Annotated in this window: 92 protein-coding genes (1 of these 92 cut by a window edge); 35 read left to right on the top strand and 57 right to left on the bottom strand. The window is 47.0% G+C overall.

The features are described 5' to 3' along the window. Window positions 1–135 precede the first annotated feature (135 nt). The 6 genes from ispH to murJ form a co-directional block, all read right to left on the bottom strand. Window positions 136–1,092 carry a 4-hydroxy-3-methylbut-2-enyl diphosphate reductase gene (gene ispH / locus ACJB0T_RS02740; protein WP_479291307.1) on the bottom strand — a complete coding sequence of 319 codons (957 nt, stop codon included), beginning with the start codon at window positions 1,090–1,092 and terminating at the stop codon, window positions 136–138. A 40-nt stretch (window positions 1,093–1,132) separates the two neighbouring features. Next, window positions 1,133–1,564, bottom strand: coding sequence for an FKBP-type peptidyl-prolyl cis-trans isomerase (gene fkpB, locus ACJB0T_RS02735; protein ID WP_479291308.1), 432 nt, complete (start codon window positions 1,562–1,564; stop codon window positions 1,133–1,135). Between the two features lie 130 nt (window positions 1,565–1,694). After that, on the bottom strand, window positions 1,695–2,198 hold the full coding sequence (gene lspA / locus ACJB0T_RS02730; protein WP_042473570.1) for a signal peptidase II: 504 nt from the start codon (window positions 2,196–2,198) through the stop codon (window positions 1,695–1,697). 130 nt (window positions 2,199–2,328) lie between these two features. Beyond that, window positions 2,329–5,175 carry an isoleucine--tRNA ligase gene (gene ileS / locus ACJB0T_RS02725; RefSeq protein ID WP_479291310.1) on the bottom strand — a complete coding sequence of 949 codons (2,847 nt, stop codon included), beginning with the start codon at window positions 5,173–5,175 and terminating at the stop codon, window positions 2,329–2,331. Window positions 5,176–5,237: 62 nt separating this feature from the next. Beyond that, complete coding sequence (gene ribF / locus ACJB0T_RS02720; RefSeq protein ID WP_479291312.1) at window positions 5,238–6,173, bottom strand: bifunctional riboflavin kinase/FAD synthetase; 936 nt, start codon at window positions 6,171–6,173, stop codon at window positions 5,238–5,240. A 69-nt stretch (window positions 6,174–6,242) separates the two neighbouring features. After that, on the bottom strand, window positions 6,243–7,805 hold the full coding sequence (murJ, locus tag ACJB0T_RS02715) for a murein biosynthesis integral membrane protein MurJ (protein ID WP_479291314.1): 1,563 nt from the start codon (window positions 7,803–7,805) through the stop codon (window positions 6,243–6,245). 259 nt (window positions 7,806–8,064) lie between these two features. Between murJ and rpsT the strand changes: the two genes are divergently transcribed. Next, window positions 8,065–8,325 carry a 30S ribosomal protein S20 gene (gene rpsT / locus ACJB0T_RS02710; protein ID WP_042473565.1) on the top strand — a complete coding sequence of 87 codons (261 nt, stop codon included), beginning with the start codon at window positions 8,065–8,067 and terminating at the stop codon, window positions 8,323–8,325. Between the two features lie 143 nt (window positions 8,326–8,468). On the opposite strand, the gene ACJB0T_RS02705 is transcribed toward rpsT, so the two are convergent. Beyond that, window positions 8,469–8,768, bottom strand: a complete 300-nt coding sequence (locus ACJB0T_RS02705; RefSeq protein ID WP_479291317.1) for an ArsR/SmtB family transcription factor — start codon at window positions 8,766–8,768, stop codon at window positions 8,469–8,471. Between the two features lie 169 nt (window positions 8,769–8,937). Beyond that, complete coding sequence (gene nhaR / locus ACJB0T_RS02700; protein WP_479291318.1) at window positions 8,938–9,831, bottom strand: transcriptional activator NhaR; 894 nt, start codon at window positions 9,829–9,831, stop codon at window positions 8,938–8,940. 408 nt (window positions 9,832–10,239) lie between these two features. Between nhaR and ACJB0T_RS02695 the strand changes: the two genes are divergently transcribed. Continuing rightward, entirely contained in the window at window positions 10,240–11,385 is a 1,146-nt protein-coding gene (locus tag ACJB0T_RS02695; protein ID WP_479292315.1) for a Na/Pi symporter, read from the top strand. A gap of 76 nt (window positions 11,386–11,461) precedes the next feature. On the opposite strand, the gene ACJB0T_RS02690 is transcribed toward ACJB0T_RS02695, so the two are convergent. Continuing rightward, on the bottom strand, window positions 11,462–12,043 hold the full coding sequence (locus ACJB0T_RS02690) for a Slp family lipoprotein (RefSeq protein WP_479291320.1): 582 nt from the start codon (window positions 12,041–12,043) through the stop codon (window positions 11,462–11,464). A gap of 239 nt (window positions 12,044–12,282) precedes the next feature. On the opposite strand from ACJB0T_RS02690, the gene ACJB0T_RS02685 reads away from it, so the two are divergent. Further along, window positions 12,283–12,636, top strand: a complete 354-nt coding sequence (locus ACJB0T_RS02685) for a YMGG-like glycine zipper-containing protein (protein WP_479291322.1) — start codon at window positions 12,283–12,285, stop codon at window positions 12,634–12,636. A gap of 114 nt (window positions 12,637–12,750) precedes the next feature. Then, window positions 12,751–13,491, top strand: a complete 741-nt coding sequence (locus ACJB0T_RS02680) for an SDR family NAD(P)-dependent oxidoreductase (RefSeq protein ID WP_479291324.1) — start codon at window positions 12,751–12,753, stop codon at window positions 13,489–13,491. A gap of 82 nt (window positions 13,492–13,573) precedes the next feature. Here the strand turns inward: ACJB0T_RS02680 and ACJB0T_RS02675 are convergent, their stop codons facing one another. Genes ACJB0T_RS02675 through rppH form a run of 5 tightly spaced genes read right to left on the bottom strand, consistent with a single transcriptional unit; the run spans window position 13,574 to window position 18,869 of the window. Further along, window positions 13,574–14,425 carry a thymidylate synthase gene (locus ACJB0T_RS02675; RefSeq protein WP_479291328.1) on the bottom strand — a complete coding sequence of 284 codons (852 nt, stop codon included), beginning with the start codon at window positions 14,423–14,425 and terminating at the stop codon, window positions 13,574–13,576. An 11-nt stretch (window positions 14,426–14,436) separates the two neighbouring features. Continuing rightward, the gene (gene lgt / locus ACJB0T_RS02670) at window positions 14,437–15,252 is read right to left on the bottom strand and encodes a prolipoprotein diacylglyceryl transferase (RefSeq protein WP_112459577.1); all 816 of its coding nucleotides are present in this window, start codon (window positions 15,250–15,252) and stop codon (window positions 14,437–14,439) included. Window positions 15,253–15,285: 33 nt separating this feature from the next. Then, window positions 15,286–16,077 (bottom strand): sulfite exporter TauE/SafE family protein, encoded by a 792-nt coding sequence (locus ACJB0T_RS02665; protein ID WP_479291330.1) that lies wholly within the window; start codon window positions 16,075–16,077, stop codon window positions 15,286–15,288. Between the two features lie 21 nt (window positions 16,078–16,098). Continuing rightward, window positions 16,099–18,348 carry a phosphoenolpyruvate--protein phosphotransferase gene (gene ptsP, locus ACJB0T_RS02660; RefSeq protein ID WP_479291332.1) on the bottom strand — a complete coding sequence of 750 codons (2,250 nt, stop codon included), beginning with the start codon at window positions 18,346–18,348 and terminating at the stop codon, window positions 16,099–16,101. Window positions 18,349–18,350: 2 nt separating this feature from the next. Next, complete coding sequence (rppH, locus tag ACJB0T_RS02655) at window positions 18,351–18,869, bottom strand: RNA pyrophosphohydrolase (protein ID WP_042473544.1); 519 nt, start codon at window positions 18,867–18,869, stop codon at window positions 18,351–18,353. A gap of 636 nt (window positions 18,870–19,505) precedes the next feature. Here rppH and mutH point away from each other — a divergent pair. Then, a complete protein-coding gene (gene mutH / locus ACJB0T_RS02650) occupies window positions 19,506–20,171 on the top strand; it encodes a DNA mismatch repair endonuclease MutH (RefSeq protein ID WP_479291334.1) in 666 nt (221 codons plus the stop codon). A gap of 3 nt (window positions 20,172–20,174) precedes the next feature. Here the strand turns inward: mutH and ACJB0T_RS02645 are convergent, their stop codons facing one another. Continuing rightward, window positions 20,175–20,480: a DUF6482 family protein gene (locus ACJB0T_RS02645; protein ID WP_479291336.1), complete on the bottom strand. Its 306-nt coding sequence runs from the start codon at window positions 20,478–20,480 to the stop codon at window positions 20,175–20,177. 145 nt (window positions 20,481–20,625) lie between these two features. On the opposite strand from ACJB0T_RS02645, the gene ACJB0T_RS02640 reads away from it, so the two are divergent. After that, window positions 20,626–21,660 (top strand): NADP(H)-dependent aldo-keto reductase, encoded by a 1,035-nt coding sequence (locus tag ACJB0T_RS02640; protein ID WP_479291338.1) that lies wholly within the window; start codon window positions 20,626–20,628, stop codon window positions 21,658–21,660. A gap of 90 nt (window positions 21,661–21,750) precedes the next feature. On the opposite strand, the gene ACJB0T_RS02635 is transcribed toward ACJB0T_RS02640, so the two are convergent. The 8 genes from ACJB0T_RS02635 to xerD form a co-directional block, all read right to left on the bottom strand. Further along, window positions 21,751–22,002: a DUF1127 domain-containing protein gene (locus ACJB0T_RS02635; RefSeq protein ID WP_479291340.1), complete on the bottom strand. Its 252-nt coding sequence runs from the start codon at window positions 22,000–22,002 to the stop codon at window positions 21,751–21,753. A gap of 108 nt (window positions 22,003–22,110) precedes the next feature. After that, window positions 22,111–22,236: a hypothetical protein gene (locus ACJB0T_RS02630; protein ID WP_479291342.1), complete on the bottom strand. Its 126-nt coding sequence runs from the start codon at window positions 22,234–22,236 to the stop codon at window positions 22,111–22,113. A 366-nt stretch (window positions 22,237–22,602) separates the two neighbouring features. After that, window positions 22,603–23,931 carry a sigma-54-dependent transcriptional regulator gene (locus tag ACJB0T_RS02625; protein ID WP_479291344.1) on the bottom strand — a complete coding sequence of 443 codons (1,329 nt, stop codon included), beginning with the start codon at window positions 23,929–23,931 and terminating at the stop codon, window positions 22,603–22,605. A gap of 221 nt (window positions 23,932–24,152) precedes the next feature. Next, window positions 24,153–25,685 (bottom strand): lysine--tRNA ligase, encoded by a 1,533-nt coding sequence (gene lysS / locus ACJB0T_RS02620; RefSeq protein ID WP_479291345.1) that lies wholly within the window; start codon window positions 25,683–25,685, stop codon window positions 24,153–24,155. A 36-nt stretch (window positions 25,686–25,721) separates the two neighbouring features. Then, window positions 25,722–26,820, bottom strand: a protein-coding gene (gene prfB / locus ACJB0T_RS02615; protein WP_112459573.1) for a peptide chain release factor 2 whose coding sequence is annotated in 2 segments (ribosomal slippage) — window positions 25,722–26,744 and window positions 26,746–26,820 — 1,098 coding nt in all. Because the reading frame shifts where the segments join, the coding sequence is not laid out codon by codon here. A 104-nt stretch (window positions 26,821–26,924) separates the two neighbouring features. Further along, complete coding sequence (gene recJ, locus ACJB0T_RS02610; protein ID WP_479291348.1) at window positions 26,925–28,664, bottom strand: single-stranded-DNA-specific exonuclease RecJ; 1,740 nt, start codon at window positions 28,662–28,664, stop codon at window positions 26,925–26,927. A gap of 39 nt (window positions 28,665–28,703) precedes the next feature. Next, the gene (gene dsbC / locus ACJB0T_RS02605) at window positions 28,704–29,498 is read right to left on the bottom strand and encodes a bifunctional protein-disulfide isomerase/oxidoreductase DsbC (RefSeq protein WP_479291351.1); all 795 of its coding nucleotides are present in this window, start codon (window positions 29,496–29,498) and stop codon (window positions 28,704–28,706) included. A gap of 30 nt (window positions 29,499–29,528) precedes the next feature. After that, on the bottom strand, window positions 29,529–30,437 hold the full coding sequence (gene xerD, locus ACJB0T_RS02600) for a site-specific tyrosine recombinase XerD (protein WP_479291353.1): 909 nt from the start codon (window positions 30,435–30,437) through the stop codon (window positions 29,529–29,531). Between the two features lie 158 nt (window positions 30,438–30,595). On the opposite strand from xerD, the gene fldB reads away from it, so the two are divergent. Then, the gene (gene fldB, locus ACJB0T_RS02595; protein ID WP_479291355.1) at window positions 30,596–31,114 is read left to right on the top strand and encodes a flavodoxin FldB; all 519 of its coding nucleotides are present in this window, start codon (window positions 30,596–30,598) and stop codon (window positions 31,112–31,114) included. A 102-nt stretch (window positions 31,115–31,216) separates the two neighbouring features. On the opposite strand, the gene brnQ is transcribed toward fldB, so the two are convergent. Beyond that, window positions 31,217–32,527: a branched-chain amino acid transport system II carrier protein gene (gene brnQ, locus ACJB0T_RS02590; protein WP_479291356.1), complete on the bottom strand. Its 1,311-nt coding sequence runs from the start codon at window positions 32,525–32,527 to the stop codon at window positions 31,217–31,219. Window positions 32,528–32,823: 296 nt separating this feature from the next. On the opposite strand from brnQ, the gene ACJB0T_RS02585 reads away from it, so the two are divergent. Both ACJB0T_RS02585 and srmB read left to right on the top strand, forming a co-directional pair. Continuing rightward, on the top strand, window positions 32,824–33,546 hold the full coding sequence (locus ACJB0T_RS02585) for a tRNA1(Val) (adenine(37)-N6)-methyltransferase (protein WP_479291358.1): 723 nt from the start codon (window positions 32,824–32,826) through the stop codon (window positions 33,544–33,546). A gap of 99 nt (window positions 33,547–33,645) precedes the next feature. Further along, window positions 33,646–34,875, top strand: coding sequence for an ATP-dependent RNA helicase SrmB (srmB, locus tag ACJB0T_RS02580; protein WP_479291360.1), 1,230 nt, complete (start codon window positions 33,646–33,648; stop codon window positions 34,873–34,875). A 73-nt stretch (window positions 34,876–34,948) separates the two neighbouring features. On the opposite strand, the gene yaaA is transcribed toward srmB, so the two are convergent. Together yaaA and ACJB0T_RS02570 are read right to left on the bottom strand one after the other, a co-directional pair. Beyond that, entirely contained in the window at window positions 34,949–35,722 is a 774-nt protein-coding gene (gene yaaA / locus ACJB0T_RS02575) for a peroxide stress protein YaaA (protein ID WP_479291362.1), read from the bottom strand. A gap of 106 nt (window positions 35,723–35,828) precedes the next feature. Next, on the bottom strand, window positions 35,829–37,268 hold the full coding sequence (locus ACJB0T_RS02570) for an alanine/glycine:cation symporter family protein (protein WP_479291364.1): 1,440 nt from the start codon (window positions 37,266–37,268) through the stop codon (window positions 35,829–35,831). 705 nt (window positions 37,269–37,973) lie between these two features. Between ACJB0T_RS02570 and ACJB0T_RS02565 the strand changes: the two genes are divergently transcribed. From ACJB0T_RS02565 to ACJB0T_RS02535, 7 genes are all read left to right on the top strand, one after another. Further along, the gene (locus ACJB0T_RS02565) at window positions 37,974–38,159 is read left to right on the top strand and encodes a DUF3545 family protein (RefSeq protein ID WP_042496493.1); all 186 of its coding nucleotides are present in this window, start codon (window positions 37,974–37,976) and stop codon (window positions 38,157–38,159) included. Between the two features lie 304 nt (window positions 38,160–38,463). After that, a complete protein-coding gene (locus ACJB0T_RS02560) occupies window positions 38,464–39,249 on the top strand; it encodes a DUF3450 domain-containing protein (protein WP_479291367.1) in 786 nt (261 codons plus the stop codon). Then, complete coding sequence (locus tag ACJB0T_RS02555) at window positions 39,249–40,592, top strand: MotA/TolQ/ExbB proton channel family protein (RefSeq protein ID WP_479291369.1); 1,344 nt, start codon at window positions 39,249–39,251, stop codon at window positions 40,590–40,592. The genes ACJB0T_RS02560 and ACJB0T_RS02555 overlap by 1 nt, the downstream gene beginning before the upstream one ends. Further along, window positions 40,582–41,169 carry a MotA/TolQ/ExbB proton channel family protein gene (locus tag ACJB0T_RS02550; RefSeq protein ID WP_479291373.1) on the top strand — a complete coding sequence of 196 codons (588 nt, stop codon included), beginning with the start codon at window positions 40,582–40,584 and terminating at the stop codon, window positions 41,167–41,169. The genes ACJB0T_RS02555 and ACJB0T_RS02550 overlap by 11 nt, the downstream gene beginning before the upstream one ends. Then, window positions 41,166–41,570 carry an ExbD/TolR family protein gene (locus ACJB0T_RS02545; protein ID WP_042496473.1) on the top strand — a complete coding sequence of 135 codons (405 nt, stop codon included), beginning with the start codon at window positions 41,166–41,168 and terminating at the stop codon, window positions 41,568–41,570. Before ACJB0T_RS02550 ends, ACJB0T_RS02545 begins: the two co-directional genes overlap by 4 nt. Then, window positions 41,571–42,197, top strand: a complete 627-nt coding sequence (locus ACJB0T_RS02540) for an energy transducer TonB (protein WP_479291375.1) — start codon at window positions 41,571–41,573, stop codon at window positions 42,195–42,197. Then, on the top strand, window positions 42,194–43,378 hold the full coding sequence (locus ACJB0T_RS02535) for a tetratricopeptide repeat protein (RefSeq protein WP_479291378.1): 1,185 nt from the start codon (window positions 42,194–42,196) through the stop codon (window positions 43,376–43,378). Before ACJB0T_RS02540 ends, ACJB0T_RS02535 begins: the two co-directional genes overlap by 4 nt. Before the next feature lie 76 nt (window positions 43,379–43,454). On the opposite strand, the gene ACJB0T_RS02530 is transcribed toward ACJB0T_RS02535, so the two are convergent. The 3 genes from ACJB0T_RS02530 to nfo form a co-directional block, all read right to left on the bottom strand. Further along, on the bottom strand, window positions 43,455–44,006 hold the full coding sequence (locus ACJB0T_RS02530; protein WP_479291379.1) for a hemerythrin domain-containing protein: 552 nt from the start codon (window positions 44,004–44,006) through the stop codon (window positions 43,455–43,457). Window positions 44,007–44,102: 96 nt separating this feature from the next. Continuing rightward, the gene (gene ung / locus ACJB0T_RS02525; RefSeq protein WP_479291381.1) at window positions 44,103–44,777 is read right to left on the bottom strand and encodes a uracil-DNA glycosylase; all 675 of its coding nucleotides are present in this window, start codon (window positions 44,775–44,777) and stop codon (window positions 44,103–44,105) included. Between the two features lie 359 nt (window positions 44,778–45,136). After that, entirely contained in the window at window positions 45,137–45,988 is an 852-nt protein-coding gene (gene nfo / locus ACJB0T_RS02520; RefSeq protein WP_112459560.1) for a deoxyribonuclease IV, read from the bottom strand. 371 nt (window positions 45,989–46,359) lie between these two features. On the opposite strand from nfo, the gene grcA reads away from it, so the two are divergent. Then, on the top strand, window positions 46,360–46,737 hold the full coding sequence (gene grcA / locus ACJB0T_RS02515; protein ID WP_112459559.1) for an autonomous glycyl radical cofactor GrcA: 378 nt from the start codon (window positions 46,360–46,362) through the stop codon (window positions 46,735–46,737). 135 nt (window positions 46,738–46,872) lie between these two features. On the opposite strand, the gene tyrS is transcribed toward grcA, so the two are convergent. Then, window positions 46,873–48,060, bottom strand: coding sequence for a tyrosine--tRNA ligase (gene tyrS / locus ACJB0T_RS02510; protein ID WP_042473489.1), 1,188 nt, complete (start codon window positions 48,058–48,060; stop codon window positions 46,873–46,875). A 129-nt stretch (window positions 48,061–48,189) separates the two neighbouring features. Between tyrS and shyC the strand changes: the two genes are divergently transcribed. Next, window positions 48,190–49,479: a peptidoglycan DD-endopeptidase ShyC gene (shyC, locus tag ACJB0T_RS02505; protein ID WP_479291384.1), complete on the top strand. Its 1,290-nt coding sequence runs from the start codon at window positions 48,190–48,192 to the stop codon at window positions 49,477–49,479. A gap of 67 nt (window positions 49,480–49,546) precedes the next feature. On the opposite strand, the gene ACJB0T_RS02500 is transcribed toward shyC, so the two are convergent. From ACJB0T_RS02500 to ACJB0T_RS02470, 7 genes are all read right to left on the bottom strand, one after another. Continuing rightward, on the bottom strand, window positions 49,547–51,352 hold the full coding sequence (locus tag ACJB0T_RS02500) for an AMP-dependent synthetase/ligase (protein WP_479291385.1): 1,806 nt from the start codon (window positions 51,350–51,352) through the stop codon (window positions 49,547–49,549). A 205-nt stretch (window positions 51,353–51,557) separates the two neighbouring features. Continuing rightward, window positions 51,558–52,517, bottom strand: a complete 960-nt coding sequence (gene leuO / locus ACJB0T_RS02495; RefSeq protein ID WP_042496454.1) for a transcriptional regulator LeuO — start codon at window positions 52,515–52,517, stop codon at window positions 51,558–51,560. A 560-nt stretch (window positions 52,518–53,077) separates the two neighbouring features. Further along, entirely contained in the window at window positions 53,078–54,121 is a 1,044-nt protein-coding gene (locus ACJB0T_RS02490; RefSeq protein WP_479291387.1) for an MJ1255/VC2487 family glycosyltransferase, read from the bottom strand. Next, entirely contained in the window at window positions 54,122–54,664 is a 543-nt protein-coding gene (locus ACJB0T_RS02485) for a phosphatase PAP2 family protein (RefSeq protein WP_479291389.1), read from the bottom strand. It lies immediately after the preceding gene. 153 nt (window positions 54,665–54,817) lie between these two features. Next, a complete protein-coding gene (locus ACJB0T_RS02480) occupies window positions 54,818–57,919 on the bottom strand; it encodes an efflux RND transporter permease subunit (protein WP_479291391.1) in 3,102 nt (1,033 codons plus the stop codon). Continuing rightward, entirely contained in the window at window positions 57,916–59,235 is a 1,320-nt protein-coding gene (locus ACJB0T_RS02475; protein WP_479291393.1) for an efflux RND transporter periplasmic adaptor subunit, read from the bottom strand. Before ACJB0T_RS02475 ends, ACJB0T_RS02480 begins: the two co-directional genes overlap by 4 nt. Before the next feature lie 18 nt (window positions 59,236–59,253). Next, on the bottom strand, window positions 59,254–59,904 hold the full coding sequence (locus tag ACJB0T_RS02470) for a TetR/AcrR family transcriptional regulator (RefSeq protein WP_479291395.1): 651 nt from the start codon (window positions 59,902–59,904) through the stop codon (window positions 59,254–59,256). A 416-nt stretch (window positions 59,905–60,320) separates the two neighbouring features. On the opposite strand from ACJB0T_RS02470, the gene leuA reads away from it, so the two are divergent. The 5 genes from leuA to ACJB0T_RS02445 all read left to right on the top strand — a co-directional run bounded on the left by leuA (window position 60,321) and on the right by ACJB0T_RS02445 (window position 66,096). Then, window positions 60,321–61,868, top strand: a complete 1,548-nt coding sequence (gene leuA, locus ACJB0T_RS02465; RefSeq protein WP_479291397.1) for a 2-isopropylmalate synthase — start codon at window positions 60,321–60,323, stop codon at window positions 61,866–61,868. Window positions 61,869–61,995: 127 nt separating this feature from the next. Continuing rightward, a complete protein-coding gene (gene leuB, locus ACJB0T_RS02460) occupies window positions 61,996–63,084 on the top strand; it encodes a 3-isopropylmalate dehydrogenase (RefSeq protein WP_112459557.1) in 1,089 nt (362 codons plus the stop codon). Between the two features lie 61 nt (window positions 63,085–63,145). Beyond that, the gene (gene leuC / locus ACJB0T_RS02455; protein ID WP_042496440.1) at window positions 63,146–64,546 is read left to right on the top strand and encodes a 3-isopropylmalate dehydratase large subunit; all 1,401 of its coding nucleotides are present in this window, start codon (window positions 63,146–63,148) and stop codon (window positions 64,544–64,546) included. A 13-nt stretch (window positions 64,547–64,559) separates the two neighbouring features. Next, window positions 64,560–65,162, top strand: coding sequence for a 3-isopropylmalate dehydratase small subunit (leuD, locus tag ACJB0T_RS02450; RefSeq protein ID WP_479291400.1), 603 nt, complete (start codon window positions 64,560–64,562; stop codon window positions 65,160–65,162). A gap of 154 nt (window positions 65,163–65,316) precedes the next feature. Continuing rightward, a complete protein-coding gene (locus tag ACJB0T_RS02445; RefSeq protein ID WP_479291402.1) occupies window positions 65,317–66,096 on the top strand; it encodes a DUF547 domain-containing protein in 780 nt (259 codons plus the stop codon). 12 nt (window positions 66,097–66,108) lie between these two features. Here the strand turns inward: ACJB0T_RS02445 and djlA are convergent, their stop codons facing one another. Next, entirely contained in the window at window positions 66,109–66,972 is an 864-nt protein-coding gene (gene djlA / locus ACJB0T_RS02440; RefSeq protein ID WP_479291404.1) for a co-chaperone DjlA, read from the bottom strand. 159 nt (window positions 66,973–67,131) lie between these two features. Between djlA and lptD the strand changes: the two genes are divergently transcribed. The 6 genes from lptD (at window position 67,132) to apaH (ending at window position 73,906) form a co-directional block, all read left to right on the top strand. After that, window positions 67,132–69,453 (top strand): LPS assembly protein LptD, encoded by a 2,322-nt coding sequence (gene lptD, locus ACJB0T_RS02435; protein ID WP_479291406.1) that lies wholly within the window; start codon window positions 67,132–67,134, stop codon window positions 69,451–69,453. An 87-nt stretch (window positions 69,454–69,540) separates the two neighbouring features. Beyond that, window positions 69,541–70,839 (top strand): peptidylprolyl isomerase SurA, encoded by a 1,299-nt coding sequence (gene surA, locus ACJB0T_RS02430; protein ID WP_479291408.1) that lies wholly within the window; start codon window positions 69,541–69,543, stop codon window positions 70,837–70,839. Then, window positions 70,826–71,815 carry a 4-hydroxythreonine-4-phosphate dehydrogenase PdxA gene (pdxA, locus tag ACJB0T_RS02425; protein ID WP_479291410.1) on the top strand — a complete coding sequence of 330 codons (990 nt, stop codon included), beginning with the start codon at window positions 70,826–70,828 and terminating at the stop codon, window positions 71,813–71,815. The genes surA and pdxA overlap by 14 nt, the downstream gene beginning before the upstream one ends. Next, window positions 71,812–72,618 (top strand): 16S rRNA (adenine(1518)-N(6)/adenine(1519)-N(6))-dimethyltransferase RsmA, encoded by an 807-nt coding sequence (gene rsmA, locus ACJB0T_RS02420; protein ID WP_479291412.1) that lies wholly within the window; start codon window positions 71,812–71,814, stop codon window positions 72,616–72,618. Before pdxA ends, rsmA begins: the two co-directional genes overlap by 4 nt. Before the next feature lie 95 nt (window positions 72,619–72,713). Then, window positions 72,714–73,094, top strand: coding sequence for a Co2+/Mg2+ efflux facilitator ApaG/CorD (apaG, locus tag ACJB0T_RS02415; protein ID WP_479291414.1), 381 nt, complete (start codon window positions 72,714–72,716; stop codon window positions 73,092–73,094). A gap of 8 nt (window positions 73,095–73,102) precedes the next feature. Continuing rightward, on the top strand, window positions 73,103–73,906 hold the full coding sequence (gene apaH, locus ACJB0T_RS02410; protein ID WP_479291415.1) for a bis(5'-nucleosyl)-tetraphosphatase (symmetrical) ApaH: 804 nt from the start codon (window positions 73,103–73,105) through the stop codon (window positions 73,904–73,906). Window positions 73,907–73,950: 44 nt separating this feature from the next. On the opposite strand, the gene folA is transcribed toward apaH, so the two are convergent. The 6 genes from folA to rplU all read right to left on the bottom strand — a co-directional run bounded on the left by folA (window position 73,951) and on the right by rplU (window position 77,850). Further along, complete coding sequence (gene folA / locus ACJB0T_RS02405) at window positions 73,951–74,430, bottom strand: type 3 dihydrofolate reductase (protein ID WP_479291417.1); 480 nt, start codon at window positions 74,428–74,430, stop codon at window positions 73,951–73,953. Between the two features lie 16 nt (window positions 74,431–74,446). Continuing rightward, a complete protein-coding gene (locus ACJB0T_RS02400; RefSeq protein WP_162631228.1) occupies window positions 74,447–74,914 on the bottom strand; it encodes a threonine/serine exporter family protein in 468 nt (155 codons plus the stop codon). Continuing rightward, on the bottom strand, window positions 74,914–75,681 hold the full coding sequence (locus ACJB0T_RS02395; RefSeq protein WP_112478497.1) for a threonine/serine exporter family protein: 768 nt from the start codon (window positions 75,679–75,681) through the stop codon (window positions 74,914–74,916). Before ACJB0T_RS02395 ends, ACJB0T_RS02400 begins: the two co-directional genes overlap by 1 nt. A 144-nt stretch (window positions 75,682–75,825) precedes the next feature. Beyond that, a complete protein-coding gene (gene cgtA / locus ACJB0T_RS02390) occupies window positions 75,826–76,995 on the bottom strand; it encodes an Obg family GTPase CgtA (RefSeq protein ID WP_479291420.1) in 1,170 nt (389 codons plus the stop codon). Between the two features lie 265 nt (window positions 76,996–77,260). Continuing rightward, a complete protein-coding gene (rpmA, locus tag ACJB0T_RS02385) occupies window positions 77,261–77,518 on the bottom strand; it encodes a 50S ribosomal protein L27 (RefSeq protein ID WP_004409945.1) in 258 nt (85 codons plus the stop codon). Window positions 77,519–77,538: 20 nt separating this feature from the next. After that, window positions 77,539–77,850, bottom strand: a complete 312-nt coding sequence (rplU, locus tag ACJB0T_RS02380) for a 50S ribosomal protein L21 (RefSeq protein WP_006074830.1) — start codon at window positions 77,848–77,850, stop codon at window positions 77,539–77,541. Window positions 77,851–78,122: 272 nt separating this feature from the next. Between rplU and ispB the strand changes: the two genes are divergently transcribed. Beyond that, on the top strand, window positions 78,123–79,094 hold the full coding sequence (gene ispB / locus ACJB0T_RS02375) for an octaprenyl diphosphate synthase (protein ID WP_479291422.1): 972 nt from the start codon (window positions 78,123–78,125) through the stop codon (window positions 79,092–79,094). Between the two features lie 57 nt (window positions 79,095–79,151). Here ispB and ACJB0T_RS02370 read toward each other — a convergent pair whose 3' ends face one another. Together ACJB0T_RS02370 and mdh are read right to left on the bottom strand one after the other, a co-directional pair. Then, on the bottom strand, window positions 79,152–79,343 hold the full coding sequence (locus ACJB0T_RS02370) for a hypothetical protein (protein ID WP_479291424.1): 192 nt from the start codon (window positions 79,341–79,343) through the stop codon (window positions 79,152–79,154). A 119-nt stretch (window positions 79,344–79,462) separates the two neighbouring features. Then, the gene (gene mdh / locus ACJB0T_RS02365) at window positions 79,463–80,398 is read right to left on the bottom strand and encodes a malate dehydrogenase (protein ID WP_479291425.1); all 936 of its coding nucleotides are present in this window, start codon (window positions 80,396–80,398) and stop codon (window positions 79,463–79,465) included. A gap of 338 nt (window positions 80,399–80,736) precedes the next feature. Here mdh and argR point away from each other — a divergent pair, with 338 nt between their 5' ends. From argR to ACJB0T_RS02345, 4 genes are all read left to right on the top strand, one after another. Further along, window positions 80,737–81,207: a transcriptional regulator ArgR gene (argR, locus tag ACJB0T_RS02360; protein WP_042473435.1), complete on the top strand. Its 471-nt coding sequence runs from the start codon at window positions 80,737–80,739 to the stop codon at window positions 81,205–81,207. A gap of 333 nt (window positions 81,208–81,540) precedes the next feature. Beyond that, entirely contained in the window at window positions 81,541–82,509 is a 969-nt protein-coding gene (locus ACJB0T_RS02355; RefSeq protein WP_112459542.1) for a TAXI family TRAP transporter solute-binding subunit, read from the top strand. A 261-nt stretch (window positions 82,510–82,770) separates the two neighbouring features. Continuing rightward, complete coding sequence (locus tag ACJB0T_RS02350) at window positions 82,771–85,350, top strand: TRAP transporter permease (protein ID WP_479291428.1); 2,580 nt, start codon at window positions 82,771–82,773, stop codon at window positions 85,348–85,350. Window positions 85,351–85,470: 120 nt separating this feature from the next. Further along, the gene (locus ACJB0T_RS02345; RefSeq protein ID WP_479291430.1) at window positions 85,471–85,911 is read left to right on the top strand and encodes a universal stress protein; all 441 of its coding nucleotides are present in this window, start codon (window positions 85,471–85,473) and stop codon (window positions 85,909–85,911) included. 86 nt (window positions 85,912–85,997) lie between these two features. On the opposite strand, the gene ACJB0T_RS02340 is transcribed toward ACJB0T_RS02345, so the two are convergent. From ACJB0T_RS02340 to rapA, 3 genes are all read right to left on the bottom strand, one after another. Beyond that, window positions 85,998–86,960, bottom strand: coding sequence for a D-2-hydroxyacid dehydrogenase (locus tag ACJB0T_RS02340; protein ID WP_479291432.1), 963 nt, complete (start codon window positions 86,958–86,960; stop codon window positions 85,998–86,000). Window positions 86,961–86,994: 34 nt separating this feature from the next. Further along, on the bottom strand, window positions 86,995–87,732 hold the full coding sequence (rluA, locus tag ACJB0T_RS02335) for a bifunctional tRNA pseudouridine(32) synthase/23S rRNA pseudouridine(746) synthase RluA (protein WP_479291433.1): 738 nt from the start codon (window positions 87,730–87,732) through the stop codon (window positions 86,995–86,997). A 141-nt stretch (window positions 87,733–87,873) separates the two neighbouring features. Next, window positions 87,874–90,783, bottom strand: a complete 2,910-nt coding sequence (gene rapA / locus ACJB0T_RS02330) for an RNA polymerase-associated protein RapA (protein ID WP_479291435.1) — start codon at window positions 90,781–90,783, stop codon at window positions 87,874–87,876. A 583-nt stretch (window positions 90,784–91,366) separates the two neighbouring features. On the opposite strand from rapA, the gene ACJB0T_RS02325 reads away from it, so the two are divergent. After that, on the top strand, window positions 91,367–92,743 hold the full coding sequence (locus ACJB0T_RS02325) for a PhoH family protein (RefSeq protein WP_479292317.1): 1,377 nt from the start codon (window positions 91,367–91,369) through the stop codon (window positions 92,741–92,743). A 169-nt stretch (window positions 92,744–92,912) separates the two neighbouring features. Here the strand turns inward: ACJB0T_RS02325 and tldD are convergent, their stop codons facing one another. From tldD to ACJB0T_RS02285, 8 genes are all read right to left on the bottom strand, one after another. Further along, on the bottom strand, window positions 92,913–94,352 hold the full coding sequence (gene tldD / locus ACJB0T_RS02320; RefSeq protein ID WP_479291437.1) for a metalloprotease TldD: 1,440 nt from the start codon (window positions 94,350–94,352) through the stop codon (window positions 92,913–92,915). A gap of 25 nt (window positions 94,353–94,377) precedes the next feature. After that, window positions 94,378–95,196, bottom strand: a complete 819-nt coding sequence (locus ACJB0T_RS02315) for a carbon-nitrogen hydrolase family protein (protein ID WP_479292319.1) — start codon at window positions 95,194–95,196, stop codon at window positions 94,378–94,380. A gap of 13 nt (window positions 95,197–95,209) precedes the next feature. Continuing rightward, a complete protein-coding gene (locus ACJB0T_RS02310) occupies window positions 95,210–99,103 on the bottom strand; it encodes a YhdP family protein (protein WP_479291439.1) in 3,894 nt (1,297 codons plus the stop codon). A 10-nt stretch (window positions 99,104–99,113) separates the two neighbouring features. Beyond that, on the bottom strand, window positions 99,114–100,583 hold the full coding sequence (gene rng / locus ACJB0T_RS02305; RefSeq protein ID WP_479291441.1) for a ribonuclease G: 1,470 nt from the start codon (window positions 100,581–100,583) through the stop codon (window positions 99,114–99,116). Window positions 100,584–100,601: 18 nt separating this feature from the next. After that, complete coding sequence (locus tag ACJB0T_RS02300) at window positions 100,602–101,186, bottom strand: Maf family protein (RefSeq protein ID WP_479291443.1); 585 nt, start codon at window positions 101,184–101,186, stop codon at window positions 100,602–100,604. Next, a complete protein-coding gene (gene mreD / locus ACJB0T_RS02295) occupies window positions 101,176–101,664 on the bottom strand; it encodes a rod shape-determining protein MreD (RefSeq protein WP_479291445.1) in 489 nt (162 codons plus the stop codon). The genes ACJB0T_RS02300 and mreD overlap by 11 nt, the downstream gene beginning before the upstream one ends. 17 nt (window positions 101,665–101,681) lie before the next feature. Continuing rightward, window positions 101,682–102,545 (bottom strand): rod shape-determining protein MreC, encoded by an 864-nt coding sequence (gene mreC, locus ACJB0T_RS02290; protein WP_479291447.1) that lies wholly within the window; start codon window positions 102,543–102,545, stop codon window positions 101,682–101,684. 61 nt (window positions 102,546–102,606) lie between these two features. Next, window positions 102,607–103,040 carry the 3' end of a rod shape-determining protein gene (locus ACJB0T_RS02285; protein WP_042473407.1) on the bottom strand. 610 nt of this gene lie beyond the right edge of the window, so 434 of the gene's 1,044 nt are visible here — the last part of the coding sequence; its start codon lies beyond the right edge, outside the window; the stop codon is at window positions 102,607–102,609.

Below are 103,040 nucleotides of genomic sequence, written 5' to 3'. Positions count from 1 at the left end.
GGTCCTTGGTCCTTGGTCCTTGGTCCTTGGTCCTTGGTCCTTGGTCCTTGGTCCTACAGGCTAGGAAAAATCAAAAACGCCACGTTAGCAACGCGGCGCTTTTAGTTAACTAATTAGGTATGCAGTCATTTTGGGTTAATCAACCACTTTGACTTGAAGCTCTCTTGGCACTTCAAAGAACATGTTCTCTTCACGGCCTAGTACTTCTTCAACGTCATCAGCGCCCAGCGCTTTGATTCTGTCGATGATTTGATTGACTAGCTCTTCTGGTGCGGATGCACCGGCTGTGACGCCAACCAGACCTTTTCCTTCAAACCATTCGGCTTCAATGAGGTCCGGTGTGTCTGTAAGGTATGCCGGTGTGCCTAGTTTTTCTGCAAGCTCTTTAAGACGCGTTGAGTTCGAAGAGTTTGTCGAGCCTACGACAACCATAACATCAACGTCACCTGCCAGCTCACGAACCGCATCTTGGCGATTTTGCGTGGCGTAACAGATATCGTCTTTGCGAGGACCTTGGATCTCTGGAAATACTTCGCGAAGCTTATCAATCACATCAGCAGTTTCATCCACAGACAGTGTTGTTTGACTCACGTAATGAAGGTTACTTGGGTCTTTAACCTCGAGCGTTAGTACGTCTTCTGGACGCTCAACAAGGTACATACCGCCAGTCTCACTTGAGTACTGACCCATTGTCCCTTCCACCTCAGGGTGGCCTGCGTGGCCAATAAGCACCACTTCCATATTGCGGCGACTCGCACGAGCTACTTCCATATGGACTTTGGTTACCAGCGGACACGTGGCATCAAATACCGTCAGTTCACGTGCTTTCGCTTCTTTGCGAACCGCTTGAGACACACCGTGAGCCGAAAAGATCACAATGTTGTCATCTGGCACTTCACTCAGTTCCTCAACAAAGATCGCACCACGCTGCTTAAGACCTTCAACCACAAAGCGGTTGTGTACTACTTCATGACGAACATAGATTGGCGGCTGATACATCTCAAGCGCGCGCTCAACAATGCTTATCGCTCGGTCTACACCCGCACAAAAGCCACGTGGGTTAGCTAGTTTAATTTTCATTTCATTACTCATTGAAAAGCCGCTATTACTTATCGTATTTATCTGAGTGGTTTTATTCTACTTCGAGAATTTCAACTTCAAAGGTGACATCTTGGCCTGCTAACGGGTGATTAAAGTCAACCGTTACCGAATCGCCCGCAATATCCGTAATGATACCTGGGATCTCCATACCATCAGGACCTGAGAAGGCCATTATTGTACCGACTTCAACCTCAGAGTCACCCACAAACTTTGCACGGTCCATATGATGAACATTGTCTGGATTTGGCATTCCAAACGCATCTACTGCTTTTAACTCAATGGCTTTGTTGTCACCAGACGTCAAACCCACCAAGCACTTTTCAAAATTCTCACTTAAACTGCCGTCACCAATAATAAATTTCGCAGGCTTACCCATATTGTGGGTGCTATCTGCAACCGAGCCATCGCTCAGCTTGATGGTGAAATGTAGAGTGACAGCGCTATCTTGGGAAATGATGCTCACGTTACGGCTTCCTTGTGTTATTGAGTCTGTGTTGATTGATACGCACAGCAGCTCTTTATCATTTAGCTTGTTATATAAAAAAGCGCCGTGCATATCAACGCACAGCGCTTAAGGTTATTCGTTATCTGCGCTACTTTTGCTCTTTATTGCGAAAGCTATCGATAATAATCATCGCCGCACCAATACAGATCGCCATGTCTGCTAGGTTGAAAGCGGGCCAATGATAGTTACCCCAGTAGAAATCCAAGTAGTCGACAACAAAGCCATGAACTACGCGGTCAAAAACATTGCCTACTGCGCCGCCGATGATCATCGCATAAGCAATGTTGTTCCACTTCTCTTTTGCCGGAAGCTTGCTCATCCAGTAGGTTAGCATACCAGTAACGACAAACGCGATACCAGTGAACAGCCAGCGCTGCCAGCCTGCTTGGTCGCTCAAAAAGCTAAATGCCGCACCATAGTTATGGACATAAAGCAGATTGAAAAATGGCAAGATCTCAATTCGATTTGCCCAACCGTAACCCATGTTATCCATGACTACGAGCTTAATGCTGATATCAGCAATAAAAATCACCACCGCTAGCCACAGCCAGCGTACACCTGATTGTCGAAATGTGATTGCCGTTTCGCTCATCTGTTTCCTTTATCGCTACCTTTGGTAGCAAACACTCAATGAATTATATGTTCAATCAGTTAGCTGATAAAAACAACCCCAGTAAAAACTGGGGCTGTTAAATCTTTCAAAAGTTCCGGTTAGCTTACCATTAAGCGAACTTACGAACTTCGCCTTCACCGTCTACGTTCGATACGCAGCGACCACAAATCTTCTCGTGACCCGCAATCGTACCTACGTCCGGAGTGTGGTGCCAACAACGGTCACACTTCTCGTTTTCAGTAGCTGCTACTTCAACGAATAGACCTTCTAGGTCTGTCGCTTTCGCTGCATCGGTCTTCTCAGACATTGGCTTAACGGTTGCTGCGGACGTAATAAGAACAAAACGCAGTTCATCTTCCAGCTTGTTAAGTTTCGCTAGTAGTGCATCATCAGCAAACAGGGTGATTTCAGCCTGTAGTGCACCACCGATGGTTTTCTCGCTACGCGCTGCTTCTAGCTGCTTGTTCACTGCATCACGAACCGTTTGGATTTGAGCCCAAAATTCGTTGTTCAGTTCTTCACCTTCAGCCAGACCGAACAGACCTTCGAACCACTCGCCAGTGAACACAAACTTCTCACGCTGCTCTCCGCTTGGAAGAGACGATGGCATTTCGTTCCAGATTTCGTCAGCCGTGAACGACATGATAGGTGCCATCCAACGAACAAGTGCTTCAACGATGTAGTAAAGCGCTGTCTGACAGCTGCGCTGTGCGTGGCCGCCCAGTTTTGCTGTGTACTGACGGTCTTTAATAACGTCTAGGTAGAAAGAGCCCATTTCGATAGAACAGAACTGCATTAGACGCTGAGTCACGCCGTGCGTGTTGTACTCTTCGTACGCTTTTACGATCTCTTCTTGAGCCGCTAGCGCACGACCTACCGCCCAGCGATCCAGTGCCACCATTTCTTCTGCTGGTACTAGGTCAGTTTCTGGGTTGAAACCGTTTAGGTTTGCTAGGAAGAAGCGAGCCGTATTACGGATACGACGATAAGCATCTGCAGAGCGTTTTAGGATTTCATCAGAAACCGCAACTTCACCCGTGTAGTCAGTCGATGCTACCCATAGACGCAGAATGTCTGCACCTAGCTTGTTAGTCACATCTTTTGGCGCAACAACGTTACCGATTGACTTAGACATCTTACGGCCGTGACCATCTACTACGAAGCCGTGCGTTAGCACTTGCTTGTATGGCGCTTCGTCTTTCATCGCGATAGATGAAATTAGCGAAGACTGGAACCAACCACGGTGTTGGTCAGAACCTTCTAGATATAGATCTGCACTGTTGCCGTTGAATTCTTCACGAGAATCAACAACCGAGTAGTGAGTCACACCTGAATCGAACCAAACGTCTAGTGTATCCAGAACTTTCTCGTACTGGTCAGCTTCTTCACCAAGTAGGTCTGCGATTTCTACATCCCACCAAGCTTGAATGCCCTTCTCTTCCACTAGCTGAGCCACTTTTTCAATCAGCTCTAGCGAGTTTGGATGAAGTTCTGCTGTCTCTTTATGAACAAACAGAGCGATTGGCACACCCCAAGTACGTTGACGAGAGATACACCACTCAGGACGACCTTCAATCATGCCTTCGATACGGCTTTGACCCCACTCAGGCATCCACTCAACACCTTTGATTGACTCTAGTGCTTTTGCACGTAGACCCGCTTGGTCCATAGATACGAACCACTGAGGTGTTGCACGGAAGATGATTGGCGTCTTATGGCGCCAGCAGTGTGGGTAGCTGTGCTCGTATGCGTGATGATGAAGTAGCGCACCTTTTTCTTTCAGTACTTCTACTACAGCATCGTTAGCTTTAAACACGTGTTGACCTGCAAATAGCTCAGTGTCCGGTAGGTAAACGCCGTTTGAACCTACTGGGTTTGCTACTTCTAGATCGTACTTTTGGCCGACCGCGAAGTCTTCTTGACCGTGGCCAGGTGCTGTGTGAACCACACCGGTACCTGATTCTGTCGTTACGTGATCGCCTAGGATCGCCGGAACAGTGAAATCGTAGAATGGGTGGTTAAACTGAGAAAGCTCTAGATCCGCACCTTTTGCAAAACCAAGGTTGTGGAAGTGCTCGATACCGGCACGATCCATCACGTCTTTCGCTAGCTCAGAAGCCACGATAATACGCTCAGGGTTGTCGCCTTCAGTTTGGATAAGTACGTACTCAAGATCGTCGCGTAGACATACCGCGCGGTTCGCAGGCAGTGTCCATGGCGTTGTTGTCCAGATAACGATTGAGATATCGCCCTGGCCTTCATGACCTTCGCTTAGCGCGAATTTAGACAAAAGCGCCGCTTCGTCGGCCGCTTTAAAGCGTACGTCGATAGAAGGAGACACTTTATCTTTGTACTCAACTTCTGCTTCAGCAAGCGCAGAGCCACAGTCTGTACACCAGTGTACTGGTTTAAAACCTTTTAGTAGGTGACCTTTATCAGCAATCTTACCTAGTGCACGGATGATGTTTGCTTCAGTTGCAAAGTCCATCGTGCGGTACGGTTTGTCCCACTCACCAAGAATACCTAGACGCTTGAAGCTCTCTTTTTGACCTTCAACCTGACCTGCCGCGTAGTGGCGACATTTCTCGCGGAATTCAGCCGCAGTCACTTTTTGGCCTGGCTTGCCCACTTTTTTCTCAACCATCAGTTCGATAGGTAGACCGTGGCAATCCCAACCTGGAATATATGGTGCGTCAAAACCTGAAAGTGTTTTGGATTTAATAATAATGTCTTTAAGAATCTTGTTTAGAGCGTGACCAATGTGAATGTCACCATTCGCATATGGAGGGCCATCGTGCAGCACGAAGGATTTTTTGCCTTTTTTGGCTTTACGGATCTCACCGTAAAGATCTTCTTTGTACCAACGCTTAAGCATTTCTGGCTCACGATTGGCCAGGTTGCCGCGCATTGGAAACCCTGTTTCAGGTAGGTTCAGGGTATCTTTATACTCACTCATCGATTCTTAATTCCGTTGTATTGGGCGAAAGTTAGACATTATGTTAACGGTGGAATCTTCCGCTAACCCTTAAACTGATGTAGCCACACCCTTGCTACATCAGCATCCAATTCTATTTGCTGCTTAAGCAGCTCCAATGATTCGAACTTTTTCTCATCACGGATTTTATGAAGCAGTGCCACTTCAATTTGTTGACCATAAAGGTTGCCCTCGTAGTCAAAAATATGCACTTCAAGATCGGGCGTTGTCCCCGCGACCGTTGGTTTTTTACCTATATTGGCAATACCTGGTAGCGGCTTATCATCAACACCAAACACCTGCACCGCATAAACGCCGCGGACAGGCACGACATAACGCTTGAGTGAAATGTTGGCGGTTGGAAACCCAAAGCCACGCGCTAACTTTTGACCATGGGCAACACGCCCCGACAAAGTATAGTGACGTCCCAACATTTCTGCGCTTTCATCGAGTTCGTCGTTGGCAAGAGCCTGACGAATGGCCGTTGAACTGACTCGAGTCTCTTCAACACAAAAACTTGCCGTATTCACCACCTCAAAACCGAACTCCTCGCCCGCTTTTTGAAGCATCTCGAAGTTACCTTCACGCCCTTTACCAAAGCGGAAGTCATCGCCGATGACAAGGAACTTAACACCCAATTTGTCCACCAACAAGTCTCGAATAAAAGACTCCGCAGTTAAGCTGGCAAATCGCTGATTAAAGTTCACGCACAACAGGCGATCCAGTTCCATTTTCTCAAGCAGCTCGTACTTATCGCGTAATCGAGTCAAACGCGCAGGCGCTTTATCTTTCGTAAACAGCTCCATCGGTTGTGGTTCAAAAGTCATCACAACCGCAGGCAAACCAAGCAATGATGCTCTCTGTTTTACCTGACTCAGTACACGTTGATGTCCAAGGTGGACACCGTCAAAGTTACCGATGGTTAATACGCAGCCATGGTGCTGATTTTTAAGGTTATGTATGCCTCGAATGAGTTCCATGAAACGACTAAACCACCTGCTTGAGTAAATGTTACGAGTGTGAAACTGACGGATTATAACCAATCATTGTTAATCTGTCGCTGCTTTTACGTCTTTCGGGCGAATTCCCAAAATAAGCAATGCCGCCAAGTATGTCAGCCCTCCCAGACCAATCAGTATCGTCAAGCTAACAATACGCTCAGATAAACCCCAGCTCAGCCACTGCTGCATGTCTTGTAGCTGCCACATCAATACTGACACCATAGCGGCTACAGCAATCACTAGACGAACGACAAAGCCAATCGTTTTCTTGGTAATGCGATAGACATTTTGACGATGAAGTCCACGGTAAAGCAGCGCCATATTAATAAAGGCAGACAACGCTGTTGCCATTGCCAGACCAACATAACCGTAGAAATAAGCAAAGATCGCGTTGAAAACCATATTGGACGCCATAGCAATAATGCCATATTTCACTGGCGTCTTCGTATCTTGACGCGAGTAATAACCCGGCGCGAGTACCTTGATCAACATAAAGTTAAGTAGGCCGGATGCATAAGCTAGTAAGGATAAAGACGCCTGCTCAACATCGTGAGGAGTAAACTCACCACGCATGAAGAGCACCATCAACATAGGTTTTGCGAGTACCATCAGTCCCAACATAGCAGGTAAGCCGAGCAGGATTACCATGCGTACGCCCCAATCCATGGTGTGAGCAAAACCTTCACTATGGGCGTCTACGTGCTTACGTGACAGCGCCGGCAAAATCACGGTAGCAATGGCGATACCAAACAAACCAAGCGGGAACTCTAGAAGACGGTCTGAATAATAAAGCCAACTGATTGAACCTGTGGCTAGGAAACTGGCAATAAAGGTATCAAACAGCAGGTTTATTTGGCTAACCGATACACCGAACAGTGCAGGGATCATCAAGGTGCGGATCTTAGTTACGCCGGGATCGCGCCAACCCCATTTAGGTTTAACGAGTACACCCTCTTTTATAAGGAAAGGAATTTGAAACGCGAACTGGACAAAGCCGCCTAAAAATACCCCTATCGCCAAGCCTATTTCTGGTTGAGCAAGGTTAGGTGAAATGAACCACGCACTGGCAATGATCATCACGTTAAGAAAAACAGGGGTAAAAGAAGAAACCGCAAACTTGCCTAGCGTATTAAGAATCGCCCCAGACAATGCAACAAAGGTGATGAACCAAAGATAAGGGAAAGTGATCTTGAGCATCAAACTGGCGAGTTCAAACTTTGGTGCTGCTGGTCCATCATTAAGCCAATCGAGAAACCAACCAAAGCCAAACAGTGCCGTCACGACACTCGAGCCAAGAATACCTAGCAAGGTAACTATGGTAACAATGACGCCAAGCGTACCTGAGGCCTTGGCGATTAACTCCCGAGTTTTGTCTTTATCACCTGAGGCATGGTATTCAGTAAGTACTGGCACAAATGCCTGAGAGAATGCACCTTCTGCAAAAAGGCGTCTAAGAAAGTTGGGGATTTTATTAGCAAAGAAGAAGACATCAGCGCTCGCCCCTGCCCCCATTAGATTCGCCACCACAACATCACGAACCAGTCCCAATACTCGAGACACCAACGTCATGGCACTCACTATCATGCCAGACTTAAGAAGGCGTTTACTCACGATAACCTCTGAATTACCTAGCCAATGCTTTACTATTTATCAGTTTCAATAGCCTTTGTTATTGAAGAGAGGATTAGTATTAGCATTGGTCGAAAAATACTGTTAGAATCCCCGCCATCTTAACCGCGATAGCCCACAGATATCAAAAATTGTTTTATATCGTCGGGTTTTTGCACAAATCATTTGACAATTGAGCGCAAATGAGGGATATTCCTCGCCCTTAAATTGTCACCGAACTAAGTTTTTGGGAGTTAGACCCTTGGCAAACAGTAAATCTGCTAAGAAGCGCGCTATCCAAGCTGAGAAACGTCGCCAGCACAACGCTAGCCGTCGTTCTATGATGCGCACTTACATGAAGAAAACAATCGCAGCTATCGAAGCTGGCGACAAAGAAGCAGCAACTTCAGCATTTGCAGAAGTTACTCCAATCCTTGACCGCATGGCGACTAAAGGCCTTATTCATAAGAATAAAGCTGCTCGTCACAAGGCACGCTTCTCTGCTGCAATCAAAGCTCTATAATTTAGACTTTGAATTGTGTTAAAAAAACCGGCTCATGCCGGTTTTTTTGTATTTGTAATATCTAAATCAACAGTTTTCTGCATTACTCGTTTTCTGATTTAGCGAGAAAACACTCGCCACAACAAAGTAGCGAGCGTTAAGGCTTACTCGTCGCTGCAATACATGCCATGCAACGTTTCAATCAACTGGCGAACCTCACTGCTGCTCAAGGTGTAAAACACCGTTTGTGCCTCTTTACGTGTAGAAACCAATCCATCACGGCGCAACCAAGCCAAATGCTGAGACAGCGCGGATTGGCTCAATTCTAAACGCGCACACAACTCACCGACTGACAACTCTGTATTGTGTAGCAAACACAGAATTTGCAGGCGTCTCTCATTAGCCATCGCTTTCAAGAGTACTACCGCTTGTGATGCGTTTTTCTCCATATCCTGCAAGTTCATAATCTACCTCTAATCATTGGGTGATACCGTTGTCAATGTGCCAGTCTTTGTCACAGAAAATCATAACGCTGGCAATTTCCAACACATTTTACATGGTTAGCTCACGCATGCTAACGCTTTGTTTAATTAACTGTTGTTGAAATGAGTAAATTGATAACTAACTCTAAAGTTAAAACGCAAGCAGATCAGTAAAATCCGCTTCACAGACACTTTTTACCGCAGGGTGTTGGATCATTCGCTCTGCAAAAATCACGTAATACTCTTCTTTAATGTCTTCAATATCTCCAATCAACTGCAAGTTACGCTTATCTTTTTTTTCCGATATGTAGATGCTCGGCGCGAGGAAGATGACATCATCTTTGTACATTGAGAAGGCTTTCATCAACGCAACATCGTCAAATTCACCCAAAATATTCGGCTGAATCCCCTGCTGGTCAAACCATTGGATCACTTTACGCCCCATGGATGTACGGCTGCCAGGAATCAGAAGCCGAGTCTGTTCCAGCACCTCAGGAAAGTGTACATTCTCCAACTGCCCAAAAGTAAAGAAGCTCATACGACTTTCACCCAGCTTTTTACTGAACAGGCCCGGACTTTGGCTAGAATCCACCGGACAGTCAGACAGAATCATATCCAGCTTATGCTGAGCCAATTGCTCTAGCAACATTTCGTGCGTTGATTCAAAGCAGCGAAGATGGATGTTGTTATCTTCTGGGATAGTCGTCATCAAAATCTTACTGACAAGGCGTTTAGACAGAGCATCCGCGACACCAACATCAAACAATAAATTAGAGCGCTGGCTGTAGTTAACAATATCCAGCATCTCATAACTCAGTCCAAACATTCGATCGGCGTATTTATAGACCAGTTGCCCAAGCTCAGTTGGTTCAACACTTCGACCATTTCGCTTAGTCAGTTTGCCATCCATACGCTCTTCCAGCGCTTTGATTTGACCGGTGACCGTTTGTGGAGTCAAAAACAGCGCATCGGCTGCTTTGGTAACTGAGCCTTGTTTGCACACCATCCAGAAGTAGTACAAATGGTTATAGTTGAGATGAGACATGCTAAATCGCCTAAAAAGAGTGACCTACATTTATAGCAAAATCTGCGCAATCCAACAATATTCGTTAAAACCGAAACAACAAAGCAATTGACGCTAATTTTTACGAACGACTAACTGTCACATTAGACACGTGACTGTCATATAACTGACAAAGAGAACAATATAAATCGATTTAATTCATTAACTGCGTCAGATTAATCTCTTTTTCTCAACAAGAAATTAATCACTAATTATCAACAACTTAATTCCGAAAACTCAGATTTACAGCCTAAAAGTTAACCTGAGATCGCACTTAATTCACATAGAAATAGTTTCGTCATATTTCTGTAATATTCAAGTTCTACTATCGCCTCAGATTCAACAACAGGCCGCAAATAGATTAACCAAGGCCAAACGGAGAAAACTATGATGAACCAAGCAACTACAGCGACGACTCCTATGTCGACTACGACGCGTTGGCTGCGCTGGGCTAACTTGGCATTCATGCTTTACTTATTACTACTTGCTGTTTCTATGGTAGGTAGTGGCTTCAAAATGGCGACTGGCGAGCACGCTAAAGTGCTGTTCGAGTTTGCCTCTCACCCAGTTGCAGGCTTGATGATTGGTCTTGTTGCTACGGCGCTTATCCAATCTTCAAGTACGGTTACGTCTATTATTGTTGGTCTGGTAGCCGGTGGCCTACCTGTCACAACAGCTATCCCGATGATCATGGGTGCTAACATTGGTACTACGGTAACCAATACCCTAGTCAGTCTTGGTCACGTTCGTTGTAATACCGAATTTAAGCGTGCTTTTGCAAGTGCAACGATTCACGACTTCTTCAACTTGCTTGCTGTGGCTATCTTCCTGCCACTTGAGATGATGTTCGGCGTACTAGACAAAATCTCTAGCTGGCTTGTATCGCCAATGATGGCGACAGGCGACATGAGCATGAAGGGTCTTAACTTCATCAAGCCAATCACCAAACCCGTAGTGAGTGCAATCCAAGAGCCACTGAGTGCATTTGGTGGTGTGACCGGCGGTGTGCTGCTTATCGTTCTTGGTATTGCGACTATCTTCGTTGCCATCACTGTGATGGGCAAACTTATGAAGAGCCTAATGGTTGGTCGTGCTCGTGAGATTCTAAAAAACGCGATTGGTCGTGGTCCAATGCACGGTATCGTGTCTGGCTCTATCGTGACTATACTGGTTCAGTCTTCATCAACGACCACCAGCTTAATGGTTCCACTAGTAGGTACTGGTGCTCTGAAGGTTCGTGATGTTTACCCATTCACGCTAGGTGCGAACATCGGTACTTGTATCACGGGTCTACTTGCTGCGACGGCTGTTTCTGGTGAGTACGCTGTATTTGCTCTGCAAATTGCTCTGGTCCACTTAGTGTTCAACATTATGGCAACGGTATTTATCTTCGGTATTCCGTTCCTGCGTGAACTCCCAGTGAAAGGTGCTGACTTTATCTCAGATATGGCTATTAAGAATAAAGCAGTTGTTGCGGGTTACCTAGTGTCCATCTTTGTGGTTATCCCAGGCTCTATTCTAGCGCTGACCGCTTAACAAAGAGTTCGCAACTGCCCCACTGTAGCTACTATATAGAACAAAAACGCTCAGCCAATGCTGAGCGTTTTTGTTTTTAGTAATCGCCATAATCATAGGCGTCATAAGCATCGTACGCGTCGTAGTGATCGATAAGATCGACTTCATCGACGTAGTCCCAATAGTAATAGCGATCATAATAGTAGTTGTAGTAAGGGTCGCCGACATAGTAGGTTTTGATACGTTTATCTTCTGTCCAAAGATAATAGTTCGATGCCTTTAGTACGGGTACTGAAAGTGTCTGCTCACCCACTTTAATATCCGCTTGGCCTTCAATCGTGCCGACAAACGTCATCGGCTTACCGAGTACAAAGATCTTCGGATCTAAAAATCGCTCTACTTTGACGACAAAACGGCTGCTTCCCTGACGGGTCTCATCAGGTCGCCCCTTCGCATCAAGTTCAAAGTAACTGATTTGCAGCTCACTACTGCTTGCAGATGGATTGGTAAGCTTCGCCACGACTCCACCCCAACGAGCAGGTTGGCCTTTAAAAAGCGTAGCATCAGGGCTCGCATCCTGATAGCTCACTAACAGCTTTTCATCAGCAACTTTGATCTCATCAGGCCCACTACTACAGCCCACTAGCAATGCTGCCAATATCCATACATACGTTCGCATCTTCTGCTCTCCTGTGTCTTCCTCATTTCATTATGAGTCAACCGCTTAACGCTTCGCAAGTGGCAACCTATTGTTGAGTCTTTACATCCTATTATTGACACATTACTTAACTACCCAGACCGCTAATTCAGCACAACAATACCCAAACTAGAAACTGACCCAAGATTGACGTTGACCACTTACCGATTTTTAAGTCCTTGTTTACTCTATTACGCAATCACTATGTATAGGACTCTGTCATGAAAACAAAAATTTTACTTCTCAGCGCACTTATCGCCTCACCAAGCTTTGCATATTACTGTGACCAAACCGCAGAAGGTGCTATCGATGGCGCCGTAGACGGTGCTATCACAGGCGCTGTTGTCGGTGGCATTGTTGATGGTGGTCGCGGCGCCGCTGCCGGTGCTGCTATCGGAGGCGGTACAGGTGCGGTTGTGGGTACCGTAGACGGCGCTTACGATGAAGAAGCGTGTGAAATGGTTACTGACGTTGCTGTAGAAGACGAGATCGTAGCAGAGGAAGTGGTAGAGGAAGAAATTGTCGAAGAAGAGATCATCGACGAAGAAATCGCTGAAGAGTACTACTACGACTAACGTTTTACCTTCACATTTTGGCAGTTACCTAGAGGTAACATCCCCCTGTGTTACTGCCATCCTTTTCTTCCCAGCGATAGACTGCAGTCAATAAACTCGACGAAAAGTTCCAGTATGCACAAAATCGCACTCGTAACTGGTGCGTTTCAAGGGATCGGTCTCGCCACATCTGAAATGCTCATGGAACAAGGTTTCCACGTGATCATGGCGGACATCCAATCTTGCAGCGCCCTAGCCAATGAATTCCGCCACAAAGGCTATCTCGCGTCGCATGTCAAAATCGACCTTGCGATGTCTTCTATGTTTCCAGCTATCGCCAATAAGATAGACGATGAATTTGGTCGTTTAGATGTATTGGTCAACAACGCTTCGATCTTAGCGGATTTTGGTAAGCACCCATCACTGATCGATGAAGATACCTATCGACGAGTGATTGAAGTCAATCAGATTGGTCCCTTCTTGCTTACTCGCGCCTTAACCCCGCTGCTGAAAAAATCCGCAGGGGCGCGCGTGGTCAATGTCTCGAGCCAAGCAGCACAGCTTTCACAGCTCGCTAATATGCACTCACCATGGCGAGACGATGTCTGTGCCGCCTATCAGTCTTCAAAAATAGGCGTCAACGCCAATACAGTGCTGTTTGCCAAAGAGCTTGAACCCTTTGGTATTAAGGTAAACTCCTATTGCCCCGGTTGGGTCGACTCCGGCATGAACCTCGAAGACTTGCCTGAGTATGGAGACAACGTGAAGCTGAAAACGCCACGACAAGGTGCCGATACGGCTATCTGGCTAGCAACACTAAAAGAAGATGGCCCAACCGCAGGCTTCTTTACCGAACGTGAAGCCATTAGCTGGTAATAAAGCCCTTGCTTGAACACAAAATAAAACGCCGAGCAGACTGAACTGCTCGGCGTTTTTGTTCAATTTCTAACGTGAAACGTTACACTGAGAACGGATAACGAATCGGCTCGTGACTCTCGTAGCCAATCACTTCAAAATCATCCAGCGTTACCCAGGTTTCTAGATCTTCTAGTGACTTAATTTTAGGGTTAATGCGGAACTCTGGTGCGGCTAAAGGCTCACGTTTAAGTTGAACATCACGCATCAACTCAAGCTGATCTTCATAAATATGCGCATTCACAATCTTGTGGTAGGCCTGACCCGGCTTTTTACCCGTGATTTGCGCCATGATGGCCAAGAACACGTAAACCTGAACCATATTGAAGTTAAGCCCAAGCGGCACGTCACACGAGCGCTGAGTACTGTTTAGGTATAAAGTGTCGCCGAGCAATGAAAAGTGATGACTGTACATACAAGGACGTAGGCACCCCATATGGAACTCGCCCGGGTTATAGAAGTTAAGAATTTCACCACGGTCGTCAACACCCTTAGAAAGATCATCAACAATCTTACGCAGTTGGTCGATATGGCCGCCATCCGGCTTCGCCCAAGCTCGGCCTTGAACACCATAGACGCGTCCCATATCGTCTTCGCCTTTACGATATGAGTTGTTCAACCACGCCTCATTGAGGTTAGCGTTGGCATCCCACGTTTTAGTGCCCAACTTGCGAAAATCTTCAGCATTGTCATAGCCACGAATGTAACCAAGTAGCTCAGCGACGGCTGCTTTCCAAAAGCTCTTGCGAGTAGTGACCAATGGAAAGGCATTGCCAGCAACATCATAAGTGAGATCGGCATTAACCACGGTTAAACAACGTTTACCAGTGCGCTCGTTCTCAACCCAAACACCCTCATCAACGATTCGCTGACATAAGTCTAAATACTGCTTCACGACAATTCCTATTACTTCGATACTTTTGGAGCGGTTGCACCGTTGACTTTATATGCCCATGCGACCATCAAACCGCCAATGATCACCATTGGCAATGAGAGGATTTGACCCATTGAGATAAATCCACCAAACAAACCAAGATGCGCATCCGGTTCACGCACGTACTCTACCATAAATCTAAAGGTTCCATAACCAAGCAAGAACAGCCCAGAGACTGAGCCTTCTGGGCGAGGTTTGCGAATAAACCAGTTCAAAATTAGGAATAACACCACACCTTCCAACGCAAACTCATACAATTGAGATGGGTGGCGTGGCAGCGGGCCGCCGTTCGGGAAGATGATCGCCCATGGCACATCCGTCACGCGTCCCCAAAGCTCACTGTTCATGAAGTTACCAAGACGTCCCATGCCTAAGCCAAACGGCACCAGCGGCGCGATAAAGTCTGCCACATTAAAGAAGGTACGGCCGTTTTTACGTGCGTACCAGAACATCGCCGTGATAACACCCAGCAAACCACCATGGAACGACATGCCGCCAGTCCATACTTTAAATAGGTACAACGGATCTTGTAGCAGCTCTTCAAAACCGTAAAACAATACGTAGCCGACACGACCACCGATAACTACCCCAAGAAAGCCGGCAAACAGAAGGTCCGACACTTGCTCTCGAGTCCAACCTGAACCTGCCTTATCAGCTCGGCGATTTGCAAGCCACAAAGCGAAAGCAAAACCGATCAAGTACATCAAACCGTACCAACGGACAGACAGCGGACCTAACTCAAACAGAACAGGGTCAATATTTGGAAACTGGATATATCCCTGAGACATAAAACGCTCACTTAAAGTTATTAAATAATGGGGCTAAAACATCATAGAAAATGCGACGAACAATAGAAAGACTGCAAAAATCTTTTTAAGTTTCGGTGTTGGCATTGTCGTCGCCAACTTGGCACCAAATCGCGTCGTCACCATTGAAGTAGCGGCAATCGCAAACAAAGCAGGTAGGTAAACATAACCGATACTAAACTCAGGCAACCCTTCAACCTTTGCACCATGAAACACGAAGCCTAACATGCCTGCCAGTGCAATCACACAGCCACAAACGGAAGAAGAACCTACCGCGCGGCGCATTTCAACGCCATGTTTACTCAAAAATGGCACCGACATTGAGCCGCCACCGATGCCCGCAAGACTCGAAACCATGCCAATTCCCGCCCCGCAACATGTGGTGATAAAAGGAGATGGCAGACTCCGTACTGATTGAGATTTGATCGATAAGAACATTTGAATCGCTAACATCAAAACGATAAAAGCAAACACCTTTGGTAGGTAGTGCGATGGAATCCACTCTGCGATGTAAGAGCCAGTGAATCCGCCGATGACCACGCCCGGCATAAGCCACTTAATCACAAACAAATCAACATTACCTAGCTTAAGGTGATTTATCGCCGATGAGCCTGAGGTAATAATGATCGAAGCAAGAGAGGTCGCCAGCGCGATATGCATGACAAGCTCACTACCAATACCAAACTTAGGCAACAAAAACGCCAGCGCCGGTACAACAATCAGACCACCGCCAATCCCTAGCAAGCCCGACATAGTTCCTACCACGGCACCAAGCAGTAGCAACAGCAATATCAATTCGTAATTCACAACAAGACCAAAATATAAGAGTTAAAATTTACCTGCACGGATAAAGCCTGCAAGACCTTTGGCCTCAAAGAAATCGCGCATTTGATTGTAGATGGTTTTTCCGTAAGGTTGCATCATCGCTTTGTCAGCAAGTTGCTTAAGCTCATCGAGTGAACTCTGCGCAAGCAAGTACTTCACTTTTGCCACATTAGAGGTGTTCATACTCAAGGTATCGTAACCTAAGCCAACGAGTAGAAGCGCGCCAATAGGGTCACCTGCCAACTCGCCACAGATACACACAGGTAAGTCATAGGCTTGGCAAGTCACAAAAATGTGTTTCATCGCCGCAAGCACCGAGGGATGCAACGTTTCGTAGATATCGGCCACTTGCGCATTATTGCGATCAACCGCCAATAAATATTGGGTTAAGTCATTGGTGCCCACCGAAACAAAATCGACTCGCTCTGCCATGAACGGCAAAATATACAGCATCGATGGAACTTCAATCATCACACCAATTTGTGGTTTTTTCACTTCTGGATGCGCATCATGTACTTCTTGATAGGCTTGTTCAATCAAGGTGGCCGCATCATCAAACTCCTGCACCGAGGAGACCATAGGCAGCAAAATGCTCAGATTATCAATGCCAATGCTGGCGCGCAGCATCGCCCGAAGCTGAATCAAAAAGATATCGGGATGATCGAGGGTAAAACGGATCCCACGCCAACCCAAAAATGGATTGTCCTCATCAATAGGCAGATACGGCAACGCTTTGTCGCCACCAATATCCAATGTGCGCATGACGACTCGCTTATTTGGGTAAGCGCTCATCACAGAGCGATATTGATGAAGCTGCTCCTCTTCCGATGGAAACTGCTGCTGCAGTAAGAACAAGATTTCGGTACGGTACAAGCCGACACCATCAACATTTTTGTTGATAGAGATACTGGTATCAGCACTAAGCCCCGCATTGAGCATCACTTGAATACGCTGACCATCTTTAGTTGCCGCATGGAGATTAGCCGTTGACTCCACCATTTGTGACAGTTCCGACTCTTCACTGACCAGCTCGCGGTATTCCAATAGCAGCTCTTGGCTTGGGTCTGGGAATATTTCCCCGCTATAGCCATCGACAATACCGAGCTTACCACTAAGCAGTTCGGGGTTGGTATTGACGCCCATGACCGCCGGAATACCCATAGCTCTAGATAAAATTGCCGCGTGCGAGTTCGCTGCCCCCTCGAGTGACACGACCGCGAGTAACTGCTCTTTAGGAATAGACGCTAAAATTGAAGCGGTCAGCTCTCGGACCACTAAGATCACAGGCTCGTTAAACTCGTGAATGGGGAACTCAGTGTCGTGAAGGAAGAACAGTAATCGCTGCCCCAGCTCTTTAATATCTTGCGCTCGCTCACGCATATACAAGTCAGACATTTTCGCGAAGCGGTTGGCGTAACTCTCCACCACTTGTCGTAATGCCCAATCCGCTCTGTCCCCTTTTTGGATCTGAGCCTTAAGGTCATTTCTCAACATGGGGTCGTTGAGCAAGTGAGTAAACAGATCAAATATCGCCAGCGCATCTTTGTTGAGCTCTAAATCGAGCTTTTTACGCATGCGTTTAAAGTCCGCTAGCGCATGTTCAATCGCAACTGAGAGGATCTCTTGCTCACGTGCTACATCGAGCGTAGATGCAGGGAATACGTCACTTAAATCTGGCTGAGTGTTATCCCACCAAATAGGGCCAATCGCAACGCCAGTAGAAGCGCCAATACCTTTAATAACAGTTGCTGCTTTGTCATCAAAAAAACCGTGCCCTTGCGCAATAGCGTGGGCAATCAGCACTGCAACCTGCGCTGACAGCGTGACCAAAAAAGACTCCTCCATTTCACTAAACTGACGGGAGCTTTTTTGCTGCACAACTAACACACCGAGCACTTGCTTACGATGAATGATGGGCGTGCCAAGAAAAGAATGGTAAACACCTTCCCCAAGCTCAGGGAAAAACTTAAATGCGGAGTGTTTGGCGGCTTCCGCCAAGTTGATAGGCTCTGCGGTGCGCTTAACTAAGCCAACCAAACCTTCATTGAAGCCAATATGGATCGTATCACCTTGGAAGATAAGCCCTTGGGTCGCCATGAGTTCAAGGCGCTGCTTATCGTCGTTGGCAAGATAAATGGTGCAGCATTCCGTGTTCATCGCTGAACATGTTTGCTGCACTAACATCTCGAGGGCTGCATGCACGTCTTCTACTTTCGAGACGTGCTCAACTATATCCCTTAGTTGCGATAGCATACTTACCCTCTTCGATGCTTTCTTTTGCCTTTAAACTTTCGTTCTTTAAACGGCATCGCGAGCGACGCAAACTCTTTCATCGCACGGCGGTAGACATCACGCTTGAACGAAACCACTTGTCTAACTGGGTACCAGTAACTTACCCAACGCCAACCATCAAACTCAGGGGTATTACCGCGCTGCATATTGATTTTGGACTCATCACAGTCCAAACGCAGTAAAAACCATTTCTGTTTTTGCCCAATACAGACCGGTTTCGAATCCCAGCGCACCAAGCGCTTGGGTAACTTATATCTTAACCAGTGACGACTGACCGCAACGACTTTAACATCGTTCTTAGTCAATCCCACTTCTTCATACAGTTCTCGATACATGGCTTCTTCAGGGGATTCGCCTTCGTCAATACCGCCCTGAGGGAACTGCCATGAGTGTTGTCCGTATCGTTTAGCCCAGAAGACCTGACCATGGTTGTTACAGATTACAATACCAACATTCAGTCGGTAACCATCGCCATCTATCACTGGCCAACCTCAATTAAATTTTCATTACCTTGATTTTTCCACATATCCCCAACTTGAGCAAACTTATGGATGTGTAAATTTGAACAATTACCACTTCTTTGTCACGCACTGGATAAGATTCAAACAAGACCTTAGTTATCAACACTGCAATGAGACATAGGCCACATTTATTCACCTTTTCTGTGAATAACTGTGTGCAGAATCGTTGATCTCTCGAAAAAACATCGAAAAAAAACAACCTAATAATTCAAACCATTAAATCAATAAAATTAAAACCCAATAAAAAACAACAACTTAAGAGAGTTAGACGTAAGGTATATCCACCATTCTAGTAACTAAATCTCATCCCAACTCAGATCGGTCAAAGATCAACCACAGCAATGTTTATCCACATCAAGAAAGCCAAATTTCATACAAACCCCGATATTTCAAGCAGTTTGTCGATTAAAATACACTGATCATTTATCCATGCATCTAATTTTAGTCGCAATTTAGACCTCGACCTGTGGATAAGTTTTGAATAGATCAAGTTTCCAGCAAAGTGATCCTTTTTTGTACAAGGCATTTCTGCAGAGCGTGAGTTCGTTCTCATGGTAAACTATCTGAGGTTAGACAAAACAGCGACATTAAGAACTCATGAACACTTCCCCAAAAACTGAATCCGAACTGTTAGAGCGCGCTCGTCAAATCGCCGGTGTGAGCTTTGGTGAGCTTGCCAAACAAGCCAATATGCGCGTGCCTGACAATCTCAAACGTGATAAAGGTTGGGTTGGACAATTGTTAGAATGGCACCTTGGTGCAACAGCGGGTAGCAAACCTGTACAAGATTTTCCAGAGATCGGTGTCGAGCTAAAAAGCATCCCCATTGGTTACAACGGTAAACCATTAGAATCAACCTTTGTTTGCGTCGCTCCCTTAACAGGGATCACTGGACTCACTTGGGAAACCAGTCATATTCGAAACAAACTATCTAGAGTCCTGTGGCTACCCGTAGAGGGTGAGCGCGAAATACCAGTAGCAGAAAGGCGCGTTGGCTCCCCGCTTATCTGGAGCCCGTCAAAGCAAGAAGAAACACAACTAAAAAACGACTGGGAAGAACTGATGGATTTAATTGCGCTGGGAGACGTTAACCAAATTACGGCCAGAAGTGGTGAAGTACTGCAGATAAGGCCAAAGGCCGCCAACAGTCGAGCAAAGACGGAAGCATATGGGGCGACTGGCCAGCCAATCAAAACCCTGCCCCGAGGTTTCTACCTAAGAGCAAGTTTCACCGGATATATTCTAGAAACCTACTTTGCTTGATACTCAGTGTAAGTTGAGCTCAATATCGCAATATCGATTCATCTCAGCACTCCCACATTCATCGTAGGCGTTGTGAAGCCGTAAATACGCTTTTTCAACACCAAGGCTTGTGAGTGCCTCCTTCACAGAGTCTAACGACTCAAAGTGAATAGTTTCGTCATCTTGTTTAATAGGTTCGAGTTTGTGCTTGTATTCCACTGCAAGTAAATAGTGTGAAATATCAGCACAACCGATCACAAACACCTTAGGTGGCTTATAACTCTCTTTATGATGTCCGTGTAACCAACGATCGAGCTGATGTTTTTGCATAGTCCACCTCCTTTGCTTTTGTGGATAATGCGTGACTTATCACTATCAGTTTAGCCAAAGCGCAGCCAGTTGCGCATTAAATGAGCAGATCTTTTATAAAAACGGGGTATAGTGGAATCAAATAACAACAAGCAAGGATGGCTCAATGAAATACCACTCGCTCCCCCACTCTTCGCTCGAAGTCAGTAAAATTTGTTTGGGAACCATGACATTCGGTGAGCAAAACACCAAGCAAGAAGCGTTTGAACAACTCGATTATGCCGTTGAGCGTGGGATCAATTTCATCGATACCGCTGAGATGTATCCCGTCCCTCCAAAACAGAAAACTCAGGGGATAACTGAATCTTATATCGGAGACTGGTTATCGCATTCCGATAAAAGACAAAAAGTCGTTCTGGCAACTAAGGTCGCTGGCCCGCGCAACGTCCCATACATTCGCGATAACATAAGCCTAGATCGACGCAATATTCATCAAGCGCTTGATGACAGCCTAACTCGATTAAAGACTGACTATATCGATCTTTATCAGCTTCATTGGCCTCAGCGTCAAACTAACTGTTTCGGTCAACTCAATTATCCTTACCCTGACGCGAATGAAGAAGTCACCTTAATTGAAACGCTCGAAGCACTAAACGAGCTAATTAAGGCAGGAAAAATTCGCTACATTGGCGTCTCCAACGAAACCCCATGGGGCGTAATGACACTGCTCAAGTTAGCGGAAAAGCACGACTTGCCAAGAATCGTTTCCATTCAAAACCCATACAATCTGCTTAATCGAAGCTTTGAAGTGGGACTGTCGGAAATCAGTCATCATGAAGGGGTTGAGCTACTCGCCTACTCGCCATTAGCCTTCGGTTGCTTGAGCGGTAAATACCTCAATGGAAAAAAACCAGAAGGCGCACGTTGCAGCCTATTTGAACGCTTTGTTCGATACTTCACGCCTCAAGGTATTGAAGCGACTCAGGCCTATGTAGATCTCGCTTATAAACACGGTCTAGACCCCTCACAAATGGCGCTGGCATTTGTCAATCAACGTCCTTTTGTAGCCTCCAACATTATTGGTGCCACCAATCTCGACCAGCTGAAAAGTAATATCGATAGTATTGACGTTACCTTGTCCGATGAACTGTTAGAAGAGCTACAAATAATAGGGGCAAGATATTCAAACCCTTGCCCCTAGTCTTACTTTCTAGTGTGTGCGAGGAATGGAAATATGATAAAGCCTCGCTATCTCAAGTCATCGGCGGGCAGTGACTCTGCCCGCCTTACGTTACGTAACTAATCTTGACTGCAATTCTCGACGTAGATGACGAGCTTTGCGCTTAGCGACAACTTGAGGAGCAGCAACGTTACCAAGTGGACGCCCCTCCCTGTCTAGGCCGATATCTCTTAGCAGGTGCTCGTTGTGAAGTGGTAGTTGATACGCATTGCGACGGTAGCGTCTTTTCCACTCACGCTCTTGTTTTTGAATATCAGCTTTAATTAGCCATGTTGCGACAGTTAGATAAACAGATGTACGCATAATAATCTCCAGATTAAGAAATAAAGAGGAGAGAAATAGCGGTCTAGGAAAGATATAAAGACTCTTATGTGACTGCTATTTCCGCAGCCTCATAAGGTTACGGATTAATTAAACTTGTGCTGAACTTGCCACGGGTTTATCGGCAATAGTGGTGGTCGATACTAGACCACACATATGATCAGCATCAGTACGGCGAACAGCACAAGCGTTGATAAAAGAAATACGATTCATCATTTTCTGTGCCTCCATACTGACTTAATTAATCCTGAAATTTGGGTAAGTGAGCGTCTCGCTCACGGTTAATTCTTATGCAGTTCGTTTATTAAATCAACAAAACATATACAAAAAAGTGAAAAACAAATAAATACTCTAGTGATGACGATCACAAGCGTTTTACTGCCGAATATTTAATCACCCCCCTACCGAAACATGGTGTTAAATTTTATTTAAGCAAAATACAACCTGATATTCTTTCAAGTCCACTTGGTGCGAGCTGAATCAACCTTCTGTGTAATGACAATGTAACCCACTAAAAACGGAGGCTATTTAACCAAAAAAGGTGCCGAAGCACCTTTTCTTGTTCAAAACCCTACCCTTACGCTAGATAGTCTCTTCTGTGATCAAGTTGTGCTTGTTCAATAGGCGATACATCGTCGCTCGGGAAATGCCTAACTCTTTCGCCGCTTGGGTTACCTGACCGTTGTGACTATCGAGGACTAAAATAAGCGCATCACGCTCTGAACGTTCCCGAATACTTTTCAAACTACGTTTACCAGAAAAGGTACCCGGTAGTTCAAAATGTTTTTTCGCTAACACTTCTTCTTCGGTCATTAATACCGCGCGCTTCACCTGATTCATTAGCTCTTTCACGTTTCCAGGCCAATGATAATAAGTCAGTGACTTAATTGCATCGTCGTCAATGGATTTCACAGGCGAATTAAATTCTTTAGCAAATTGGTTTATGTAATATGTCACCAAAAGTGCAATGTCTGTCGCACGCTCTTTAAGGCTAGGGACATTAATTCTTAGCACATTAATGCAGTGGAAGAGCTCTTCGTTAAAGGTACTGTCACCCAGTGCTTTTTCAATATCTGAGGAATCCGCCGCTAAAATACGGACATCAAACTCCTTGATGCCTTTAGCAGTTTCAATTTGTCCATCTTGATAGAACTTTAATAAGTTAAGTTGCTGCTTAGGTGGCAGAGTAAAGATGTCGTTGAGGACAATGGTGCCGCCTGATGCTTGATCCAGCAATGAACTCTGGGAAGCGTCATGCATCCCAAAAAACTCGTTCTCGAAACGAGCATCCGAGAACGCACGACAATTGACGGCAATAAACGGCTTTTGCGAACGAGCTGAACAGCGATGAATCGCTTTGGCGACCGACTCCTTGCCAGCCCCGACCTCACCATGGTTCATAATGCTCACATCTGTTGGACCAATACGACGTATTTGGTCACGTAGTCGTCTAATAGGCAGCGATTGCCCGACGATTCCTAAGTCATTATCGTTGCCATTGTGCGGCCAAACTTTTTGCTCAAGTTTTAGCATACCAAGCTGGTGGCCTATGGTACTCATGAGCCTTGAGTCTGGAATTGGCGTGGTGAAAAAATCGATACAAAAGTTGACGATAAACTGGCAAATCGTATCTGAGCTGAGTTGCGACTCACGGATAAAGGCAATCCAACGCACCTGTTTATGTGTGCTAACGAGTTTCGCGATACCATTTAGGCTAAAATCATCTCGCGTGAGATCGACAATACCAATACATGGTCCAATCTCAGAAAACAGCGCATCTGCTTTGCGAAGATCAGAACATTGCGTGCAGCGCCAGCCCGCTTGCTCCAGAACAGACAGCCAAGGCTCATAAACTCCACCCACCACGACCAAAGAGCCGGGGATTGAATCCATCCGAAATTCGGTTCCCATTACATCATTCCTATTATTGTTTTTAGATTCAATAGCTCCATTCTATGCATGTGAGGCTATCTATCAAAGACGACCATCGCGTTTAACTCGTACAGCGGTGTCTCATATTTAAGACTAGTGCACGATTTGTAACTTTTCTATAAACATTCAAGGAAATTTGGCATGAAAAAAAGCCTCTCCGAGGAGAGGCTTTGTAGGAAATCATAACCTTAGCAGAGAACTTACTGCTGAGGACGCATCGCTGGGAATAGGATAACGTCGCGAATAGTGTGCGTATTAGTAAATAGCATCGCTAGACGGTCGATACCAATACCTTGACCCGCAGTTGGTGGTAGACCGTGTTCTAGTGCAGTAATGTAGTCTGCATCGTAGTACATCGCTTCGTCATCACCCGCGTCTTTCGCATCAACCTGTGCTTTGAAGCGCGCGTCTTGGTCTTCTGCATCGTTAAGCTCAGAGAAGCCGTTCGCTACTTCACGGCCGCCAATGAAGAACTCAAAGCGGTCTGTGAAGAATGGGTTGTCATCGCTACGACGCGCCAATGGAGAAATATCTGCTGGGTAGCCAGTGATAAACGTTGGCTGGATTAGCTGAGGTTCAGCCGTCTCACCAAAGATCTCTTCAAGAAGCTGACCACATGTCCAGAACGTCTCAACCTCAACGTGTACAGATTTCGCAATTGCTACCATCTTGTCACGGTTAGTTAGATCTTCTTCTGTTAGCGCTTGAATTTCAGCGTGGTCTGGGTTGTAGTGCTTGATCGCTTCAAACATGCTCATACGTGCGTAAGTGCCACCAAACTCAACGGTTTCGTCACCGTAAGGCATAGACGTTGAACCTAGAACCTCCATCGCTACCGTGCTTAGCATCTCTTCCGTCAGATCCATCAGATCTTTGTAGTCAGCGTAAGCTTGGTAGAATTCCATCATAGTGAATTCTGGGTTGTGACGTGGCGATAGACCTTCGTTACGGAAGTTACGGTTGATCTCAAATACGCGATCAAAGCCACCAACCACTAGACGTTTTAGGTAAAGCTCTGGTGCAACGCGTAGGAACATGTCGATGTCTAGTGCATTGTGATGTGTGATAAATGGACGTGCTGTCGCGCCACCAGGGATCACGTGCATCATTGGCGTTTCAACTTCTAGGTAGCCTTTTGAGCTCATGAAGTTACGGATTGCCGATACTAGCTTAGAGCGAATAATGAACGCGTGACGAGAGTCTTCGTTCACGATTAGGTCAACGTAACGCTGACGGTAACGCATCTCTTGGTCAGTCAGACCGTGGAACTTCTCTGGTAGCGGACGAAGTGCTTTCGTTAGCAACTCGTACGACTCCATGTTCACGTAAAGATCGCCTTTACCAGACTTGTGAAGTGCACCTTTCACACCGATGATGTCACCGATATCAAGGCCTTGGTATTTCTCTTTCAGCTCTTTTTGAACATCTTTTGCTGCGTATGCTTGGATACGACCAGACGTTTCTTGAATCGCTAGGAATGGACCACGCTTAGCCATAACACGACCTGCGATTGCCACTACGTGGTTTAGCTCTTCTAGCTCTTCTTTTGTCTTTTCACCAAATTCCGCTTGAAGGTCGCCCGCTAGGTGCTCACGACGGAAATCATTTGGGTGGCCGTTCGCTTTACAGCTTTTACGGATATGATCCAATTTTGCGCGGCGCTCAGCGATTAGCTTATTTTCTTCAGGTGAATAGGCTTCTTGTGCGTTTTCGTTTTGAACAGCATCAGTCATTTTTCGATGTATCCTGTTTTAAAAGTGGTGAAAAGCTTACAGGCCTGATTTTAGGCTAGCTTCGATAAATTTGTCCAAGTCGCCATCAAGAACCGCTTGAGTGTTGCGGTTCTCAATGCCAGTACGCAAGTCTTTAATGCGTGAATCATCAAGTACGTAAGAGCGAATTTGGCTGCCCCAACCGATGTCAGATTTGGCATCTTCGTTCGCTTGCTTCTCTGCATTTTGCTTTTGCAGTTCATGCTCGAACAGTTTTGCACGTAGCTGTTTCATCGCTTGGTCTTTGTTTTTATGCTGAGAACGATCGTTCTGACACTGAACCACGATGTTCGTTGGAACGTGAGTAATACGAACCGCAGATTCCGTGGTGTTAACGTGCTGACCACCCGCACCGGAAGCGCGGTATACGTCGATACGAAGATCAGATGGGTTGATCTCGATATCAATGTTGTCATCAATCTCTGGATAAACAAACGCAGACGCAAATGAAGTGTGACGACGGCCGCTTGAGTCGAATGGTGACTTACGAACTAGACGGTGAACACCTGTCTCTGTACGTAGCCAACCATAAGCATACTCGCCCGATACCTTCACAGTCGCGCCTTTAAGGCCCGCAACTTCACCTTCTGATACTTCGATGATTTCTGTCTTGAAGCCTTTCGCTTCAGCCCAACGAAGGTACATACGTAGCATCATATTGGTCCAGTCTTGCGCTTCCGTACCACCAGAGCCTGATTGCAAGTCGATGTAGCAATCTGACGCATCGTGGTCACCGGCGAACATACGACGGAACTCAAGCGTTTCTAGCTTGGCTTCCAGTTCAGCAAGTTCTGGTTCAATTTCATCGAAGGTTTCTTGGTCTTCTTCTTCAACCGCAAGTTCAAGAAGACCGTCTACATCTTCTACACCTTGGTCAAGAAGGTCGATGGTTTCAACAACCGCTTCCAATGAGGCACGTTCTTTACCGAGTGCTTGCGCACGCTCAGGCTCGTTCCATACATCCGGTTGTTCAAGTTCTGCGTTGACTTCTTCTAGACGCTCTTTCTTAGCGTCATAGTCAAAGATACCCCCTCAGGATATTTGTGCGTTCAGACACATCCTGTAGGCGGTTTTTGATAGGATTGATTTCAAACATATTTGCTCAGCATTTATGAGTAGAATTTAACCGCAGAATTCTACTCAAAAATGTGACGAAGATACAGGAAAATATCGATTTTCCTTGACCGAAATATCAAGCCCCTATCGAGGCTCAATATGGTCGACCATCAGTTGCAATGACTGGTTTCCACGAAACTCATTGATATCCAGTTTGTAAGCGAGAGTGACCGTTTTCACCGAGGCATCTGGCCAACGGCGTAAATCCACATTAAAGGCGATTGCATCCAGCATAATATTGGTCCCAAATCCTTTGTGCATCGGCTCGACCATCAGCTTTAGGTGTTTTTCACCCACCAGCTTTTGATGCAGTACTTTAAACTCACCATCAAACACAGGATCAGGGAACGCTTGTCCCCAAGGACCTCCAGCACGGATCTGCTCTGCGGTATGCATAGAAAACTCTTCCGGTGTCAACTCACCATCCGACAAGATAATACCTTTTAGCGCGGTATCACCCAGCTCTTCACGCACCACCTCATCAAACAGCTTACTAAAGCGCTCGAAGTCTTTTTCCATGATGGTAAGGCCGGCTGCCATCGCATGGCCACCAAACTTCAAAATCAGTCCAGGGTTTTGAGTATCGATTCGGTCTAGGGCATCGCGCATATGCAAACCTTGGATAGAGCGACAAGAGCCTTTGATCGTCCCCTCACCACCATCGGCAAACGCAATCACCGGACGATGGAATTTGTCTTTAATACGAGAAGCCAAAATACCAATCACACCTTGGTGCCAGTCACGCTGGAACAGCGCTAGGCCATAAGGCAACGCCGCCTTATCACTAATTTGCAAACGCTCACAAAATGCCAATGCTTCTTGCTTCATGCCTTCTTCGATGTCTTTACGCGTCTGGTTAAGTCCATCAAGTTCGCTGGCCATACGACGTGCGGCATGGATGTTATCCGACATCAAAAGCTCAACACCAAACGACATGTCATCCAAGCGGCCTGCTGCATTGATTCTTGGACCAAGCGCAAAGCCAAAGTCGGATGCCACCAGCTTTCTTGCATCGCGTTTAGCGATTTCAATCAAAGCTTGAATGCCGGGTCTGGCTTTGCCTGCGCGAATTCGCTGCAGACCTTGGTGCACTAAGATGCGGTTATTCTCATCCAAAGCCACCACATCGGCTACGGTACCGAGCGCCACCAAATCAATCAACTCCATCAGCTTTGGCTCAGCCATGCCTTGCTCGGCGAACCAGTTACGCTTTCGCATATAAACGCAAAGCGCCATCATCAAATAGAACGCAACGCCAACACCTGCCAGTGCTTTCGATGGAAAACCACACTCATTAAGGTTGGGATTGACCATGGCATCCACATTCGGTAGCTCAGAACCAGGCAAGTGATGGTCAGTCACCAGCACCTTGATGTTATTGTCTTTGGCGTACTGCACCCCAGAAATCGAAGAGACACCATTATCTACGGTCATGATGACTTCTACGCCAATCTCGATAGCTTGATCGACCACCTCAGGGCTTAGACCATAGCCATCTTCAAAACGGTTAGGCACCAAATAGTCGACATTGCGGCTACCCAGCATACGCAGTGCCAGCACAGAGAGCGCAGAACTCGTCGCACCATCAGCATCAAAGTCACCGACGACGATAATGCGTTTTTGCTGCTCAATCGCTTCAAACAGCAGCTCAACAGCGGCGTCAATACCTGCTAGCTCTTGGTAAGAGTGCAGCCCTTTAGCCGCTTTTTCCAATTGAGCGACATCACTCACGCCACGGCTGATGTAAAGACGGCGCAGCAATGCAGGAATAGAGTCAGGAAGTATCGAAATATCGACATCAGGGCGGCGTTGGATTTCTATCATAAAATGCAATGGGGCCCAAAGAGGCCCCAATCCTAATCGTTATTGAATTTGTTGTAGACGCTTTAGAAGATCAGCAGGAGGAAGGTAACCACCGACCATTTCACCATTTGGTAGGAAGATTGCTGGAGTACCACTGATACCTAGCTCGCGTCCAAGCTCGTAGTGTTTAGCTACGGTCTCTTGGCACTGTTTCAGGTCGCCATCGAACACTGCTTCTTTGCGGTTAACTTTCGCATCATGCATCGCGCCTGCTGGATTCTCTGAACACCAGATTTTCGCCATTTGATCAGCAACCGAGCCTGTCGCGCCTTGTCGTGGGTAAGCAAGGTAGCGCACGGTAATTCCAAGGTCGTTGTATTCTTGCATTTGGCTGTGCAGTCTCACACAGTAGCCACAAGTAACGTCAGTGAATACCGTCACTACGTACTTCTCGTCTTTTGCTTTGTATTCGATGACTGTGTCAGAAAATGAAGCAATTTTTTCCGCATTGATTGGAGCCTGACGCTCAGCAATCACGTCTTTGTAATTACCGTCAGCATCAATCGAGTACAACGTACCCGCAATGAAATGATCACCTGATGGTGATGCGAACAAGATACCGCCAGGAGTGCGAACTTCTACCAGACCCGCAATATCTGAAGCCACCACTTCTGATACCTCAATGCCGATTTTGGCAAGTCGTTCACGAATGGCCGCTTCATCTGCTGCGCTGCTTACCGCCGCCGCTTCAACGGCAGTTGCTGGTGTTACTTGGCTTGGTTGAGACTCTTCTGCACCGCAAGCCGTCACGAAAAATGGCAGAGAAAGTAGAGTTAAGCGGCGTAATACGCTCATTAAAATCACCTTTGTATAGAAAACGTTAAATTAAGCCCTTGGATGATGCTGGCTATGAATGTTCTTCAATCGTTCAGTTGCTACGTGAGTATAAATTTGTGTCGTAGATAAGTCACTATGCCCGAGCAACATCTGTACGACACGCAGATCTGCACCATAGTTCAATAGGTGCGTCGCAAAAGCGTGTCTTAATACGTGTGGCGACAATAACTCGGTATCAATATCAGCCAACACAGCATAGAACTTAATACGGTGCCAAAAGGTTTGTCGGGTCATCTGCCTTGCGCGTTTGCTTGGAAACACCACATCCGAGGTTTTTTCACCAAGCAGCTGCGGGCGACCTTTATCGATAAACTCAGAGATCCAATCAATGGCGTTCTCGCCCATAGGCACTAAACGCTCTTTGTTGCCTTTACCAACAACACGCACCACGCCCTGTCTCAGGCTGATGTTTTCCATCGTCAGGCTCACTAGCTCTGTAACACGAAGGCCAGTAGCGTAAAGAAGCTCTAGCATCGCTTTGTCACGCAGCTCTATTGGATCGTTCGGATCGGGCGCATCCAGGAGCGCCGTTACTTGATCTTCGGTTAAATCTTTCGGTAGTCGCTTAGGAAGCTTTGGGCTCACCAATAGAGCGGTCGGATCGTCCGAGCGCAGTTTTTCTCGGTGCAGATATTGGAACAACCGACGGATGGCAGACAGCATTCTCGCTCTTGAGCTTTGCTGGTAGTTTTGATCCGCCAACCAGCTTTGATACTCCTGCAAGCCCGCTAAGCTAATAAAATCCAGTTTATAGTTGTGTTCATGCATCCATTTCAACAACTTCACCAAATCATTTCGATAAGACGCCAAGGTGTTTTCTGACAATCCTCGCTCCATCCACATGGAATCGAGAAATTGCTCCACTAAGCCCTGATCTTGGATATTGACGTCGCTCACGACTACCTCTTGGATGTTTATACAGTACTTTGAACAGAGTAAGCGAGAAAAAACCAGATTGCCATAAAAAACCATCACCTAACGAATAAGCGCTGCAAAGATGGTCGAATTCAGAGTAGAATCTTGGCCAATCATCACAACCAAGATACAGTGAAGTTATGAAAATAGGCTTATTTTACGGCTCGTCCACCTGCTACACCGAGATGGCTGCAGAGAAAATCCGCGACATCATCGGCCCTGATATCGTCGACATATTCAACGTAAAAGAGACGCCTATTACCAAGATGAGCGAATACGACCTGCTTATCTTAGGCATTTCCACTTGGGATTTTGGTGAACTCCAAGAAGACTGGGGCGCTATTTGGGATCAAATCTCCGGTGTATCACTCAGTGGTAAAGTTGTCGCTCTATTCGGGTTAGGCGATCAGGAAGGCTATGGCGAATGGTATCTCGATGCCATGGGCATGCTACACGACGAGCTTAAACCAACAGGTGCTCAATTTATTGGTTACTGGAATAACCAAGGCTACGAATTTGAAGCGTCAAAAGCACTCACCGAAGATGGCAGTCAGTTTGTCGGCCTCGCTTTGGATGAAGACTCTCAATACGAACTCAGTGATGAGCGCATTGCAAGCTGGATTGAGCAAATCCTTGTTGAGTATCAGCAAACGCTTTGATGCTGACAGATTTGATACTTACAAAGAAAAAATGCCTAAACAAACGGCGCCTATATAATAGGCGCCGTTTTAGTTTTTGCGAAGTCTTGCTAGTAGAGTTTACTACGCAGCTTCTTGCTCTAGGCTTTGGTCACTGCGACCAATAAAGCACATGCAAACAATCGCAACAAACGTAGGCATTACCCAACCCATGCCTACACTGAACAGCGGCAGTGCGTTGAATGCAGACACATCAATACCCGCTACTTTCGCAGCATCGATCATAGCAAATGCCAGTGATACTAAGATAACCACGCGATAAGCAAGTTTCGGGTTCGCTAGGTACTTGCGAGTAAATGTCAAAGCGACTAGCGCAATCGCAACTGGGTATAGCGCAAACAGTACTGGAACCGATAGTGAGATAAGCTGTGCCAAACCAACGTTTGCTACAACAGCACATGCAACACCAATGATCACAACCCATTTCTGGTAGCTGATAGACGTGAGTGAACTGAAGTAATCAGAACACGCTGAGATCAGACCGATCGCCGTCGTCAAACACGCTAGCAACACAATCACAGAGAGAACGATTTGACCGTATGGACCAAACAACGCTTGTACGTATTGGCTTAAGATTGCGCCGCCGTTGTCAGCACCTGCTGCCACCGTTGCGCTCGTCGCACCTAGGTAGAACAGTGAGATGTAGACAAATGCAAGACCTGCTGCCGCAATGAATGCCGCGCTAATTAGGTACTTAGTCGTTGCTGCTTGCTCAGTGATGCCTTTCTTACGCAGTGCATCCACAATCAACATACCAAACATCAAAGAACCGAAGGTGTCCATGGTGTTGTAACCTTCAAGGAAACCTTTCGTCAGAGGCTGACTTAGGTACTCTCCGACTGGAGCAATCATCTCACCTTGTGGGTCAATGAATACCGCACCTGCAAGAACAATAAGGCCAACAAACAGAACTGGCGTAAGCACCTTACCGATAACATCAATCAATTTGCCTTGCGACCAAGCAAATGACATAGCAACAGCAAAAAACAGGATTGAGAAAATCGTTAGGTGTACTTGTGCGGCGTCCGCGAAGAACGGGCGAATCGCCATTTCATAAGCAACTAGACCAGTACGAGGCGCGGCGAATGCAGGACCGATAATAATGAAGATCAGTACCGCAATAAGCGTCGCAGCTTTCTTTGGCAAGTCTTTCGTCAGGTGCTCCCAAGAGCCTCCTGCCACTGCAACAGCAATAATGGTAAGAAGAGGAAGACCTACTGCAGTGAGAAGAAAACCGGTCATCGCTGGGAGCAAATTCTCACCCGCCAATTGACCCGCTAGTGGTGGAAAGATGATGTTGCCAGCACCAAGGAAAAACGCAAACAGCATAAAACCGACTGCTATAATATCTGTTGTTTTTAACGTCTGTTTCACAGATATGCCCTTACTTGTTATGTTGTGTTTCTATAGAAGGAATCTTGGTTCCCTCGTAAAATAAGGCGGGCATAATGACGAATCACTAGTCAATAAGCAATAGATATAGATATAAACACTATATAAATTTGCTTAATCGAATTAAAAGCAGTTCAAATAACTAGACTGACAAACCAAGGCGGTATTTCATCTCGATCAATTTCATAAACACACCGATCAAAAACAGAACATATCACTGTTCAAAAATTTAACACCAGTACCTATCACTAAAAAGCAAACGATTAACAAAATAACTTATGACTCGTAGCACATCAACAACGAAAGGCTTTCAATTCAAACAGTTCGCAATTCTCGATGGTCACTCAGGAATGCCTGTTAGCACCGATGGGGTACTTCTTGGTGCATGGGCACAATTTACCAACGCCGAGCGGCTGCTTGATATCGGCACCGGTACTGGCCTTTTAGCCTTAATGTGCGCTCAGCGCTTTCAAACTGCCGCAATTATGGCGGTCGATATCGACAGCACGGCCATTAATGACGCCAAACGCAGCTTCAGGGCCAGCAGATGGAGTGCACGTTTAACGCTGCTTCAAGGCGATGTATTAAACCAAAACTTTAGCGAACGATTTACGGGGATCATTTGCAACCCTCCCTACTTTAATAGTGGTGAAGTCTCGCACAATACCCAGCGAGCCACTGCCAGACATACTCACACCCTAGCACATGAGCAATTACTAGAGCGCTGCCGCAGCTTACTTATTGAGGAAGGACAAGCCAGCTTTGTCCTGCCAACACCAGAAGGTGAGCAGTTCATCGCAATGGCTAAGCAGCAAGGTTGGCATTTAACACGCCTATGCCGAGTACAAACCACCCCTAAAAAGCCTTGTCACCGTCTGCTGTTTACCTTGAGTCAGGTATTTGAAGAGTGTAAAGAGGAGCATTTAGTTATCCATAGTGACGCCGGTGGATATTCTGCGGATTTTATTACTCTAACTAAGGACTTTTACCTTAAAATGTAAGTGCGCCGCGCGTTCGTTTGAGTATAATAGCCGCCCTACTTTTTCCCTGTTTGATGTTTTTTTGCTCAGGGTTAACCTACGTCTTGTGGAGACACTATAGTGATCAGAACCTTTGCCGAACTCGATCTAGATCCGGTCCTTTTAGAAGCGATTGAAGAAATGGGCTTTAGCCGCCCAACTGACATCCAGGCTCAGGCTATTCCACAAGCATTGGATGCAAGGGATATTCTTGCCTCTGCACCAACAGGAACAGGTAAAACCGCTTCCTTTGCTATCCCAGCCATTCAGTACCTTCTCGACTTCCCTCGCAAGAAGGCAGGTCCAGCACGTATTTTGATCCTAACGCCAACTCGTGAGCTGGCAATGCAAGTAGCAGAGCAAGCAACGGCACTCGCTAAGTACACTCGCCTTAAAGTTGCGACCATTACCGGTGGTGTCACGTATGACTCTCACGCCGCCACACTGGCAGAAACTCAAGATATCGTGGTAGCAACGCCAGGTCGTTTAATGGAATACATCGAAGCAGAGCGTTTTGACTGCCGTGCTATCGAATGGTTAGTACTGGATGAAGCAGACCGCATGTTGGACTTGGGCTTTGGTCCAACCGTTGATCGCCTGTCAGCAGAGTGTCGCTGGCGTAAGCAAACGCTGCTGTTCTCTGCAACGCTTGAAGGTCGTGGTGTAGAAGGTTTCACCGCCGATCTTTTGAAAAACCCAGCAGAGCTTGAAGCGCAGCCATCAACACGCGAGCGCAAAAAGATCACCCAGTGGTATCACCGCGCCGATGATGCGAATCACAAACTGAACTTGCTAAAACACATCCTGACCGAACAAGCGCAGCGTACTATCGTATTTGTAAAGACACGCGAGCGCCTTGGAGAGCTTCGTCAGCAACTCGATAGCGCGCAGATCCCATGTTCGTGGATCCAAGGTGAGATGCTACAAGATCGTCGTAACAACGCGATCAGCCGCTTCCGTGATGGCCAAGTGAATGTCCTGCTCGCGACCGATATCGCCGCACGTGGTATCGATTTGCCAGATGTCTCTCACGTCATCAACTATGACATGCCTCGCAGTGCCGATGTCTACCTACACCGTATCGGTCGTACCGCGCGCGCAGGTAAAAAAGGCATCGCCATCTCTATTGTAGAAGCACACGATCAACCAATGATGGATCGCGTCGCTCGCTACACCAAAGAGACCATCAAAGAACGCTTTATCGACGGCATGCGCCCAACGCACAAAAAGCCGGTCTTCAAGAAGAAAAAACCGAAGAAAGACGACAAGAAAAAAGCGGTGAAGAAAAAGAAAAGCGCTAAGAAGAAATAAGCGTGAACCCCAGGTAAAAGAAAAGGGTGTCAGACTTGGTCTGACACCCTTTTTTAATCACTTCGATATCTAATCACTGCTCTTCGCGCTTAAACACCAGTTCAGTCGCCGTCGATTCTTCTTCAACAAAGTAGTAGCCTGCAACATCAAATGCGGTCAGCTCTTCAATCGAATCGATACGGTTCTCGATAATATAACGCGCCATCATCCCACGCGCTTTCTTGGCATAGAAGCTGATGACCTTGTATTGGCCATTCTTACAATCTTTGAAAACCGGCGTGATGACTTTACCATCGAGCTGTTTTGGTTTAACTGCTTTGAAGTACTCGTTAGATGCTAGGTTAATCAGTACATTGTCACCCTGTGCATTAAGTGCATCATTGAGTTTGTGGGTGATAATATCGCCCCAGAATTGGTACAGGTTAGTGCCACGCTCGTTGGCAAGCTTGGTGCCCATCTCTAAACGATAAGGCTGCATCAAGTCCAATGGCTTAAGCAGGCCATAAAGACCCGAGAGCATACGCAAGTGCTGCTGAGCAAAGTCAAAGTCTTCCTCAGACAAGCTTTCTGCTTCTAATCCAGTGTATACATCGCCTTTAAAGGCGAGGATGGCCTGGCGAGCATTGTCTGTTGTAAACGTTTCTGACCACTCTTCAAAACGCGCCACGTTCAAGCCAGCGATCTTATCGCTCACCTTCATCAAAGCAGAGACATCGGCCGGAGTGAGCTTACGGCACTCTTTAATAAGCTCAGCAGAATGTTCAATCAACTCTGGTTGAGTGAATCGCTCAGTCGCGAGCGGTGACTCATAATCTAGGGTCTTAGCGGGTGAAACAACGATAAGCATGACTTTACTCTTTTAATATTGGTTTGCTTCAGTATAAAAAAAGCCACGCACTTTCATCAATGAAATAGTGCATGGCTTTTTCTATTTTTGAGATAGGTAAAAGCGATTACTTATTCGCTGTTTCCTTCTCATCATACCAAATCCCCTCTTCAAGCTGAGATTTCAGCTCTGGGTAGTCATTGGCATCAAAGGTTGGAACCTTGCCTGCTTTAAGCTGCTGGTTGTAGTCTTTGGCAAGTTTGATCACGATGCCCGATAGCAAGATGATCGCAATCAAGTTAACAATGGCCATCAGACCCATCGACACATCCGCTAGCGCCCAAACCATTGGTAGCGTTGCCACCGAACCAAACATCACCATGCCTAGTACGATAATACGGAACAGGCCAAGACCCGCTTTGTGGTTATGCTCTAAGAAAATCAGGTTCGTTTCTGCGTACGAGTAGTTGGCAATGATAGAGGTAAATGCGAAGAAGAAGATCGCAACCGCTACAAAGATACCACCCCAGTCGCCAACTTGAGAGCTCAGAGCACGCTGAGTCAGCTCGATACCCGTCACTTCACCATGCGGTACATACTCACCCGACATGAGGATGATAGCCACAGTCGCACTACAGATAACAATAGTATCTGTAAACACACCAAGCATTTGTACGTAACCTTGAGACGCGGGATGCGGCGGATACGGCGTTGCCGATGCCGCTGCGTTTGGCGCAGAACCCATACCAGCTTCGTTCGAGAACAAACCACGTTTGATACCTTGAATCATCGCTTGAGCGATAGCATAACCTAGGCCACCAGCAGCCGCTTCTTGAAAGCCGAATGCGCTCTTAAAGATGTAAACAATCACATCTGGCACTTTCTCAATGTTCATAAACATGACAACAAATGCCAGAACAAGGTACGCCAATGCCATTACTGGAACGATAATCTCCGCTGTACGCGCAATCTTACGTACGCCACCAAAGATAACGAATGCAGAGATAAGAACAATCACCACACCCACGATCATTGGATCAAAACCAAACGCGGTATTCATCGCATTGGCAATCGCATTTGCTTGAACCGCGTTGAACACCAAACCAAAAGCAATAATAAGGAAGATAGAGAACAATACGCCCATCCAGCGCATGCCTAGACCTTTTTCCATATAATAAGCTGGACCACCACGGTAGTTACCGTCGTCATCTTTGGTTTTGTATAGCTGCGCTAGAGTACTTTCCGCGAATGATGTCGCCATACCCAGCATTGCAATCAACCACATCCAGAAGATAGCACCAGGGCCACCTGCCGTTAGTGCAACAGCAACACCAGCCATGTTACCTGTGCCCACACGAGCAGCAAGACTGGTACAAAGTGCTTGAAAAGATGAAATACCAGCAGTGTCTGCCTTGCGGCTGTTTTTCAGCACACTGAACATGTGACCGAAATGGCGGAACTGAATAAACCCAAGGCGTACTGTAAAGTAAATCCCCACACCTACGAGTAAGTAAACAAGAATCGATCCCCAAAGTAGATCGTTCATTAGATTAATAACGTCTGTCACTTTAAACCTCACTTAAAGTTAGAGTCCGAGCTGCACTTCCGAGTGCGTCCTAAGCGCCATGGTCTTCTCCATCCGTGAAGTTTTGTTCATTTCTTTCTTTTTCACGGCAACTTAGCTTGTATTTCTTACCACTTGAGAACGGCATACAAGTCGGCGTATTTTTTGACGGAGCGGATTTTGCAGCCATGCTCACGAAAAAGCAATACGCAATCGGTGGGATATCATTGTTATTTTTCACCTTAAAATCACGAAAAGTTAACACTAATCAAAGCAAGCGCTTCACTTTTTTGCCTCAAGTTAGTATCAAATATACAACAACCTTTAGGTGTTAGCCGTAAAGTACTTAGGGTTAGACAAAATTAGTGCAAACCTTGTTAGCACAACGGGTCTGCGCTCATTTACCAAACGAGGTACTTTTTGCCAGTTATCAGGCAATGAGAATGCTTATCGTAGCACGCAAACGTTGCCCTTCAGCTTGATTCGCACAGAGCGTTAACAAAATTCACAGAAGGACTCTTTTGCAATTTGTGATTTAAGTGGTTATTTTTTATTCGAATCAAAGCTCTAAAAGTGTGAGATTGAGTTCAAAATGGCATAAAACATTCATAGTCTCGAAACAAATGAGAAACATATCAAAGTTAGTCTGCGTAAGAATATGGTACTTAAAGGGCTCCGTAGGGAGAACAAAAACAAGTGAGGTAGCTTATGGATGGCTTTGAACTGGATGAGATTACGGAAGTAGATGCTCCAAGAGGGCGCGCTGCTCGCTCAAAACCTGTCAAAAGAAAATGGCGTGAAATTGAGGCCATTAAAGACAGACAGCGTCTACAAAAAGAACTCAACGACATGGACATCGGTCTCGACTTTGCGCTCGACGATGTTGACCTTTAAATGATCACTCAATCTTCAATAACAGATTTTCGGTGACGATGAGCCTGAAACCTCGTCACTGATAACATGTAAAACCCTCTTTTAAGAGGGTTTTTCTTTATCCAACTGATGAACATTTGTGATTCACCCCCGAAAACAAATTGACGAAAGTCAAATGATAACCCATATCAATATCATTTAGTCTGTATTTCTTTTTGCGCTTGCCCTACAATACGCCTTCGTTTCGTTCGATAGCAGCGCAGTGCTGTCGACGTCATCCTAATACACTATCGGTACTTTCTAGTAACAGCAGAAGGCTATAGAAATGAACAAGACGGCTCTTCGTCTCATGTTGTGCTCACTTCCATTGCTAACCATCAGCAGTGTCACGAGTGCAAATGACCTCAACACAGCTCGCAATGTCGAAGCTCAAACCATCACACAAAGCGTGCAAAGCCAAGCTCGCATCAACCAAAGCAGCGACAAAGCCTTTGAGCTTAAATCCGATATTGCCATGCTTGAGCAAGAGGTTGCCAACCTTGAGGTTTATGAGCGCCACCTAAAAGATGTCGTCGATAATCAGCAGCAAGAGATGACGAGCATTGATAGGCAGCTTGAGCAAATCAGTGATACTCGCCAAGGTGTTGTGCCTTTGATGTACCAAATGCTCGAAGGTCTGGAGCAACACATCGCTAGCGACAAACCGATTCGCCAGCAAGCTCGCCTAGCAAGAATCGATGAGCTAAAAGCGCTGATGCCACAGGCTGATGTGAGTGATGCAGAAAAGTATCGCCGTATTCTTGAGGCTTACCAGATTGAGATGGATTACGGCATCAAGCTAGGTAGCTATCGTTCTCTTATCCAAGTCAGCAACGAAACGAACGTCGTTAGCGAGATTGAAGCTGAGCAACTTTATCTAGGTCGACTGTCATTAGTTGCCCGTAGTCTCGACCGAAACCAATACTGGACTTGGGATAGCCTTCAAAACAGATGGGTTGCTGTCGATGCATCGCTAGCTCCACAGATTGACAAAGCGTTTGCCATTGCCAATAAGCAAGCCTCTCCTGCTCTAATTGAGCTTCCAGTGTCTCTACAGAAGGATCCGAGCTAATGCGCAATTCCGTATTCCTCGCCGCACTGCTTGCATTCGGCTTATCACAACCAAGCTTCGCCGCGGACTCACTGACATCAAAAGCACAGACAGCACAGCAACAAGAGCGAGCTCACAACAGCGAACGTGAAGCGAAGTTTAAGCATGAAGAACAATCACTTGCAGCTCGTAAAGCACAACTAGAAAGTCGTAAAGCTGAGCTTGAAGCCAGCATCGAATCCTTGAGCACTGCGTTTTCAGAAAACGAACGTACTTTGGCAGAGCAGCAAAAGAAACTGCATCTAGAGACAGGTAGCTTGGGTGAACTGTTTGGCGTGGTGCGTCAATCAGCGAAAGAACTGCAAGTCGAACTTGAGCAGTCTGTTGCAAACACGCAGCAGTCAGCGCAAATTCAAGCGATTGACAACATTGTTGCCGCCAAAACGCTGCCATCGATTCAAGAACTTACTGGCCTGTGGGAAGCCTACCAAGCGCAAATCGTCTCTAGCGCAACCTATGCTGAAGTCAACGTCCCATTTGTTAATGGCGCAGGTGAAATCACCACGATCAACGCGACTCGTTTAGGTAACTTTGCGCTGCTTGCTGAACACGGCCCAGTTGACTGGAACGGTAAGCTAGCAAGCAATTTCCCTCGCCTACCAAAAGAAGTACCGACATCGGCCGAAACCGCGGGCATCGTGACCGGTCAAACCGCAACACTTATCGACCCGAGCCGCGGGGATATCTACAAACAACTTGCAGATAACCCAACCCTTGGCGAGCGTTTTGCCCATGGTGGCATCGTAGGTAAGATCATCGCAGCTCTATTTACCATTGGTATGATCATCGCGCTGTATCGCGCTGTGGTTCTTACGACGACAGAACAAAAGATTAAGAAGCAGCTTAAAACACCAGAAACGCCAACCGATAACCCGTTAGGTCGCGTACTCAGCGTTTATAACAGTGAGAAAAAACTACACATAGAAGCCCTTGAGCTACGACTTCTTGAATCTATCATGGATGAGCAGCAACATCTCGAGCGCGGCTTGAGCATGTTAAAACTTCTGGCAGCACTTGCTCCAATGCTTGGCCTGCTCGGCACCGTGACGGGTATGATTGAAACCTTCCAGGTCATCACACAATTTGGTAACGCAGAACCACGAGTGATGGCTGGCGGCATCTCAATGGCGCTTGTGACTACGGTTCTTGGTTTGATTACTGCTATGCCGCTGCTTCTAGCTCATAACCTATTAAGCTCAAAGGCAGAAGCGATCCGCAACGTTCTTGAAAGACAGAGTGTGGGTCTTGTCGCAGAGCAAGCTGAAACGCAAACCATGGAGACTAAGCAAGCGTATGCCGCATAACCTCTTTAGTTGGTTGCCAGGAAGCGAGCACTTAAATCAGTTTATGACACAAGGTGGGCCAGTGCTTTGGTGGCTGGCCGCCGTTGTGTTCATCTTCTGGGTGGTGGCCGTGGAGCGCGTCATCTATTTCGCCAAGATTTTTCCCTCAGAGAGAAAGACCTGGGTGGATAAATGGGCGATGCGCCAAGACCATTACTCTTGGTATGCCCAGTCCCAGCGCAACGCCATGCTTAGCGAGGCGGAGAACAAACTCAAGCAGAACATTAACTTAATGAAGTGTCTATTGAGTCTGTGTCCGATGCTTGGTTTGCTCGGTACTGTAACCGGCATGATCACCGTATTTGATACCCTTGCAGCGCAAGGCAGTGCGCAACCAAGATTGATGGCAGCAGGCATCTCTATGGCGACTATCCCGACAATGGCGGGCATGGTTGCTGCACTTTCCGGCATGCTCGCCTTTTCCCGTATTCAAAAATGGAGCAGCAAAAGCCTGCTTCAACTTGAGCAGTTACTGCGTAGTGAGCGTCAAACCGCTATTGCTAAAACCAGTCAGTCTGCTGATGGAGACTCACAATGAGATTAGGTCACCGTAGAAAACAAAATGATGAAGCCAACATCGATATGACGTCGATGCTCGACATTGTCTTCATCATGCTTATCTTCTTCATCGTTACAAGCTCCTTCGTGCGCGAGTCCGGCGTTGATGTTAATCGCCCTCAGGCGAGCCATGCGGTCAGCCAAAAAGATGCTGGCATCTTTGTCGCAATCACATCGTCCAACGACATTTATATCGACAAACGCCGTGTAGATGTTGAGCGAGTGCAAGCGACCATTGAGAAACTGCTTTTAGAACAACCTAATGCCTCTATGGTTATTCAAGCCGATAAACATGCCTTCAATGGCACCGTTGTCGAAGTGATGGACAGCGCTAAAGGCGCTGGCGTTACCAAGATTGCACTGGCGACGGAGAGTCCATAAATGCTTCGAGTACTTGCGAGCATACCGTTGGCCGCCGCCCTCGCGTTTGCCCTATTCTCGTTTATGAGTTGGATGATCGATATTGGCCCAAAATCTAAGCCAGATGAGAAGCCAAGGTTGAGCTATGACCTCGTTATGGTTGAACCCGACAGTGAAACCGCAAGACGACAACGTACTTTGCCAGAGCCACCCAAAATGCCATCCACCCCGCCGTCTGCGGCAGTGGTTGAGCAAAGCTCGCAAGTATCAAGCGTTCAAACGCCAAGCACTCCACAACTGCCGAATATTTCGGTATCGACTCAGGTTGCGGGCATGTCGCTAAACGCACCGACTGTGCCGGACATTGGCCAAAACCAACAAGTTATGCCACTGCATCGCAAAGAGCCACGTTATCCACGTCGTGCTTTGCAGCGCAATATTCAGGGCTATGTGGTGATGTCTTTCACCATTGATGAGCGTGGTCGTCCAACCGATATCGAAGTGGTAGAAGCCAACCCTAAGCGCATGTTTGAGCGAGAAGCTATGGTCGCGTTAAAACAGTGGAAATATCAGCCTATGGTCGTCAATGGTAAGGCAACGCCTCGTATTGGCCAGACCGTAAAACTAGAGTTTAAGTTGAATCAATGAGTAAACGTGTATTAACGCTCTTTGCCCTATCTCTTAGCGTGCTAACCGGAGGTGCATTCGCAAGCCAGGAGCTTGGAATGCGCACCGCAGCTCAGGTATCCAAAGCCTACGAGCTAGAGCAAGAAGAGAAACTTAACGAAGCCATCACGCTACTAGAAGGGTTAAAGCCTAACGCGAGCTTTGACAAGGCGTATGTAGCTCGCATGCTCGGCATCTACTACTGGCAAGCGGAGCAGCCAAAGAAAGCCATCACGCAATTGCAAATCGCCGTCGACACAAAAGCGTTTAAAGATGAGCAGGGTTGGCAAACAGAGCGTATGCTTGCCGAGCTTATGCTCTCCGAAGATATGCCTGAGAAAGCGCTGGTTCACTTTAACAACTTGACCAAGACAGCAAACTCTTACGAAAAGCTGTCGAAGCAGCAGATCAGCGGAGTTTGGTTAAACAAGGCTCGCGCTCACTACCTACTTCAAGAGTGGAAGTCGTTACTTGCAGCGATTAAACACTACCACCAGCTCGATAGCACGCCAAAACTGCAACCATTGAGCTTACAGCTAAGTGCTGAGATGCAGCTAAACCATCTGAAAAGTGCGATTCTAACCACGCAAAAATTACTCGCTCTGCAGCCAGATAACGTTATGTGGTGGCAGCAGCTTAGTTCACTGTATATGCAAACCAAACAGTACAAGTTGGCGCTCGCGACATTAGTCTCCGCAGAGCGAGCAGGTATTCAAGTCCCGGACAATTTGAAGCTGAGTAAAGCGCAGCTCTACTCTCAACAAGGTATTCCCGAAAAAGCGGCAGAGTCGTACGCTGACTTGCAAGTGAAAGAGACCGATATCGACACCATCATCAAGCAAGCCAGACATTGGCAAATGGCACGCGAGTGGACAAACGCACAAACAGCTTGGCTCGCAGCAGCAAGGCTAAATGAAAAATACTATGAAGAAGTTTCGCGACTTGAACTGCAACAGGGTGATTTCAAACAAGCATTGGCATCTCTTAGCAAAGTGAAAGGCATGCCAGAGCAAGAGCGATTACTGCTGGAAGTACGTGCTTATGTGGGATTGAAAGACTACGCAAAAGCGACGAATGTGGCCGAACAAGCACACCGAATTAAGCCAACCACGCAAAGCGCTGATTGGCTGCAATATCTACAACAGATGAGTCTAGCACACTAAGTCTTCCCTACGCGCCTTACTCGCAGAAATGAAACTCATAATTCCCTCTACGGAGGGAATTATTATTTATAGACCCCTAAACACTCTCCAACTCGTTTTGTCTAACCCGTTGGGCAAGCTGTTTATAGCGGTCTGCAATAGTCCCACCAAAGACCGGATCATCCTCTACCACAGTCCACTGGCTCTCCACCTGCTGCCAATCCGAGGTCGTAAAACGCTTTTCAATCAACGGCAGCACCGATTGCTCTTCCAAATCGAGGTGCTTTTTCTGATCTTGGATAAACTCCGATAACCGCCCGATGAACAGCTCTTGCGGCACCACCGAATCGTGCAGAATCATCTCAACAATATCCAAGAACGAATGCGTTTTCTCAGATAATGCTTGGTGATCAGTTTCTAAATTATCGATATGCTCTTGCGAGCCATACTTATCGATAAAGTAGTGATAAAGAATGTCCTCTTTAGGGTGGTGGATTTTCTCTGAGTGATTAGCAAGGTAATCAACAATCTCTTTGATCACCTCGTAGTTGACAGGTTGCTCCTGCTCTAGCAAGTGCACTTTTCGGTTCAATATCGCCAGCAATCGCACCATATAGCCGTGCTCACGCCTAATCCTTTCGATCATCATAATCCTTCTCCCATATCCATACTCCTTATAAGTGTATAAGAGAATCTGGAAGCGTGTTTTGATGATGCTCGAAAAATCGCCAACTTAAAGATAGAACTAGTCGAGTACTGGCTGCCAATTGATCGCTGGTTTACCAAGCTCTTTTAGTAACTGGTTGGTCTTGGAGAAATGACCACAACCAAAAAAGCCCCGACGAGCCGACAGCGGCGATGGGTGCGGCGCGGTCAATACATGATGCCTTTGACGATCGATCATCGATCCCTTCTTTTGAGCATGAGCACCCCAAAGCAAGAATATAATGTTCTCACTATTTTGGTTTAGCGCTTCAATCACTCTGTCGGTGAAGGTCTCCCAACCCAGCTTAGCGTGAGAGTGTGCCTGCCCCTGCTCGACCGTAAGCACTGTGTTTAAAAGCAATACGCCCTGGTCAGCCCAGCTTTTGAGATAGCCGTGCGCTGGGATCTCGAACTCAGGAATATCTTGCGCGAGTTCCTTGTACATATTGACGAGGGACGGCGGCGTCTTTACACCCGGAAGTACCGAGAAACAGAGACCATGCGCCTGATTGGGACCGTGATAAGGATCTTGACCAAGAATCACCACATTCACATCGGCAAATTCGGTATATTGAAATGCATTAAACACATCGCTCGCTGGAGGGTAGATGATTTTACCCGCTTCGCGCTGCTGCTCCACAAACTCTAGGGTTTGCTGAAGATATGCTTGCTGTTTCTCTTTACCGATGACGTCTTGCCAGGTGAGTGTTGTCATTGTCGTTCCCTAGATGATGAAATCTGGGGCGTAGTCTATCACTCAACGGAGGGTCACCACTACTGTCATTTGGCTTTACGCCACGCACCTTTGACGCGCAATTTGAACGTCAGTGCTGTTTTTAGTTTGTCAGTATATCAATGATGCTGGTTCTTCATCTGGGGCGTTCGGTAGTGTCCATGACAATGAATATGACGGTTTGGACTTGGGAAACGCGATGAACGTGTTGTGCTTGGTCTTGGAGCGGCTGGACGAGTCATAATGGCACCTACCTTTCTTAGAGTCACAGATTTATGCAACATGCATGTAACTCAGTATGAAAGAAAGATGCCAAAAACGCATAATCCAACAGTAAGAAATTAACTATTTATGGCAAAATGTCTCAGTTGTTGGATTTCATCGGCCCAGATTTCGGGCTCTATTGTCTCTAAAATCAGAGGGATAGCATCAAATCGTTCATCTTTGGCAATATACTCAAAACAAGCCCAACCGATCTCACCTTTACCAAGTGAATGATGGCGATCCACCTTACCTGCCAACGGGATCTTTGAATCGTTTAAGTGCATAGCCCTCAAATAGTGCATGCCTACAACACGATCAAATTCCGCAAACGTCGCCTCACATGCCTCTTTTGTCCGCAGATCATAACCCGCGGTAAACGTATGGCACGTATCAAGACAGACTCCGACGCGTGATTTGTCTTCTACCTTATCGATAATGTGTGCCAGATGCTCAAAACGCCAACCTAGGTTTGTCCCTTGTCCCGCTGTATTCTCAATCACCGCAATCACTTCAGGGACGGCCTTGTGCGCTAAATTGATAGATTCAGCGATTCGGTCAAGACACTCCTGTTCGGAAATCTTCTTTAGGTGACTACCAGGATGGAAGTTAAGTAAGGTTAAACCAAGCTGATGACAGCGCTCCATTTCATCAATAAACGCCGCTCGAGACTTCTCTAACTTCTCTTGCTCAGGCGCACCTAAGTTAATTAAGTAGGAATCATGCGGAAGAATTTGTTCCGCTCGGAAGCCGTATTTTTGACATTCCGCTTTAAAATTTTGAATGACTTTTTCATCAAGCGGCTTTGCCACCCATTGACGCTGATTTTTAGTAAATAACGCAAAAGCGTTTGCACCAATCGCATGGGCTCTTTGTGGCACATTATCCACACCACCAGCCGCAGAAACGTGCGCCCCAATAAATTTATTCATCTTGCTTCCACCCGATAGAGATCACATTTTTAGAACTGTTATTTAGCGATCTTATACTTTCAGTTTTAGCTATGGAAATCGTTGATTTTTGGTTCCCAGAGCAATAAATTGGCTCAATTTGTAGTTTTATTACAACAAAATGAGCACTCAAATAAATTTTAATACTTAAAATATCATTTAGACACACCATTTTTAAAGGTTTAGTTGACCTTGGTCAAAAAATTAACCCTTATGTTTTTAATGTTTTTTGTTGTAATTTGATCTAAATCAATACTAAAATAGCTACAACGGGTTATACATAGAGCAGCTCAACAAAATTTGAAAATTAACACCATAAGTTTACCACTCTGAAAGTGGATTAGGAGATAGTGATGATTCAAGGTATCCAAATTACTAAAGCAGCAAACGACGATCTACTAAACTCAATCTGGCTGATCGACGGCGAGAAAAACGAAGCTCGTTGTGTTGCAGCAAATGCTGGTTTTGAAGCTGACCAAGTTATCGCTGTTAGCGACCTAGGTGAGTACGAAAGCCGTGAAGTAGCTATCGAAGCGGCTCCAAAGATCGAAGGCGGTCAGCACCTAAACGTGAACGTTCTTAAGCGCGAAACTCTAGAAGACGCTGTAGCTAACCCAGAGAACTACCCACAGCTAACTATCCGTGTTTCTGGTTACGCAGTACGCTTCAACTCACTAACGCCAGAACAGCAACGTGACGTTATCGCTCGTACCTTTACTGAGTCTCTATAATTAGAGACGCTAAGTAAACGAATACTAAAAACAGACGCACAAGCGTCTGTTTTTTTATGCCTGTAAATCGGCAATCAACCGATACAAAAAAACCTCCCGAAGGAGGTTTTTACAGCAGTTTCAAGCCATTGAAGATTACTTCAGCGTCACACGAGCAAACTTGCGTTTACCTACTTGGTAAACTGCTTGGCCTGCCGCTGGCACTAGCTTAGTATCTTCAACCTTCTCGCCGTCGATCTTCACCGCACCTTGGCGGATCATACGCATAGCATCAGATGTTGAGCTCACAAGACCGGCTTCTTTTAGTAGGTTACCGATTGGAAGGCCTGCATCGAAGTCGAACTCAGGCATCTCTTCTGGCATCGCACCTTTTTGGAAACGGTTGATGAACTCTTTTTCCGCCGCGTCAGCGTCTGCTTCTGAGTGGAAACGAGCAATAATTTCTTTTGCAAGCAAGATCTTAACGTCACGAGGGTTTGCGCCACCTTCAACGTCTGCCTTGAACTGTGCAATCTCACCCAGTGGGCGGAATGACAGTAGCTCGTAGTAGCTCCACATCAGATCGTCAGAGATAGACATGATCTTACCGAACATTTCAGAAGGCGCTTCACTCACACCAATGTAGTTGTGAGCAGATTTAGACATCTTCTTCACGCCATCTAGACCAACAAGAAGTGGCATAGTGAGCACAACTTGTGGTTTTTGACCGTGTGATTTTTGCAGTTCACGACCCATGAGTAGATTGAACTTCTGGTCAGTACCACCAAGCTCTACATCCGTTTCCATCGCGACTGAATCATAACCTTGAAGCAGTGGATACATAAACTCGTGGATTGCGATTGGCTGGTTGTTGCCGTAACGCTTTTTAAAGTCGTCACGCTCAAGCATACGAGCAACAGTTTGGTTTGCAGCAAGGCGAATCATGCCCTCTGCACCAAGCTCAGATAGCCATTCAGAGTTGAACGCAATCTTAGTCTTTGCAGGGTCTAGTATTTTGAATACCTGCTCTTTATACGTTTCTGCGTTACGCAGTACGTCTTCACGAGTTAGCGGTGGACGAGTTGTGTTCTTACCCGTTGGGTCGCCAACCATGCCTGTGAAGTCACCGATCAGGAACGTCACGTCGTGACCTAGGTCTTGGAATGCACGTAGTTTGTTTAGAATTACGGTATGGCCTAGGTGAATATCTGGCGCAGTTGGATCGGCACCCAGTTTAATGCGAAGAGGACGGTTCTCTTTTAGCTTCGCAATCAGTTCTTCTTCTGGAATTAGCTCGTCGACACCGCGTTTGATTTCAGCCAACGCTGCTTCAAGGTTCGCCATTCTTGTTCACTCCCACAGATTTGGCAAAAATAGTTTAGTTGGACATCTTACTTGAATAGCGATGTTTTTTGAAACCAGTTAGACTATTTGGTTTAGGAAATTACAAAAATAATGTTGAATTAAACGCTCATGGTCTCTGTTTTAAAGCGCTTGCCTTGGCTACACCGCGCGCTCATCGCCTTTTTTAGTGCCATTATCGTCGTTGCACTGTTTCTGCCTGACATTTCAGAGCTCGACGATAGCAACGACAGACTCGAAATTGGCAAGCACTACGCGCTTTCCATTGACAGCGATGCATTCCCTGTTGGCAATGCCGCTCCGCCGACCGTGGTACTAAAATGGGAAGAACACACCGTTCGCTCAGGAGAGAGTGCCGCCATTCTATTTCAACGTCTTGGCCTTTCCCCTCGCCTACTTCATGACCTTATCTATACCAACGATGACATTAAGAAGCAGCTTTCACGTTTACGCCCAGGTGACAAACTGACTTTTGGTTTTGATGAAAACAGTGACTTCGTGCAGTTAAAGCGCCGCATCAATGACTATGAGACCTTCAAAGTCACCAAAACCGAGAAAGGCTTTACCTCTAGCTGGGACAAAAAGCAGGTCGACTACCAATATAACTACGCCCAAGCAGAAATCAGCTCAAACTTCTGGAATGCCGGAATTGGCGCTGGACTGACGGCCAACCAAATCATGGAGCTAGCGGGTATTTTTGGTTGGGATATCGACTTTGCGTTAGATATCCGCTCAGGCGATTACTTTAAGCTGCTGTATCAAGAGAAAGTCGTCGAAGGCGAAGTGATTGGCCGTGGCAAGATCATCGCTGCGATCTTTAAAAACCAAAATGATACGTTTACCGCTATCTTCGATGACAAAACAGGTAACTATTACGATGAAAATGGCCGAGCAATGAAAAAGGCCTTTTTACGTGCGCCTTTGGATTTTCGTCGTGTAACCTCCAACTTCAACCCAAACCGACGTCATCCGGTGACAGGTAAAGTACGAGCCCACCGAGGCACTGACTATGCCGCGCCTGTTGGCACGCCAATTTGGGCTGCTGGTGACGGTACTGTCATCAAATCAAGTTACAACCAGTTTAATGGTAACTACGTGTTTATTAAACATAGCAATACCTTTATTACCAAGTACTTGCACCTACAAAAACGTAAGGTAAAAACCGGCCAGCGAGTGAAACAGGGACAGACAGTCGGTACACTCGGCGGAACAGGGCGAGTCACAGGGCCTCACCTACACTATGAATTCTTGGTCAACGGCGTACATAAGAACCCAAGAACGGTCAAACTTCCGCAATCGAAGTCTCTGACGGGTAAAGCGAAGCAAACCTTTTTAGCCAATGCTCAAATTCGTCTCGATACATTAGACAGATACAGCGAACTGCTTTACGCCAACAACTAACCGAAACAAGAAAGCCCCAGCATTTGCTGGGGCTTTCGTTTATGAGAGTTTCGTTGAAGAGAGGCGATTACTTACTAGGCGTATCGCGGTACATCTCTTCGATCTCATCTTGATAACGGTCGTTAATCACCTTGCGGCGCAGCTTCTGCGTCGGTGTTAACTCGCCTTTATCCATCGAGAAACCGTTAGGAAGCAGTTTGAACTTCTTCACCTGTTCAAACTTAGCCAGCTCTTTTTGCAGCTCAGTGATGCGCTTTTCAAACATCTCTACTACTTGGTGGTGCTTGATAAGCTCTAAGCGATCTTGGTAAGCAATGTTTAGCTCTTTGGCATACTCTTCTAGCGTATCGAAGCAAGGCACAATCAATGCAGATACAAACTTACGAGTATCCGCAATGACGGCAATTTGCTCGATGTAATGATCTTTGCCAATCGCGCCTTCAATTGCTTGAGGAGCAATATACTTACCATTTGAGGTTTTCATTAGCTCTTTAATGCGGTCGGTAATGAACAGATTCCCGGCAGCGTCAAATTCACCAGCGTCCCCAGTCTTCAAGAAGCCATCAGCATCAAAACTCTTCGCGGTTTCTTCTGGCAACTTATAGTAGCCGCGCATCACCATAGGGCCGCGCACTAAGATCTCGTTGTTGTCACCGATCTTCACTTCCGCGCCAGGCATCGGCATACCGATGGAGCTTGGGTTGTAGCAGGTATCATCCCAGCAAGAAACGGTCGCTGTGGTTTCCGTCATACCGTAGCCAAGCTTGACGTTAATCCCAATCGCTTGGAAGAAGCGGCCAATGGTTTCATCCAATTTCGCACCGCCACACGGCATGAAATTAATACGACCGCCTAATAGCTCGCGAAGTTTACCTAATACGATCTTGTCCGCTAGCGCGTAACTCTTCTTGAGTAAGAACGAAGGCTCAACATTGTCTTGGCGGCACTGCGCCATTTTTGCGCCCATGTTCACCGCCCAGGTAAACAAGATCTTGCGGTGAACCGGTGCTTTAGATACACGTTCGTGGATTGCTGAGAAAATCTTCTCGTAGAAACGAGGGACGGCACTCATTACGGTTGGGCGGATCTCGCCAAGTGCATCACGTACTTGCATCGTATCTTGTAGGTAGCAGTTCGTGCCACCTCGGTACAATACATAGAAAGTCCATGCACGCTCGAAAACATGCGAAAGCGGCAAGAAGCACAGCGAAACATCATTTTCACTAAGGCTTAATCTCTCATCGTGTCCTTGTAGCTGAGCGGCAATATTGGCGTAATCTAGCATCACCCCTTTCGGCTGACCTGTGGTACCCGATGTATAGATAAGTGTCAGCAAATCGTCGTAGTTAGCTTGCTCAAGTCGCGCGTCTAACTCTGGCTGGACGTCACTGCTTACGTCGGCAGTAAATTGCTGCCAAGTCATAGAGAAATCATTGTCAGCCAGTACAATATCTTCACTCATCGCGACGACCAGCTCTAGCTGCTCACATTCGTCATAAATGGAAACGGCTGCATCATATTGCTCTTGTTCGCCAACAAAAAGAATGCGGACGTCGGCGTTTTGTACAATGTAGCTGGTTTGGGCTGGCGTATTTGTAGGGTAAATGGGTACCGTCACTGCGCGAACTTGAAGCGCAGCCAAATCAGCAATGGTCCATTTCGGCATGTTATTGGAAATGATACCAATTTTATCTTGAGGTTGGATTCCTTTTCCGAGTAGAGCGAGTGACAGCGCATCTACGCTAACGCCAAACTCTTTCCAGCTAATCCCTTGCCATACATTGTTGATTTTATGTCGTAAGGCGATCTTGTCGCCACCTTGTGCGATTCGCTCACGAATCTTAGTTACGATATGGAAATCTAAATTAGCCATGTTCTATCTTACCTTTTAGCTTACACATGTAAGCCCTTTTGAGCGCACAAGTGTACCTCTGCCGGCGAAAAAGGCAACAGACCTACATCAAAGTTATCAATAATTCCTAGCAGCTTTTCCGCTGGGTGATAATAAGCTTCTGACCAATATGAAAAAAGCCCTGAGTACATCGTACTCAGGGCTTTTAGAATTAAGTTGTAATGGATTATGACAAAGCAACTACTTCGCCACAGATAACCATTAGCTGATCACGCAACCAGATGTGACCTTTGTCTTTTTCGCTAGATTCGTGCCAGCTTAGGAAGCCACTGATCTTGTTGTTTTCAGTTGGCAGCGTCAGCACTTGAAGCTGATCTTTGTTTACTGCGTTTTCAACCAACCAACGTGGAGCGATGGTCACTAGCTCAGATTGACCCACAACGTACAGTACGTTGCTTAGGCTCGTACCTTCGTAAGACGCTTGGCACTCAAGGTCACGGTAAGCTTGTTCTGAGAAGCTACGAACACCGTGAACTTTTGACAGCTTAGCGTGCTTTTCGTTCGCTAGTTGTGCAGTGCTTACAGCACCGTGAATACGTGGGTGATTTTTCGCTGCTACGACAACCAATTCATCTTGGAAGATCTCAGTGCTTGAGAAGCCTTGAGCGTCGTAACGAGCGTAATCGATAACAAAGTCGATTTCTTGGAAGCGCATGCGATCTGCTAGCTGACGGTCTGCTTCCGCATCTAGATGAAGCTGAACGTGTGGCGCTTGCTCAGAAATAGTTTGCATGATGCGCGGTGCAAAACGCATATCACAAGGAGAGCAGATCGCCATCTTAAATAGACGCGTTGAAGTCTCTGGCGTGAAGATTGAGCTTGGTAGCTCGTTGCGGATCAACTGAAGCGCTTGACGCACAGGACCAAATAGCTGGCGTGCACGCTGAGTAGGCTGAATACCACGACCTTGGCGCATAAACAACTCATCGTTGAACATCACTTTAAGACGCGCTACTGCGTTACTTACTGCAGGTTGCGACATACCCAAATTGTGCGCCGCGCGAGTGATATTCTGCTCTTGCATCACTGCGTCGAATACAGTCAATAGGTTTAGATCTACGCCGCGTAATGTGCTTTCCATGCGGTAACTAGCGATTGCGCTCATAGCATCTTTTTTGTCTAACATTTAGTAAGCCTCGTGTAATTTCAATCTCGACTATGGGGGTTGGTAACCAATAAAACAGAACAATGAGAACAGCGTCATCGCCTGTGGTGTACCTTACGTCATTCTATTAATCCTCTGCATACCTCGAGGACGAAACCAACTATCCATCAATAATTAACTCAACACCAACAAGATTGACAAAGAATCATCAAATTTTATCGAGACAAAAGAAATAACCTTAAAAAACAATAATTTACACCACATATAAAAAAAGATAAATTATATTTTTAATAACTTTTGTTGAATAAAATCGCCAGATACATAACCAAGCACTATGGCACTCACCAAAAGGTGAGAGCAGGGCCTATTTAACGCACGCACAAAAGACAACCAAAAGTATTCGCCTGGCATATAGTTAATATCTATCGGTATGGAACATTCTTGAACACAATTGATATACGCAAGGTTGCATTCAACCCATAACAATAACACCAAGACCCGAATCAAAGTACGATTCGGATCTTGGTGTTATTGTTATGCCCAACTAACCTCAAGATTGGTCGAGTTATGTTGAAGTGCGCTTAAACTGAGGCGTAACTAGGAAAGTCGACTTTGTCCCAAAGGCGCTTACGCAAATTAGCGCTACATGACCAATTCCCACTGACTAGCCAGTCGGCAATGCCTTCAGCAACATTTGGATAAAAAACCCGTTCAGCTTGTTTCTCATCTAACCAATCGCGAATCACGCTGGCATCAAGAAAGTCCATAGATTGAGCCAGCCCCAAACTATCAAGCGTTGCTGCATTGCTTTGCTGCTCAAATTGACCATCCAGCGGCTTAACGAGCAACTTCTTACCTAAGCTGAGCGCTTCTGACGGCAGCTCAAAGCCACCGTTCGCAATCACGCCAGCACAGCGATGAAGATCGCACTGAAAACTCTCATGACCAAGCGGTTTCATTAAGATGTTTTCTATCTGCGCCTGTTCAATATTCTCAGGGTGGTAGCAAATAAAGTTGTTTTGCCCGAATCTAAGCAACAGGTCGACAATAGCGTCAGGGTTTTCAAATGGAAGGTAGACAAGAATAAAGTCTTCAGAGGTTACATCCTCTCCTGACGTATGCACAATGGGTGGCAAAATAGGCTGTCCAAAATGATACCAATGTAAACCAAGCTGATACTGTGACGGTGCGAAGTGCTGAATCACTGAATCATCCAGCCAGTTGGCACCTTTTTGGGGCACATCAAACAGAAATGCGTTTTGGTGGCTAATGCTCACTGTGGGAATGTTTTGCTGCTTGGCGGCCCAAGCAGAAACAGGCTCAAAGTCATTGACCACCACATCATAACCAGAAACATCGAGCTCTCTGACCTCGCGAATAAAGTGAGGTAGACTGTTCTCAAACGCCGTTTTCATATAGTTCACACGGCCGTTTTCCGTCACGAAGCTAAACCCGCGGCGTGTTTGGTAATCACCAAACTGCTGCATCGAGAAGTACTTACTTTTCTCTCGGCCGGAAAATAAAAAGTCGACTTGCACATCATGATTAGCTAGCGCCTGACTCATTGCTCTTGCTCTAGCAATATGACCATTGCCCGTGCCCTGTACGCCATAAAGTATCTTCATTTACACGCCTCCAAACCATGTTTGCACATATTCGAGCGCAACGTACGCCGATGACATCCCCAGTACCGCACCAATCACCACATCAGTAAGAAAGTGCACACCAAGCAGAATACGTGAAGCGCCAATAAGCACTGCCCACATCAAAGCGGCGTCATGCCACTCGGGATAAAACTGGCCAATAATGGTCGCCATCAAAAAAGCAGCTGCAGTATGCCCCGACGGTAAGCTGTAACGATCAGACGGGGTAATAAAGGCTTGCAGTAAATGAGAAAATTCTTCGGGCCTGCGACGCTTGAAGCTGTTTTTCGCTAGCCAGTAAATCGGTAACTCGATAGCAAACGCTAACAAGGCTGCGGCAAAAAACAGCTTGCCAACAGATTCATCTAACCAAAAAACAGCGATGCCAAGTAACAGGTACAAATGACCGTCGCCCGTTCGAGATACCCAACGACTGACTGATGCAACTTGGGCGTTAAAGCGATGCTTTAGACAAAACAATGAAAAAGCCAAATCCATTCTTGCTATGGGTTCAATCGTTCGCACAACCTACTCCTTGTTAGACGCGCAGTTCATGATCAAAAAGTAGTCAGCAACAATGACAATTCGGTGACGATTTATTGGAGAAATGATGAAAGTTAGCGCTAGAGGAACCCTAGTCACTAACCTTCATTTGATTGAGAGAGGATTTATGTCGTATTACAGCTCTTCATGTTTATGAACCAATCCCCAGTCCGCGAGGATGGCGTAGGCCGAAGGAATCATGAACAGCACCAACGCTGTGGATGCAAAAATACCAAACACAATTGAGATAACCAGAGGCTGAATAACCTGAGCCTGCAAGCTGGTCTCGGTAAGCAATGGCAGCAAACCTGCAGCAGTGGTCATGGATGTTAAGAACACGGCTCTGAAACGCTCACGACTCGCTTTCACCACTGAATCATGCACAGAGTCGCCTTCATCAACGTGGTGACGTATGTACTGCACCAGCAAGATAGAGTCGTTGACAACAATCCCCGCCAAAGACACAAAACCCATAATGCTTGGCATACTCATCGAATGCCCAAGTAGCAAGTGCCCCCAGACAACACCAATAAAGGCAAGTGGTATCGCTAGCATTACCACAAACGGTTCTAGGTAGCTTCTGAACTGGTAGCTAAGAATGGTGAAGACGCCAAATAGCCCGAGCAAAAAGCCTTTTGCCATCGACGCGCCCGTTTCTGCGCTGTCTTTGGTTTCACCCTCAAAATCAAAACGCAACCCAGGATACTCTTTCTGGAGCTTAGCGACTTCTTCGGCTTGGAACTGCCTAATGATATCGGTTGAGCTCGCTTTGCTGGTATCAACATCACCAAACACGCTGACCGTTCTTAACCCATTGACGCGCTGGATACGAACATAGTTACGCTGAAAATCCAGAGTCGCGACCGATGCCAGCGGCACTTGCGAGCCGTCCGCTAAGAAAATCGGGAAATTCGATAGCTGCTGAATGTCGCCGATATCTTGCTTGTCGAGTTTCACTTCGATCTTAATGTTCTCTACACCGACTTGGATCTCATCGGCGGTTTGACCAAAGAAGGCCGCACGCAACTGACTTGCGATCATCTGACCGTTCACGCCAAAGCTCTCAGCACCCGGACGCAGTTTGACTAAGATTTCTTCTTTACCGAGGCGCATGTCATCGAGCACGCCGCTCACACCATCAAACTCATTCAAGTATTGTTGGATCTCCACTGAAGCGGCTTTGAGCATATCCAGATCATCATGAGCAATACGCACTTCAATCGCACGACCACCCGGCCCCATTGTTGGCTGCTTAAATACCATAGAGATGGGGTCAGCAAGTTCTCCTACATCCTCACGCCAAGCATCGATAAATTCATCAATGAGCGTATTACGGATCTCTGCACTGAGTAGATCCAGTCTGACCGTCGCAATATGCGGACCCGATTCGTTGGCATCTCGGTTAGTATTAAACTGACTGGTGATCTGCTTCACCAAGGTTTCACCACCTTCCATCTCTTCACTCCACTGCTTATTAAGCTTTTCAGCGGATAGAACGATTTTATCAACCACTCTCTCTGTCTGAGATAACGATGCCCCCGGTGGCAGAATAATACGAGCTTCGGCAATGTCACCATCCAACGCAGGGAATGGATTGAACTTCACCACACCACCAGCCAGTAGACTGACTGAGATAAGCAGCGCGGCAAAGACGCTGCCCATAAAGGCATAACGATAAGAGACGATTTTATCTACCGCATTCACTAGCGTGGTGTTTCTGAAGTGTTCAAAGCGCTCCAGCAGCACACGTTTAAACTTCACAGGCTGCTTGTCACGGTTGTGCTTGTGCAAAGAGTGAGACAAGTGATTTGGCAGAATCAAGAAGGCTTCAACAAGACTCAGTGACAGAACAAGTATCAGCACCTGCGGCACTGCCCTAAGTACGGCCCCCATCTCCCCTTGCAAGAACAGCAAGCTACCAAAAATACATACTGTGGTTAAGAAAGATGAGATAACACCTGGTAGCACTTTCTTAACGCCATTGATCACCGCATCATCAATTGTCTGCCCACGATCTAGGTGCGCCTGTATCGACTCTGCGATCACGATGGCATCATCCATCATGATACCAATCGCCATTAGCAGCCCTACCAATGACATGATGTTGATGGAGAGCCCAAGGTTCGCCATCAAAAATAGGCCACCAAGGAATGCAACCGGCAAGCCCGCGGCCACCCAAAATGAGTAACGGAAACTAAAGAACAACCACATGGTTGCAAACACCAGCAAGATACCTTGCCAACCGTTTTTCACCATCATGGTCAGACGGTCCCACAGTATGGATGACATATCATTAGTCATCTCAAGCGTGACCCCTTCAGGAGCAATCAGGCGCTGCGCTTCAACAAACTCCGTCACCTTCTCTTTAACACGTAACGCGTCGTCTTCCTTGTTCTTGCTGATTTTTAGCACGGCAGAAGGCTTACCATTAAACAGGACTTTTTGCTCATCCAGTTCGAATCGGTCAGTAATACTGGCGACATCTTTAAGACGAATTAATGCCCCGCTTGGGCTAGAACCCACCACAATCGACTCTAACTCTTGAGGCGCAATACGCCTCTCATCAAAGCGAATCAAAAAGTTCTTATCTTCCGTTTCGACATTACCGCTTGGCAGTTTAATGTTTTGATGACCAATTTGGGTCGCAATATCACCGATACTTAATCCAAGTTGACGCATGATTTGAGTATTGAGCTCAACACGGTATTGGTGATCAGAAAAGCCACTAACATCAACGAGCGAAACACCGTAGTCGAGTTTAAGCGTGCGTTTTAACTGTTCAGCATACGCTTTTAGCTCTGGCCAACTGGTCTCAGCGGTGATCGCTACATCGACGACAGGTTCATTCCAATCCAGCTCTTGCACGACAGGTGATTCAATCTCATCTGGAAAATCGTTAATCGCGTTGATTTGAGTTTGAACATCCACCAGCATTCGGCCGATGTCGGCTCTTTCATCAAGCTTAAGAGTCAGTCTTGCCGATCCTTCAATCGCTTCACATTTGGTCTCGACGATGTTTGAAAGGCCGTCAACGGCATCTTCCATACGTACACACAAGCTCTCTTCCACTTCTTGTGGAGAGGCGCCCGGGTAAGTGATCGCTGCCATGATGTAAGGAGGATCAAACTCGGGAAAGGTCTCACGCTTGATGGTCGACAGCGAGCTGATACCCAATATCAGCAGCGCAAGCATCAATAAGTTCGCCGCCGTTGGGTGTTTGGAGAAAAATCGAATCATTGAGTGACCTCTCCAGCGCTGTGATCATCACTTTGACTATCACGCAGTAGCATCCCCTCGATAGCAGGCAAGATGTCGTTGAGGATCACTTTCTCCCCCGCTTCAAGCTCACCAGAAATGATCACCTGATTATCACGGCGATACTCGACATTCACATCGCGCATTTCCAAACGATTTTCGGCATTCATCAAATAGATCTTATCACCATGTAAAGCACGCTCAGGAACAGACCATGATTGCTGCTTTTGCCCTTCAATAGTCGCTTTCACAAACATGCCATTGACCAATACAGGTGTGCCCGCTAAGCCATTACTGCTTGGCAGTTGCGAGACCTCTAGGATCACCCCTGCGGTTGCTTGGTTGGCATCAACCGTTTCACTGACGCGTGCAACCTTGGCAGGCCAAGTCGCGGTTAGGTTGCCACTACTTAACTCGACCGTCGCTTGCAATTTATCAAGTTCGCCGCGCTCGGCTTGATTTTCATCCCATGAAAGCGTGTCCGAAAGCAGTTGTAGATCGTGGATTGACAACTGAGCTTCCACTTCCATGACATCATTGAGGTGCGCGGTGACCATAGTCTGCTGTAAATTCACCACCTGATTGATTTCAGCATCGACCTCTGAGATACGCATCGTCATCGGCAGCGTGATGCGGGTTTTCTCTAGCGAACGCTGTGCTTCCTCCGCTTTCGCTTGATTTACTTTAACTAGCGCTTCAGATACACCACGCTCATCTGGCATCAACGCCAGTTGGTTTTCAATCTCTTGGACTAACTTCTTCTGTGAAAGCATATTTTGCTGCTGAGTATCAACATCAGACTGTGAAGTAAGCCCGCGCTTATTTAGGTCAACACGGCGCTGATACTCGTTTTCCGCCAGTTTCAAACGATTCATCTCAATCGACAGAGTCTGCTCTAAGTTAGTCTCTTCTTGATCGAGGCGCGCCAGTTGGGTTTGGCTCGATTTCAGATCGGCAATGGCTTGAGATAGCTTGAGCTCATAATCTAAAGGATCAATGCGGAGAATTTCTGTGCCCGCTGCTATCACTGTGCCTTTCTCAAGATTGGGGTGTTTATAGATAACCGCCCCGGTTACCTCTGCTATGGCTTGCCATTGAACTTTCGGTTCAGCGCGACCAAAACCAATCGCCACTGGCGCCGACATCTGAGGCTGTAGTGGCATGATATCTACCACACGGGAACGATCGCCTGCCGGTTTGGTTGGCACATCAGGGCGCAGGTTAACAGCGGCAATTAAAGCTAAGACACCTACTGCAAAAGCAGGAAAGAAAAGGAGTTTTTTATTCATAGACTTCATATCAATACATTCTTTTAATTAGGATGGGTCACGCAACAACCCACGCTTAAGCAAGGCGATGTTATGTTCGAGGAGTTCGTTTAAAAATTCTTCATTGACTTCAATGCCATGCAAACTCAAAAGAGCAGGCGGTGCAACGAATGGAAACACCATTAGGCTAATGAGTGAGATTTTGCACATACGTGGGCTCAGCCCCTCACGCAACAATCCGAGCTCAGACATTTTGTTGAACATGAAATCTTGGTCTGGACGACCAATGTCGGCAAACACCTTTTCAAACAAGCGACGCTGTGTGGCTGACGGAGGCATGTGCATGACTTGAGAGATCAAGCGGGGAAACTGCGGTACTTTATTCATTTCAAAATAATAAGTACGCATGAAGTCAGTGAGATTGCCGTAATCGCCATTTTTCATCAGCGCTTCCATTTTGTTCTTCATTGGCTGCAAGGTTTCTCGCACCATAGTCTCGAATAGACCTTCTTTGTTGCCAAAGTAATAGCGAATCATGGCAATATTAACGCCCGCCTTTTGTGCGATAAGACGTGTGGAGACTTTGTCATACGGCATCACAACAAACAGGTCTCTCGCATGAGTAAGCAGCTTGTGCCTAGCATCCGTGCGCTCTTTGGGGCGACCAACTTTACGTGTGGCCTCAGTCGCGTTCGTCATACCAATCCTTGCTTTTATTAATCATCGATTAATTGTAGAGTAAAGCTTGTTCAATCCGCGAACAGTTAAATTCATCAGATATTAATCAGATGATTAATTATGAGCTAGCCACTCCCTCCCTCACTAAAAGTAAAGAGCGAACTGCTCCGATATCCATAAAAATTCAGATTAACCCTTGACGCATGAAGCTGAGTGCGGTACTAATCTTGTAACTTATTTTTGTGGAACGCATAACAGTGTCATTACGTTTTTCTCAACTCCTGAACCTCCTCCTTATCGTGAAAACATCGCGCGGGTAGGTTGTGGACGAAAAACACCACATAAAGAATTCCAAAAAAACCCGCTTACACAAGCGGGTTTTTTTATATCGATTGAACTGGACGTAAACGATTAACCTGGATAAAGAGGAAGCAAATATGAACGATCAGGTGATTATATTCGACACCACATTGCGTGACGGCGAACAAGCACTTTCAGCAAGTCTAACAGTGAAAGAAAAGCTGCAAATTGCTTATGCGCTCGAGCGTCTGGGTGTGGATGTTATCGAAGCTGGTTTCCCTATCTCCTCTCCGGGTGATTTTGAATCGGTACAGACGATTGCGAAACACATTAAAGATAGCCGCGTATGTGCGTTGTCTCGAGCCGTAGCCAAAGACATTGATGCGGCTGCTGAAGCGTTGAAAGTGGCGGATGCGTTCCGTATCCACACCTTTATTTCAACTTCGACCGTTCACGTACAGGATAAATTGCGCCGCAGCTACGACGATGTGGTTGAGATGGGCGTCAAAGCGGTCAAACATGCGCGTAACTACACCGACGACGTTGAGTTCTCATGTGAAGATGCGGGCCGTACCCCTATCGACAACTTGTGTCGCATGGTGGAAGCCGCTATCGATGCTGGTGCTCGCACCATCAACATCCCTGATACGGTAGGCTACACTGTCCCAAACGAGTTCGGTGGCATCATTCAAACCCTGTTTAATCGCGTTCCAAACATAGACAAAGCCATCATCTCTGTGCACTGTCACGATGACTTGGGCATGTCAGTGGCAAACTCTATCGCAGCTGTACAAGCTGGTGCTCGACAAATCGAAGGGACCATCAATGGTATCGGTGAGCGTGCGGGTAACTGTTCACTAGAAGAAATTGCGATGATCATCAAGACGCGTCAAGAGTTCTTAGGCGTTCACACAGGTCTTCAGCACCAAGAGATCCACCGCACCAGTAAGCTAGTGTCTCAGCTATGTAATATGCCGATTCAAGACAACAAGGCGATTGTTGGCGCCAACGCGTTTAGCCACTCTTCAGGCATCCACCAAGATGGCATGCTAAAGAATAAGAATACTTACGAGATCATGACGCCTGAATCTATTGGCCTGAAAAACAAAGCGTTGAACCTAACCAGCCGCTCTGGTCGCGCTGCCGTTAAGAGCCACATGGATTCAATGGGTTACAGCGAGCATGAGTACAACCTAGATACCTTGTACCAAGATTTCTTGAAGCTTGCGGATCGCAAAGGCCAGGTGTTCGACTACGACCTAGAAGCATTAATGCACTTTGCTAACTTGCGCGAAGAAGACGACTTCTTTAAGTTGAACTACTTGAGCGTTCAATCAGGCAGCATCATGGCGACCACCAGCATTAAGATCCAATGCGGCGACGAAGAGAAATGCGAAGCGGCTGTGGGTAATGGTCCTGTTGATGCGCTTTACCAATGTATCTATCGCGTAACAGGTTACGACATAGTGCTAGACAAGTTTGATTTGACGGCCAAAGGCGAAGGTGAAGATGGCTTAGGTCAAGCGGATATCATAGCCAACTACAAAGGTCGCAAATATCACGGTACAGGTGTCTCAACCGACATCGTTGAAGCTTCAGGTCAGGCACTACTTCATGTTATCAATAGTATTCATCGTGCGGATCAAATCGAAGAGATAAAACAGAGCAAGGCTGAAGCGGTATAACAAGATGGTCCTTGGTCCTTGGTCCTTGGTCCTTGGTCCTTGGTCCTCAAAATAGAATTCGTTGGCTTGTATCTGACAAGCCAACATAAAAATATAAGCAAATACAACATTTAAGGAAATTAGCCCCATGGCAGGTACTTACAAGATTGCGGTTCTACCAGGTGACGGTATTGGTCCAGAAGTAATGGCTCAGGCTCATAAAGTGCTTGATGCAATTTCAGAGAAACACAACATTACCCTAGAACGTGAAGAGTTCGATGTAGGTGGCATTGCTATTGATAACCACGGCTGCCCGCTTCCAGAAAGCACGGTAAAAGGCTGTGAAGAGTCGAATGCGATTCTATTTGGTTCGGTTGGCGGCCCTAAGTGGGAACACCTTCCGCCAAACGATCAACCTGAACGTGGTGCGCTACTTCCACTTCGTAAACACTTCCAACTGTTCTGTAACCTACGCCCTGCACAGATTCACGCAGGCCTAGAGGACTTTTCTCCGCTGCGTGCTGATATCTCTGCAAAAGGTTTCGACATCGTGGTCGTTCGTGAGCTAACGGGTGGCATCTACTTCGGTCAACCAAAAGGTCGTGAAGGTGAAGGTCCAACAGAGAAAGCGTTTGATACTGAGGTTTACCATCGCTATGAGATCGAGCGCATCGCTAAAATCGCATTTGAATCTGCACGCCTTCGTAACAAGAACGTTTACTCAATTGATAAGGCGAACGTTCTACAGAGCTCTATTCTGTGGCGAGAAGTGGTAGAAGAAGTTGCGAAGGACTATCCAGATGTCACGCTTAACCACATGTACATCGATAACGCGACGATGCAGCTGATTAAAGACCCTGCACAATTCGACATCATGCTTTGCTCAAACATCTTCGGCGATATCATCTCTGATGAATGTGCGATGATCACAGGCTCTATGGGCATGTTGCCATCAGCAAGCCTTAACGAAAGTCAGTTTGGTCTTTACGAGCCAGCAGGCGGCAGTGCACCAGATATCGCTGGTAAGAACATCGCTAACCCGGTAGCTCAAATCCTTTCTGCTGCACTGATGCTACGTTACAGCCTAGGTGAGGAAGCCGCAGCACAAGATATTGAGGCAGCCGTAAGTAAAGCACTGGCAGCAGGTGAGCTAACTGCCGATCTAGCCGGTGACAAGCCAGCACTGAGCACCTCTGAGATGGGTGACAAGATCGCAGCGTACGTACTGAATTCATAATTAAAACACTGCCCTAGCCGACAGCCGTTCAACTCGGCTAGGGGAAGCAAGGAATTAAGCAATGTCTAAAACTCTATACGAAAAAGTCTACGACGCTCATATCGCCGTCGAAGCTGAGGGTGAAAACCCAATCCTTTATATCGACCGTCACTTGGTTCACGAAGTGACTTCACCACAGGCGTTCGATGGCCTGCGTGAAAAAGGCCGTAAAGTGCGCCAAGTAGGCAAAACCTTTGCCACTATGGACCACAACGTGTCAACCACGACCAAAGACATCAACGCCTCTGGTGAGATGGCGCGTATCCAAATGGAAACGCTATCGAAAAACTGTGAAGAGTTTGGTGTGACGCTTTACGACATCAACCACAAATACCAAGGCATCGTGCACGTTATGGGACCAGAGCTAGGTATTACCTTGCCAGCGATGACTATCGTTTGTGGTGACTCTCATACCGCGACTCACGGTGCATTTGGCTCACTAGCTTTCGGTATCGGTACTTCAGAGGTTGAGCACGTTCTAGCGACGCAAACTCTAAAGCAGTCTCGTGCCAAAACCATGAAAATCGAAGTGCAAGGCAAAGTGGCACCTGGCGTGACAGCAAAAGACATCGTTCTCGCGATCATCGGCGAAACAACAGCCGCTGGCGGTACTGGGTACGTCGTTGAGTTCTGTGGTGAGGCCATCACTGATCTTTCTATGGAAGGTCGTATGACGGTGTGTAACATGGCTATCGAGCTAGGCGCGAAAGCGGGCCTTATCGCACCAGATGAGACCACTTTTGAGTACCTAAAAGGCCGTAAATTCGCACCTCAAGGTGCTGAATGGGATGCTGCGGTTGAGTACTGGAAAACGTTCAAAACCGATGCTGACGCGACCTTTGATGCGGTAGTCACACTAAACGGTGCTGACATCAAACCTCAAGTCACTTGGGGTACTAACCCAGGTCAAGTTATCGCGGTTGATCAACCAATTCCAGCACCAGAAAGCTTCGCTGATCCAGTAGAGAAAGCATCTGCAGAAAAAGCGCTGGCTTACATGGGTCTAGAAGCGGGTAAATCACTAAAAGATTACAAGGTAGACAAGGTGTTTGTTGGCTCTTGTACTAACTCTCGTATCGAAGACATGCGTGCTGCGGCAGAGATTGCTAAAGGTCGTCAGGTCGCTTCTCACGTTCAAGCACTTATCGTTCCTGGCTCTGAGCAAGTTAAAGCTCAGGCAGAAGCGGAAGGTTTGGACGCTATCTTTAAGGATGCAGGCTTCGAATGGCGCCTACCAGGCTGTTCAATGTGCCTAGCAATGAACAACGACCGTCTAGGTCCACAAGAGCGCTGTGCATCGACCAGTAACCGTAACTTCGAAGGTCGCCAAGGCCGTGATGGTCGCACACACCTAGTAAGTCCTGCGATGGCCGCTGCGGCAGCTATTGCTGGACATTTCGTTGATATCAGAGAGCTAGACTAAGAAGGAACATACCATGTCAGGATTTAAACAACACACCGGCTTAGTCGTCCCTCTTGATGCAGCCAACGTCGATACCGATGCGATTATTCCAAAGCAGTTCCTGCAAAAGGTAACTCGTACCGGGTTTGGTCAGCACCTATTTCACGACTGGCGCTTCCTAGACGATGCGGGCAAACAGGATAACCCTGAATTTGTCATGAACGCACCTCGTTACCGAGGCGCAAGCATTCTGCTTGCTCGCGAAAACTTCGGTTGTGGTTCATCTCGTGAGCATGCTCCTTGGGCACTAGCCGACTACGGTATCCAAGTAATGATTGCTCCAAGCTTCGCAGACATCTTCTACGGCAACTCTATTAATAACCAGATGGTGCCAGTTCGTCTAACAGAACAAGAAGTTGATGAGCTATTTAGCTATGTTGAAGCCAATGAAGGTGCTGAGATCACCGTTGATCTAGAAGCGATGAAAGTGACCGCAAATGGTCAATCTTATAGCTTTGAAATCGATGAATTCCGTCGTCACTGCCTATTAAACGGCCTAGACAACATCGGTCTAACACTTCAACACGAAGAGAAGATTGCGGCTTACGAAGCGAAGATCCCTAGCTTCTTAAAATAGCCTGTTGACGATTGATTCCAACTATCTAATCCCAGCTCTACTTTCTTAGTGGCGCTGGGATTTTATTTTTTTATCTAGATTTTCACTACACTGAAAGAACTCGGCCGAGAGTCGGGTCTGTTGGAATAATCACTTAACGGAATGGATATTCGCTATGCTACGTGTTCTCTCTTTGATTTTTCTCATGTTTGCCACCAGTACCTTCGCCGCGCCTAAATCTGAGCTTTGGTCGTATTGGGATAAGAGTAATGACAGCAATACGCAAAGTGTTTCGCACCAAGCATGGCAGAAGTTTCTGGACCGATACTTAGTCACTGAAGGCGAGAATACCCTAGTGCGCTATGTCCGCGTTTCTCCCAACGATAAACAAGCGCTCAAAACCTATATTAATGATTTAGCTCGAATCGACCCTAGACAACTTAGCCGCGCCGAGCAGTACGCCTACTGGGTGAACCTCTATAACGCCATCACAGTTGATTTGATCCTTGATGAATACCCAGTGAAATCCATCACTAAGCTTGGAGGCTTATTTAGCTTTGGTCCTTGGGGCGATGAGGTGATTACCATTACTGGGCAGACACTCACTTTGAACGATATTGAGCACCGAATACTGCGCCCGATTTGGAATGATCCAAGAACGCATTATGCGGTCAACTGTGCGAGCCTTGGTTGCCCAAATCTGCAGACTCAGGCGTTTACCGCCGACAACACGGAAGCGCTGTTAGAGAGTGCGGCCAGTGCATTTGTGAACTCATCGAAAGGTGCAAACATTTCTGGTAACACCATAACATTGTCGTCGATTTATGAATGGTTTGAGGCGGATTTTTTGCAAGAGGGCGGCGCGCTAAAGCATATGGCGAAGTACCGCCCAGACCTTGCCAATTTCAATGGCAAGATCAATTACGATTACGATTGGGACTTAAATCAGAAGTAGCGCTTGGCGACGCTACTTGAACCCTTTCACTTTCTTAATCAGGTCGTAGGCATTTTGGATCTCTTGCGATTTCTCTTTTGCCACATTCATCATCTCAGGTGGTAAACCTTTCGCCATCAGTTTATCTGGGTGGTGCTCATTCATTAGTTTTCTGTACGCACGCTTCACGGCTTTTGAATCGGCATCCTCAGATACACCAAGCACATCGTAGGCATCGGATAGTTGTGACGCACTGCTGGCTTGCTGCCAATTTCCCTGCTGACCACCTTGGTAGTGACCACCTCCAAAGTTGCCACCTCCTTGCTGGAAACGGAATGCTGCTTCTTGCATACGCAAGCGCTGTTCAAGTTGTTGCGCTGAGAAGCCTAAGCCTTGTGCGATACGATGCAATACCTCCCGCTCTGTAGGGTGAACACTACCATCTGCGAACGCAGCTGAGATTTGAAGCTCTAAGAAAAACTGCAGTAGGTCATGACGACCACCAGAGGAGATACGTACTTTATCAAGTACACGTTCAAGCGGAAAATCCGCTGATTTACCGTCACGGAATGCTTCTTGTGCCGCGCGTTTTTGCTCATTGTTGAGGTTCATGCGATCCATCATGATGGTCGCGAGCTGGATCTCTTCTGGTGTCACCTGCCCTTTGGCTTTGGCAACATGCCCCATCACCGCATAAGCAGCATTTAAAAACTCTTCTTGACGCTGCGCTTGGTCTGCACCACCAAACCCGCTGCGATTAAACCCACCACGAGCAAAGCCGGACTGGTTGAGTCGGCGCGCTTTGTCAAACTGGTGCCCCAAAAACAAGCCAAACAGCGCCCCTAACGGCCCGCCAAACAACATGCCGAAAAATACGCCTAAAATTTTACCTATCATGTGATGTATGTGCTCTTTATTTATGAATTTTTGCGCTGATTCGCAGTCTACTAGTGTCGTTGAGGTCAATTTCCTTTATGATAGAGACCGTCTTATAAACGATTCAATATCAATCGAATTCAACAGAATGAATCAAGTTAAACAGGATAGTACAACTCGATGTCACGTTTTTCCCGCACTTATCTAGCGGCCTCTATTGGTGCTGCGCTGCTAGCGTCCTACGCACATGCCGAAGAAACATCGAAAAACAGTGGACAACCCATGCCACCAGCAGAGCAGTGCTCTGTTGATACTGCACAAAGTTCTGACTCCAATCAAGAGCCAATCAATATTGAAGCCGACTCTCTGGAGGCCATAAATGGCGAACGTGCGACTTACAAAGGCGACGTGGTGGTGGTCCAAGGCAACAAGACGATTACCGCTGACAGCGTCACGCTGCATCAAGACGACAACGTAGTCGTCGCTGAAGGCAATGTCACCATCGACGATGGTCAGTTTAATGCCGTCTCTGACAAAATCACCAACGATTTAAACAAAGATGTGATTACTGCGGAAAACACCCAGTACAAAATGTTGTGTGGCGGCGGACGTGGTGATGCGGTCTATGTATCTAAAACCGGCAAATCACTTTACCAAATCAATGACGGTTCAATTACCACCTGTCCTGAAGACGACAACTCTTGGCGCTTCCTCGCTGATGACATCAGAGTCGATCAAGAAAAGGAAACAGCCACGCTCTATGGTAGCCGTGTCGAAGTCAAAGATGTGCCTATCTTTTACATGCCTTATATGACATTGCCAACCAGCAATAAACGCAAAACTGGTGTATTGTTTCCGTCACTGTCACTGGGTTCAAAAAACGGTCTCGAGTTTCAACTCCCTGTTTACTGGAACCTTGCACCTAACTACGACTTGTTGACCACCTTTCACTACATGCAAACACGTGGCTTGCAGCTAAAAGGTGACTTTCGATATTTAACGTCAACCAGCAGCGGTGAGCTAAAAGGCGAGTTCCTCGCAAGCGATAAAAAATACCCAGAGAAAGATCAGCGCTGGGCATTACAATACAAAAATAACTCCAGTTTCGCGCAGCATTGGAAACTTGATATTGATTACTCCCAAGTAAGTGATAACGACTACTTCCAAGATCTTGACTCTAGCATCGGTAGCCGCTCTGAAGGTCAGTTGTCACAAAAAGGAACGGTAGCCTATCGTGAGCAGTTCTGGGATGCCGCGATTACGGTTCAAGACTTCCAAATTCTTGTTGATGACACTAAGCCCTACCGCTTAATGCCACAATTTGAATTTAACTATTACCGCCCTGAAATTTATCAGAACCTCAATTTTGACATGGTCAGTAGTGTTTCTAGGTTTGAGACCGATGATGAGACAAAGCCGTCAGCTACCCGTTTTCATGTTGAGCCTGGTATCACACTCCCTCTTTCAAACACGTGGGGAACGTGGACGACAGAAGCGCGCTACCTGTTAACGCAATATAATCAAGAGATCGATAACCTAAACCCTTCTGATGTCGGTCCGCTTGAAGAGAAAGTCACTCGCGCTCTCCCTGAGTTTCGCACTCATGCAGGCATGGTGTTTGAACGAGATACCGCGTTTATCGAAGGTTATACACAAACCCTCGAACCGCAGGTTCAGTACTTATATGTACCTGAAGTCGATCAAAGCAATATTTTTAATTACGACACCACCCTGTTACAGACCGATTACTACGGCCTATTCCGTAGCCGTCGTTTCAGTGGCGTAGACAAAATTGCCGCTGCCAATCAAATTAGTTACGGTGCGACATCGCGCTTTTACGATGGTGGGCAAAAAGAGCGTTTGGCGGTCTCATTTGGTCAAATTTACTACTTAGACCCAGCAAATAAAAACCCGAACAATGCCACAGACGGTGAGTCGTCAAATTACTCATCCTGGGCAATTGAAACCGACTTTAATTACAACGATCGTGTGTACTACCATGGCGGGGTCCAATACGACATTGACTCTTCTTCGGTATCACTCGCTAATAGTGCCGTAGAATATCGAATCGATGATGACTTTATTCAGGCTAACTACCGCTACGTGACTAAGGAATACATCGAGAGCGTCAACAGTTACAGCAACGATGAACTATCTAAGCTAACTCGAAACGGCATAAACCAAGTCGGCCTAATGGGTGGCTATAAAATCAACAGCAACTGGATAGCCACGGGTCAGTACTACTATGACATGACCGAACGCGTCTCTATCGAATGGCTCGCAAAATTAGAGTACCAATCGGATTGTTGGTACTTAGGTGTCGACTACAGTCGTCAGCTTCGTAGCTGGGAGTCTGGTATTGTGGGTATTGGCGGTGCCAATTTCGAGGACAACATTCGCTTTAGCTTTGGTATCACAGGTCTGGGTGGCAGCTCACGCGCCCCAGAGCCACCGAATGGCAATGCGCTAAAATACGGCAGACCGTTTATACTTAGCGAATAATCGCCAGCCGTCACACGATGACATCAAACAAGGAACTTAATTCACTTCATAGAATCTTAGTCTGTGAAGTTTTTACTGGGAATATCGATGAAATTTATTAGTACACTCTTTTCAACTTGTCTGTTAGCGGCTCTGTCGCTTCAAGCTGTAGCTGAGCCTATTGAACTCGACCGCGTTCGAGTTATTGTCAATGATGGCGTGATTTTGCAGAGCGATATCGACTCTGCAACTAAGACTCTTACTGCCAATGCTCGTAAAAACAACCAAGAGTTGCCAGCAGGCGACGTTCTACTTGAACAGATTCTAGATAAGTTGATCCTTGAGAAACTTCAACTTCAAGAAGCTGAGCGTATCGGTGTTCGTATCGATGACAACCGCTTAGCCCAAGCTCTCCAAGATATTGCTGAAAACAATGAACAAACCCAAGAACAGCTTCGTCAAACGGTCGCTGAGGAAGGTTTATCATGGGAAGCATTCCGCGAGCAAATTCGTGACGAAATTGCCGCCAGTGAAGCACGAAATGCGATGGTAAGACAGCGCATTAACATTCTTCCTGCTGAGGTTGATAACCTCTCTGAGCTTCTTGCTAAAGAAAGTGACGCGACGGTAACTTACAGAATCCGCCACATTCAGCTTCGCTTTAACGACGGTGAAGACAAAAGCGTTCAAGAGAAACAAGCGGAAACAATTATTGGGCGTCTAAACGGCGGCGAAGATTTTGCGACCATGGCTTATACCTTCTCTAAAGGACCAAAAGCACTAGAAGGTGGTGATTGGGGTTGGATGCGCAAAGAAGAAATGCCAACCATCTTTGCTGACCAAATCAACATGCAAACCAAAGGCACCATCATTGGTCCGTTCCGCAGTGGTGTTGGTTTTCACATCCTAAAAATCGAAGATGTGAAAGGTTTAGAGACCGTCTCTGTGACCGAGGTTAATGCCCGTCATATCCTGATTAAACCAACCGTTATTCTTAGTGATGAAGGCGTAAAACGTCAGCTAAACACCATCATTCAAAAAGTTCAATCCGGTGAAGCAAGCTTTGCAGAAATGGCTGAACAGTTCAGCCAAGATCCAGGCTCAGCGGTACAGGGTGGTGAACTCGGCTATCAAACCCCTGAGTTGTATGTACCTGAATTTAAACACCAAGTGGAAACCCTACCAGTTAACCAGATCAGCGAACCATTCAAAACTGTCCACGGCTGGCACATTGTCGAAGTTTTAGACCGCCGCGACGTAGACAAAACAGGCTCTGCAATGCAAAACCGTGCATACCGCATCCTATTTAACCGCAAGTTTAATGAAGAAGCATCAGCGTGGATCCAAGAGCTTCGTGCGAGTGCCTTTGTAGAAATGGTTGAGGATGAAGAGAATGCAGCCAATTAAACGCATTATTGTTACCGCCGGTGAACCAGCGGGCATTGGCCCCGATCTAGCAGTAGCTTTGTCGCAAAAGTCGTGGTCGCATCAAGTGGTCATTTGTGCCGATAAGTCACTGATTGCTGATAGAGCGAAACAATTGGCTATCGACGTTGAACTGGTGGACTTCGACGAGCTGAATTTTGACGCTCACCAGAAGGGACGCCTTGTCATTCTCCATGAACCACTCGCGGTTCCAGCAAAAGCTGGTGTGCTTGACGAAAGAAACGGTCAGTACGTACTAAATACCCTAGAAAAAGCCGCAAAAGGCTGTATGAATGGTCAATTTGATGCTATTGTCACCGGCCCTGTGCACAAAGGGGTGATCAATCGCGCTGGCGTTAGCTTTAGTGGCCATACAGAGTTCTTTGCAGAGGTATCCAATACACCACTTGTGGTGATGATGCTGGCAACGGAAGGGTTAAGAACGGCACTGGTTACAACGCATCTTCCTTTAACGGAAGTGCCAAACGCTATCACTGAAGATCGCGTAACGCGAATCATCGACATATTGCATCATGATTTGGTCACCAAGTTTGGCATCAAGACGCCAAACATCTATGTCTGCGGCCTAAACCCTCATGCGGGTGAAGATGGCTGCCTTGGTATGGAAGAGATTGAAACAATCACTCCTACCCTAGAAAAACTTCGCACAGAGAAAAATTATCAGCTTGTTGGCCCATTACCCGCCGACACGATATTTAATGACAAATACTTACGCGAAGCGGATGCTGTCTTAGGCATGTATCACGATCAAGTGCTCCCTGTATTGAAATACAAAGGCTTTGGTCGTTCAGTAAACATCACACTTGGTCTACCTTTTATAAGGACATCGGTTGATCATGGCACCGCGATTGATCTTGCTGGCACAGGCCAAGCAGACTTTGGCAGCTTTGAGACAGCGCTGGCGTACGCAATAGACTTAGTAGAGAGCAGACAATGAAAAATGATGTCCACTTAGGGCACAAGGCCAGAAAACGATTTGGCCAGAACTTCCTAAACGATCCGTACATCATCGATGGTATCGTATCTTCAATTAACCCAAAACCAGGTCAAAACCTGGTTGAGATCGGCCCAGGTCTTGGCGCGATTACTGAACCAGTGGGTAAAGAAGTCGACAAGTTTACGGTTATCGAACTTGACCGTGACTTGGCACAGCGTCTGCGTACACACCCAGATCTTGCTGATAAGTTGACGATTCACGAAGGTGATGCGATGCGTTTTGATTTCACCCAACTGGTGAAGCCAAACAACAAACTGCGTATCTTCGGTAACCTGCCATATAACATCTCTACGCCTTTGATGTTCCACTTGTTTGAATTCCATAAAGACATTCAAGATATGCACTTTATGCTTCAAAAAGAAGTGGTTAACCGCCTAGCAGCGGGCCCGGGTAGCAAAGCTTATGGACGTCTAACGGTGATGGCGCAGTACTACTGTAAAGTGGTACCCGTACTTGAAGTACCGCCAACGGCATTCGTTCCACCGCCAAAAGTAGACTCTGCTGTTGTGCGTCTCGTTCCTTACGAAGAACTGCCTTACCCAGCGACTAGCCTCAAGTGGCTTGATCGAGTATGTCGCGAAGGCTTCAACCAGCGTCGTAAGACCGTACGTAACTGCTATAAAGCACTTATGTCTACTGAAACTCTCGAAGAGCTTGGTGTAAACCCATCAATGCGACCAGAGAACCTGACGCTGCAACAGTTTGTTGATATGGCAAACTGGCTCGATGCCAACCATGGGTAATCGATATCAATAATAGAAAAAACGCTCACTAGCTTGCTATTGAGCGTTTTTTTTGTCATATCTGAATATGCACTTCAAGCAGTTAGGAGATTGACATGGAGTCGACCACGCCATGCGTAAAATGCCAAGTACATACTAAATACGTTGAAGAACAATCCGATCCAGACAACAGCCGCTATGTCTTTGCCTACATCATTACTATCAAGAATTTGAGTCAGGAAACGATCCAACTGATCAGCAGGCGCTGGCTGATTACCGATGCCAATGGCAAACAGCTGACCGTAGAGGGCGACGGAGTCGTGGGTCAGCAGCCGGTGATAGAGAAAAATGATGAATATACCTACACCAGCGGTACCGCGATCGAAACTCCACTCGGCGTGATGCAAGGGCACTACATCATGCTCGATGCCAACGGCAAACAGTTTACTGCCGAAATTGAGCCATTCCGCTTAGCCATTCCCAACATACTGAATTAAGGAACACTGTGGCCAACTACATTGTCGGAGACATTCAAGGCTGTCTCGATGAACTGCAGCTTTTACTAGCTAGCGTTAGCTTCAACCCACAACAAGATACTGTTTGGTTCGCTGGCGATCTCGTCGCAAGAGGGCCTAAGTCTTTAGAAACACTTAGGTATGTAAAATCGCTAGGAGATGCGGCTAAAGTTTGTTTAGGCAACCACGATCTGCATCTTCTTGCGGTGTCTCTAGGCGTTCACAAAGCAAAGCCAAAGGACAAAACGTTACCCATCCTCGAAGCGAGCGACAGAGACGAGCTACTTAACTGGCTAAGACAACAACCATTGCTATTAGAACATGATGAGTTTGTCGTTTGTCATGCGGGAATATCTCCGCAATGGACACTCAAACAAGCAAAGAAATGCGCAAAAAAGGTGGCAAAAAAATTACGCGGAGACGATTGGCAGTCTCTGATTAAAAACATGTATAGCAATGAACCGGACGCGTGGTCTTCTGACCTCAAAGGAATCGAGCGACTTCGTTATACCATCAATGCTTACACCCGCATGCGATTTTGTTTTCCTGACGGGCGCTTAGACATGAATTGCAAACTCCCCCCTGCAGAAGTCAATCCGAGTGAATATGTACCTTGGTTTGCCCTACCTTCACGTGAACCACTAAGTAAGACTGTGATATTTGGTCATTGGGCAGCGCTTGGTGGTTATGTCAGTGAAGAGGTTATCGGACTTGATACCGGCTGTGTTTGGGGCGGGGAACTGACTATGATCCGCTGGGAAGACAAAGAGCTATTCAGTCAACCAGCGTTATAAAAACGATAAGCTCGCCAGTTTCTCAACTGGCGAGCAGTAAACACTTAACGTTCTAACACTACAAACTCCATGTTGTATGCATTTTTTTCATTCGCACTATAGTGCTCGCTGTGGCTTTTCTGCCAACCTTCTCCCCAGTCAGGAAATTGCGTATCACCCTCAAGCTTGGCGTCAATGTAGGTCAGATACAGCTTATTTGCCATCGGTAAGCAATGACTATAGAAGCTACCGCCACCAATGATCATCGCTTCCTCTACATCGCGAACCAGCTCCAATGCCTGCTCAAGCGAAGTCACCGTATCCACACCTTCGATAGACAGTTCACTGTTACGACTCACAACAATATTGCGACGCCCCGGCAGTGGACGTCCAATGGATTCATAGGTCTTACGACCCATAATCACAGGCTTACCCATTGTACAGCGCTTAAACCAAGCAAAATCAGCCGGTAAATGCCACGGCATTTGGTTGTCCTTGCCGATGATTCGATTGTCTGCCATAGCGGCTATCATACTGATGATCATGATTGTTTGTTCCTAATTAGACGATTGGGCGACGGCGGTAGAATAACAGCCCAGGCATAGCAAGACCAACCGCAAGGCCTGCGATAATGAACATCGCCTTCAAAAAGTTCTCAAGAAGCGTCGCCAATAACTCTGGGGTGTAGCCTAAGTGGTTTATCTCCACCATCGCAATCATGGCTTTGAAGGCAAACACGCCGGGTACCATAGGGATCAAAGCGGCGACAGTAAAAACTTTCGGGTGCGCTAAGAACTTATGGGACCAATGTACACCAATCATGCCAACCAAGGTCGCAGCAAAGAAGGTCGCCCACTCAATCGGCACTCCGTAATGCATCATTAAAAACCGCGAGCCATGACCGATTGCGCCACCAATAGCACAGTATGCCAAGGCATTTTGCGGCACGTTAAATACCAGAGCAAAACCCACCGCTGGTATCGCGGCAAAAAACATATCGTTAAGTAGAGCGAGTAGTAGTTCCATCATTACTGTACCCAACCTAAAACATTGGTAATGCTCATCGCACCGACAATGCCTAAACAGGTGGCGAGCGTCAGCAAACTTGCCATCACAAAGCGAGCTATTCCCATATTGACATAGCCTTTGAGCATATCGGCCACCGAGTTAATCAGCGGAAAGCCAGGCACTAACATCAATACCGAAGAGGCCATCACTAATTGTGGCTGGTCACCGATCCCATAGATCACCGCCTGTGCTGAAATGAGTGTCGTCACAAAGGCAGTGATCGCGAAGTTGAGTAGCGGATTGAAGTGACGATGACCAAACTCTTGGCGGACGATCATCCCCAAACTCGATGCTAGGAACGTCATCGCAAACACCGCCCAATCGCCTCCAGCCAATCGGCTAAAGGCTGCACAAGAAAGACCTATCATTACCACCACTAACCAACGGTTGTAGCGCTCTGGACTGATTTGATTAAGCTTTTTTTGTGCCAGTTGATAGTCGAGGATGCCCTTCTCCATCATGATGCAGATGCGCTGAATCTGCGTAACCACCCGCATGTTCAAGCCTCGATCTGGGCTTCTACGTGCAGTGGTAACACAATGTTCGTTATAAACGGTAGTGACGACTAAAGAGCTAGCAGAAAGCGACACTTCAACTTCATCCATGCCTGCCGCTTTTCCAATTCGATGTGTTATGTGACCAACTAGGGTGCTTTCAGCGCCATGAGCTAACAGCATTTGGCCAGCTTGAGCAATCAATCGAGAGACTGCTCTTTGATTAGGTGCCATGTGTCCTTCCATGCAAAAAGTCATTCCAATGCAATAATGCAAACGTTTTAGCGCGTTAGTTTGCCTCAGATTCACTATTAGAGAAATGATTTAGGTATAAAAAAACCGCAATAACAATTGCGGTTTTTCATTCTAGGAGCGGATTTAGTCACGAACGTAGACAACGTGGCCGTCATCTTCTTCGTCATCCCAATCATCCCAGTCATCGTCTTCGGTAATCACGTCTTTACCCGACATGGCATCTTTATGATAGTCATCCCACATGAAGTCGACTTTCTCTTCTTCAGAGACTTCTTCTTCCGCTCGTGGCAGGGTTTCCATAAAGTCTGCTAACTTGTAGCAAAGCTCTTTAGTACCGTTTTTGTTGACCGCAGAGATCTTAAAGTATTCATCTTCCCAACCAAGCGCATCAAGGATCTCTTGGATCACTTCATTTGCTTCGTCTTCTGGCATCAGATCAACTTTGTTGAATACCAACCAACGCGGTTTATCAGCCAGCTTTTCACTGTACTGCTCAAGCTCATCGATGATGGTCAATGCATTTTCGATTGGACTCGATTGGTCAATAGGCATGATATCGATCATGTGCAGTAGTACGCGACAACGCTCTAGGTGCTTCAAGAAGCGAATACCAAGGCCAGCACCATCCGCAGCACCTTCGATTAGACCCGGGATATCAGCAACCACAAAGCTCTTCTCAGGCACCACACTCACAACACCAAGGCTTGGGATCAAGGTTGTAAATGGATAATCAGCAACCTTAGGTTTCGCCGCAGATACAGCGCGAATGAAGGTTGATTTACCTGCATTTGGTAAACCAAGCATACCTACGTCTGCAAGCAGAAGTAGCTCAAGGCGCAGTTCACGCATTTCACCTTTCGTACCTAGCGTCTTTTGACGAGGTGCACGGTTGACCGATGATTTAAAACGTGTGTTACCAAGACCGTGCCAACCACCTTTGGCAACCATGACTTTTTTACCATGCTCAGCCACTTCTGCCACGATTTCGTTGGTGTGAATATCAACCGCACGAGTACCAACTGGCACCTTCATGACTTTGTCTTTGCCACGCTTACCAGTACAGTTACCACCACGGCCATTTTCACCACGCTCCGCTTCATAGAAACGCTGGAAACGGTAGTCGATTAGTGTATTTAGGTTTTCATCTGCCTCGATATAGATATCGCCGCCGTCGCCGCCGTCGCCACCATCAGGGCCACCTTTCGCTACAAATTTCTCACGCCAAAAGCTAACAACACCGTTACCGCCGTCGCCCGCTTGGACTTTTACTACCGCTTCATCAACGAACTTCATCTCTTACTCCGACTACTTCTTCGCTTACCCACCAAAAGGCTCAAGCGTCATCACGACGCGCCTTATGGCTTCATTCGATTATCACTACATATTAGCAGATGACAGAGACGACTCCCCACTAAGCTAGACTTTGCCTTGCAAAACCAAACCTAGAGATTCGTCTCTATCGACTGCCTTAATTTCAATACAAATAAAAAACCCCGCCGACTCGGCAGGGCTTTTGAATTCAGCTTGAAAGCATTGTGTAATTTCGCTAAACGCTTAATTACTCAGCTTCGATGCTAACGAATTTACGGTTCTTAGGACCTTTAACTTCGAATTTCACTTTACCTTCAGTAAGAGCGAAAAGAGTATGGTCTTTACCGATACCAACGTTAGTACCAGCGTGGAACTTAGTACCACGTTGACGTACGATGATGTTACCTGCAAGAACAGACTCACCACCGAAACGCTTAACACCTAGACGTTTGCTTTCTGAATCGCGGCCGTTACGAGTAGAACCACCAGCTTTTTTGTGTGCCATTGTTAAACTCTCCTAATCGATTAAGCGTTGATGCCAGTGATTTTAACTTCCGTGAACCACTGACGGTGACCTTGTTGCTTACGAGAGTGCTTACGACGACGGAACTTAACGATTTTAACTTTATCGCCACGACCGTGTTGTACTACTTCAGCAACCACTTTGCCGCCCTCTACTAGAGGAGCGCCAACTTGAATGTCTTCACCGTTAGCAACAAGAAGAACTTTATCAAATTCAACAGTTGCACCAGTTTCAACGTCTAATTTCTCTAAACGAAGAGTTTGACCTTCGCTTACACGGTGTTGTTTACCACCAGATTGGAAAACAGCGTACATATTTTACTCCGCTTTTTCCGCACAGCCTTTTGATTGTTATTTCAACAAATAGGGTGTGCGCTAAACTAATCATCAATAGGGCGCAGATTCTACGCGAATGATTACCCTATGACAAGCCATATTTTGAAAAAATTGGCGAAACACTAATCGCCAATCGAAAGTGCCGCAATAATGCCCTTTCACCATGTATTAATCAACGTTTTTTAGTGTATTATTCACAGATTATAACCAACGATTAAGCCTTATAGGCTCTAAGCTCAACCGGGTACGTAATGGATTTTAAAGCTATCCAAGCACTGACTGCCGACGATATGGCAAAAGTGAATGAAACAATACAAGCACAACTAAACTCTGAAGTTAGCCTTATCAATCAGCTTGGTTTTTACATCGTGAGCAGCGGTGGTAAGCGATTAAGACCACTTCTTGCTATCCTATCCGCCAAAGCGCTGGGGTATCAGGGCAATGCTCACACCACAGCTGCTGCCTTTATAGAATTTATACATACAGCCACTCTATTACATGATGATGTGGTTGATGAGTCCGACAAGCGACGCGGTAAAGCGACCGCAAACGCGGCTTTTGGTAATGCGGCAAGTGTCTTGGTGGGTGACTATATCTACACGCGCTCGTTCCAAATGATGACGGCACTCGGCTCACTACGTATCTTAGAGCTAATGAGTGATGCGGTGAATGTGATTGCGGAAGGTGAAGTTCAACAACTGATGAACTGCAACGACCCTGATACGAGTGAAGATAGCTACATGCAGGTTATCTATTCTAAAACCGCACGTTTATTTGAGGCTGCAACGCAAGTTGGCGCGATACTCAATGACGCCGAACCAGAAGTAGAACTTGCCCTACGAAACTACGGCAAGTACTTAGGTACCGCGTTCCAGCTTATCGATGATGTGATGGACTATACCTCTAGTGGTGAAGACATGGGTAAGAACGTTGGCGACGACCTTGCAGAAGGCAAGCCTACGCTACCACTTATCCACGCAATGCAACACGGTGAAGCACATGAAAGCGAAATGATTCGCGAAGCGATTGAGAAAGGCAACGGTCTAGACAAAATCGATGCCATCATGGCGACAATGGAACGTGTAGGCTCGCTTAAATATACCGAAGACATCGCCTTTAAGGAAGCAGATAAAGCGATTGACGCGCTTTCTGTGGTTCCCGATAGCGAATATAAAGAGGCGTTAGTCGCACTTGCCTATATGGCCGTTAAACGCAGCGCATAAAAAAGAGGTAGCGGCTCGAGTTGCTACCCCTTTGACTTTAACTTTGCTCGCCGCTCTCTAATAGTATTGTTCGCAGCCATTGTGCAGTTGTTGGTCTTCTTGAATCTCGTCTGCACCTAACGCCCACTGCACGTCACTACCGAGTGGCTCGACTAATACCGAATTCGACGTTTTGTCGATAACCAGCACCTGACCCACGCCATGCTGAGACTCGACCCACATCCCTTTACGTACTTTGTCTATTTCCATCGCCTATCTCCCATTTCGCGCAAAATCTTTTACGCGTTCCTTTAGGGATAGATCAAAAAACCCAGTCTAGTAAAGACTGGGTTTGAATATAAAGAAGCTAAATTAACAGGGTTTGGCGATTACTTCGCGAACTCAACACCAATCTCGATGTCTTTGTTTAGCGTCTCAAGCATGCCATCTAAAGCTGCTTTCTCGTAATCACTTAGCTCACCGTAACTAAGGATAGCTTCTGCACCATCTTTGCCTAGCTTAACTGGCTGAGCGAAGAAAGGAGCATGTTCGCCATCGCCTTCAACATACGCGCATTCGATGACGTTTTCTTCACCTTGTAGGCCTTTCACTAGCGCTAGACCGAAACGGCACGCTGCTTGGCCCATTGATAGTGTTGCTGAACCACCACCCGCTTTCGCTTCAACTACTTCAGTACCAGCGTTTTGAATACGCTTAGTCAACGCTTCTACTTCGTCAGCCGTAAACTCAACACCTTCTACTTGAGAAAGAAGAGGAAGAATCGTCACACCAGAGTGGCCACCGATAACCGGTACACGCACATCGCCTGGATCTTTTGCTTTTAGGTCAGCAACAAAAGTTTCTGAACGAATCACATCCAGTGTTGTTACACCGAACAGCTTACGTTTGTCGTAAACACCGGCTCTCTTCAAAACTTCTGCTGCGATTGGCACAGTCGTGTTTACTGGGTTTGTAATGATACCAATACACGCCGTTGGACAAACTACTGCAATTCTTTCTGCCAACGATTTCACGATACCTGCGTTTACGTTAAACAGATCAGAGCGATCCATACCCGGTTTACGTGCAACGCCTGCCGAGATAAGTACCACATCGGCACCTTCAAGCGCTGGTGTTGGATCTTCACCGGCGTAACCTTTGATAGAAACTGGCGTCGGGATGTGGCTAAGGTCGGCCGCTACACCAGGTGTTACAGGGGCAATGTCATATAGGGCTAAATCAGAACCAGCAGGAAGGCGGTTCTTAAGTAGTAGAGCTAGGGCTTGACCGATGCCACCCGCGGCACCAATAACAGCTACTTTCATGGTAGTTCTCCTTGAGATTGGTATCTCTTATTAATAGTCTTGTAGGGTAATTTTTCATCAGCTAGTAAAAAGCTATAGCATTCACTAATCGATTACAATCAATTAACCCCAGCTTTGCGAGGTCACGCAACTCGCTAATAACGTGCCACTAAACTAGCACGTAAACACCCTCGTTAAAACCCACCTTTTACCTTGTTAATTATGAGGTTATGGCGTTTTTTTGTGACATAGGTTTAAGTAATATTGTCGGCAGAAACCATGGATAAGTTGGTTAAGATAAGGGTTCTGTGCCACAATACGGCGATCACTGCGAGTAGAACGAAGAATAAGAGGCGTATATGCGCAATAATGACAAACAAGATAATCTGGTTCGCGCGTTTAAAGCGTTGTTAAAAGAAGAGCGATTTGGCTCTCAAGGTGAGATTGTCGACGCGTTAAAACACGAAGGGTTTGAAAATATTAACCAATCAAAAGTGTCGCGTATGTTGACTAAGTTTGGCGCAGTGAGAACCCGCAACGCCAAAATGGAAATGGTTTACTGTTTGCCGGCAGAACTTGGCGTACCCACTGTATCGAGTTCACTGCGTGAATTGGTACTCGACATTGACCATAACAATGCGCTAGTTGTCATTCATACTGGCCCTGGTGCTGCACAGCTTATCGCCCGACTGCTCGACTCTCTGGGCAAGGCTGAGGGTATATTAGGTGTGGTCGCAGGCGACGACACTATATTTATTACCCCAACTCTCACGGTATCGACCAAGCAACTGTTTGATTCTGTGTGTGACTTATTCGAATATGCCGGCTAAGTTTTAAACGTTAACATTCAGAACATTCTGTCACGGAGCTATCCGTTCCGTGACGCTCGTCACATCTTAAAAACTCAAAATCCCGCGCTTAGATTTAACTTAATTATCTGTTTTATTTGACTTATATCCCCAAAATACATCGCCTCCTGCCATTTCTAGCACAGACAATTCCCCTATTTCTATTAACAATCCAGTAATTTTCTTCCAAATTATTTGGTATGATTGCGCCACTTTTTCAACATATGGATTGGAAAAGATGCCGTTTCCACATAGGAAACCTCTGAAGACAACTATAGTTATTCAGGGCTAATAATGAATAAGGAAGGGAAATTCATGGCATTTAAGAAACTTGTTAAAATCGGTGCTATTGCTGCAGCGGTTATGGGCGCTGGCGCTGTTAATGCTCAAGAGTTCATCACAATCGGTACAGGTTCGGTGACGGGTGTTTACTACCCTACTGGCGGCGCAATCTGTAAGCTTGTGAATAAAGGCCGTAAGGAACACAACATCCGTTGTTCAGTAGAGTCCACTGGTGGTTCTATCTACAATGTCAACACTATCCGTGCTGGTGAGTTAGATTTCGGTATCGTTCAATCTGACTGGCAATATCACGGCTACAACGGCACAAGCAAATTTGAAGAGCAAGGCCCTTACAAAAAGCTTCGTGCGATGTTCTCTTTGCACACCGAACCATTCAACATCATTGCTCGTTCTGATGCTGGTATCAACAACGTCACTGACCTAAAAGGCAAACGTGTGAATATCGGTAACCCAGGCTCTGGTGACCGCGCAACAATGGGCGTAGTCATGGACGCTATGGGTTGGACTAACGATGACTTCAAACTGGCTTCTGAACTAAAAGGTTCTGAGCGTTCACAAGCTCTTTGTGACAACAAAATCGACGCGTTCGTTTACGTTGTGGGCCATCCAAACGGATCAATCAAAGAAGCAACAACATCTTGTGAAGCTAAGCTAATCTCTGCGACTGGCGAAAAAATCGATGAAATCGTTTCGGCAAACCCTTACTACGCTTACAGCACTGTTCCAGCTGGTATGTACCGTGGCACTGAGGGTGATGTAAATAGCTTCGGTGTTGCCGCGACTATGGTAACCACTTCAGACGTTTCTGATGAAACAGCTTACAACGTTGCTAAGGCTGTGTTTGAAAACTTCGACACATTCAAGCGTCTTCACCCAGCGTTCGCTAACCTGAAGAAAGAAGACATGGTGAAAGCAGGTCTATCTATCCCGCTTCACCCAGGTGCTGAGAAATACTACAAAGAAGTCGGTCTACTAAAATAAGACCACTTCGTAGGGGAGGCATCGCTTCCCCTACCGCTTTTCTATTATGAGTAACACTCAAAACAATCAACACCAGTGCATCCAACTGGTGTGGCTATTTGGGCTCTCTTTCCAAGCCCGTCATTAAGAGCCTAAAAACACAACAACTGCTACACGTTTGCATTCATTGACTACAATGTTAAATGCGAAATAGGTTCGTGCCTTTTTAATTAGCCTTTGGCTTAAACGTCACGAATCCAAAAATAATAAAGGACAACGTACATGACGCAGACAACACAACCGTCGCAAGATGTGCAAGACATGGTCGCACAGGCTGACACAGGCGCACGAAGCCCTAAGGGGATCCCTGCCAAAATTCTTTGGTTCGTGCCACTATGTTGGTCACTGTTTCAACTTTGGTACGCTTCACCACTGCCATTTATATTTAACTTCGGCGTACTGAACGACACTGAAGCGCGTTCTATTCACCTAACCTTCGCTATTTTCCTAGCGTTTACCGCCTACCCTGCAATGAAGAATTCGCCTCGAGACAGAATTCCTGCCATTGACTGGGTTTTGGCGCTTGCAGGCAGTTTTTCTGCCGCCTACATCTATCTATTCTATACCCAGCTTGCAGGGCGCTCTGGCGCACCGACGACAATGGATATCGTCGCTGCGGTCACGGGTATGGTATTGCTATTAGAAGCGACACGCCGAGCACTCGGTCCACCGCTGATGGTGGTTGCTGCGGTATTCTTGTTGTATACCTTTGGCGGCCCATACATGCCGGACGTCATCGCACATAAAGGTGCGAGCCTAAATAAAGCGATGTCACACCTATGGCTGACCACTGAAGGTGTATTTGGTGTTGCACTTGGCGTATCGACCTCGTTTGTATTCCTGTTCGTACTATTCGGCGCCATGCTTGAGCGTGCCGGAGCGGGCGCTTACTTCATTAAAGTTGCGTTTTCACTGCTTGGCCATATGCGCGGCGGCCCTGCGAAAGCCGCCGTAGTGGCATCTGGCTTATCTGGCCTTGTGTCAGGATCATCGATTGCCAACGTAGTGACCACTGGTACTTTTACCATTCCACTTATGAAGCGTGTTGGCTTTCCAGGCACTAAAGCTGGTGCAGTAGAAGTGGCCGCCTCTACCAACGGACAGCTCACCCCACCAATCATGGGTGCTGCCGCGTTCTTGATGGTGGAATATGTCGGTATCTCGTACGTTGAAGTTATCAAAGCTGCACTTCTGCCTGCTCTAATTTCTTATATCGCCCTTATTTACATCGTGCACCTAGAGGCATGTAAAGCGGGTATGACAGGCCTTCCTCGTCGTCACAACCCGACACTAGTACAAAGCCTGCTGTCGTTTACCGGCACTATTTTGGGTCTTTGCGTCATCAGCGCCGTAGTCTACTACGGTATTGGCTGGACTAAAGGTGTCTTCGGTGATGCAGCCACGCCTATTGTTGGTGTCGTTTTGCTGCTCTCTTATGTTGGCTTATTACGCATTTCTGCTAAGTACGCCAAAGAAGGTGGTATTGAGATTGATGCTGAGCTGAATGAAGTGCCTGATCCGGGTCCAACTATTAAATCTGGTTTGCACTTCTTGCTACCAATCGTGGTTCTGGTTTGGTGTTTGACGGTAGAGCGTTTCTCACCTGGTCTGTCCGCATTCTGGGCAACTGTGTTTATGATCTTCATCCTGATCACTCAGCGTCCTTTAATTGCCTTGATGGGGAAAACTAGCAATGTCACTGAAGAGCTCAAAGCTGGCTTCGTTGACCTCGCAGAAAGTCTTGTCTCTGGTGCTCGAAATATGATTGGTATCGGCGTGGCGACAGCGGCGGCTGGTACCGTAGTGGGGGTGGTAACCCTAACCGGTATTGGCCTTGTGATGACCGATTTTGTAGAGTTTATCTCTGGCGGTAACATCATCTTGATGCTGCTGTTTACCGCGGTCATCTCGCTAATCCTAGGTATGGGTCTGCCGACAACGGCAAACTACATCGTAGTATCAACTTTGATGGCGCCTGTAATTGTAACGCTTGGTGCGGCGCACGGTCTGATCATTCCATTGATTGCGGTTCACTTGTTCGTGTTCTATTTCGGCATTCTTGCTGATGATACGCCGCCAGTGGGTCTCGCTGCCTTTGCTGCTGCTGCTATCGCTAAGTCAGACCCTATCCGCACCGGTATTCAAGGTTTCACTTACGATATTCGTACCGCCATTTTGCCATTCATGTTTATCTTCAATACGCAGCTATTGATGATGGGCATTGATTCATGGTGGCACTTAGCACTGACGGTGATTTCAGCCGTTATCGCGATGCTTATCTTCTCTGCAGCAACGCAAGGTTGGTGGTTCACTAAGAACAAGTGGTGGGAAACCGTGCTGCTTCTAGCACTGACCTTCACTTTCTTCCGACCGGGTTTCTGGTGGGACATGATCTATCCAGCGAAGGTTCTTTCACCTGGTGTTGAGATAGCTCAAATTACTGAAAAGCTAAATGTTGGACAATCGCTAGAGTTAAGAGTCGCCGGTGAAACTCTGGAAGGTAAATACGTCGAGAAGACCGTTCGTCTACCATTTGAGGATGAAGCAGTAGGTGCTGACGACCGTATCTCATCTATGGGCCTAATGCTTAATGAAACTGACGGTAAGATGATTATCGACATGGTTGAATTTGGCAGCCCCGCAGAGGCATCTGGTCTAGACTTTGACTGGGAAATTAAATCTATCGTGCAGGACGCGCATAGACCAATGAAAGAGTGGGTATTTGTACCTGCCCTGCTTTTGCTTATTGCTATGGCGATGAATCAAAAGCGTCGTGCTCGTCGTGAAAACCTGAGCGCATAGGTAAGTTAGGCTCCAAGTTTGAATGCTTGGAGCCTTCTGCCTTTAAACGGAACGGATAATACTAGCCAAGCTTATGCTTTACCCTATGCTAGTAGGGTAGGAACCAAAAAGAGAAATAACATGTACAAGCAAATCCTTGTTCCTGTCGATCTGAATGACAAAGGCTTTTCAGACAAAGCCGTAGAAATCGCCGTTTGGCACGCCAAACACTCCAATGCCGAAGTGCATTTACTGAATGTTCTGCCTGGTATTCACATGTCTATGGTCGCGAGCTACTTCCCTAAAGATGCCGCAGCACAGATGAAAAATGATGTGAAAGCGCAATTAAAAGCGTTCGCGGACCAGCATATTTCTGATGATGTGGTCTACAAAGTGCACGTGACTGAAGGAAAGCCTTACGCGACTATCCTTGATTATGCAGAGCGACTTGGCGCCGATCTTATCGTCATGCCAAGCCATAAACGCTCGAAGATTGATAAGGTTGTCCTTGGCTCGGTGGCGAGCAAGGTGGTGCAAAACTCACCAATTAACGTGCTGGTCGTTAAACCACAGACAAGTTAAGCCACAGGCAAGCTAACCGAATGTATACTAAAAAGTCCCACCTCGTGTGGGACTTTTTGTTTGTACTATCTCTAAATAGCGCCTCGCTACGCTACTCGGTTCTGGTCAACGCCTTGCATCGCAGCCTCAAGATTACTGACCAGTATCTCGCACAGCTTGGTTATCGATGAGTCACTACCCCATGCGACATGTGGCGTCAGTATTAAATTAGGCAATTGATGATTGGCGATTAACGGGTTGTCCATTGGCGCAGGCTCTTCGGTAAAAACATCCACGCCAGCACCAGCAATCTGTCCACCTTTTAGTGCTTCGATAAGCGCAGTCTCATCAACCAAACCACCACGCCCAGTATTAATAAGCACAGCCGTCGACTTCATTTTATCAAGCGCATCAGCATCAATCAGATCACAAGTCTCATCAGTAAGTGGACACAGCAATGCAATCGCATCACTACTGGCTAGGCACTCTTCAAACGCAACATAGCCTGAGCGGCACTGGGCAGCACCTTTACGCTCAGCAAACTGCACCTTAATGCCAATGGCGCGTGCCAATGCGGCTGTAGCCTGCCCAAGCGCGCCACTGCCAATGATACCGAGAGTCGAGCCCGCCATATCTTGAATAGGATGAGTAAAGAAACAGAACTTGTTTTGTCGCGGCCACTCCCCCGCAGCAATATCACTATGATAGGCCAAAAGGTTACGTTTTAAGGCAAACAGCAATCCAATGATGTGTTCAGGGACGGATTGGGTCGCATATCCTTGAATATTGGTGACTCGAATACCGCGCTGCTGGCAGTAGTCCAAATCCACATTGTTGACGCCCGTTGCAGCAACGGCGATGTGCTCAAGCTTGGCTGCGTGACTCAACACTTCCGCCCCCAAAACCACTTTATTGCTGACCACGATATCGGCGTCAGCAATTCGCTGCACCACCTCATGAGGCTCGGTTTTGGAGTAATTGACCCATTGGTGGTCAAAAGCAGGCGTAGGAATATGAATGTGAGCAGGAATAGTGTCTCGGTCTAAGAACACAATCTTTTTGGCGGCCATGATCTCTCCTTTGATGTTCACGGCCGACAGTTATTTATGGCCGAGGAAGAGTCTTATAATCGGGTAATTGTGGCGCTGGGTCAAAGTGCTCAATCACAAGTTGCTCGGTCTGAGGGTAAAAATCACATGGGACAAAAATCGCCTGAAGCTGCTCAGTTTGCGGATGATAGAAGCAAAGCTCTGCGGCATGCAGTTCTAGGCGTTCAGAATAGTCCATGGCCTCTTCGTGAGCGTAGAACTCATCACCCACAATAGGATGACCGAGCGCCAGCAAATGAACGCGCAATTGATGAGAGCGCCCAGTGATAGGAAACAGACGAACGATACTGGTTTTCTCCTCCTGCTCGACCACCTGATAGTAGGTTTGTGATGGCTTACCATGCTCATAACACACCTTTTGACGCGGGCGGTTTGGCCAATCGCAGATCAAAGGCAGGTCAATGAGGCCTTCACTCTCTTTCGGCGTACCCCAAACGCGCGCATAGTAAATCTTGTGCGTCAGACGGTATTGAAACTGCTTCTTAACCGAACGCTCCGCCTCTTTGGTTTTCGCCAGCAGCATAAGGCCGGATGTCGACATATCAAGTCTGTGCACTACCTGAATATCAGGATAGTCAGCGACCAAACGGCTCCACATGCTATCGTAATGCTCCGCCGCTTTTCCCGGAACCGATAGCAGCCCTGAAGGCTTGTTGACCGCAAGGATGTGCTCATCCTCATAGACAATATCAGTCCAAGGATCGGTGGGTGGGGTGTAACTTAGCATGGCCATAACAGGGTCTCGCAGTGGCAATCAGGTTTGCTGATAGGAAAAACAAAAGGCGCAACTTACGCTGCGCCATTGTATCAATCGCATTTCGGGTTAACGAAATGGTTATTTGAAACGCTCAACTCTAAGCTATTAACTCAAAGCTTAGTTGTGGCTAACGACAATCAAGCGAAGCGAATCAAGCTGACCTTGTGCCTTATTGATGTAGCCATCTAGCTCAGTGATTTGAGACTCAATTGCTTCAATCTCTTCATCACGAATATTTGGGTTCACCGCTTTCAAGGCTTGCAGGCGCTCAAGCTCGCCGTTAAGGCTCGCGTACATCGCTTTGTGTGCACCTTCACGAACCGCAGTCACCTTCTCTTCAACTGCGCCATTGCCCGCTTCAATCAAACGATGAACGTCCGCTTGAACTGAGCCTACTAGCTTGCTCGCTAGATGACGGTTTACTGGGCTAAGTTGGCGGTTGAAACCTTCAAACTCTACTTGTGAAGAGAGATCGTTGCCACGGCCATCCATCATCATGCGAATTGGTGTTGGCGGTAGGAAGCGGCCAATGCCACTTTGCTTCGGCGCTTGTGCATCCACAACGTAGACCAACTCAAGCAATATTGTACCGACCGGCAGCGCTTTGTTTTTTAGAAGCGATACCGCACTCGTGCCCACACCCTCACTCATTACCAAGTCGATGCCACCTTGGATCATTGGGTGCTCCCAACTGATAAAGTTCATATCTTCACGAGATAGCGCAGTATCACGATCAAACGTAATCGTAGCACCGTCGTATGGAAGGCCTGGATAGCTTGGCACCATCATGTGCTCAGATGGCGTCACCACAAGGGCGTTTTCACCCTTGTCATCTTGGTTTAGGCCTATGGTGTCAAATAGGCTCAGCGCAAACGTCACTAGGTTAGTATCGCCGTCCGTTGCTGAGATTTTCTCAACAATCTGCTGCGCCGCTTCACCGCCATTGGAGTGCATTTCTAGTAAGCGATCACGGCCTTGCTCCAGCTCGTGTTTCAGCTCTTGGTTGTATTGACGAGAGCCTTCTATCACTTCATCAAGCTCACTAGTGTCACCGCTAGCTAGCATGTTAATGATGCTATCTTGGTAACGGTCATAGACCATTCGACCGGTTGGGCACGTCTCAGCAAACGCATTGAGACCTTCGTTAAACCAACGAGCCAGAATGCCTTGCGACGTGCCTTCTAGATAAGGAACATGCACATCGATATCACGCTTTTGACCGATACGATCCAAGCGACCGATACGCTGCTCTAGAAGATCTGGGTTGAATGGCAAATCGAACATCACAAGCTGGTTAGCAAACTGGAAGTTACGACCTTCAGAGCCAATCTCACTACAGATCAAAACCTGAGCACCGCCCTCTTCCTGCGCAAAGTAAGCCGCGGCTTTATCGCGCTCTAGAATAGACATCCCTTCGTGGAAGACAGTTGCGCGAATACCTTCACGCTCACGCAGTGCTTGCTCAAGCTGCAGCGCTGTGCTGGCGCGAGACGCAATGACCAATACTTTTTCACTGCGCTTGGCGGTGATTTTCTCAATCAGCCAGTTAACGCGCGAGTCAAACTGCCACCAGCTGGAATCTTCACCTTCAAACTCTTGGAAGATCTCTTCAGGATAAAGCATCTTCATCGCACGCGCTTCAGGTGTCATCTTGCCGCCAATCATGCCAGACACACGCATTGAGGTGGTGTACTGCTGCGGGATTGGCATCGGTACCAAGTTCACATTACGCGTTGGGAAGCCTTTAATGGCTGCGCGAGTGTTTCTGAACAGTACGCGGCCTGTGCCGTGACGATCCATCAGGTTATCGATAAGCTCTTGGCGCGCGGTCGCTTTCTCTTCGTCGCTCGCATTGCTCTCTAGCACGTTGAACAGAGGCTCAACATCTTGCTCAGACAGCAATTCGGTAATTTGGTTTTTGGCTTCATCGGCCAGCGCTTGACCGGAGAACAGCGCCGTTACCGCATCGGCAACCGGGGCATATTGCTCCTCTTCTTTAATAAATGCATCGTAATCAAAGAAGCGATCTGCATCCAGAAGACGCAAACGGGCAAAGTGACTCTCGCGGCCAAGCTGCTCAGGGGTTGCTGTCAGTAGCAGCACACCTGGCGTCTTTTCTGCCAACGCTTCTACCACTTGGTATTGACGGCTTGGCTGCTCTTGGCTCCACTCTAGGTGGTGTGCTTCATCAACCACCAACAAGTCCCACTCGCCTTCAAGTGCCTGCTCAAAACGCTTACGACTCTTACGAAGGAAATCGAGTGAACACAACACGAATTGCTGAGTATCAAATGGGTTTTCTGCTTCCGCGTACGCTTCAATACAACGCTCTTCATCAAAGATAGAGAAGTGCAGGTTAAAGCGACGCATCATTTCGACTAGCCACTGGTGCTGAAGGGTTTCTGGCACCACGATCAACACACGCTGTGCACGACCCGATAACACCTGTTGGTGAATGATCATGCCCGCTTCAATGGTCTTACCTAGGCCTACTTCATCGGCAAGCAGCACGCGAGGCGCGTAACGGCGTCCCACTTCGTGGGCAATGAATAGCTGGTGCGGAATAAGACCAGCACGCATACCACACAGACCACGCATTGGGCTCTTGTGTTGCTCATACTGATTGCTCAGCGCGCGGTAACGCAGCACGAAGTTGTCCATACGGTCGATTTGACCCGCGAACAATTTGTCCTGTGGCTTATTAAAGCGAATTTGGTGGCTTAAGAAGATCTCACGTAGAGCGATATTCGCTTCTTCAGTGTCTTGACGTGTACCTACATAAGTGAAGATACCTTGGTCTTCGATCACTTCTTCCACTTCTAGCGACCAGCCTTCTTGGCACTCAATGACATCACCGACATTAAACGTAACTCGGGTGACAGGCGCATCACTACGAGCGTATACGCGATTCTCTTCTGATGCTGCAAACATGAGTGATACTGTTCTCGCATCCAGTGCGACGACCGTACCCAAACCTAAATCACTTTCCGTATCGCTAATCCAGCGCTGCCCTAAAGCAAATGTCATAGAGAGACTACCTCAATTCGTGTCGATTTTTGTTATTTCAGCGGTAACGCAGCCTGCCAAGTCGTGACACACTGAGCTCAATACTCCGCCCAAATAATAGTAGGCGATAGTGCAAAATTTGCTCACCCCATCCCCTAGATGAAAGGTCGCTAATCTTACTTGAAGGCGTGATACAGGTCACGCCAATTACAAGGAAAAGCTGAGTTTTTTTTGAATTGTCGTGGTTGACATCAAACTGCAAAAAAACAGTGTCATTTCTGAGAACGAAAGTGACACTTTTCACTTATACTCAGAATGTAAACGTTAACGACATGTGACTACTCGCCAAGCTCTGATAGTCACCTCCCTCGTTAGCCTTACAGGGAATCAGGTTCAATTTGGACTCACTTCAATTGAACGTAACACGGTTGACTCACTAAGATAGGACATCAGAGCCAGCATAGATCCCCAACATTGCTAACACTAGTGAATTAGCTGGAAGCGTTGAGTTTTCTAGAAGCAGCAAATGTGGACAGACAGTCTGACTCGATCGCTATCTGAGTTAACCGCAAAGGACAAGCACCAGTTGCGGCAAGGAGACTCTATGGGCGATACCGACCGTAAAATTTTCGTTCTCGACACCAACATCCTTCTCCACGAACCTCACGCCATTTTTTCATTCAAGGAACACGACGTCGTCATTCCGATGACCGTTCTCGAAGAACTCGACCGAATAAAAGACAGCAAACGCGATGTCGCGCGTGATGCTCGTGTCGCCATTCGAGCTCTAGAAGACATTTTTAAAGACGCCACGCCCGATGAGATCTCTGAAGGCATTCCCTTTTCCAGCAATATAGACGCAACGGGCACCCTCTCTATCCTCGCCGATTACGTACTGCAAGAAACCGTCAAAGCCTTTGCCGATAAAGAGGGTGACAATCGGATCCTAAATGCGGTGCTCTATCTGCAAAACAAACGTTCACCACGCGAAGTGGTGTTGGTGACAAAAGACATCAATATGCGACTGCGCGCCAAAGGCGCTGGCGTGCGTTTTGTAGAAGATTATCGAACCGACCAACTGATTGACGATGTGCAGTACCTAACCAAAGGCTTTCAAAAATCGCAAGGCACGTTTTGGGAACACATTAATGAAGTCGAGACCAAAACCCTAGCCAGCAAGACCTATCACACCTTCGACCGAGAGGCGGTTGACCCAACCTTCATCAACCAATACCTCATCGACGAGTCGAGCGATTTTGCCGGGCGAGTGGCCGACATCGACGGTGATAAAGTGACGATTCGTGACTTAAGCCAAGAACGCATGCTGTGCCGTCAAGCGTGGGGTATCAGGCCGAAAAACATCTATCAAGGCATGGCGATGGACGCCCTGCTCGACCCGGACATTGACCTAGTCATTCTCACGGGTGCAGCGGGCAGTGGTAAAACCTTGCTTGCCATGGCCGCTGCACTAGAAATGACCATAGAGCGTGACATGTTCGATAAGATCATCGTGACCCGAAACACGCCAGATATTGGTGAGTCAATCGGTTTCCTACCGGGCACTGAAGAAGAGAAGATGATGCCGTGGTTGGCGGCGATCACCGATACCCTTGAAGCGCTACACAAGAATGATCACTGCACTGAAGGCTCTCTTAAGTACATTTGCGATAAGGCTAACATTCAATTCAAGTCGATTAACTTTATGCGCGGCCGCTCGATTCAAAATGCGTTTGTATTGCTTGATGAGTGCCAAAACCTAACCGCATCGCAAATCAAAACCATCATCACACGCTGTGGTGAAGGCACCAAGATTGTTTGTTCTGGTAACTTAGCGCAGATTGATTCGCCTTATTTAACGCCAGTAACATCGGGACTGACATACATGGTAGAGCGATTTAAGAACTTTGGTGGCAGTGCCAATATTCATCTCAATGGTGTAGTGAGAAGTCGACTGGCGGAGTTTGCTGAGGAGAATTTGTGAGTCGATATTAGGATGATAATACTTCGTCATCCCCTTGAAAAAGGGGATCTCTTCCCGCATATGACGCGCTGTAGGAGATCCTCGCTTTCGCGAGGATGACGATATATCAAATGACGAGATGTCGAGTGACGGTATATCGCAGACAGTAATTGTGACAATGCGAGGAAAGTTAGTCCGTACCACCAACAGTTAGCGCATCCAACTTCAAACTTGGCTGACCGACACCGACTGGCAGGCTTTGTCCTGCTTTGCCACACACACCGACACCACGGTCAATCGCTAGGTCATTACCAACCATGGACACTTGCTGCATCGCTTCAATGCCCGAGCCAATCAGCGTTGCGCCTTTCACAGGAGCAGTGATCTTACCATCCTCAATCAAGTACGCCTCTGAGGCTGAGAACACAAACTTACCCGAAGTGATGTCCACCTGACCGCCACCAAAGTTTGGTGCATACAGGCCTTTCTTCACCGTTGAGATGATCTCTTCAGGAGAGTGCTCACCAGGCAGCATGTAAGTGTTGGTCATACGCGGCATTGGCAAATGAGCATAAGACTCACGGCGTGCATTACCCGTTGGGTTCACGCCCATAAGACGTGCATTAAGCTTGTCTTGTAGGTAGCCTTTCAATACACCATTTTCGATTAGAGTATTGTACTGACCGTGTACACCTTCATCATCGACGTTAAGCGAGCCGCGCAAATCTTGCAGCGTACCATCATCAACAATGGTACAAAGGTTTGAAGTGACTTGCTCGCCAACCTTGCCAGAGAAGACTGAAGATTCTTTGCGGTTAAAGTCGCCTTCTAAACCGTGACCTACCGCTTCATGCAGCAGTACGCCCGGCCAACCCGCACCGAGTACTACTGGCATCATGCCCGCTGGAGCGTCAATCGCCTCAAGGTTAACCAGCGCTTGGCGAATCGCTTCGTCAGCGTAGTTGTAAGCAACCTGCTGGCCTTCTTCCGTTGATAGGAAGAAATCATAACCATATCGGCCACCACCACCCGCGCTGCCACGTTCGCGACGCTCGCCTTTTTGCGCCAGTACGCTAATCGACAAACGAACCAATGGACGAACATCACCCGCAAAGGTGCCATCGGTTGCCGCAACCAACATCTGTTCATACACACCGCTCAGGCTCACTGACACTTCTTTAACCAATGGCTCTTTGGTGCGGATGTAAGCATCCAGTTGTTTCAGAAGCTCTGTCTTTTGCTGCTTTTCCCAGCTTTCCAACGGGTTCACTGCCGCATAATAAGCTTGGTTGTCGCTGCGAGTCAGCGCTTTCACTTGAGCGCTTTGACCTTGTTGAGCAATACCGCGGGCTGCGATAGCGCTCTGACTCAGCCCATCAAGGGTGATTTGGTCGGAATACGCAAAACCAGTTTTCTCACCAGTCACAGCGCGCACACCCACACCGCGATCAATGTTGAAAGAGCCATCTTTGATGATGCTGTCTTCAAGAACTAAAGATTCGTGCCAGCTGGATTGAAAGTAGATATCTGCATAGTCAATTTGGCGAGTCGCAATGCTCGCCAGTGTAGCTTCAATATCTTGCTCAGAGAGACCGGTTGGGCCTAGTAGCGCGTCTTCTATGCGTTCCATATTTGATTGCTCTTAATAAGTATAATTAGTGGAGATGTTGCTCGAAGCGGATATGTTTGGCGACAGGCATGCTCTGTCTTACCTCTTCGACCACATCAAAATTCAATTCGGCAGTAATGGTGCCCGCTTGCTGTTCAAGTTGGCCTTGGATCTCGCCCCAAGGAGACACCACCATAGAGCGTCCCCAAGTCTCTCGACCGCATGGGTGGGTACCGCATTGATTGGCGGCAACGATCCAACACTGGTTTTCAATAGCTCTTGCTCGCAGCAACACTTCCCAATGTGCTTTGCCCGTCACCGCGGTAAACGCAGCTGGCACGACAATCACATTCGCGCCTTGCGACCTGAGTGCACAGTACAAATGTGGAAAGCGCAAATCATAACAGATAGATAACCCAATCGCGCCAAAATCTGTCGGCACCATAGCGATATTGCCCCCAGCCTTAAAGGTTTCGGACTCTCGGTAAGTCTTGTGGGCGTCATTCACATCGACGTCAAACATGTGCAACTTGTCATAATGATTCATACGCTGACCATTACTGTCAAAGACCAGCGTGGTGGTCGACACTTCGCTTTCAGAAATACGAATAGGAAAGCTGCCAATGATCAGATTCACGCTATATTGCTTAGCAAGATTGGCGAGTTTGGTTTGAAACTCCCCTTTACCCAAGTATTCTGCGTGTTGGTGGTAGTCTCGACGTTGACCGAATACCAACGCATTTTCAGGCGTTAGTATCCAGCGCATACCTTTGTCTGCCAAAAACGCGACTTTTTGCTCAATATGCTCAAAGTTACGTTGCGGGTCAGGCCCCGAGGTCATTTGTATGATTCCAAAGCGTTCCATGCTCATAGACGACTTATTTCTCCTTCTTAAGATCCTCAGGCAGCGTGTATTCACCGCTACTGCGGGATATTTCACTAACTGTCGGGGAGTCAAGCGGCCCTTTTACCGAGTAGTTGACTTGCGTTACTACCTCAACGACAGGCGAGATCACTGTCGTCACAGCCAGCACGACTAACGCCGTTTGTGGCGTTACCGCAAACGCGGTGATGATAGGAATACCCGAGGTCATATCAGGGGTGAAGCTCACCTCTGCATCTACAGTTTGTTTAGAAAGATCAGCCAAACCTTTGATTCTCATATCACCGGCTACCGCATCCATCTTAATGTCGTTGGTGACAAACACACCATCACGCACTCGGCCGCTACCTGTTATCGAGTTAAAGGCCATGCCTTTATCAAATACATCCGAGAAATCGAGCTGCATCTTGCGAATAATAGAGTCAAGACTAAACAAACCAAGTAGTCGCGCCGCGCCGCTAACGTCGGAGATCACCCCTTTGCCAAGCTTGGTATTCATATCACCATTAACGGTATCAAGGCGCATAGACCAAGGCGCTCCATCCCAATCAAGTTTGGCTTTCATTTCAAACGGCGCACGTTGAATACCCGTAGTGATACCAAAACGCTCCATGAGATCGCTGTTGTTTTCACCTTTTACCGCGAAGTTCACTTGAGTCTTATTTTGATCACCTGACACCATCCAGTTACCATCGATATCCACTAGGTTGGCACCGCTAGAGAGTTGCAGCTTGTTCCAAACCAGCTTATTGCCCTGCCTAGACACATCCATGTCGACCTTACCTACTTTGTAACCTTGGAACCAAAAGTTATCGATGGTCAACAAGGTATCGGGTAGCGCTTCAAACAAGGAACGCTCAAAATCAGTCACACTCGGTGCGTCTGGGTTTTCTTGGGTGATGATCGACTCATCTTGCTCGGCAATCTCATCAAGCTCGGGTACATAAATATGTAAACGGCTCAATGCAACATGCAGCTCGTTGTTATCACTGTAACTGGCCTCGCCTTTTGCCTCTTGGCTATCCAGAGCAAACTGCCAACCACCTTTTTTATATCTAGCATCGAAATTAACATCGTGCCATTCAATTCCGCCTAATATCAGCTCTTTAGCTTCGACACTGGCACGTTTTGGCAATGGCAGTTCTGGCTTAGGCAAGTCATCCAGCACCGCTTTTTTATCGCTCGGTGGCTCTTCAAATACCTCTGCCCATTTATCAAAATCGATAGTATCAGAACGCACTTGGAAGTGATGGCCAAGGATTGGGCTAATTTTAAATCCGCCCTCCCCAAGCACTAGGTTGGTCGCCTTCAGCACAGGAACTTGTTGGGTAATATCAATCTCAGTCTGGTATTTTACCGATGGCAGTTGCAAGCGAGCGGTGATGTTTTCCTGATTTCCAGAGGCTTGCAGCCTTGCCTTGCCAGCATCACCAAACGACTTACTGAGCGGATAAGGATAATCACTGGCAATCGTCGCAAGGTTGGCATCTAAGTCCAGTTGATAGGTAAAGCCTACATCATTAAGCTGGATGTCCACATCTAGGTGCCAAGGTGCGTGCCCTGCCAAGCGGCTTACGACCTTATCGCCAATGTAAGGCTCTAGGGGCTTGGTGCTCCAATCGCCAACTGAGTTGATCTTCACTGCGTAGCCTTTGCTTGCGTTCTGCCCTTGGAAGTCCAAGTTGATTGGCTGGTCAAGTAAGTTCGCAGACAGTCCCGTTGCCCTAACTACGTCATTATCAAACTCTATGCGACCAGAGACCTGCTCCAACGTCATAGGCGGTGCATCAATCTCAACATGATTATTGCTAAGGTCTGCGTGACCCCAAGCTCTAGATGGCGTGTCATCACCACCAAACGGAATGTAGAGCTGAAAATCAGCGGTTACGTCACCACCGACTTGAACCGCGGTTAATGCCGCACCGACCGAGTCTACCAAAGGTGAAGCGGTCATATAATCTCGGACTGCACTGCCTTGACCGGTAGCTTTAGCCTCAATTTCTAGGTGACCATCACCGCGAAGCTCAGGAATTCGTCCGGTAATTCGCTTACCTTGAACATCCATCAAGGTTGCTGAGCGCGAATCAAGATACATGCTCTCGTTTTGGAACAGTAAATCAAGTTGAAGATCCGTCAGCGGTGGCCAATTGGTATCAAAACTAAACTTGGCATCACGAAGGCCTACAAACGCTTGGAACATACCGTTGTTGTCACGATACGGGAAATCAGAAAGCTTGCCGTACCACAAAAGCTTAGAGGTGTTCACGCGACCTGCTTGAATTGCCGCGGATAGATAGTCTGTTAAGCTCTGCCCCATTGCTAGAGTTGGCAGGTACCGCCACACTTCCCCTGCGTTGTACAGATCCGCTTCGGCATAAAAGGACAAGAACGGACTGTCATTTTTAGGGAAATCGAGCCTAAATGCCCCCAGAACTTGAAGATCAGGCGTGGCAGCTGTCACTTTATCCGACCATAGTGACCAGCCTTGCTCACCATGGTTTTCCCAGTGAATGTCGACTAAGCCTTGCTTGATATTCAGTGGCGCTTGAAACACATCTCCGTATGGGAACTTATCATCGATAACCGACACTCGCGCATAAGCACGTTCAGTATTACCACGTAGATGGCCTGAAACATGAGAAAATCCAGGTAATAGTCCCCATTGAGATAGCGACATTTGTTTTAATGACGCCGAATACTTAATCGAATCAGTACCAGCAAGTTGAGAAACACGGATGTCTTCAATACGGCCGCCTGGGTTAAGTCTCGACAGCCATTGATCTATATTCTCGTTATTAGCCAATGTCGCCAATGGTTTTAAGCTATCAACATCAAGCTCGGAGATATTGACTTGCCATTGATTATCACGATTCCAATCAACGGCAATATCCAACTCAGGCCAGGTAACTTCATCAGTACGAGCCTGTACTTGGTGAACATTCAGTTGCCAACCCGACGTAGATGGCAGTAGATGTAATACCGCAGACTCAACGATGAGGTCATGTTGCTGATTATCTCTTTTCCAACTAAGTTCAGAAGGAAGCACATCCAAATAGACTTCTTTTGCTTTGCTATTATCTAGCTCAAGCCAAGCTCTTAGACTGACCGATCCTGATTCAATGCCCGTTTGCTGCTTCTGCTCATCCGATAGCCAAGGAGACAGCGACATCTCATCCACAGTGACATAAAAGTCGCCAGTCACACTGGTGAGAGAGCCATTATCAACAAAGTCTGCTCGCACTTCGAGCGCATTAAGATTGGCATCGGCGATGGACACCACGCCTTGCGCTAAGTGGCGACGTTTTTCGTTACGCCATTGCAAATTCTCAATATCTAACTGACGAGCTTCATCAGAAATAGAGGTGTAGTGGATAGTCGAGTCCGCTACCGTGAATCGGTCAAGCTGTCTCAACAATAAGTTATCCAAACGCTGGATCAACTGCTCACCACTTTTCGCTGGTGCGTTGGTTGCCAGCTCGGACGGTTTACTCTCCGCCGCCTTGAGCAGATCCACCGAGCGAACATCCAGCGTCATGCCGTTGATCACCATATCCGCCAATACAGGCTGGCGCTGCAACACGGTTTGTATTAGATCGAACTCGAGTTCAAGGTTGGAAACTTCAAACTGGGTTTCAGGACTATCAGGGAGACCAACTGATACTCCTTGCAGAGAAATTGAGGGGTGAGTATTACGCCAAAAACCGCGCACGTCCTTAAGCGAGACATTCATTCCCGTGGATTGGTTTATCCAAGTGACGATTTCAGGTTGAACTTTGTTCAGTTGAGGCAGGCCGACACGCAGCACTGTGACCGTGGAGGCAAGTAACACCAGCACGGTCAATATTAGCCAGAGAAATAGGCGTATGATTTGATTAACGCGAGGACTCACAAATTTCTCATCACATCATAACAACATCAAATTGTTCTTGAATATACAGTGGTTCCGCTTGAATTCGAACTTGCTTACCAATAAAGACTTCAAGCTCGGCGAGTGCATGTGACTCTTCACCCTCTAGCGCTTCCGCAACAGCAGGTGCCGCATAGACCACAAACTTGTCTGCATCATAAGCTCGATTGACTCGAGTGATTTCACGTAGGATCTCATAACAGACGGTTTCCACCGTTTTCACCGAACCACGACCTTCACAAGTTGGACAACCGCTACACAATACATGTTCAATACTTTCGCGGGTACGCTTTCGGGTCATTTCCACCAGACCAAGCTGGGTAAAGCCATTGATGTTGGTTTTTACACGATCTTTTGATAGAGCTGCTTCAAGAGAAGATAAAACACGTTGACGGTGCTCATCCAGCCCCATGTCAATGAAATCGATAATGATGATACCACCTAGGTTACGCAGTCTCAGTTGGCGAGCAATCGCTTGAGTCGCTTCAACATTGGTGTTAAAGATGGTCTCTTCCAGATTACGTCGACCAACGAATGCACCTGTATTAATGTCTACCGTGGTCATGGCTTCAGTTTGATCGATGATCAGATAGCCACCGGATTTAAGATCGACCTTGCGCTCCAGTGAGCGCTGAATTTCGTTCTCCGTATCGAACATGTCGAAAATCGGCTTATCACCTTCATAGAGTTCTAACAGTGACTCTAATTCTGGAACAAACTCACTGGTAAACTCTTTTAGACTCTCGAATATCAAACGGGAATCGACCTGAATTCGGGTGATTTCGGTACCAACGAAATCACGCAAGATACGATGTGCTAAGCCTAGCTCACCATACAAGGTCGAACGTGTCTTGTATTTAGTACGGCGCTCGTTGATTTTAGTCCACAAACGCTTAAGAAACGCGGCATCTTGCGCCAGTTCTTTCTCATTTGCACCCTCGGCTGCGGTACGAATGATGAACCCGCCATTCTCATCGCAGTAATCGGCCACCACTCGCTTAAGACGTAGGCGTTCATCTTCACTTTCAATACGCTGCGACACACCTACGTGGCTCGCGCCAGGCATAAACACCAAGTATCGTGAGGGTAGAGTGATGTCTGTTGTTAGACGAGCGCCTTTGGTGCCCAGTGGGTCTTTGACCACTTGCACCACAATGTCTTGCCCTTGACGGACTAGCTCAGAGATGTCGCGTACTTGAAACTGTTTTTTCTCGTTCTCAGCGACGCATTCGGTGTGAGGGACGATATCGGAAGCATGAAGAAACGCGGCCTTTTCAAGACCGATGTCGACGAACGCCGCTTGCATCCCCGGAAGCACGCGACTGACTTTACCTTTGTAGATGTTCCCCACGATGCCTCGTTTGGCTTCGCGTTCAATGTGGACTTCTTGAAGAATTCCACTCTCTATCATCGCAACTCTTGTTTCACTGGGAGTTACGTTTATCAACAGCTCTGCACTCATGAGCGCACCTCAATTATTTTAATTATTTATAAATTCTTGCAAGAGCTGGTCAGTTTCATACAGCGGCAGTCCCACTACGGCGTAATAGCTGCCCTCGATCCGAGTAACAAAACGCCCACCTAATCCTTGGATACCATAACTGCCAGCTTTATCTTTCGGTTCACCACTTTGCCAATATCGTTCTATTTCTTGTTGGCTGAGTGTTTTGAACCACACATCCGTGGTCACCACCACCGATGCTTGCTTTAATTTGCTTACCACGCTGACCGCTGTCAGCACTTGGTGTTTTTGACCTGACATGCTACTTAGCATGCGATTGGCATGGTCAACGTCGTTCGGTTTTTCTAATACATGACCATCAAGCACAACCACGGTATCGGAACCCACAACCACACTGTCTTGATGACTCAAAGCAAGCCCTGCCTGTGCCTTTTCTAGCGACAAACGCGCCACGTATTCTTCTGGCGCTTCACTATCTTGACGCTGCTCTTCAATATCTGGGCTAACAATAGAAAATTCGTAGCCCAGTTGAGTCAATAACTCTCTACGGCGCGGTGATGTGGACGCCAATACAACGCGTGATACTAGCTTACTATCTGACATGCCAATGCCTTCTTACTCGACGTAGCAGTAAAAACATCCATGGCCAGAGTATACAGTTAATCAATCCACTCCACAGCGACATTGGATTAAAAGTCACGTCTTGGATCAAATACTCGCCGAAAAAGATGCACACTTCGAGCACCATAGACAACAGCGCCATAATGGTAGCCTGCTGCCACAATGCCATGTTTCGTAACACTAAAAAGTTAAGCGCGATGACGTACACCACAATCGACATCATCATGCCGCGTATACCAAGGGTCGAGCCGACAAGTAAATCCCACACTAACCCGACAAACAAGGCAGTACCCACATTTACGCGGTGCGGCAGTGCTAGCACCCAGTAACCGAGCACTAAAAATAGCCATGAAGGGCGAATAAAATCCAAAACGCCCGGCCATGGGATGGTTTGCAGCACCAACGCCACCAGCAGCGACGTGCCAATCACCATATGACTGCGAAAAGAGCGGTTAGTCATAATTGTGTGTTAATCCTTTATTCTGCATTGAGGATATCTTCTACTTCCTGCTGCTGCCTATCATTATTCGGCCAGATCAAAAGTAGGTAGCGCAAACGGTCAAAATCAACCACGGGCTCAGCGATGATATTAGCGAACTCACGACGATTATCACGTTGCACCGATTTAACGTGTGCCACGGGATACCCTTCAGGATAAATACCACCAAGACCAGACGTCACAAGAAGATCGTCGGGTTGAATATCGGTACTGGTCGGAATGTGCTCCAGCTGGATCTCATCAATAGAACCGTTACCAGAGCCAATAACACGGATGTCATTGCGGATCACCTGTACTGGGATCGCGCTGTTAGTGTCCGTCAGTAGCATAATTCGACTATTGTGCGCCCCAACGAACGTCACCTGACCAACAATACCGTTTTCATTAATAACCGGTTGGCCTTCGTAGACACCATCAATACGACCTTTATCAATCACAACTTGGTGACGATAAGGAGAGGTGTCCACCGCCATCACCTCGGTAACCACTTTCTTCTCATCTCTCACAAAAGATGAGCCAAGTAGTTCACGGAAACGCTGGTTCTCTTCGCGATATTGATCGAGCAAGATAAGGTCGCTTTTCAAACGCAGCACTTCACGTTTGAGGTTGATGTTTTGCTCAGCTAAGCCTTGACGAGTATTGAGACGCTCATAGACCCCATCGAACATGCTGCGCGGTAAGTTGGCAGTATATTGAATAGGCGCAACGGCACTGTTCAGCAAATAGCGGAAATTGGAGAATGTGTCTAAACGACTATCAGCCAGCATTAAGCCGGCTGATAGAGTTACAGCAAGAAATAACCGAAGTTGTAAGGACGGACCTCGACCAAATATTGGTTTCATGTACTCATAACCTTGATGCGGACTCTAGTTTCAGTACCACACCAAAACTAGAGAGAAACCATTATTCTTCAGTAAATAGATCGCCACCGTGCATGTCGATCATCTCAAGCGCTTTACCGCCACCGCGAGCCACACAGGTCAGTGGATCTTCAGCGATAACAACAGGAATACCCGTTTCTTCAGTCAGTAGTCGGTCTAGATCGCGAAGTAGTGCACCACCGCCCGTTAATACCATGCCGTTTTCTGAGATATCTGATGCCAGCTCTGGCGGACACTGCTCTAATGCGACCATTACTGCCGAAACAATACCTGTTAGCGGCTCTTGAAGCGCTTCTAGGATCTCGTTTGAGTTTAGGCTAAAGCTACGTGGCACACCTTCAGCTAGGTTACGACCACGAACTTCGATCTCTTCCACCGTGTCACCAGGGTACGCAGAACCGATTTCGTGTTTGATCTTCTCAGCCGTTGCTTCACCGATCAAGCTGCCATAGTTAC

This window comes from Vibrio sp. CB1-5, from assembly GCF_059412285.1.
The sequence above is the reverse complement of the archived record's forward strand: the minus strand, read 5'-3'. Positions and strand labels throughout refer to the sequence as shown.

Bases quoted from the DNA above. Each gene is read 5' to 3' on its own strand.
- ispH (WP_479291307.1), bottom strand. From the start codon at position 1,092: ATGAGTAATGAAATGAAAATTAAACTAGCTAACCCACGTGGCTTTTGT.
- lspA (WP_042473570.1), bottom strand. From the start codon at position 2,198: ATGAGCGAAACGGCAATCACATTTCGACAATCAGGTGTACGCTGGCTG.
- ileS (WP_479291310.1), bottom strand. From the start codon at position 5,175: ATGAGTGAGTATAAAGATACCCTGAACCTACCTGAAACAGGGTTTCCA.
- ribF (WP_479291312.1), bottom strand. From the start codon at position 6,173: ATGGAACTCATTCGAGGCATACATAACCTTAAAAATCAGCACCATGGC.
- ACJB0T_RS02705 (WP_479291317.1), bottom strand. From the start codon at position 8,768: ATGAACTTGCAGGATATGGAGAAAAACGCATCACAAGCGGTAGTACTC.
- nhaR (WP_479291318.1), bottom strand. From the start codon at position 9,831: ATGTCTCATCTCAACTATAACCATTTGTACTACTTCTGGATGGTGTGC.
- ACJB0T_RS02695 (WP_479292315.1), top strand. From the start codon at position 10,240: ATGAACCAAGCAACTACAGCGACGACTCCTATGTCGACTACGACGCGT.
- ACJB0T_RS02690 (WP_479291320.1), bottom strand. From the start codon at position 12,043: ATGCGAACGTATGTATGGATATTGGCAGCATTGCTAGTGGGCTGTAGT.
- ACJB0T_RS02685 (WP_479291322.1), top strand. From the start codon at position 12,283: ATGAAAACAAAAATTTTACTTCTCAGCGCACTTATCGCCTCACCAAGC.
- ACJB0T_RS02680 (WP_479291324.1), top strand. From the start codon at position 12,751: ATGCACAAAATCGCACTCGTAACTGGTGCGTTTCAAGGGATCGGTCTC.
- lgt (WP_112459577.1), bottom strand. From the start codon at position 15,252: ATGTCTCAGGGATATATCCAGTTTCCAAATATTGACCCTGTTCTGTTT.
- ptsP (WP_479291332.1), bottom strand. From the start codon at position 18,348: ATGCTATCGCAACTAAGGGATATAGTTGAGCACGTCTCGAAAGTAGAA.
- mutH (WP_479291334.1), top strand. From the start codon at position 19,506: ATGAACACTTCCCCAAAAACTGAATCCGAACTGTTAGAGCGCGCTCGT.
- ACJB0T_RS02645 (WP_479291336.1), bottom strand. From the start codon at position 20,480: ATGCAAAAACATCAGCTCGATCGTTGGTTACACGGACATCATAAAGAG.
- ACJB0T_RS02640 (WP_479291338.1), top strand. From the start codon at position 20,626: ATGAAATACCACTCGCTCCCCCACTCTTCGCTCGAAGTCAGTAAAATT.
- ACJB0T_RS02635 (WP_479291340.1), bottom strand. From the start codon at position 22,002: ATGCGTACATCTGTTTATCTAACTGTCGCAACATGGCTAATTAAAGCT.
- ACJB0T_RS02630 (WP_479291342.1), bottom strand. From the start codon at position 22,236: ATGATGAATCGTATTTCTTTTATCAACGCTTGTGCTGTTCGCCGTACT.
- ACJB0T_RS02625 (WP_479291344.1), bottom strand. From the start codon at position 23,931: ATGGGAACCGAATTTCGGATGGATTCAATCCCCGGCTCTTTGGTCGTG.
- lysS (WP_479291345.1), bottom strand. From the start codon at position 25,685: ATGACTGATGCTGTTCAAAACGAAAACGCACAAGAAGCCTATTCACCT.
- recJ (WP_479291348.1), bottom strand. From the start codon at position 28,664: ATGATAGAAATCCAACGCCGCCCTGATGTCGATATTTCGATACTTCCT.
- dsbC (WP_479291351.1), bottom strand. From the start codon at position 29,498: ATGAGCGTATTACGCCGCTTAACTCTACTTTCTCTGCCATTTTTCGTG.
- fldB (WP_479291355.1), top strand. From the start codon at position 30,596: ATGAAAATAGGCTTATTTTACGGCTCGTCCACCTGCTACACCGAGATG.
- ACJB0T_RS02585 (WP_479291358.1), top strand. From the start codon at position 32,824: ATGACTCGTAGCACATCAACAACGAAAGGCTTTCAATTCAAACAGTTC.
- yaaA (WP_479291362.1), bottom strand. From the start codon at position 35,722: ATGCTTATCGTTGTTTCACCCGCTAAGACCCTAGATTATGAGTCACCG.
- ACJB0T_RS02565 (WP_042496493.1), top strand. From the start codon at position 37,974: ATGGATGGCTTTGAACTGGATGAGATTACGGAAGTAGATGCTCCAAGA.
- ACJB0T_RS02560 (WP_479291367.1), top strand. From the start codon at position 38,464: ATGAACAAGACGGCTCTTCGTCTCATGTTGTGCTCACTTCCATTGCTA.
- ACJB0T_RS02555 (WP_479291369.1), top strand. From the start codon at position 39,249: ATGCGCAATTCCGTATTCCTCGCCGCACTGCTTGCATTCGGCTTATCA.
- ACJB0T_RS02550 (WP_479291373.1), top strand. From the start codon at position 40,582: ATGCCGCATAACCTCTTTAGTTGGTTGCCAGGAAGCGAGCACTTAAAT.
- ACJB0T_RS02545 (WP_042496473.1), top strand. From the start codon at position 41,166: ATGAGATTAGGTCACCGTAGAAAACAAAATGATGAAGCCAACATCGAT.
- ACJB0T_RS02540 (WP_479291375.1), top strand. From the start codon at position 41,571: ATGCTTCGAGTACTTGCGAGCATACCGTTGGCCGCCGCCCTCGCGTTT.
- ACJB0T_RS02535 (WP_479291378.1), top strand. From the start codon at position 42,194: ATGAGTAAACGTGTATTAACGCTCTTTGCCCTATCTCTTAGCGTGCTA.
- ACJB0T_RS02530 (WP_479291379.1), bottom strand. From the start codon at position 44,006: ATGATGATCGAAAGGATTAGGCGTGAGCACGGCTATATGGTGCGATTG.
- ung (WP_479291381.1), bottom strand. From the start codon at position 44,777: ATGACAACACTCACCTGGCAAGACGTCATCGGTAAAGAGAAACAGCAA.
- nfo (WP_112459560.1), bottom strand. From the start codon at position 45,988: ATGAATAAATTTATTGGGGCGCACGTTTCTGCGGCTGGTGGTGTGGAT.
- grcA (WP_112459559.1), top strand. From the start codon at position 46,360: ATGATTCAAGGTATCCAAATTACTAAAGCAGCAAACGACGATCTACTA.
- tyrS (WP_042473489.1), bottom strand. From the start codon at position 48,060: ATGGCGAACCTTGAAGCAGCGTTGGCTGAAATCAAACGCGGTGTCGAC.
- shyC (WP_479291384.1), top strand. From the start codon at position 48,190: ATGGTCTCTGTTTTAAAGCGCTTGCCTTGGCTACACCGCGCGCTCATC.
- ACJB0T_RS02500 (WP_479291385.1), bottom strand. From the start codon at position 51,352: ATGGCTAATTTAGATTTCCATATCGTAACTAAGATTCGTGAGCGAATC.
- leuO (WP_042496454.1), bottom strand. From the start codon at position 52,517: ATGTTAGACAAAAAAGATGCTATGAGCGCAATCGCTAGTTACCGCATG.
- ACJB0T_RS02490 (WP_479291387.1), bottom strand. From the start codon at position 54,121: ATGAAGATACTTTATGGCGTACAGGGCACGGGCAATGGTCATATTGCT.
- ACJB0T_RS02480 (WP_479291391.1), bottom strand. From the start codon at position 57,919: ATGATTCGATTTTTCTCCAAACACCCAACGGCGGCGAACTTATTGATG.
- ACJB0T_RS02475 (WP_479291393.1), bottom strand. From the start codon at position 59,235: ATGAAGTCTATGAATAAAAAACTCCTTTTCTTTCCTGCTTTTGCAGTA.
- ACJB0T_RS02470 (WP_479291395.1), bottom strand. From the start codon at position 59,904: ATGACGAACGCGACTGAGGCCACACGTAAAGTTGGTCGCCCCAAAGAG.
- leuA (WP_479291397.1), top strand. From the start codon at position 60,321: ATGAACGATCAGGTGATTATATTCGACACCACATTGCGTGACGGCGAA.
- leuB (WP_112459557.1), top strand. From the start codon at position 61,996: ATGGCAGGTACTTACAAGATTGCGGTTCTACCAGGTGACGGTATTGGT.
- leuC (WP_042496440.1), top strand. From the start codon at position 63,146: ATGTCTAAAACTCTATACGAAAAAGTCTACGACGCTCATATCGCCGTC.
- leuD (WP_479291400.1), top strand. From the start codon at position 64,560: ATGTCAGGATTTAAACAACACACCGGCTTAGTCGTCCCTCTTGATGCA.
- ACJB0T_RS02445 (WP_479291402.1), top strand. From the start codon at position 65,317: ATGCTACGTGTTCTCTCTTTGATTTTTCTCATGTTTGCCACCAGTACC.
- djlA (WP_479291404.1), bottom strand. From the start codon at position 66,972: ATGATAGGTAAAATTTTAGGCGTATTTTTCGGCATGTTGTTTGGCGGG.
- lptD (WP_479291406.1), top strand. From the start codon at position 67,132: ATGTCACGTTTTTCCCGCACTTATCTAGCGGCCTCTATTGGTGCTGCG.
- surA (WP_479291408.1), top strand. From the start codon at position 69,541: ATGAAATTTATTAGTACACTCTTTTCAACTTGTCTGTTAGCGGCTCTG.
- pdxA (WP_479291410.1), top strand. From the start codon at position 70,826: ATGCAGCCAATTAAACGCATTATTGTTACCGCCGGTGAACCAGCGGGC.
- rsmA (WP_479291412.1), top strand. From the start codon at position 71,812: ATGAAAAATGATGTCCACTTAGGGCACAAGGCCAGAAAACGATTTGGC.
- apaG (WP_479291414.1), top strand. From the start codon at position 72,714: ATGGAGTCGACCACGCCATGCGTAAAATGCCAAGTACATACTAAATAC.
- folA (WP_479291417.1), bottom strand. From the start codon at position 74,430: ATGATCATCAGTATGATAGCCGCTATGGCAGACAATCGAATCATCGGC.
- ACJB0T_RS02400 (WP_162631228.1), bottom strand. From the start codon at position 74,914: ATGATGGAACTACTACTCGCTCTACTTAACGATATGTTTTTTGCCGCG.
- ACJB0T_RS02395 (WP_112478497.1), bottom strand. From the start codon at position 75,681: ATGGCACCTAATCAAAGAGCAGTCTCTCGATTGATTGCTCAAGCTGGC.
- cgtA (WP_479291420.1), bottom strand. From the start codon at position 76,995: ATGAAGTTCGTTGATGAAGCGGTAGTAAAAGTCCAAGCGGGCGACGGC.
- rpmA (WP_004409945.1), bottom strand. From the start codon at position 77,518: ATGGCACACAAAAAAGCTGGTGGTTCTACTCGTAACGGCCGCGATTCA.
- rplU (WP_006074830.1), bottom strand. From the start codon at position 77,850: ATGTACGCTGTTTTCCAATCTGGTGGTAAACAACACCGTGTAAGCGAA.
- ispB (WP_479291422.1), top strand. From the start codon at position 78,123: ATGGATTTTAAAGCTATCCAAGCACTGACTGCCGACGATATGGCAAAA.
- ACJB0T_RS02370 (WP_479291424.1), bottom strand. From the start codon at position 79,343: ATGGAAATAGACAAAGTACGTAAAGGGATGTGGGTCGAGTCTCAGCAT.
- mdh (WP_479291425.1), bottom strand. From the start codon at position 80,398: ATGAAAGTAGCTGTTATTGGTGCCGCGGGTGGCATCGGTCAAGCCCTA.
- argR (WP_042473435.1), top strand. From the start codon at position 80,737: ATGCGCAATAATGACAAACAAGATAATCTGGTTCGCGCGTTTAAAGCG.
- ACJB0T_RS02355 (WP_112459542.1), top strand. From the start codon at position 81,541: ATGGCATTTAAGAAACTTGTTAAAATCGGTGCTATTGCTGCAGCGGTT.
- ACJB0T_RS02350 (WP_479291428.1), top strand. From the start codon at position 82,771: ATGACGCAGACAACACAACCGTCGCAAGATGTGCAAGACATGGTCGCA.
- ACJB0T_RS02345 (WP_479291430.1), top strand. From the start codon at position 85,471: ATGTACAAGCAAATCCTTGTTCCTGTCGATCTGAATGACAAAGGCTTT.
- ACJB0T_RS02340 (WP_479291432.1), bottom strand. From the start codon at position 86,960: ATGGCCGCCAAAAAGATTGTGTTCTTAGACCGAGACACTATTCCTGCT.
- rluA (WP_479291433.1), bottom strand. From the start codon at position 87,732: ATGGCCATGCTAAGTTACACCCCACCCACCGATCCTTGGACTGATATT.
- rapA (WP_479291435.1), bottom strand. From the start codon at position 90,783: ATGACATTTGCTTTAGGGCAGCGCTGGATTAGCGATACGGAAAGTGAT.
- ACJB0T_RS02325 (WP_479292317.1), top strand. From the start codon at position 91,367: ATGGGCGATACCGACCGTAAAATTTTCGTTCTCGACACCAACATCCTT.
- tldD (WP_479291437.1), bottom strand. From the start codon at position 94,352: ATGGAACGCATAGAAGACGCGCTACTAGGCCCAACCGGTCTCTCTGAG.
- ACJB0T_RS02315 (WP_479292319.1), bottom strand. From the start codon at position 95,196: ATGGAACGCTTTGGAATCATACAAATGACCTCGGGGCCTGACCCGCAA.
- rng (WP_479291441.1), bottom strand. From the start codon at position 100,583: ATGAGTGCAGAGCTGTTGATAAACGTAACTCCCAGTGAAACAAGAGTT.
- ACJB0T_RS02300 (WP_479291443.1), bottom strand. From the start codon at position 101,186: ATGTCAGATAGTAAGCTAGTATCACGCGTTGTATTGGCGTCCACATCA.
- mreD (WP_479291445.1), bottom strand. From the start codon at position 101,664: ATGACTAACCGCTCTTTTCGCAGTCATATGGTGATTGGCACGTCGCTG.
- mreC (WP_479291447.1), bottom strand. From the start codon at position 102,545: ATGAAACCAATATTTGGTCGAGGTCCGTCCTTACAACTTCGGTTATTT.